General features: G+C 61.8%; 95 protein-coding genes, 2 tRNA genes and 4 rRNA genes (1 of these 101 running past the window's edge). 33 read left to right on the plus strand and 68 right to left on the minus strand.

The genetic code is table 11. The annotated features are described in order from the left end of the window. The first annotated feature begins 276 nt into the window (after nucleotides 1–276). A complete protein-coding gene (locus ASD58_RS05760; protein WP_057260159.1) occupies nucleotides 277–2223 on the plus strand; it encodes a sigma-54-dependent Fis family transcriptional regulator in 1947 nt (648 codons plus the stop codon). 4 nt (nucleotides 2224–2227) lie between these two features. On the opposite strand, the gene ASD58_RS05765 is transcribed toward ASD58_RS05760, so the two are convergent. The 5 genes from ASD58_RS05765 to ASD58_RS05785 all read right to left on the minus strand — a co-directional run bounded on the left by ASD58_RS05765 (nucleotide 2228) and on the right by ASD58_RS05785 (nucleotide 8271). Then, the gene (locus ASD58_RS05765) at nucleotides 2228–3379 is read right to left on the minus strand and encodes a porin (RefSeq protein ID WP_057260160.1); all 1152 of its coding nucleotides are present in this window, start codon (nucleotides 3377–3379) and stop codon (nucleotides 2228–2230) included. A 166-nt stretch (nucleotides 3380–3545) separates the two neighbouring features. After that, nucleotides 3546–5261 (minus strand): PQQ-dependent methanol/ethanol family dehydrogenase, encoded by a 1716-nt coding sequence (locus ASD58_RS05770; RefSeq protein WP_057260341.1) that lies wholly within the window; start codon nucleotides 5259–5261, stop codon nucleotides 3546–3548. A 17-nt stretch (nucleotides 5262–5278) separates the two neighbouring features. Beyond that, nucleotides 5279–5671, minus strand: a complete 393-nt coding sequence (locus ASD58_RS05775; RefSeq protein WP_057260161.1) for a DUF779 domain-containing protein — start codon at nucleotides 5669–5671, stop codon at nucleotides 5279–5281. A gap of 22 nt (nucleotides 5672–5693) precedes the next feature. Beyond that, on the minus strand, nucleotides 5694–7214 hold the full coding sequence (gene adh, locus ASD58_RS05780) for an aldehyde dehydrogenase (protein WP_057260162.1): 1521 nt from the start codon (nucleotides 7212–7214) through the stop codon (nucleotides 5694–5696). A 127-nt stretch (nucleotides 7215–7341) separates the two neighbouring features. Then, nucleotides 7342–8271 carry a beta-propeller fold lactonase family protein gene (locus ASD58_RS05785; protein WP_057260163.1) on the minus strand — a complete coding sequence of 310 codons (930 nt, stop codon included), beginning with the start codon at nucleotides 8269–8271 and terminating at the stop codon, nucleotides 7342–7344. Nucleotides 8272–8422: 151 nt separating this feature from the next. On the opposite strand from ASD58_RS05785, the gene ASD58_RS05790 reads away from it, so the two are divergent. Then, nucleotides 8423–10552, plus strand: a complete 2130-nt coding sequence (locus tag ASD58_RS05790) for a TonB-dependent receptor family protein (RefSeq protein WP_373994442.1) — start codon at nucleotides 8423–8425, stop codon at nucleotides 10550–10552. On the opposite strand, the gene ASD58_RS05795 is transcribed toward ASD58_RS05790, so the two are convergent. From ASD58_RS05795 to ASD58_RS05855, 13 genes are all read right to left on the minus strand, one after another. After that, on the minus strand, nucleotides 10549–12699 hold the full coding sequence (locus ASD58_RS05795) for a TonB-dependent receptor (RefSeq protein WP_057260164.1): 2151 nt from the start codon (nucleotides 12697–12699) through the stop codon (nucleotides 10549–10551). The genes ASD58_RS05790 and ASD58_RS05795 overlap by 4 nt on opposite strands. After that, on the minus strand, nucleotides 12696–13511 hold the full coding sequence (locus ASD58_RS05800) for an ABC transporter substrate-binding protein (RefSeq protein ID WP_057260165.1): 816 nt from the start codon (nucleotides 13509–13511) through the stop codon (nucleotides 12696–12698). Before ASD58_RS05800 ends, ASD58_RS05795 begins: the two co-directional genes overlap by 4 nt. Nucleotides 13512–13523: 12 nt before the next feature. Beyond that, nucleotides 13524–13985: a cytochrome c-550 PedF gene (pedF, locus tag ASD58_RS05805; protein ID WP_082565268.1), complete on the minus strand. Its 462-nt coding sequence runs from the start codon at nucleotides 13983–13985 to the stop codon at nucleotides 13524–13526. A gap of 126 nt (nucleotides 13986–14111) precedes the next feature. Then, the gene (locus ASD58_RS05810; RefSeq protein ID WP_057260166.1) at nucleotides 14112–14864 is read right to left on the minus strand and encodes a YfaP family protein; all 753 of its coding nucleotides are present in this window, start codon (nucleotides 14862–14864) and stop codon (nucleotides 14112–14114) included. Nucleotides 14865–14868: 4 nt separating this feature from the next. Next, a complete protein-coding gene (locus tag ASD58_RS05815; RefSeq protein WP_229209905.1) occupies nucleotides 14869–15666 on the minus strand; it encodes a YfaP family protein in 798 nt (265 codons plus the stop codon). Next, on the minus strand, nucleotides 15663–17348 hold the full coding sequence (locus ASD58_RS05820) for a DUF2300 domain-containing protein (protein WP_057260167.1): 1686 nt from the start codon (nucleotides 17346–17348) through the stop codon (nucleotides 15663–15665). The genes ASD58_RS05815 and ASD58_RS05820 overlap by 4 nt, the downstream gene beginning before the upstream one ends. Then, nucleotides 17348–21934 (minus strand): alpha-2-macroglobulin, encoded by a 4587-nt coding sequence (locus ASD58_RS05825; protein WP_229209906.1) that lies wholly within the window; start codon nucleotides 21932–21934, stop codon nucleotides 17348–17350. Before ASD58_RS05825 ends, ASD58_RS05820 begins: the two co-directional genes overlap by 1 nt. Then, on the minus strand, nucleotides 21871–22533 hold the full coding sequence (locus tag ASD58_RS05830; RefSeq protein WP_229209907.1) for a DUF1175 domain-containing protein: 663 nt from the start codon (nucleotides 22531–22533) through the stop codon (nucleotides 21871–21873). The genes ASD58_RS05825 and ASD58_RS05830 overlap by 64 nt, the downstream gene beginning before the upstream one ends. After that, entirely contained in the window at nucleotides 22530–24113 is a 1584-nt protein-coding gene (locus ASD58_RS05835; protein ID WP_057260169.1) for a DUF2138 family protein, read from the minus strand. Before ASD58_RS05835 ends, ASD58_RS05830 begins: the two co-directional genes overlap by 4 nt. 62 nt (nucleotides 24114–24175) lie before the next feature. Then, nucleotides 24176–24742: a zinc-ribbon domain containing protein gene (locus ASD58_RS05840; RefSeq protein ID WP_057260170.1), complete on the minus strand. Its 567-nt coding sequence runs from the start codon at nucleotides 24740–24742 to the stop codon at nucleotides 24176–24178. Beyond that, nucleotides 24735–25754, minus strand: a complete 1020-nt coding sequence (gene rtcA / locus ASD58_RS05845) for an RNA 3'-terminal phosphate cyclase (protein ID WP_057260171.1) — start codon at nucleotides 25752–25754, stop codon at nucleotides 24735–24737. The genes ASD58_RS05840 and rtcA overlap by 8 nt, the downstream gene beginning before the upstream one ends. Nucleotides 25755–25774: 20 nt before the next feature. After that, on the minus strand, nucleotides 25775–27001 hold the full coding sequence (locus tag ASD58_RS05850; protein WP_057260346.1) for an RtcB family protein: 1227 nt from the start codon (nucleotides 26999–27001) through the stop codon (nucleotides 25775–25777). 22 nt (nucleotides 27002–27023) lie between these two features. Further along, complete coding sequence (locus ASD58_RS05855; protein WP_057260172.1) at nucleotides 27024–27233, minus strand: hypothetical protein; 210 nt, start codon at nucleotides 27231–27233, stop codon at nucleotides 27024–27026. Between the two features lie 134 nt (nucleotides 27234–27367). Between ASD58_RS05855 and rtcR the strand changes: the two genes are divergently transcribed. Next, nucleotides 27368–28966, plus strand: coding sequence for an RNA repair transcriptional activator RtcR (gene rtcR, locus ASD58_RS05860; protein WP_057260173.1), 1599 nt, complete (start codon nucleotides 27368–27370; stop codon nucleotides 28964–28966). Here the strand turns inward: rtcR and ASD58_RS05865 are convergent. The 8 genes from ASD58_RS05865 to ASD58_RS05900 all read right to left on the minus strand — a co-directional run bounded on the left by ASD58_RS05865 (nucleotide 28963) and on the right by ASD58_RS05900 (nucleotide 36454). Then, nucleotides 28963–29391, minus strand: a complete 429-nt coding sequence (locus ASD58_RS05865) for an RNA 3'-terminal phosphate cyclase (RefSeq protein ID WP_307177022.1) — start codon at nucleotides 29389–29391, stop codon at nucleotides 28963–28965. The genes rtcR and ASD58_RS05865 overlap by 4 nt on opposite strands. Then, the gene (locus ASD58_RS32075; RefSeq protein ID WP_057260175.1) at nucleotides 29288–31252 is read right to left on the minus strand and encodes an esterase-like activity of phytase family protein; all 1965 of its coding nucleotides are present in this window, start codon (nucleotides 31250–31252) and stop codon (nucleotides 29288–29290) included. Before ASD58_RS32075 ends, ASD58_RS05865 begins: the two co-directional genes overlap by 104 nt. Before the next feature lie 116 nt (nucleotides 31253–31368). Further along, nucleotides 31369–31481, minus strand: a 5S ribosomal RNA gene (gene rrf / locus ASD58_RS05875). A 46-nt stretch (nucleotides 31482–31527) separates the two neighbouring features. Further along, nucleotides 31528–31640: ribosomal RNA gene (rrf, locus tag ASD58_RS05880) — 5S ribosomal RNA — on the minus strand. A 105-nt stretch (nucleotides 31641–31745) separates the two neighbouring features. Then, nucleotides 31746–34567, minus strand: a 23S ribosomal RNA gene (locus tag ASD58_RS05885). Between the two features lie 183 nt (nucleotides 34568–34750). After that, nucleotides 34751–34826, minus strand: a tRNA-Ala gene (locus ASD58_RS05890). Nucleotides 34827–34836: 10 nt separating this feature from the next. After that, nucleotides 34837–34913: transfer RNA gene (locus ASD58_RS05895), tRNA-Ile, on the minus strand. A gap of 62 nt (nucleotides 34914–34975) precedes the next feature. Continuing rightward, nucleotides 34976–36454 (minus strand): 16S ribosomal RNA (locus ASD58_RS05900). Together the 16S, 23S and 5S rRNA genes with 2 tRNA genes alongside form the textbook arrangement of a ribosomal RNA operon. 449 nt (nucleotides 36455–36903) lie before the next feature. Here ASD58_RS05900 and ASD58_RS05905 point away from each other — a divergent pair. The 3 genes from ASD58_RS05905 (at nucleotide 36904) to ASD58_RS05915 (ending at nucleotide 39836) form a co-directional block, all read left to right on the plus strand. After that, nucleotides 36904–38262 carry a sensor histidine kinase gene (locus tag ASD58_RS05905; RefSeq protein WP_057260176.1) on the plus strand — a complete coding sequence of 453 codons (1359 nt, stop codon included), beginning with the start codon at nucleotides 36904–36906 and terminating at the stop codon, nucleotides 38260–38262. 64 nt (nucleotides 38263–38326) lie between these two features. Continuing rightward, a complete protein-coding gene (locus ASD58_RS05910; protein ID WP_057260177.1) occupies nucleotides 38327–39094 on the plus strand; it encodes a LytTR family DNA-binding domain-containing protein in 768 nt (255 codons plus the stop codon). 70 nt (nucleotides 39095–39164) lie between these two features. Continuing rightward, nucleotides 39165–39836 carry a sensor histidine kinase gene (locus tag ASD58_RS05915; RefSeq protein WP_057260178.1) on the plus strand — a complete coding sequence of 224 codons (672 nt, stop codon included), beginning with the start codon at nucleotides 39165–39167 and terminating at the stop codon, nucleotides 39834–39836. 79 nt (nucleotides 39837–39915) lie between these two features. Here the strand turns inward: ASD58_RS05915 and ASD58_RS05920 are convergent, their stop codons facing one another. From ASD58_RS05920 to ASD58_RS05930, 3 genes are all read right to left on the minus strand, one after another. Next, nucleotides 39916–40998, minus strand: coding sequence for a porin (locus ASD58_RS05920; RefSeq protein WP_057260179.1), 1083 nt, complete (start codon nucleotides 40996–40998; stop codon nucleotides 39916–39918). 89 nt (nucleotides 40999–41087) lie between these two features. Continuing rightward, nucleotides 41088–41540: a hypothetical protein gene (locus tag ASD58_RS05925; RefSeq protein ID WP_057260180.1), complete on the minus strand. Its 453-nt coding sequence runs from the start codon at nucleotides 41538–41540 to the stop codon at nucleotides 41088–41090. Beyond that, nucleotides 41537–42478: a CysB family HTH-type transcriptional regulator gene (locus tag ASD58_RS05930; RefSeq protein WP_057260181.1), complete on the minus strand. Its 942-nt coding sequence runs from the start codon at nucleotides 42476–42478 to the stop codon at nucleotides 41537–41539. Before ASD58_RS05930 ends, ASD58_RS05925 begins: the two co-directional genes overlap by 4 nt. Nucleotides 42479–42626: 148 nt before the next feature. Here ASD58_RS05930 and ASD58_RS05935 point away from each other — a divergent pair, with 148 nt between their 5' ends. The 7 genes from ASD58_RS05935 to ASD58_RS05965 are packed head-to-tail and all read left to right on the plus strand — an operon-like array spanning nucleotide 42627 to nucleotide 49309. Continuing rightward, nucleotides 42627–44315 (plus strand): nitrite/sulfite reductase, encoded by a 1689-nt coding sequence (locus ASD58_RS05935; RefSeq protein ID WP_057260182.1) that lies wholly within the window; start codon nucleotides 42627–42629, stop codon nucleotides 44313–44315. Next, entirely contained in the window at nucleotides 44308–44856 is a 549-nt protein-coding gene (locus ASD58_RS05940; RefSeq protein WP_057260183.1) for a DUF934 domain-containing protein, read from the plus strand. The genes ASD58_RS05935 and ASD58_RS05940 overlap by 8 nt, the downstream gene beginning before the upstream one ends. Nucleotides 44857–44858: 2 nt before the next feature. After that, entirely contained in the window at nucleotides 44859–45572 is a 714-nt protein-coding gene (locus ASD58_RS05945; RefSeq protein WP_057260184.1) for a phosphoadenylyl-sulfate reductase, read from the plus strand. Continuing rightward, complete coding sequence (gene cysD / locus ASD58_RS05950; protein WP_057260185.1) at nucleotides 45573–46496, plus strand: sulfate adenylyltransferase subunit CysD; 924 nt, start codon at nucleotides 45573–45575, stop codon at nucleotides 46494–46496. Then, nucleotides 46496–47803, plus strand: coding sequence for a sulfate adenylyltransferase subunit 1 (locus tag ASD58_RS05955; protein WP_057260186.1), 1308 nt, complete (start codon nucleotides 46496–46498; stop codon nucleotides 47801–47803). The genes cysD and ASD58_RS05955 overlap by 1 nt, the downstream gene beginning before the upstream one ends. A 23-nt stretch (nucleotides 47804–47826) precedes the next feature. Continuing rightward, nucleotides 47827–48543, plus strand: coding sequence for a uroporphyrinogen-III C-methyltransferase (gene cobA, locus ASD58_RS05960; protein WP_057260187.1), 717 nt, complete (start codon nucleotides 47827–47829; stop codon nucleotides 48541–48543). Between the two features lie 31 nt (nucleotides 48544–48574). Beyond that, nucleotides 48575–49309 (plus strand): hypothetical protein, encoded by a 735-nt coding sequence (locus ASD58_RS05965; RefSeq protein WP_057260188.1) that lies wholly within the window; start codon nucleotides 48575–48577, stop codon nucleotides 49307–49309. A gap of 176 nt (nucleotides 49310–49485) precedes the next feature. On the opposite strand, the gene ASD58_RS05970 is transcribed toward ASD58_RS05965, so the two are convergent. Genes ASD58_RS05970 through lptF form a run of 3 tightly spaced genes read right to left on the minus strand, consistent with a single transcriptional unit; the run spans nucleotide 49486 to nucleotide 52152 of the window. After that, the gene (locus tag ASD58_RS05970) at nucleotides 49486–49866 is read right to left on the minus strand and encodes a sirohydrochlorin chelatase (protein WP_057260189.1); all 381 of its coding nucleotides are present in this window, start codon (nucleotides 49864–49866) and stop codon (nucleotides 49486–49488) included. Nucleotide 49867: 1 nt separating this feature from the next. Next, the gene (gene lptG, locus ASD58_RS05975) at nucleotides 49868–51037 is read right to left on the minus strand and encodes an LPS export ABC transporter permease LptG (RefSeq protein WP_057260190.1); all 1170 of its coding nucleotides are present in this window, start codon (nucleotides 51035–51037) and stop codon (nucleotides 49868–49870) included. Then, nucleotides 51034–52152, minus strand: coding sequence for an LPS export ABC transporter permease LptF (lptF, locus tag ASD58_RS05980; protein ID WP_057260191.1), 1119 nt, complete (start codon nucleotides 52150–52152; stop codon nucleotides 51034–51036). The genes lptG and lptF overlap by 4 nt, the downstream gene beginning before the upstream one ends. Before the next feature lie 42 nt (nucleotides 52153–52194). On the opposite strand from lptF, the gene ASD58_RS05985 reads away from it, so the two are divergent. After that, on the plus strand, nucleotides 52195–53691 hold the full coding sequence (locus ASD58_RS05985; RefSeq protein WP_057260192.1) for a leucyl aminopeptidase: 1497 nt from the start codon (nucleotides 52195–52197) through the stop codon (nucleotides 53689–53691). Between the two features lie 46 nt (nucleotides 53692–53737). Here ASD58_RS05985 and ASD58_RS05990 read toward each other — a convergent pair whose 3' ends face one another. Continuing rightward, nucleotides 53738–54196, minus strand: a complete 459-nt coding sequence (locus ASD58_RS05990; protein WP_082565253.1) for a hypothetical protein — start codon at nucleotides 54194–54196, stop codon at nucleotides 53738–53740. Between the two features lie 10 nt (nucleotides 54197–54206). After that, entirely contained in the window at nucleotides 54207–54554 is a 348-nt protein-coding gene (locus ASD58_RS05995; protein ID WP_057260193.1) for a hypothetical protein, read from the minus strand. A 364-nt stretch (nucleotides 54555–54918) separates the two neighbouring features. Here ASD58_RS05995 and xth point away from each other — a divergent pair, with 364 nt between their 5' ends. Further along, on the plus strand, nucleotides 54919–55683 hold the full coding sequence (xth, locus tag ASD58_RS06000) for an exodeoxyribonuclease III (RefSeq protein ID WP_057260194.1): 765 nt from the start codon (nucleotides 54919–54921) through the stop codon (nucleotides 55681–55683). Here xth and ASD58_RS06005 read toward each other — a convergent pair. From ASD58_RS06005 to prpB, 5 genes are all read right to left on the minus strand, one after another. Next, nucleotides 55680–58964: a bifunctional diguanylate cyclase/phosphodiesterase gene (locus ASD58_RS06005; RefSeq protein ID WP_307177028.1), complete on the minus strand. Its 3285-nt coding sequence runs from the start codon at nucleotides 58962–58964 to the stop codon at nucleotides 55680–55682. The two genes, xth and ASD58_RS06005, sit on opposite strands and share 4 nt — an antisense overlap. 189 nt (nucleotides 58965–59153) lie before the next feature. Further along, the gene (gene prpF, locus ASD58_RS06010; protein WP_057260196.1) at nucleotides 59154–60338 is read right to left on the minus strand and encodes a 2-methylaconitate cis-trans isomerase PrpF; all 1185 of its coding nucleotides are present in this window, start codon (nucleotides 60336–60338) and stop codon (nucleotides 59154–59156) included. Further along, a complete protein-coding gene (gene acnD / locus ASD58_RS06015; protein WP_057260197.1) occupies nucleotides 60339–62936 on the minus strand; it encodes a Fe/S-dependent 2-methylisocitrate dehydratase AcnD in 2598 nt (865 codons plus the stop codon). Further along, nucleotides 62936–64087: a 2-methylcitrate synthase gene (gene prpC / locus ASD58_RS06020; RefSeq protein WP_057260198.1), complete on the minus strand. Its 1152-nt coding sequence runs from the start codon at nucleotides 64085–64087 to the stop codon at nucleotides 62936–62938. The genes acnD and prpC overlap by 1 nt, the downstream gene beginning before the upstream one ends. 25 nt (nucleotides 64088–64112) lie before the next feature. Continuing rightward, nucleotides 64113–65000: a methylisocitrate lyase gene (gene prpB / locus ASD58_RS06025; protein ID WP_057260199.1), complete on the minus strand. Its 888-nt coding sequence runs from the start codon at nucleotides 64998–65000 to the stop codon at nucleotides 64113–64115. Nucleotides 65001–65146: 146 nt separating this feature from the next. On the opposite strand from prpB, the gene prpR reads away from it, so the two are divergent. From prpR to ASD58_RS06070, 9 genes are all read left to right on the plus strand, one after another. After that, the gene (gene prpR, locus ASD58_RS06030) at nucleotides 65147–66784 is read left to right on the plus strand and encodes a propionate catabolism operon regulatory protein PrpR (protein WP_057260200.1); all 1638 of its coding nucleotides are present in this window, start codon (nucleotides 65147–65149) and stop codon (nucleotides 66782–66784) included. A gap of 83 nt (nucleotides 66785–66867) precedes the next feature. After that, nucleotides 66868–68847: an acyltransferase family protein gene (locus ASD58_RS30400; protein WP_082565254.1), complete on the plus strand. Its 1980-nt coding sequence runs from the start codon at nucleotides 66868–66870 to the stop codon at nucleotides 68845–68847. After that, the gene (locus tag ASD58_RS06040) at nucleotides 68817–69281 is read left to right on the plus strand and encodes a DUF6328 family protein (protein ID WP_156401180.1); all 465 of its coding nucleotides are present in this window, start codon (nucleotides 68817–68819) and stop codon (nucleotides 69279–69281) included. Before ASD58_RS30400 ends, ASD58_RS06040 begins: the two co-directional genes overlap by 31 nt. A gap of 79 nt (nucleotides 69282–69360) precedes the next feature. Continuing rightward, nucleotides 69361–70392, plus strand: a complete 1032-nt coding sequence (locus ASD58_RS06045; RefSeq protein ID WP_057260202.1) for a sensor histidine kinase — start codon at nucleotides 69361–69363, stop codon at nucleotides 70390–70392. Between the two features lie 13 nt (nucleotides 70393–70405). After that, nucleotides 70406–71443, plus strand: a complete 1038-nt coding sequence (locus tag ASD58_RS06050; RefSeq protein WP_057260203.1) for a sensor histidine kinase — start codon at nucleotides 70406–70408, stop codon at nucleotides 71441–71443. An 11-nt stretch (nucleotides 71444–71454) separates the two neighbouring features. Then, nucleotides 71455–72489: a sensor histidine kinase gene (locus ASD58_RS06055; RefSeq protein WP_057260204.1), complete on the plus strand. Its 1035-nt coding sequence runs from the start codon at nucleotides 71455–71457 to the stop codon at nucleotides 72487–72489. Next, nucleotides 72486–73133 (plus strand): LytTR family DNA-binding domain-containing protein, encoded by a 648-nt coding sequence (locus ASD58_RS06060; RefSeq protein WP_229209909.1) that lies wholly within the window; start codon nucleotides 72486–72488, stop codon nucleotides 73131–73133. The genes ASD58_RS06055 and ASD58_RS06060 overlap by 4 nt, the downstream gene beginning before the upstream one ends. A 112-nt stretch (nucleotides 73134–73245) precedes the next feature. Continuing rightward, nucleotides 73246–74283 carry a sensor histidine kinase gene (locus tag ASD58_RS06065; protein ID WP_057260205.1) on the plus strand — a complete coding sequence of 346 codons (1038 nt, stop codon included), beginning with the start codon at nucleotides 73246–73248 and terminating at the stop codon, nucleotides 74281–74283. Then, nucleotides 74280–74981 (plus strand): LytTR family DNA-binding domain-containing protein, encoded by a 702-nt coding sequence (locus ASD58_RS06070; protein ID WP_229209910.1) that lies wholly within the window; start codon nucleotides 74280–74282, stop codon nucleotides 74979–74981. Before ASD58_RS06065 ends, ASD58_RS06070 begins: the two co-directional genes overlap by 4 nt. 55 nt (nucleotides 74982–75036) lie before the next feature. Here the strand turns inward: ASD58_RS06070 and ASD58_RS06075 are convergent, their stop codons facing one another. The 3 genes from ASD58_RS06075 to clpS form a co-directional block, all read right to left on the minus strand. Further along, nucleotides 75037–75837 (minus strand): nidogen-like domain-containing protein, encoded by an 801-nt coding sequence (locus ASD58_RS06075; RefSeq protein WP_057260206.1) that lies wholly within the window; start codon nucleotides 75835–75837, stop codon nucleotides 75037–75039. A 121-nt stretch (nucleotides 75838–75958) separates the two neighbouring features. After that, a complete protein-coding gene (clpA, locus tag ASD58_RS06080) occupies nucleotides 75959–78259 on the minus strand; it encodes an ATP-dependent Clp protease ATP-binding subunit ClpA (RefSeq protein ID WP_057260207.1) in 2301 nt (766 codons plus the stop codon). After that, the gene (clpS, locus tag ASD58_RS06085) at nucleotides 78256–78558 is read right to left on the minus strand and encodes an ATP-dependent Clp protease adapter ClpS (RefSeq protein WP_055937573.1); all 303 of its coding nucleotides are present in this window, start codon (nucleotides 78556–78558) and stop codon (nucleotides 78256–78258) included. Before clpS ends, clpA begins: the two co-directional genes overlap by 4 nt. A 326-nt stretch (nucleotides 78559–78884) precedes the next feature. Between clpS and ASD58_RS06090 the strand changes: the two genes are divergently transcribed. The 4 genes from ASD58_RS06090 to ASD58_RS06105 all read left to right on the plus strand — a co-directional run bounded on the left by ASD58_RS06090 (nucleotide 78885) and on the right by ASD58_RS06105 (nucleotide 81867). Beyond that, nucleotides 78885–79088, plus strand: a complete 204-nt coding sequence (locus tag ASD58_RS06090) for a cold-shock protein (RefSeq protein WP_055937397.1) — start codon at nucleotides 78885–78887, stop codon at nucleotides 79086–79088. A gap of 82 nt (nucleotides 79089–79170) precedes the next feature. Beyond that, nucleotides 79171–79737, plus strand: coding sequence for a GNAT family N-acetyltransferase (locus ASD58_RS06095; protein WP_082565272.1), 567 nt, complete (start codon nucleotides 79171–79173; stop codon nucleotides 79735–79737). Nucleotides 79738–79768: 31 nt separating this feature from the next. Beyond that, nucleotides 79769–81061 carry a PoNe immunity protein domain-containing protein gene (locus tag ASD58_RS06100; RefSeq protein WP_057260208.1) on the plus strand — a complete coding sequence of 431 codons (1293 nt, stop codon included), beginning with the start codon at nucleotides 79769–79771 and terminating at the stop codon, nucleotides 81059–81061. A gap of 23 nt (nucleotides 81062–81084) precedes the next feature. Further along, nucleotides 81085–81867, plus strand: a complete 783-nt coding sequence (locus ASD58_RS06105; RefSeq protein WP_057260209.1) for a hypothetical protein — start codon at nucleotides 81085–81087, stop codon at nucleotides 81865–81867. A 94-nt stretch (nucleotides 81868–81961) separates the two neighbouring features. Here ASD58_RS06105 and icd read toward each other — a convergent pair whose 3' ends face one another. After that, a complete protein-coding gene (gene icd, locus ASD58_RS06110; protein WP_057260210.1) occupies nucleotides 81962–83215 on the minus strand; it encodes an NADP-dependent isocitrate dehydrogenase in 1254 nt (417 codons plus the stop codon). Between the two features lie 103 nt (nucleotides 83216–83318). Between icd and ASD58_RS06115 the strand changes: the two genes are divergently transcribed. Together ASD58_RS06115 and ASD58_RS06120 are read left to right on the plus strand one after the other, a co-directional pair. After that, the gene (locus ASD58_RS06115) at nucleotides 83319–83882 is read left to right on the plus strand and encodes a pseudouridine synthase (RefSeq protein ID WP_057260211.1); all 564 of its coding nucleotides are present in this window, start codon (nucleotides 83319–83321) and stop codon (nucleotides 83880–83882) included. 80 nt (nucleotides 83883–83962) lie between these two features. Continuing rightward, nucleotides 83963–84247, plus strand: coding sequence for a hypothetical protein (locus ASD58_RS06120; protein WP_057260212.1), 285 nt, complete (start codon nucleotides 83963–83965; stop codon nucleotides 84245–84247). An 88-nt stretch (nucleotides 84248–84335) separates the two neighbouring features. On the opposite strand, the gene rpsT is transcribed toward ASD58_RS06120, so the two are convergent. Continuing rightward, a complete protein-coding gene (gene rpsT / locus ASD58_RS06125; protein ID WP_055937377.1) occupies nucleotides 84336–84602 on the minus strand; it encodes a 30S ribosomal protein S20 in 267 nt (88 codons plus the stop codon). A gap of 195 nt (nucleotides 84603–84797) precedes the next feature. Here rpsT and murJ point away from each other — a divergent pair, with 195 nt between their 5' ends. Then, on the plus strand, nucleotides 84798–86348 hold the full coding sequence (gene murJ, locus ASD58_RS06130; RefSeq protein ID WP_057260213.1) for a murein biosynthesis integral membrane protein MurJ: 1551 nt from the start codon (nucleotides 84798–84800) through the stop codon (nucleotides 86346–86348). A gap of 13 nt (nucleotides 86349–86361) precedes the next feature. Here the strand turns inward: murJ and ASD58_RS06135 are convergent, their stop codons facing one another. Genes ASD58_RS06135 through gspG form a run of 11 tightly spaced genes read right to left on the minus strand, consistent with a single transcriptional unit; the run spans nucleotide 86362 to nucleotide 95678 of the window. Then, the gene (locus ASD58_RS06135; protein WP_082565255.1) at nucleotides 86362–87159 is read right to left on the minus strand and encodes a type II secretion system protein; all 798 of its coding nucleotides are present in this window, start codon (nucleotides 87157–87159) and stop codon (nucleotides 86362–86364) included. After that, entirely contained in the window at nucleotides 87125–87499 is a 375-nt protein-coding gene (locus ASD58_RS06140) for a type II secretion system protein (RefSeq protein ID WP_057260214.1), read from the minus strand. Before ASD58_RS06140 ends, ASD58_RS06135 begins: the two co-directional genes overlap by 35 nt. After that, nucleotides 87493–87963, minus strand: a complete 471-nt coding sequence (locus tag ASD58_RS06145; protein ID WP_057260215.1) for a prepilin-type N-terminal cleavage/methylation domain-containing protein — start codon at nucleotides 87961–87963, stop codon at nucleotides 87493–87495. The genes ASD58_RS06140 and ASD58_RS06145 overlap by 7 nt, the downstream gene beginning before the upstream one ends. Before the next feature lie 2 nt (nucleotides 87964–87965). Continuing rightward, the gene (locus ASD58_RS06150; RefSeq protein ID WP_057260216.1) at nucleotides 87966–89975 is read right to left on the minus strand and encodes a secretin N-terminal domain-containing protein; all 2010 of its coding nucleotides are present in this window, start codon (nucleotides 89973–89975) and stop codon (nucleotides 87966–87968) included. Further along, nucleotides 89972–90523, minus strand: a complete 552-nt coding sequence (locus tag ASD58_RS06155; protein WP_057260217.1) for a hypothetical protein — start codon at nucleotides 90521–90523, stop codon at nucleotides 89972–89974. The genes ASD58_RS06150 and ASD58_RS06155 overlap by 4 nt, the downstream gene beginning before the upstream one ends. Then, nucleotides 90520–91050, minus strand: coding sequence for a hypothetical protein (locus ASD58_RS06160; RefSeq protein ID WP_200951576.1), 531 nt, complete (start codon nucleotides 91048–91050; stop codon nucleotides 90520–90522). Before ASD58_RS06160 ends, ASD58_RS06155 begins: the two co-directional genes overlap by 4 nt. Continuing rightward, complete coding sequence (locus ASD58_RS06165) at nucleotides 91047–91592, minus strand: hypothetical protein (RefSeq protein WP_057260219.1); 546 nt, start codon at nucleotides 91590–91592, stop codon at nucleotides 91047–91049. Before ASD58_RS06165 ends, ASD58_RS06160 begins: the two co-directional genes overlap by 4 nt. Next, nucleotides 91589–92368: a hypothetical protein gene (locus ASD58_RS06170; RefSeq protein WP_057260220.1), complete on the minus strand. Its 780-nt coding sequence runs from the start codon at nucleotides 92366–92368 to the stop codon at nucleotides 91589–91591. The genes ASD58_RS06165 and ASD58_RS06170 overlap by 4 nt, the downstream gene beginning before the upstream one ends. Continuing rightward, complete coding sequence (locus ASD58_RS06175) at nucleotides 92361–94046, minus strand: GspE/PulE family protein (RefSeq protein ID WP_057260221.1); 1686 nt, start codon at nucleotides 94044–94046, stop codon at nucleotides 92361–92363. Before ASD58_RS06175 ends, ASD58_RS06170 begins: the two co-directional genes overlap by 8 nt. Continuing rightward, nucleotides 94043–95227, minus strand: coding sequence for a type II secretion system F family protein (locus tag ASD58_RS06180; protein WP_057260222.1), 1185 nt, complete (start codon nucleotides 95225–95227; stop codon nucleotides 94043–94045). Before ASD58_RS06180 ends, ASD58_RS06175 begins: the two co-directional genes overlap by 4 nt. Nucleotides 95228–95246: 19 nt before the next feature. Further along, the gene (gspG, locus tag ASD58_RS06185) at nucleotides 95247–95678 is read right to left on the minus strand and encodes a type II secretion system major pseudopilin GspG (protein ID WP_057260223.1); all 432 of its coding nucleotides are present in this window, start codon (nucleotides 95676–95678) and stop codon (nucleotides 95247–95249) included. Between the two features lie 338 nt (nucleotides 95679–96016). Here gspG and ASD58_RS06190 point away from each other — a divergent pair, with 338 nt between their 5' ends. After that, nucleotides 96017–96760 carry an NF038120 family PEP-CTERM protein gene (locus ASD58_RS06190; RefSeq protein WP_057260224.1) on the plus strand — a complete coding sequence of 248 codons (744 nt, stop codon included), beginning with the start codon at nucleotides 96017–96019 and terminating at the stop codon, nucleotides 96758–96760. Between the two features lie 22 nt (nucleotides 96761–96782). Then, on the plus strand, nucleotides 96783–99968 hold the full coding sequence (locus ASD58_RS06195; RefSeq protein WP_057260225.1) for a S8 family serine peptidase: 3186 nt from the start codon (nucleotides 96783–96785) through the stop codon (nucleotides 99966–99968). Nucleotides 99969–100016: 48 nt separating this feature from the next. Here the strand turns inward: ASD58_RS06195 and ASD58_RS06200 are convergent, their stop codons facing one another. From ASD58_RS06200 to ASD58_RS06260, 13 genes are all read right to left on the minus strand, one after another. Then, nucleotides 100017–100391: a hypothetical protein gene (locus ASD58_RS06200; protein WP_057260226.1), complete on the minus strand. Its 375-nt coding sequence runs from the start codon at nucleotides 100389–100391 to the stop codon at nucleotides 100017–100019. Nucleotides 100392–100443: 52 nt separating this feature from the next. Then, a complete protein-coding gene (locus tag ASD58_RS06205; protein WP_057260227.1) occupies nucleotides 100444–101127 on the minus strand; it encodes a LuxR C-terminal-related transcriptional regulator in 684 nt (227 codons plus the stop codon). Beyond that, a complete protein-coding gene (locus ASD58_RS06210; protein WP_057260228.1) occupies nucleotides 101121–101822 on the minus strand; it encodes a response regulator transcription factor in 702 nt (233 codons plus the stop codon). The genes ASD58_RS06205 and ASD58_RS06210 overlap by 7 nt, the downstream gene beginning before the upstream one ends. Nucleotides 101823–102012: 190 nt before the next feature. After that, the gene (locus ASD58_RS06215) at nucleotides 102013–102624 is read right to left on the minus strand and encodes an NF038129 family PEP-CTERM protein (protein ID WP_057260229.1); all 612 of its coding nucleotides are present in this window, start codon (nucleotides 102622–102624) and stop codon (nucleotides 102013–102015) included. A gap of 11 nt (nucleotides 102625–102635) precedes the next feature. Beyond that, nucleotides 102636–105629 (minus strand): ExeM/NucH family extracellular endonuclease, encoded by a 2994-nt coding sequence (locus ASD58_RS06220; protein ID WP_057260349.1) that lies wholly within the window; start codon nucleotides 105627–105629, stop codon nucleotides 102636–102638. A gap of 107 nt (nucleotides 105630–105736) precedes the next feature. After that, nucleotides 105737–106732 carry a TIGR03790 family protein gene (locus ASD58_RS06225; RefSeq protein WP_057260230.1) on the minus strand — a complete coding sequence of 332 codons (996 nt, stop codon included), beginning with the start codon at nucleotides 106730–106732 and terminating at the stop codon, nucleotides 105737–105739. Continuing rightward, on the minus strand, nucleotides 106713–108128 hold the full coding sequence (locus tag ASD58_RS06230; protein ID WP_057260231.1) for a mannose-1-phosphate guanylyltransferase/mannose-6-phosphate isomerase: 1416 nt from the start codon (nucleotides 108126–108128) through the stop codon (nucleotides 106713–106715). Before ASD58_RS06230 ends, ASD58_RS06225 begins: the two co-directional genes overlap by 20 nt. Further along, nucleotides 108125–109279: a sugar phosphate nucleotidyltransferase gene (locus ASD58_RS06235; RefSeq protein WP_057260232.1), complete on the minus strand. Its 1155-nt coding sequence runs from the start codon at nucleotides 109277–109279 to the stop codon at nucleotides 108125–108127. Before ASD58_RS06235 ends, ASD58_RS06230 begins: the two co-directional genes overlap by 4 nt. Continuing rightward, nucleotides 109276–110517: a glycosyltransferase family 4 protein gene (locus ASD58_RS06240; protein WP_057260233.1), complete on the minus strand. Its 1242-nt coding sequence runs from the start codon at nucleotides 110515–110517 to the stop codon at nucleotides 109276–109278. The genes ASD58_RS06235 and ASD58_RS06240 overlap by 4 nt, the downstream gene beginning before the upstream one ends. Then, nucleotides 110501–111811, minus strand: coding sequence for a nucleotide sugar dehydrogenase (locus tag ASD58_RS06245; protein ID WP_057260234.1), 1311 nt, complete (start codon nucleotides 111809–111811; stop codon nucleotides 110501–110503). The genes ASD58_RS06240 and ASD58_RS06245 overlap by 17 nt, the downstream gene beginning before the upstream one ends. Further along, nucleotides 111808–113766: an alginate lyase family protein gene (locus ASD58_RS06250; RefSeq protein WP_057260235.1), complete on the minus strand. Its 1959-nt coding sequence runs from the start codon at nucleotides 113764–113766 to the stop codon at nucleotides 111808–111810. The genes ASD58_RS06245 and ASD58_RS06250 overlap by 4 nt, the downstream gene beginning before the upstream one ends. Next, the gene (locus tag ASD58_RS32615) at nucleotides 113763–114830 is read right to left on the minus strand and encodes a glycosyltransferase family 4 protein (protein WP_057260236.1); all 1068 of its coding nucleotides are present in this window, start codon (nucleotides 114828–114830) and stop codon (nucleotides 113763–113765) included. Before ASD58_RS32615 ends, ASD58_RS06250 begins: the two co-directional genes overlap by 4 nt. Next, nucleotides 114827–115343: the final stretch of a phenylacetate--CoA ligase family protein gene (locus ASD58_RS06260; protein ID WP_057260237.1), read on the minus strand. 830 nt of this gene lie beyond the right edge of the window; only the last 517 of its 1347 coding nucleotides appear in the window; its start codon lies off the right edge, out of view; the stop codon is at nucleotides 114827–114829. The genes ASD58_RS32615 and ASD58_RS06260 overlap by 4 nt, the downstream gene beginning before the upstream one ends.

The raw sequence follows: 115343 nt of genomic DNA on the forward strand, positions 1-115343 counted from the left end.
TTCGACGAAGCGTTGTGTTCGTCAGCAGCAGAGAAGCGAGATTATGCGGTACAGCGTGCAACTCGTCAACCCCTTCTTTTTTCTCGTTTCGCTCTGCTGTTTTGTCAGCGTTGCGTTGCGAGGGACAGAACTATAGCCGACCGGCGACGACTCCGCAAGGGGTATCTGGCATCTTGTTTGCTTGCATGGCAATGCAACGCATCCGGCGATCTGCTTTTGTTCAGTTTTGACACAGGTGCTACATTAAAGAAAGCCGCAAAGGCTGTTGGGGGAGACATGCAACAGGAAACCGTTCCAAATGTGAACAACGCAATCATCGAGACTGCGCACCTGCGCTCGCGCACTTATGGCCTCGATCCCTGCAGCGACGTAGACCTTGGCCCCATCGACCGCTGCTCCCTGTCCAATATCATTGAGCAGAACCGCTTACTGCATACCCACGCGGTTCCGGCCATGGAAACGCTCTACCAGCAGATTGTGAACACCCATAATATGGTGATCCTGACGGACGCCAAGGGTGTGATCCTGCACTCGCTGGGCGACGAGGACTTCCTGGAGAAGGCCAACCGGGTTGCCTTGCAGGCCGGCGCTACCTGGTCTGAACAATGCAAGGGCACCAATGCGATCGGCACCGCCATCGCCGAAGCCAAGCCCGCCCTGGTGCATGCTGATCAACATTTCCTTCAGGCCAACCACTTCCTGACCTGCTCCGCGGCGCCGATCACCGACCATGCTGGCAATGTAATCGGCGTGCTCGATGTCTCCGGCGACCAGCGCTCCTTCCACAAGCACACCATGGCCCTGGTGCGGATGTCGGCCCTGATGGTGGAAAACCAGCTATTCGCCGCCGCCTTTGAAGATGTCATCACACTGCACTTCCACGCCCGTGCTGAATTTATAGGCACCCTGATGGAAGGGATAGCCTCCTTCACGCCCGGCGGACGCTTTATTGCCGCCAACCGCGCCGGCCTGTTCCAGCTTGGTCTGTCCTTTGCGGCCCTGCAGTCGCATACATTCAGCTCTTTGTTTGGGCTGCCGGTATCGGCGCTGTTCGATCATTACCGTACTGCGGCACCGGGCCTGCTCGACCTGTGCCTGCACAGTGGCGTGCGCGTGTTTGGCCGCGCCCAGCTCCGGCTGGCGAATAACCACTTCCAGCATCCAATCATATCGGCGCGTGAGGACAATCACCCGGCGCAGACAAATCCCGCCCATACAGCGCGCCGCCTGTCCGGCCTGCGCTATCTGCGCACAGGCGACCAGCAGCTCGAAGCGGTGATCGACAAGGTCACCCGCGTGCTGGGTAAAGACATTCCGATCATGATCATGGGCGAGACCGGCACCGGCAAGGAATTGCTGGCCCAGGCGATTCACAACGATTCGCCGCGCGCCCTGGGGCCGTTCGTTCCAGTCAATTGCGCTTCAATTCCCGAAACCCTTATCGAGTCGGAGCTGTTCGGTTACGAGGATGGAGCCTTCACCGGTGCCCGCAAGAAGGGCGCAATCGGCAAGATCCTGCAAGCCAATGGCGGTACACTGTTCCTCGACGAGATCGGCGACATGCCTTTCCCTTTGCAGGCACGCCTGCTGCGCGTGCTGCAGGAACGGATGGTCACGCCACTTGGCAGCGGCAAGTCGATTCCGGTGAACGTGGAAGTAATCTGCGCCACCAACCACAACCTGCGCGACCGCATGGCAAAGGGGCTGTTCCGCGAAGACCTGTATTACCGCCTGAACGGGCTGGTCGTGAAGCTGCCTCCCCTTCGCGAGCGTACCGACCTCGAAACGGTCGTCAACAAGATCCTGACCACCGATAGCGGCGGCAAGCGCTATACGGTGGCGCCTGACCTCATGCAACTGTTCCTGCGGCATAAATGGCCGGGCAATTTCCGCCAGCTTACCAACCTGCTGCGCACCGGCGTAGTGATGGCGGGCGACGAGGGCGAAATCGGCCTGCAGCATATGCCGGACGACTTCCTTGACGACATGCGGGAAGCGCGAGCCGAGGCTTCGGGCGCCGGCGCTCCCTCCGCCGTGGCGAGCACCGCCAGCGTTGCGGCCACTGCCGCCACCATGCCCTGCACCGGCACACGGCTCGAAGACATGGAGCAGACCCTGATCGTGCGCACGCTGGAAGCGCATGGCGGCAATGTCTCCGCCACGGCACGCGCCCTGGGTGTTTCGCGCAACACGATCTACCGCAAGCTACCCCATCTCAAGTAGCCGTCTAGAAGAACAGGATGCCGCCGAATGCGGCTCCATTCATCTTTGCCTCGCCGCCGGCGAACGACTTCGAGCGCGTCTGTCCCACCTCGGCCACCAGGGTGATCGCGCCGGTCAGCGCGTAATAGGCGCCAGCCGTGAAGTTGGCGTTCGATTTCAAGCCATTGGTACCGGCGGTGTTGTCATCGTTCTTGCTGATGCCGTAGCCCAGGCCCAACTTCAGTTTTTCATTGGCCTTGAAGGTGCCCTGCAACAGCCAGTGCTTGCTGCGCACATTGCCCTGGTCCGCATCCGACAGCACGCCGAGACCCTTGCCGCCCTGGTAGTTCGCCAGCAAGCCGAAGGCCCCCCGCTGGAAAGAGCCGCCCGCCTCCCATCCCGACATGGTGAAATCCTTGGCGCCTGCTGCCACGCCCTTGAACTTCTGCGACTTGGCGCCGAGCCATGCTTTAAACGGGCCATCGGCGTAAGTGAGCTGCGCCTGCACCTGTGGGTTGGAGCGGGTGGAGTACTGTGCCGCCGAAACGATGGGCGAATCCGCCACTGGATTGAATACGCCGGCATCAACGTTAAACCCGGAAAGCCTGGGAGAGCTGTACGCGATTTGACCGTAGTAGCCGACATAAGCGTAGCCGGCGCCAATATGGCCCAGCGAGACGCGGCCACGCTGCGTGGCCTGTACTGGTGCGCCGGCGCCGATCAGCGTCATGTCGCCAAAGATGGCGTTGGCGCCGAAGATGCCGTTGTCGCGGCCCAGCTTGAAGGTACCCAAGTCTGCGCTGCCGAAACTGAAGTAGGCCTGGCGCACGTCGACTTCGCTGTTCTGTGCTATGGCGCTGTCGGTTGCGGTGGCGTGATAGATGCCGATATGCGCCTTGATGTCGAAGCCGGACTGCCTGGTGGTGGCCGACGTTACCAGGCCGTTTGGCAACAGGCCGTTGCCGATGGTGGTGCGGCGGTCTTCTCCGCCGCAGCCGATGCCTTCACTTGCCAGCGCCAGCCCGCCCACCGCATCGCCACTGCACGACACGTATGTGTAGTAGGCGTTGACGATGCCGCCAACATTCACGTTCCAGTCGCCAGCCTTGATCTCCACGGCATTGGCTGCAGGGGCAAGCATTGCGCCGGCAGTGGCGGCAAGCACGATCTTCTTCATTGTTGTCTCCTCGATTTGATTGATGGATGCTGCACAAGGGACAGGGCAATTTGCGTGCCGGTTCCGCGCACTAGGGCGGTGGGTAAAACATTGTTCTTCCCTGCGCCATATCGGATCAGCGCTGTTCAAAAAAAAGGCGGCCCGCAGGCCGCCTTCTCAAGAGCTTTTACTTAAGCGCCAGCTTGAAAACCCACACCGAGCCGCCCTGTTCCAGCAAGTTCACTTTCTTCGCCACTTCGCCGCCCCACAGTGGCACCGCACCGCCCCAGCCCGAAACTACGGCGACATACTGCGTGCCGTTGTCCTGCCAGGTGATCGGCGGCGCCACTACGCCGGAGCCAGTCTGGAATTTCCACAGCTCCTTGCCAGTCTGCGCATCGAGCGCCTTTAAATAGCCTTCTGGCGTACCATAGAACACCAGCCCTCCAGCCGTTGCCATTGCCCCGCCCCACAGCGGAGCGTTGTTCTTCACCTCCCACTTGATTTTGCCGGTCTTGGGGTCGATTGCTCGCAAGGCGCCGATATAGTCGTCGAACAGCGGCCTGATGGTGAAGCCTGCGCCAAGATAAGCCCCGCCCTTCTTGTAGCTGATCGGCTCATTCCAGATATCCATGCCCCACTCGTTGGCCGGAACGTAGAACAGCTTTGTCTGCGGGCTGTATGCCATTGGCTGCTGGTTCTTGGCGCCGAGGAAGGCCGGTGCAGCAAATACTGAAGCGCCCTTCTTGCCTTCTTCGCCTTTGGTTGGATCGCCTGGGCGTCCTTCGACGATGTAATTCGGACGCCCCGTCTTCAAGTCGATGCCGCTAGCCCAGGTGATCTTGCGCACGAAGGGGAAGGCGTTCTGCAGCTTGCCGTCGTTGGCGTCGATCACGTAGAAGAAGCCATTGCGGTCAGCCTTGCCGCCATAACGCTTGCCATCCATGTCGAAGGTGACGAACTCATTGGCGCCATCAAAGTCCCAGGCATCGTTCGGCGTATTCTGGTATGCCCATTTGATGGCGCCTGTCTTTGGATCAAGCGCCACGGTAGACGAGGAATACAGGTTGTCGCCAGGGCGCAGGTGGCTGTTCCACGGCGCCGGATTGCCGGTGCCGAAATAGGCCAGTCCTGTTTTCGGATCGTAGGTGCCGCCCATCCAGGTCGAAGCGCCGCCGGTCTTCCACAATTCGCCAGGCCAGGAATGGTTGACCGAGCCGGTAACGCCAGTCTCGGTTGCCTTGCCTTCGCTGTCGTACTTGTAGCCCATGTGGCCTTCGACCGTCGGGCGGGTCCACAGCAATTCACCGGTCTTGGGGTCGCGGCCTTCGACACGGCCGACGATGCCGAACTCGCCGCCGGATACGCCGGTAAGCAGCACGCCGTTGGCGATCAGCGGTGCGGCAGTCATCGAATAGCCGGCCGTATAATCGTCCACCTTCTCTTTCCAGACCATCTTGCCGGTCTCCTGGTCCAGCGCGACAAGCTGCGCATCCAGCGTGCCAAAGATCACCAGATTGTCATACAGCGCTGCGCCGCGGTTGACCACATCGCAGCAAGGCATGATGGCGTCCGGCAGACGATGCTCGTACTTCCACAACTTGTTGCCGGTCTTGAGGTCAATAGCGAAGATGCGGGAATAAGAGGCGGTCACGAACATCTTGCCGTTGTAGATCAGCGGCTGCGATTCCTGGCCGCGCTGCTTTTCGCCGCCAAACGAAAACGACCATGCCGGCACCAGGCGGCTGACGTTCCGGGTGTTGATCTGCTTGAGCAGCGAATAACGCTGTCCTTCCGAGCCCATGCCGGAAGAAAGCACGCTGCTGGTGTCTTTCGCAGCATTGTCCAGCATAGTGGTTGTCACGCTGGTCGCCTGCGCCAGCGTCGCCGCCCCCAGCAGCATTCCGATGGTGATGTATTTCACGTCCTGTCTCCTTTGTTATGGTCTGTTTTCCCGAGTGCCGTGCATTCCTCGTCGGTGAACAGGCGCGAGCGAAGCAGGAAACGCTTGCCGGTTCCGTTATCGAGCGAGAACATGCCGCCAATGCCGGCCACCACGTCCACGATCAGTTGGGTATGTTCCCAGTACCCATACTGTTCAAGCCCGATATAGAAAGGTGCGCCGCCAAGGCTGCCGAGGTAGACGTCGGTTTCGCTGACGTCGAACTCGCCCGCCGGATAACACATCGGCGCGCTGCCGTCGCAGCAACCGCCCGACTGGAAGAACATGATCGGGCCGTGCGTCGAGTGCAGTTGATCGATGAATTCCAGCGCAGGTGCGGTGGCCGTGACCCTGGCAATTGCGTTATCCATGCTTCACCTCGCCTTTTCGGCCTTAGAAGAAACCGAGCGCGTTAGGGTTATAGCTAACCAGCAGGTTCTTGGTCTGCTGGTAGTGGTCGAGCATCATCTTGTGCGTCTCGCGGCCAATGCCCGATTGCTTGTAGCCGCCGAACGCGGCATGGGCCGGATAGAGGTGGTAGCAGTTGGTCCAGACGCGGCCGGCCTGGATGGCGCGGCCCATGCGGAAGGCGCGGCTGCCGTCGCGGCTCCAGACGCCTGCACCCAGGCCGTACAGGGTGTCGTTGGCGATGGCCAGCGCTTCGTCTTCATCCTTGAAGGTGGTGACCGATACGACCGGGCCAAAGATCTCTTCCTGGAAGATGCGCATGCTGTTGTCGCCCTTGAACACGGTGGGACGCACGTAGTAGCCACCTTCCAGTTCGCCGGCCAGCACCTGGCGCTCGCCGCCGGCCAGCAGCTTTGCACCTTCCTGGCGGCCGACGTCCATGTAAGACAGGATCTTTTCGAGCTGTTCCTGCGAAGCCTGGGCGCCAATCATGGTGCCGTGGTCCAGCGGGTTGCCTTGCTTGATGGCTGCCACGCGTTTCAGCGCGCGTTCGATAAAGCGTTCGTAGATCGACTCCTGGATCAGCACACGGGACGGGCAGGTGCAGACCTCGCCCTGGTTCAGCGCAAACATGGCGAAACCTTCCAGGCACTTGTCGAAGAAGGCGTCGTCGGCCGACATGACGTCTTCGAAGAAGATGTTGGGCGACTTGCCGCCCAGTTCCAGTGTAACCGGAATCAGGTTTTGCGCGGCATAGCCCATGATCAGGCGGCCGGTGCCGGTTTCACCGGTGAAGGCCACCTTGGCGATGCGCTTGCTTGATGCCAGCGGCTTGCCCGCTTCCAGGCCGAAGCCGTTCACCACGTTCAACACGCCCGGCGGCAGCAGGTCGCCGATAATCTCCAGCAGGACCATGATGGAAGCCGGTGTTTGCTCGGCAGGCTTGAGCACCACGCAGTTGCCGGCGGCCAGCGCAGGGGCCAGCTTCCACACCGCCATCAGGATCGGGAAGTTCCATGGGATGATCTGACCGACCACGCCCAGCGGCTCGTGGAAATGATAGGCATAGGTCTCGGAGTCGACCTGCGCCACCGTGCCCTCCTGCGCGCGGATGCACCCCGCGAAATAGCGGAAATGATCAATCGCCAGGGGGATGTCGGCCGCCATCGTTTCGCGGATAGGCTTGCCGTTGTCGATGGTTTCGGCAGTGGCGATGAGCTGCAGGTTCTGCTCCATGCGATCGGCCATCTTGTTCAGGATATTGGCGCGCTCGGTAGGCGAAGTCCTGCCCCACGCAGCTTTGGCCGCATGCGCTGCGTCCAGCGCCAGCTCGATGTCTTCGGCGGTGGAACGTGCGATCTCGCAGAATGGCAGGCCAGTGATCGGCGTGATATTGGCAAAGTATTCGCCCTTGACCGGCGGGACGAACCTGCCGCCGATGAAATTGTCGTAACGAGTCTTGAAGGGATTGGCGACGCCCAGTTTGCTGATGTCGGCGAGATTCATGTCGTCCTCTATATTGAGTGGTTGTGGGTACTGTCTTATTCGCAATTGCCGTGCCAGCGGGTTTTGCGCCTTGCGGCAAGCGCCGTGCAACAACAACTGCTCCAAAGTTGAACAACTGTTGCGCAAATCAACGGATCACCACGCCCCAGGGCAGTTCGCCGACAGGAATATCGGCCAGCTTTCGCGCGCTGGCGGTATCGATCACGGAGACGCTGTTGGAGCGGCCATTGGCCACATACAGCTTGCTGCCATCCGGCGTGATAGCCATGTTCCAGGGTCGCTTGCCAACCGCGATCGTGGCGGTGACTTCATTGCGGGTGGTGTCTATGCGCATCACGTTGCCGTCCATGCCGTTGGAGACAAACACGCTGCGCCCATCAGGGTGCACGGCAATTCCATTGGCATTGCGCCCGGCGGGGACCGTGGCCAGGGTGCGCAGCGTGGCCGGGTCGATCACGTAAACGGCATTGGCCATTTCACAGGCCACATAAACCCGGCTGGCGTCTGGCGCGAAGCCGATGCCACGCGGGCGCAGGCCTACTGCCACAGAGCCGGACTGGCGGCGCAGCGCCACATCGATCACGTCGACCTGTTCCGCCTCTTCTGCGCTGACATAGAGATAGCGGCTATCGGGACTGAATACGGCGTGTTCCGGATTTCGTCCCTGCACCGGGATATCCGCCAGCCGGGCATGGGTAGCGGCATCAAACAAAGCCACGCTGTTGCCCTCCTCGACCGCGACCGCTACCAGCCTGCCATCCGGAGACACGCTGACGCCCTCGGGAGATCGCCCCAACGCCAGTGTCACGCTGCTGCCGGCAGCGTTGTCGATAGCCAGCAGGCTTCCATTCGATGCGTCGCTGACGAAGATCTGTCGCCCCTCCGGATCACTGCCGATTCCGCGCGGACGCTTGCCCGCGTTGAGCTGGCGCACCACAGTATCGGTAGCGGTATCGATCACGCTGATCGTGCCCGATTTCTCGTTTGGCACATAAGCGAATGGCGCGGCATATGCGCTACCGGCAAGGCACAGCACCGCAAACACGATTGCTTTCATGATGTCTCCTTTGGTATGGTGGTATGTGCATGATCAATGCAAGCGATATGCCAGCGACCGTGAGGGTGCTTCGGGGCCTTGGCAGGCATATTGCTTATGTGTCCGGGAGACCCGCACAGCGGGCACGCTGAAACGATCCGAGGAGACTGAAATGCACCCCACCCGCTTGAATGCCATGGCCGCCCTGGTGGCCAGCCTCTTTCCCCCCATGCTGGCGCAGGCCGCGCCAGACAGCACGGCCGCCGAAGGCAATGCTGCTCCCGACGTTGTCGTGATCAGCGGCAGCCGCATAGAGCGCCCCAGCTTCGACCTGCCGGCAGCGATCAACGTGCTGGATGCGCAGCACATCCGTGAAGGACAGGTGCGGGTGAACGCATCGGAGGGCTTGGCGGCGGTGCCTGGGGTGGTGGTGCAGAACCGGCAGAACTATGCCCAGGACTTGCAGATATCCGCGCGAGGATTCGGCGCACGTTCGGCTTTCGGTGTACGCGGCGTGCGGCTGATCACCGACGGCATCCCTGCCAGCATGCCGGATGGCCAGGGCCAGGCGGCCACCTTCAACCTTGACATGGCCGAACGCATCGAAGTGATGCGCGGCCCCTACTCGGCCATCTATGGCAACCATGCGGGCGGCGTGATCCAGCTCTTCACTCGCGACGGCGAGGGAGCGCCGTCAGTGGAAGCCAGTTTTTCCGCCGGTAGCGACGGGTTGCGCAAGGCTGACGTGAATGCACAGGGCAGCGCCGCCGGCATCGGTTATGTGCTGGATGCTTCGCGCTTCGACACCGACGGATATCGCGACCACAGTGCTGCCCGCCGCGACCAGGCCATGGCCAAGCTGACAATGCAACCCGCGCCCGGAGCGAAGCTGGTCCTGGTTGCCAACGGCCTGCGCCAGGATGACACGCAAGATCCGCTGGGCGTCACCTGGACCACCTGGCAGCGCGATCCTCGTGCCGGTGAAATCGATGCCACCGACACCCAGGTACCAAAGCGCACGCTGGCTGAACGCTATAACGCCCGCAAGAACATCGATCACCAGCAGGGCGGCGCTAGCTGGGACCAACGCTTCGAATCCGGCCGCCTGCACGTCAGCCTGTGGGGCGGCAACCGCCGCGTAACCCAGTTCCAGGCGTTTTCCAAAGGATTCCAGGCGCCGGCCAGCCATTCCGGCGGTGTGATCGACTTCGACCGCGACTTCTACGGCAGCGACATCAACTGGCAGGACATGCGCGAGCTGGCTGGCGGCAGGCTGACCACGACGCTAGGCGTGGAATACGGCCGATCGAAGGATGACCGCAAAGGGTATGAGAACTTCATCGGCAATACATTCGGCGTGCAGGGCAAGTTGCGGCGCGACGAGGAAGACGTGGTATCGAACACCGACCCTTACCTGCAATCGGAATGGCAGGGCGAGCGCTGGCAGTTCACGGCAGGACTACGCCATAGCCGCATGCGCGTGTCAGTGGCCGATCATTTCCCAAGCAACGGCAATGACAGCGGGGCTCTGCGCTACCGCCGCAGCACGCCTCTGCTGGGTGTCTTATATAAACTATCGCCGGATGTGAACCTGTATGCGACCGCGGCGCGCGGTTTCGAGGCGCCTACCTTGAATGAACTGTTCTATTCCGGCACTGGCGCAGGGTTCAATTTCCAGTTGCGACCAGCACGCAGTACGCATTTCGAAGCGGGCATCAAGGCACGCGCAGGCAATACCCGGATCGATGCGGCGCTGTTCCAGGTGCGCACGCGCGACGAACTGGTCGTGGATGCTTCGAGCGGCGGCCGCACCAGCTACCGTAACGCCAGCGAGACCCTGCGGCAGGGGGCGGAACTGTCGCTGGACAGCAAGCTCGGTGCAGGCTTCAGTACACGCGTGGCAGCCACGCTGTTGAAGGCGACCTACGAGAAGCCTTTTGGCAGCGTGCGCGAAGGTGCGCGCCTGCCAGGCGTGCCACGCGCCAGCCTGTTTGCCGAACTGGCATGGCGGTCCAGTGGAGAGCGCTTTACCGCGGCGCTCGAATCGCTTTCGGTCGCCCACGTGTATGCGGAGGACGCCAATGCCGACACGCCGGCGCCAGGCTACAGCATCGTGAATGCACGAGTGGTCGCAAAGCAGTCCATCGAAAAGTGGCACGTCAGCGAGTTTGTGCGCCTGAACAACCTGGCGGATCGCCGCTACATTGGTTCGGTGATTGTCGGCGACACCAACAAGCGTTATTACGAGTCGGCGCCGGGCCGCAATTGGGTGATGGGCGTCAGTGCCCAGTACCAGTTCTAGAAGTTGATGCGCAGCCCGGCGGTCACCGTGCGTGGTGCGCCGGGCGCAACGAAGCGTGCTTCCTGAGGCTTGGGTTCGGAGAACAAGTCAGCGGCGACCGCGCCGAAGGATTCATAGCGGCGGTCCGCGGCATTAGTTACGCGCACCTGCCATTCCCATTGTTCGTTCGGGCGGTAGCTGGCATGCAAGCCAAGCAAGGCATGACCGCCTACGCGCCATGCCGGCCGGACGCCGTCTTCGTTGCCCAGTACCGCCATGTGCGACGTGGCGCCCAGGGTCGCCCCCAGCGTCAGCGCACCCGTCGCGTGCCACTCGGCGCCGAGCTTGAACGTATGACGTGGCAGGCCGGCCATGCAAGTTCCTTTTTGCACCGGCACGTCGCGGATACCGGTGAACAGGCTGCCGTTCGCACCGTAGGTGGCATCGAGGAAGCTGTAGCCGATGCTTATCTGCACCGAGGTTGCGTGCAGGCTGGCCGTGAGGTCAGCGCCCTGGTGGAGCGTGCGGGGGAAATTTGCGAAGTAGCCGTGTTGGGACACACCGGCGGTGCGGAACAGGATGTCGTCCTTGTTCACTGTTCGATAAAGGGCAAGCGCGGCTTGCTGCCCGCGCTGCTTCCATCGCGCGCCAGCTTCGACGGTGCGCGCCACGACCTGCTTCAGGTAAGGGTCGGATTGCAGGCCGACCGGCAGGCGGCATGGCTGGTCCGGATCGGCGCAGCCTGATTCAATCACAGTTGGTACGCGATTGCTTTGGGAGGCGTTGACGAACAGCGTCGTTTCGGGCGCCACCTGGAAGCTCATGCCGAGGGCAGGGTTCAGCTTACGATAAGTAAATCGCTCGTGCTGTGCTCCAGCGTTGTCGTGCCGGAGATTATTTGCAAGGCGCGATCCGCCATAGCGCGCAGAGGCAGTCAGCGACCAGCGCTCAGCCAGTGCCCAGGTATCGCTGACGAAGATGGCCGCGCTCCGGGCTGTGCCATCGACGGCAGCCTCCAGTCCCGGTTCGGTGCCTGGCAGCGCCAGCGCCTCACGTCGCATGCTGAATTCCCCTGCCTGGCTGAATTGAGCAAACGACACGCTACTGCGGTCAAAAGTGGCGCCCAACGCCAGCCGATGTGCCGCCAAGGAATGCTGCCAGCTCGCACTCGCGCCCTGGCTCCACTGCCGTGTCACGGCCATGTTGATGCTGGCGGACAGAAAGCTGCCGTCGTCGGCTTCGGCCACATCGCCATTGACGCTATCACGCCGGCTGCTGCGGGTGTAAGCGGAGAAGGATAGCTGCGCGCCGCTGTCCATAAGCTGGCGCAAGCTGGCCTGGATTTGCCGTAGTCGGTTATGGGTACGGTCAGGACTGGTGTACACGGCGCGCCGGTCCGCTTCATACAGGCCATCCGGCAGCAAGCCGTTTCCCACCAACCGGCTGCCGCCAGCCAGCACTGACACGTCCCATCCCAGGCCGCCCTTGTTACGCCCCGTCTTGACGAACAACCGTCCCAGCCGCCCGGGCGAATCCGCCCGCCAGCCGTGGTCGCGGAACAGCGTAGCGGCCACATAGCTATGCCAGCCATCGCCACCGTGCGCGCCGTGCGACAGCTCTACTTGTCGCCGTCCATAACTGGAGCCCGCGGCGCTGATGCTACCGCCTGGATCATCAAGCCCGTTGCGCGTGGTCAGCACCAGCGCCCCACCCAAGGTGTTCAAACCATACAGGGGGTTCGATCCCGGCGCTAGAAGTACTTGCCCGATGGCCGCTTCCGGCAGCATGTCCCAATTCACGACATCACCGAATGGCTCATTCACGCGCACGCCATCCAGATAGACTGACAAGCCCTGAGCTGTCCCCAGCAGCGGCGAGGCACGAAAGCCGCGGTAGGTCACGTCATGCTGGAAGGAGCTGCCCGATACCTCATTCAGGTTCACTCCTGCCAGCGTGCGCGCCATGGTCTCTGCCAGGGTTTCGCCCTGTTGCGGCACTGCGCCAAGCTGCACGGCATACGGCAACAGGCGCCGTTCGACGGCCAAAATGCCTGCCGGCGCGATGCCGACAATTTCCACCGACTGGATGCCACCGCCAGTGTCTTCGCTCTCACCGCGCGCCGCTACTGCCAGCAATGCCAGCACACCGCCCAGCACGTGCTGCTTCATGGCTTGGCCAATTGAACGCCGTGGCGTGCAAAAATCTCCTTCAGCTCTCCGCTGGCAACCAGCTCATTCAAGGCCGCCTGCAGCTTGCGCGCCACCTCCGTATTATCCTTGCGCATTGCCATGCCAATCGCCCACCCTGCACGCGGCAGGCGCTGGAAACTGACCTGCTCCAGCGGGAAATCCGGGTCGCCCCGCAATTCGGACTCGATCTCCGAGCGTGTCGCCAGCACCGCGTCCAACTCGCCTGCTTTCAGCTTTTGCAAGGCCTCGGCCGCAGTATGGAACAAGTGCACCTGGTCGCGGAAACGTCCATTTCCCTCCCCCAGCATCACCATGCCCGCCAGCGACACCTGCTCGACTCCTATGCGCTTTCCCGCGAGGGAAGCCACGCCATCGAAAACCGGAATGCTGCGCGCGCTGCGCACCAGGCGCACCGCTTCCACATGGTAGGGTGCAAAGATCTCCACCTTGTCGTTGGACGCCATCAGTGCACCGTCCACCGGCACGTGCAGCATCACATCGGCCGGGCCATAGCCAAGGTAGTGCCCCTTCCACACCATGTTGCGCAAGTCATCGTTCAGGTTTTCGCCCGCCGGGAACGGCAGCAGGCTCAGTTTCAGCGACAGCTTGCGCGCCAGGGCTGCGGCGAGGTCGACATCGACTCCCTGGCCGTTGTCGGAAAACGGCGCGAACTCCTTGTAGACGGCGACCTTCAGGATGCCGGTTTCAGCATGGGCCGGAAGTGCTGCAACCAGCAAGGCGCAGCAGATCAGCAGCATGGCGCGAAGGCCGCGCAGGCGCAGGGTAAGCATGATGGCCTCGCATCAGTTGGTGGCGCGACGGGTTTCCAGGTAGGTCTTGATGGCCCACATGGCTTCCTGGTTAAAAACCCCTTCGAACGGTGGCATGTACACGGCACCATTGCGCACTTTGCCGCCGCGGATCGAGGTGAGAAAGTAGCGGTCGATCTCCTTGTAGCAAGCCTGCTTCTTGGTTTCGTTGCGCATGCCCACGCAATCGCGATCGAGCATGCGCAGGTCGGGAGCAATGCCGCCCGACACCGCTTCCAGGCCGTGGCAGCGGGCACAGTTCTGGTTATAGGCGGAAGAACCGATCTTCAACGCCAGCTTGTTGTCTTTGTAGGGGTTTTCATCGCGCCATTTGTCGCCCAGCACGGGAAGGCCGGTGGTATCGACGCCCTGCGGCGTCACGTTGCCGTGGGCGACAGCGAACAGTGAGGTGGTGACTGCGGCAGTTGCAGCAGCGGCAAGAATCAAGCGTTTCATGGATGTCTCCTGCATGGTGTGGTTGTAATACCCATGCAGGAGCAAGCCGCGTGCCATGATTTCCTCCCTTTGGAGGCGGGGACAGGTGCTCCAGTCTGGAACACCTGTCACAGGGCAGGTGTCACATCAGGGATAGACAAAAGACTTCACCAGGGTCATCTCGCCCGCGGCACGCAGCGGCACCAGGAAGGTCTGCTGCTTTTCGCCCGGCGTATTCTCGTTGGTGATGATTGAGACGGTGGCTACGGTAATGACCTGCTGCTCAGAGCTGCCACCGTAGTAATTGACGTAGACGTGGTAATTGCCCTTCTCCGGTGCCGGGCTGGAATAGATTTCCGGTCCATAGCCGGTCGTCACGTCCACATCCAGGCCGCTGCCATCTGGCAGGACGCGGTTGCCGTACCAGGAGTGGCCGCCGTTTGGCGTCACCACGTGCAAGTCCACGTCGGTGCCCGGGCTGTCCCAGGACAACACAACCCGCAGGCGCGACTTGGTCTTGCCGCTGTAGCCGTCGTAGAACTGGGTGCGCGCGCGGCTCTTGCCATCCGGCGAACGCACTTCGACACTGTTCGAGCCGGTGCCGAAGCTGTAAGGGCGTGCGAAGCGCCCGTCTTCGTCCAGCTGGATCGGCATGGCGACGCCGTTGACGATCAGTCTCGCCGGCTTGTTCTTGTCTGCGCCGGCGATCCTGCCGCGGATCTGCGCAGTCTCGGCCTGCCCTTGCTGCATATTGACGGAGGACGCCGGGTAATTCACGGTCTGGCTGTACTGCTCCTCGTTGCCGGCCGAATGGCGCCAGCCGCTCTTGGGCGACTCAATGCGCACTTGCGCCATGGCGCAGGCGGGCAACAGCAATAGCAGGAGGCAGAGTTTCTTCATGTGTTCAATATACAAAGGATTTAACAAGGGTCAGGTCGCCGATCTTGCGCAGGGGGACTACAAAATCCTGCCGCTTTTCGCTGGGCGTGTTTTCATTGAAAACGAGCGTGATGCGCGTCGTGATGATGGGCCGCTGTCGCGTGGCTTCGTCGAAGTGATAGCCCGAGCTGCCGAAGTTGCCCCAGTAGTTCACCCATACCTGGTAAGTGCCGTGCAAGGGCGAGGTCATGGTGAACATTTCCGGGCCGGGACCGTCGACACTGTCCGCATCCAGCCCGCCGCCATTGGTCAGGAATGGATTGCCGAAGAAGGCATGCTGCCCGTCCGGCGTAATGATGTGCAGGTCGATCTCGGCCTGGTTATCGTCCCAGGCGCCGATGATGCGCAGCCGCGGTTGCGGGCGGCTTGTATCGGCCTCGTAGAACTGCATGCGCTTCAGCGATTTGCCGTCCGGCGAACGGATTTCAACGCTGTTGGAACCGGAGCCGAAAGCATAGCCGCGTGCATAGTGGCCTTCCTCGTCCGTGTACAGCGGCGTCGGGTTGCCGTTCACGATAAGCTGGTGGAACGGACGCTTGGTGCTGATCTTGGCCAACTGGCCGCGGATCATGGTGCGGTTTTTCTGCGCGCCACGGTCGATCAGCGAATAAGGGTAGCTGACAGCCAGTTCGCCGGATTTATCGGTCATGCCGGCGCGGTTCCAGCCGCCGACCGGTCCGGTCAGCGTCTTGTCCTGCGCAAGCAACGGCGCCGCGGCCAGCGCCAGCACCAGTGCGGAAGTATATTGGATGCGTGTTTTCACATAGCCTCCAGAGAGAGGTCATTCAAGCGGCGCGCCAGGCGCTCAACATAGTCTTCGTCCTGCCCACGCGGGTGGCGGCGCAGGCCGATGTGCAGGTATTCATGCGCCAGCGTGATGCGGTCCTCGCGCGTGGCCAGCGGCCGCATGAAAATGCGGTTACGCGACTGTTCCGAATAGGGCGATCCGGCCGCCAAGGCACAGACAGCCGGCAGTTGCGCCGGCGCTTCATAACCTTCTTCGCGGCGCAGCATGCGCTCCCAGCGCGGCAGCGCATAAGCCAGCCACTGTTCGTTCTTTGCAAGGCGCGCACAGGTGGTGCCGGTATTTCCAGCGATAGCGAGCGTGGTGCCGGGATAGGCCGCGGCCAGGATGTCGTCGAAACCTTTGCCGGTGCGCGCCTGCGCCTGGGCATCGCTCCAGGCAAGGACGTTGTTGCCGGCTTTTGTGCTGTGGTAGCGCACCTGCGCGCCATCCAGCACCAGTTGGTCGGTCCAGCGCGCCACCTCCAGCGCGGCGGCGCTCGCGGGATTCGGGCTGACGCGCTGCGTGGCGCTGCTGTCCGTGATGAACTGGCAGGATTCGGCGCGGCGTGCGTTCTGCTGCAGGTAACTGCGGGCGGCGATGGCGAAGGCACGTGCGGCTTCCGTTTCGGTGGCGCTGGCCTCGCGGTCGATCACACGCGCCACGTATTCGTTCACCCCCATGCGACCGCGAATTTGCGGCTTGCCGTTCGCTCCTTTAAGCAGTGTCAATTCACCGTTACTGCGGATCGGCAGGCTCTTGCCGTTTTCGAATTGCACCACGTAGCGGCCATTCAGCGCGCCAGGGACCGCAAGGCCATCCGCAGTCCGCACCGCACTCACCGGATAACGGGAGAAATAATCGACAACCACGCAGCCGCTGTCTTCCGCCGGCTGCACAGGCGGCAGGGCGGCGGCAATTTGCGGCGCCCATTTCTGGAAGATGCCGGTACTGCTGTCGCTGCCGCCAAACCATACCGGGGTGCCGTCCGCCAGCCAGCCGGCCGCACCACCCAGGCGAGCGTCCTCGCGCTTGGGATGGTGCCAGGAATAGGTCTTCACACGGAGCTGGCTGCCGAACCAGCGCACACTGCCCGCGCCACGGCCATCCAGCACCACGCGCAGCAAGGCCGCCTCGGCATCGGCGCGGCTCGCGGGCTGAATGCTGGCCAGCACGCGCAGCAGGCTGCCAAGCGTGACCAGCCGCGCAGCTTCCAGCCGCGCGGGATCTGCCAGCCAGGAGAATTCGCCGGCAGGTGCGCTGCCAAGCCTGCGTTTCCAGTAGTCTTGCCACGGCTTTTGGGCAATGCCCAACCTCTCGGGGGCAAAGAACAGGCCGCACGATTGCGCCAGTGCGGCATCGCGTGCCACGCTGCCTCCGGCCTCGCAGCAATACACTTCCTCCTGCTTGCGGCCGCCGCAGTTGTAGTCGGGCGTAGCCAGCTTGCCGTCCACCGCATAGACGTAGACAAACAGCTTCCACAGGCTGCCGAGCGGGATTTCCGTGTTGGCGGTAACCGCCTGCGTTGCCGAAGCACTGCGCTGCTGCAGTTGCACCGATTGGACTTTGCCTTCGCGCCACCACGCCAGGTCGAGCGAGGCCGCCGCCGCGATGGGCGCGGCGCTGGCCAACAACAAGGCGGGCAGCAGGCGTTGCAGCATTACTCGACTTTCAGCGCACGCATGGTTTTGCCGCCGCCTTCGAAGGCTTTCTGCTCCGGCTGGTACATGCGGTGGAAGCGACTCGGCGGCAGGGTGTAGCTGCCCTTTTGGCCGAAGCGCAGCAGGTGGCGCACCACGACCTCGCCACTCAGTGGTTCGATCGGCACGGCGTAGCCGTCGCGGCGCTCGACATGGCGCGCGCGCTCCAGTTGCACCGGTTCGTCGCCGGCCAGCTTCATGCCCCAGGTCGTCGATTCAACCATTGCCCCTGGCGGCAGGGCCACTTCCAGCAGGCCGAAACGGTGCGTGGCGCTGCCTGCCTTGAGTTTGATTTCGTCCATGTACAGCTCGTCCGTGCGCAGCGCTTCTCCCGCCTTGACCAGCTCCATGGTGTAACCCTTGGAGCCTGCCTTCATGCGCAGGATGCGGCGTTCGATGCCAACGTCCAGCGACTGCGCTTCAACAGCGCGGCTATCGTACTGCACGATGGCGACGGTGCCAGCCGACGCGGCTTGCGCCAGCTTCAGTTGCTCCGGCAGTGCCTTGGCATCGGTCCAGCGCCATACCGGCTGGCCGCTGCGGCTGTCCATCTGCTGCCATGGGCCTTCCAGTGCCGCGACCGGCGGCCTTGCGGCAGGCGAGCCGCCCAGTTTCTTCTGCACCCAGACCAGGGTCAGTGCACGGTCCATGGTCGGCATGTCAGCGCGCACGGAAGACAGCACGGCGTCGGCTTGCGCGGCAGGCAGTTCGCCGGCCAGCATCAGCAGGGCTTGTGCCACCGGTGCCGGCGAGGCGCGCAGCGCGGCCCATGCCTGCGGCAATTGCTGCTGCAATTGCGCCGGCAAGGCAAGCCCGTTCTGCGCGGCGACGACAGACGTCAGGCCGATTGCCATGGCACGGGTCACGCTATCCTGGCCATCGGCCAGCAGAACGCTGCTGGTGACGCCTTGCTTGCGCGGCGCGCTACCGACTTCCAGGCTCGCGGCATCGGCCACCAGGCTCTCCGCCAGGGTCTTGGTCGGCAAGCCCATGTCACGCATCATCCACAGGCTCATGGCGCGTTCCAGCGGGCTATTGTTCTTGCCATGCTCGGTGTAGACGTTGACCAGGTTGTTCCAGTGTTCGCCCGGCAGGTCCAGGCGCAGGGCGCGCGAGGCGTACCAGTCGGCGTAGTAGGCGTAGGACGTCATCAGTGCATCGCCCTGCGTCGCCGGGCCCCACCAGCTAAAGATTGCGTTTTCGCCTGCCATCAAGACCAGGCGCAGGCGCTGCGCCTGCATGATCGCCATCAGGCGCTCGCGCACCGGGCCAGCATCCGCCGGCATGCTTTGCGTCGCCATGGTCAGCGGGATCAAGCGGCTGGCCGTCTGCTCCACGCAGCCATATGGGTAGTCGATCAGGTCATCGGCGATGCGGGCGAAGTGGCTGGCGGCACCTTGCGCGAACGAGACGCGGATATTGCGGGCGTCAGCCGGCAGTTTCAAGGCGTTGTCAGTGCCGGTCAGCGCCACACTCATGCTGCGTGGGCTGCTCCAGGCGGCAGCTTGCTCCTGTACCTTGGTATCGAGCGCATCCACCAGCTTGCCATCCTGTTTCACTTCCAGGTGCAGCGGCGCGCTGCCGACGGCAACCGGGAATTCAACGTAGTTCACGCCAGGCTTGGCCGCCAGCTTCTCCACTTTCGGCTGCGGGCCGCCGGACAGCGTCACTTCCAGGGACTTCGTCTCGCTGGTCTGGTTGAAAATGGCTACCGAAGCGCGCGGCGCATCGCCGCTACGCAGCCAGTCGGGCGACGTCCACTTGGCGTAGAACGATTTGTCGGAACGCAGGTAGCCGGTGCGCTGGCCAACGCGGCCTTGAGCATCCATCGCGCGGCCCGTGATGCGCCAGCGAGTCAACGCATCCGGCATCGTGAAGGTCACACGCGCCTTGCCGTCTGCATCCGTCTTCAGCGACGGCGCCCAGAATGCGGTGTCGATATTGTCGCGGCGCGGGCGTTCCAGCACTTTCACGCCGCGCTCGTTGTAGTTATGGCGTGCCGGTACGTTTTCGCGGCGGCCTTGCGCCATGTCGTAGCTGATAAAGGACAGGCTGGCCGTGGTGCGCACGTTATTGCGGCGCGGGTGATAGAAGAAGTCCGCGATATCGGGTGCGATCTCCGGCTGCAGCACATAGATCATCTCGTCCACAACGCCCAGCGCCACCAGGGTAGACAAAGGCTTGCCATCCAGTTGCGCGGTCACGTCCAGCGTGACTTTTTCGCCTGGCTGGTAGACCTCCTTGTCGGTCTTGAAGGTCAGCGCAATGCGCGGCTCAATCACCTGCAGGCCGGCGTTCTGGAATACGAAGTCACCGTTGCGGGTGTACGCCACGGAGAACGTCATGTTCGGGCCGTGCTCCTCTTTGACAGGGATGCGCACGCGCCATTGGTTCTTCGCCACGCGCTTGGCTTGGTACCAATCGGCACCGCCGCTCATCAGGCCGTACTGCTCCACCTTGTCGCGCTCCATGGTCAGCAAAGCCTGGTCGACTGGATCGGAGAAGGTCACCAGTGCCTCGGCAATCTCGCCCGGGCGGTAACGCGCCTTGTCCATCACGATCTCGATGCTGCCCGGTGCGGCCTGCAAGCCCTCGCCGCTGACCCAATGGCTGGCGCCCGCCAGCAGGTTGCCGCGTTCATCGCGCAGCGAAAGCTGATAGGAGCCTGGTTTGCTGAAGTTCACATCCCAGCCCTTGGCGGCTGGATCGAATTTTCCTTCGGTCTTTTCCTGTTTTTCAAGCTGCACCATCTCCCAGCGCACCGGGCGTGCCGCGCCCTGGCCATCCGCCACCAGGTCGAAGTGCACCTGCTGGCCTGGCTCGGAGAAGGAGCGCGCCGCCTTGAGTTGATAGCTGCTGATGGAGCGTTCGATCATCAGCTCGCGCGTGGCCTTGACACGGTAGGCTGCGCCGTCGGTTGCCATCACGGTCAGCACATAGCGCGACGGGTCTGCGGCCGGCGGCAACGTGAAGGAATAATCGCCGCTGCGGTCGGTTTCCGCTTCCTCGGTCTTCAACTGCACCGGGAACAGGCCGCTGTAACGCAGTTCGCCCTCCACCATGGTGTTTTGCTGGCCGCGCAGGGACAGCGACAGCTTGGCATTCTTCACCGGTTTGCCGTCCGGGTAGCGCAGCGAGATAGTGCCGCTGACTTTTTCGCCGGTCTTGAATTCGGGCTTGGCCGGCTGGACGTTGATCTCGAAGTGCGGCTTGACGTATTCCGCCACGCGGAAGGCTGCGCCATACAGGCCATCCCTGTAGCTGAAGCGCAGTTCATAGCCGCCGGCAGAGGCCTGCTCCGGCAGGCGGAAGCGCGTTTCCGTGCCCGTTTCCGGGGACAGTTGCAGGGTTTGCGTCAATACCGGGGTGCCGTTCGGATCGAACACCGTCAGCCCGACCGGCGCGGCGGCGGCCGCCTGCGACATGCGTGCCGACGTGAATTCGCGGCCCAGGAACTTGACGTTCACTTCATCGCCAGGGCGATACAACGGGCGATCCGTCACCGCGTACACCTTGGTGTTATAGATTTCGCTGTCGTAGTAGAAATTCTCCGACACGAACACGCCGCCACTGCGGTCTTCGCCGATCACATAGGTGTGCTCCGGGCTGCTGCGCTCCATCGACACCACGCCATCCTTGGCGGTCTTGCCGGATTGGAGTACGCCGGTACCGTCGGTCCACATCACGTTTGCATCGGCTACGGCGCCGCTGTTGTCGCGGCGCGCTGCCCATACCAGCATCTGGCCGGACGAAACCTTGGTCACGGCCATGGTGTCGGACACGAACACCAGCGTGGTCGCCCGATGTTCGCCGATGATGGCCTCCACCAGGTACAGGCCTGGCTTGCGCTTGCCGACGGGGATCATTACGTTGCCGCTATTGCCAGCAATGAACTCGCTGCTGGAGCCGTCCATCTTGACGCCCTTTGGCGGCTCAATCGCCTTCGCCTGCCAGATCGGATAGCGGAAGCTGTCCACCATCTCGAAGCCCTTGATCGGCTTGTACTGAGGATTGTTGGCGAACACGGTTGCGCGCTTCATCGCTTCGCCGTTGGTGGCCAGCTTGGGCTGGTTGGTGGTCACAGCATGGCGTGCCTCGGACGAGAAGATGCGGCGCCACGCCAGGCGCGATTGCTTCCACCAGCTATCCCACAGGAAGCTCAGTGCATTGGCCAGTCCCTCGCCCTGGTAATTGCCATCCACCTGCACGCGGTGCAGGTTGCGCTGCTTTTTCAGGAATTCCAGCGGCTGCGGCACGCGGTACACCACGATGTCGGCGCCGGAATACTGTTCAAGCTGCGAGCGGCCGAAGTCGCGGCCCGGTACTTCCAGGCGCACGCGCGCCTCGTCCGTGCTGCCATAGCTGGCATCGGACAAGAGGAAGAATGGCTCGCCCTTGAACAGCGTGTAGCCGCTGGACGGCGCCTCCTGCGCTTCCGCACCTGCCAGCGCGGTCAGCGCCAGCAAGCCTGCGAGGCACAGCTTCAGGACAGAAATGACAGCCGGAACACGCCGGCGAAGTTGGGATTGTTGACCGCTGGTTGCCACCGCGTGTCCTTCCATGTCGTTAGTTGTTGAATATCGACGGTACGAAGACCGTTATCTGTTTCGGTGACGGTGCCTGTGTGGTAGGCGATATGCGCCCCCATCCACACCATCAGGTGTTGTTCGTCGCCCTGGTCGTAAAACAGCAGGTCGCCAGGAAGCGCCTGGCTGATCTCGCGCGCCACAAAGCGGCTGTTGTGCTGCACCAGCGCCAGCGCAGTGACAAAGGGACCTACCTTGCCCTCGCCTTGCACCCAGCGGTTGCGCAGGGCTGCCTGTTGCGGCGTGAGGTCCAGTTCCGGCGGCAGGCGGCGGTCGCTGGCGATGCCATTGGCGCGCATCCATTTGGCGTCATGCACAGACAAGGCTTCGTTGACGGCAAAGCGCACCAGGCCTGCACAGTCGCGATGGTGCCAGCGCGGCGAAGGTCCTTGTTCAACCTGCGCACTGATAATGCGCAGCATCCATGCCTGGAACGCGCGCGACTGGACCTGCGACAGGCGCACCTGAGCATCGTTCGCGCTGGTCAGCGCCAGCAGCCGCGGCGCCGCTACAGCAGCCGCGCACCCGGCCAGCAGGCGCAAGGTACTGCGGCGCTTCATTTGCCTGCTGCCTGCCATTCCAGCGGCTGCCACGAGATGCCTTTGGCCGGCACCGACTTCAGCACCATGCGGTAAGGCGGGTATTTTTTCAGCGCCTGCAAGCGCGGTACCAGGTGCGCGTCGACTGCGCCGCGCAGCACCGGCTCGCGCTGGCTAGGCAGGGTGTTGAAGCTTTCTTCTTCGATCAGCTTGGCCAGCGAAGCGGGCGCAATCAGGCCGACGGTATGTTTGGCGTCCGGCAGCAAGTCCGAAGCGGCAGGCATTTCCTTGCGCTTCACCGCCAGCACCTGGTCGACCAGCTTGCCGTCCGCCGAGAACACCACGGTGTTGCCGCTGATCGCCAGCGTTGGCGTCGTATCGCCCTGGGCTGTGGAAACCGCGCCGCTCCAGCGTAATTCGCCTTTCTTGCCCTGTTGTTTCTGGACGCCCTTGCCGTCGCGGATCGCGGCCTGGAACAAGCTTTCGAACAGCGCCTCGTTACCGCCAGCGCGGTTGGCCACGAATACCGGCGTATGCAGGCGGGAGTTGCCGTACCAGCAGGCCGCGGCCGGGCCTCCCAGCTCAGTCGCCAATGGCAGCACTGGCTGGCTGGTCTTGCCACTTATGCTTTTCAGCACCGGCTGCAGGCTGTTCCAGTCTACCGGCAGCGTGAAGCAGCTGCTTGGGTTGTACGGCAGCGCGCTCCACAGCGCGCTGCTGTCATAGCCATCTTTCGGCAGCTTGGCCGCATCGAGCAGCACTTGCGAGCGCCAGGCGCCCTTGCTGAAGTCGAAACGCAGCGCTTCCAGGCCGCCGAAGAACGGCTGATAACCGAACGACAGGAAATCAGCCTTGATGGCGATGCTATGGCCGTCCTGCGCCGTTTTCTCGAAATGGAACTGGTCGTGGAAGACTTTCTGCTGCGCGGCGTCCTTGCCCAGCAGCTTGGCGACGGTGGTCTGGGCCGTATCGTCGCTCACCTTGCGGTCGGACCCATACAGCATGCCCGGGTTGGACAGGATCACCATGCGGTCGCCGTGCGCCGCAAACAGCAAGTTGCGCTGATAGGCGTAGTTCAACGCGTACACAGGTACCTTGTCGCCATCGACGCGCAATTCGCCCGCGATGGTGAGCTGCGTATCCTTCAGCGCCACCTTGCCCGCTTCTTCCAGCACGCGCGCCAGCTTGCCGCGCGAAACGGAGATCACATAATGTTTGAGGGAGCCATCGGCATCGCGCCACATGGCCACTTCCGCTGGTTCGTCCAGCACCATGCGGATCAACTGGTCGCCCCACCCCAGTTCATGTTCGTAGGCGATGCGGCGCAGGCTGCCCTTCAGGCCCAGGCGGTCTTCGGTCTGCTCGTAATAGAACAGGAAGTCTTCGCGCAGCACGTCGCGCGCCAACGGCACGGTCAGCAAGTCACGCGGCAGGCTGGAAAGGCTTTTCGTAACGACCAGGGCGTCCGGCTTGGACAGGTCGATCTTCAGGCTGTTGACAGGGCCATTCATGGCGCCCCAGCCAAAAGCCCGGTAGGCGAAAACGCCGCCGGCAACGACAACAACTGCCGCGGCGATCTTGGCCAAAGTCTTTTTGTTCATGGCGGGTCCGGCAAAGTTATATTAAATACAACGACGCCAAATTTTGCCACGGAGTAACCAAATTAGCTAGTCAAATTCGCTAATCGTGCGGGAGATTGCAGCAATTGCTGGAGCGTTTTGGTGCCCGCGTATTCAGGAACCTGCTTCAAAGCTGCATTTTTGATCTTTCCCAGAAGGGAAGGCTTTTTCAGTTTCCCCTGCTGGAACAGGAAAATGCAGTCATCCACCAAATGCATCATCTCCTTGCGAGACAGCGAACCGCGCGCTTGCAGCTCGGTGTAGCGCACCATATGGCGCTTCACTGCATGTTGCTTGCGCCGCCATTCGACGCAGCGCATGCAGTCAGAGTCAATGTAGAAGCCCAGCGTCTCATACCAGTAGCGCTGCTCGCGCGCGTAGAAGATGAACGGACGCGAGCAATCTTCGCAGGTCTTGAGCATGTCTACGTAGTATAGGCGCGGATAAATCGTGTAGAGCTGCACGCTTACGTCGGCACGAAGGGCAGTCTGCGGAAAAATATGCGCGCTGCCATAACGCCAGTACGATCCGCGCACCTCCTGCTCCGTGAGCACGAGGTGCGTGCGGGGCGACTTCCCCTGGAACCGTGGGTGCGGCACCAGCTTATCCACGTTTTACCTCGCAATAGGTGCACGCATCGCGCTTCTCGAACTTGATCGAGACCGGCAGGAAGAGCGCAATGACTTCGGCATTGGTGCGGGTGTGCTGCGACAGCACGTCCATCGTGAGGCTGCCGCCACCAGCCAGCGCCATTGGAATCAGCAGCTGGTCGGCCAGGTGCTCGCTGACCGCAGCGCCCGACGCGATAAAGCGGCGCGCCTGCGCCACCGCGTCGCGCGCAACCGCTTCTGCGCGCACGGCCTTTTCGCCGAAGGCGACGAAGACTTCCGTCACATGTTCGTGATCCAGCGTGATCAGCAGCGCGTTGCCCGGCCCCCAGTTATCCGGCAGCGTCCTGAAACGCAGCTGGTCACCGGACCAACCCATCGCGCTCGCCACGCAATCGAGCTCGCGTTTCGCAACACCACCTGGCACGGCAGCCACCAGGCTCTCGGCATACGCTTCACGCCGCTCGCCGCGTGCTTCCAGCACCAATGGACGCCAGGCCGCCATCGGCTTCACGGTTGCCCGCACGGCACCACCGCCCGCCGGATAGAAGCCGGTGCGCTCCAGGTGGAACTCGACCTGTGCGCCCATCTCGGCGATGGCGCGGCCATAGGCGCGCTGCAGGAACTCCGCCGGCGGCGCCTTGGAGTTATGGGTACCGCCGCTGACGCGCACCACAGACTCACCCTTCGCGTACAGCAGCGCCGGCACCACGGTTTGCAGCACCAGCGTCGAACTGCCGGCTGTGCCGATCTGGAATTCATACACGCCGGCCTTGATCGCACCCGGTACGAACGTCAGGCTGGTCGAGCCCAGCAAGTCGCCTTCAACTTTCGCGCCAGAGATTTCTGCCGCAGCCTTGACCGAAGCAAGGTGCTGCCGCATCAAGCCCGGCTTCGAGCGCTTGGCACGAATGTCCGAAATACGGAACGGCTGGCCGGTAATCATCGAGAGCGTCAGCGCGGTGCGCAGCACCTGGCCGCCGCCCTCCCCTTGGGAACCATCAATTTCAATCATTCTTGTTATTATCCTTGTTCTTACCCTTTGACGCACACCACCTGCTTCAGGGTATGCACAACTTCAACCAGCTCTTCCTGCGCCTTCATGACGGCTTCGATATCCTTGTAGGCCATCGGGATTTCGTCAATCACGCCTTCATCCTTGCGGCACTCGACGCCCTCGGTCGCCTTCACCTGGTCTTCCAGTGAGAAGCGGCGCTTCGCCTCGTTACGGCTCATGGTACGGCCGGCACCGTGGCTGCAGCTATTGAAGCTCTCCGGGTTGCCTTTACCGCGGACGATAAAGCTCTTCGCTCCCATCGAACCCGGAATGATCCCCAGCTCGCCCTCGCGGGCCGACACAGCGCCCTTACGGGTCACCAGCACGTCCTTACCGAAGTGGCGCTCTTTCTGCACATAGTTGTGGTGGCAGTTCACTGCTTCCACGTGCGTCTGGAACGGCTTGGTAATGACGGTACGCACGGAGGCGATCAGGTTCTGCATCATCACCTCACGGTTCATGCGGGCGAACTTCTGCGCCCAACCCACCGCTTCAACATAGTCGTCGTAGTGCTGGGTACCTTCTTCCAGGTAGGCCAGGTCCTTATCCGGCAAGTTGGCGATATGGGTGCGCATATCCTGCTGCGCCAGTTCGATGAAGTGGGAGCCGATGGCATTACCCACGCCGCGCGAACCGGAGTGCAGCATGAACCACACCGAACCCTCTTCGTCCAGGCACACTTCAACAAAGTGGTTACCCGAACCCAGGGTACCCAGGTGACGATAGTTGTTGGTATTCTTCAGCTTCGGCGTTTTCTGGCAGATCACGTCGAATTCATCCTTCAACTGCCCCCAGGCGACATCCACGGCCGACGGCGGGTTCTCCCACGAACCGCGGTCGCGGCCACGGAACTTCGGCGTCAAGCCGTGCGGGATCGCTTTCTCGATCGCGCTGCGCAGCGGGCCCAGGTTATCAGGCAGGTCACGCGCATTCAGGGTGGTCTTGGCTGCCATCATCCCGCAGCCGATATCCACGCCTACCGCCGCCGGGATAATCGCACCCAAGGTCGGGATCACGCTACCGATGGTCGAACCTTTACCCAGGTGGACGTCCGGCATCACCGCAATATGCTTGTAGATGAAGGGCATCTTGGCCGTATTGGCCAATTGCTGGCGTGCTTCGCGCTCCACCGGGACGCCGTTGGTCCACATCTTCACCGGGCTACCACCCGATACTTCCATTACTTCGAATTCTTTGTCTTTCATCATAGTTCTCATCTTCTAACGATTAATCTGCGCCGACAAGGGTGGAGACCACGCCATTCCACACCGTGCGGCCTTTGCCGGGGAGCGGTTCGGCATGCCAGCTGACGGTCGTGTGGCGGCGGCTGGTGGAAATATTCATCGCCGTGTGCACGCCGCCGTAGCTGCGTTTTACGGGTTTCTTGCCGACTGCGCCGGCACTGATGGTCCAAGCCTTGATTTGTGATTCCGCCATTTTGATCTCCTTTCGTCTTTGCGTACCTCATCTATTGCAAAGGGCGTGCCAGCTTGCTAAGTGATTGATAAATATAGATTCATGGAAATCAATGAATGTGATAAATTATCTCAACAGATAAAGATTTATACGCAATGAAGAAGAAGATTGTCATCCTCGGTTTCCTCGGCTCGCAACTGGATGGCGGGCCGCGTACCTCCGCGCGCTGGGAGAAATGGCGCCCGAGCGTCTCCCTGTTGCAGCATGAAGACCTGGTCGTCGACCGTTTCGAGCTGCTGGCCAGTGCGCATCACGACTCCCTGGCGCGGCAGATCGAAAGCGACATGCATGCGATATCGCCAGAGACCGTGGTGCAACGCCACACCCTGCCGATCAGCGACTGGTGGGATTTCGAGGACGTCTACAGCCAGCTCTTCGACTTCGCGCGCAATTACAACTTCGATACCGAAAACGAAGAGTACTGGGTGCACATCACTACCGGCACCCACGTTGCGCAGATTTGCCTGTTCCTGATGACGGAAGCGCGCTATTTCCCCGGGCGCCTGCTGCAAACGTCGCCGCCGCGCCGCGCGGCGCCAGGCAAGACCGGCGACTACGTACTGATCGACCTCGACCTGTCGCGCTACGACCAGATCGCACAGCGCTTTTCCAATGCGCAGCGTGAAGGCGTGGAATTCCTGAAGTCCGGCATCGCCACCCGCAATCCGCATTTCAACCTGATGATCGACGAGATCGAGCACGTGGCCGCGCGTTCCCGCGCGCCAATGCTGTTGATGGGGCCAACCGGCGCGGGCAAATCCTTCCTGGCGCGGCGCGTCTACGAATTGAAGAAGGCCCGCCACCAGCTCGACGGCGCTTTCGTCGAGATCAACTGCGCCACATTGCATGGCGACGGCGCCGGCTCAACCCTGTTCGGCCACGTGAAGGGTGCCTTCACCGGCGCGGCATCGGACCGCCCTGGCCTGCTGCGCACTGCGCACAAGGGCTTGCTGTTCCTCGACGAGATCGGCGAACTGGGGCTGGACGAGCAAGCCATGCTGCTCAAGGCAGTCGAAGAAAAGCGCTTCCTGCCCATGGGCGGCGACCATGAGGTGCGCAGCGATTTCCAGCTCATCGCCGGCACCAACCGCGACCTGGCGCGCGAAGTGGCGGCAGGCCGCTTCCGCGAAGACCTGTTCGCCCGTATCAACCTGTGGACTTACTCGCTGCCGGGTCTTGGCGACCGGCCGGAAGACATCGAGCCAAACCTGGACTACCTGCTGGCGCAATTCGGCGCAGAGAACGGCTCCATGGTGCGCTTCAACACCGAAGCCCGCCAGCAGTACATGCGCTTTGCGGCATCGCCCGACGCGCTCTGGAACGGCAACTTCCGCGACCTGTCGGCCTCCGTTACGCGCATGGCAACGCTGGCCGATGCCGGGCGCATCACCGCGCCGCTCGTGGCTGCGGAAGTGGCGCGCCTGCAGCGCCAGTGGCGCCCGTTGGCGGAAGGGGCAACGGCGACGGTGACGCTCGACGGCTTGCTCGATGAAGAAGCGCTCGGGCAGATTGACTTGTTCGACCGCATGCAGCTCGAATCCGTGATCGCCGTTTGCCGGCAGTCGAAAACCATGTCCGATGCCGGCCGCAAGCTGTTCGCCGCATCGCGCCTTGGGAAGGTAAAGCCGAACGACGCGGATCGCCTGAAAAAATACCTGGCCCGCTTCGGACTGGAGTGGGAGCAGGTCAGCTAAATCTTGGCCCGCACGTGGCAGGTGTTGAAGCGCTCGCCCTGTTCGAAGCTGATCGTCACCGGCAGGAAATGCGTAATTACTTCCGCATTCGTGATCGCGTGGTGCGACACATGGTCCAGCGTGTAGGAGCCACCGCCCGCCAGCGCCATCGGCAGCATCACCTGGTCGCCCAGGTGCTCGCCCACCGCTGCGCCGGATGCCAGGTAGCGGCGCGCCTCCAATGCAGCCTCGCGCGCGACAGCCTCCGCCCGCACGCCGCGCTCACCAATGGCGGAAAACACTTCCGTCACCGTTTCGCTTTCGACCGTCAGCAAGACCGCATTACCCGGGCTGGCCGACATCGTCGCCACGCGCAACGCGGATGGTGTTGGCCGCATTGCAGCCAGCCGCGCTGCTGGTGATGATAGTGCCGTTTGCATCGACATTACACTTGGTGACGTCGGCATCAGCCACCGCTTCACCAGCCGGAGTGAAGATTTTGGTTTTGAGGCCAAAGTCATTGTCGTTGGCCAGTGCCAGCGTGTTGCCGTCAACAATGGTCAAGCCTTCCGCTTTTTCAGCCAGCCAGCCGATCGCGTTCAGGTCCAGCAGCAAGGTCTTCTTCAGCGTGGCAACCTTGGACCAGTCAGCGCCATTCACAGCCACCGCACCCATCGAGCTCTTTTCCAGGTCGGAAGTGGCCGGATTGTAGGCTGCGGCATTGATGTCGGTGGCACTGCCGATTTCCACCAGCATCAGCTTGTTGAATACCTTGCCGCCTGGTGCGGCACCCTGTTCAATCACGATGAACTTGCCGTTACCCAGTGCGACCATGTCGCCCAGCTTGGCGTTGCCGGTGCGGCCGTCCGCGTAATCGGCGCCATTCAATGGATAGGCAAACATGCGGCCGGTAGTGCCGTTAGTTGGATCGAATTCGATCCAGCGGGTGAAGCGAGCGAAGCGCTCAACCTGCTCATTCTTGCCAGTCACCGAGTACAGTGCACTGCCATCGGTCAGTGGGCTTTGCAGGAAGCCATGCAGCTTGTCGGTCGCGCTGTCGAGCGCCATGCCTTCCATGCCGCGGTTGGCGCGGCGCTTGGCAAAGATGGCCGGCAGGCCGCTGCCAGGAGCAAAGCGGGACTGGATCACCCCACTTGCTGCATCGATCTTCACGATGAAGGGACCGTATTCATCCGACACCCACAGCGCATTGCGCTTCTTGTCGAAGGCAATGGCTTCGGTATCGAGGCCATTCACGCTGTACACCGCCTTGGTCGTGGCGTCATATTTCATCGCATCGAAGACTGGCACTTCCGCGGAATTGCCGAGCGTGCCCGCAGGGATGGCCAGGCCGGAGCTATTGGTATTCGCAGAGACCTTGATTGGCACCGAGGAATCCAGCACGGCGCCGCCCTTGCCGACCGTGATGATGCCGATCGATGGCGTAAAGCTTGGCGACGGGAAGATCTTGGCGCCCATGGTGCCGCTGCCGCTCGGATTTGGCACGTTCGGTCCATCGCCGTTCGGGCCGCGATCGGTCAGGCCATAGAACTCCAGGTCGCCGTTGGCCTTGCTGCCTTTGAAGGCCAGCGCAGAGCCGTAGGACGGCAGGAAGCCCAACGGGAAATCGGCCTTGACCTTGGTATTGCTGCCTTCGTATGGAATGTAAAAGCTGTTCGCCGCTTGTACCTGGTAGCGCGTCACGGTGACCGTGGCTGCAGGCTGGGTAAAGGTTTCCTGCACGGGAGTGCCAACCTTCGAGGCCAGCGTGTCTTCGAAGTGCTCGCGCACCAATTGGCGGCGGTCGTCGTCGATACCGCGTGCAGCGTAAGCGGTGCCGGCGGCAACCAGGTTGGCAGCCATGGCCTTGTTGAAGTCTGCCGCAGCGGCGCCGAAATCGGCAGCCTTGCCCGCCAGCGCAGTCTTCACCTCGGTCGTGATCTTGATGCCGTTGGAAGGGTCGTTGTCTTCATCGAGCAGTTGCAATGCCAGCAGGCGATTGACGACCTTGGCATCCTTGACGTCAGTCACGCCAGCCAGTTGCAGTGGGGTGATCATGGACGCGCAAGCCGCGCTGCCCAAGGCGATGCCACCTACGCTGAAACTGACGGTGTCGCCTTCCTTGCAGGTGAACTCGCCCTTGGTGCCGGTAGTCGCCTTGGCGTCCCTGCCCGCCACATAGTCCGCGCCTTCGACTGCGCCATCGACGAAGGTGCCGTTGACGGAGAGTTTGACTGGCTCATTGCTACCGCCACCGCCGCAAGCGGCAAGGGCGAGTGCGAGGGGAAGGAGCGACAGGGATTTCATGCTGGCCTTTGGAATGTAAAAGGCGCAGCTTAATTAACTGAAGTGACATGCCGATGACACAAGGCACAAAAGCAAAAAGGCCCGCTGTTCAGCGGGCCTTTTTGGCTTATTACTTAGTCTGACGATAACCTACTTTCACACTGGTTGCAGCACTATCATCGGCGCAGAGTCATTTCACGGTCCTGTTCGGGATGGGAAGGGGTGGGACTGACTTGCTATGGTCATCAGACTGACCGGTACTTGGTTCGCGCTTGGCGCGTCACCAGGAATTATTAGCTTGACGATAACCTACTTTCACACTGGTTGCAGCACTATCATCGGCGCCAAGTCGTTTCACGGTCCTGTTCGGGATGGGAAGGGGTGGTACCGACTGGCTATGGTCATCAAGCATGACTTGTGTGCAGCGCGCTGGCGCGCCGCGCAATCTGGGAAGAAGTAAAGTTGGGGTAGTGTTTCTCAAACACGGTAAGTGCTACATAACCGTCAAGGTTATAGGGACAAGCCTTACGGGCAATTAGTATCAGTTAGCTTAATGCATTACTGCACTTCCACAYCTGACCTATCAACGTCCTGGTCTCGAACGACCCTTCAAGGAGCTCAAGGCTCCGGGAAATCTCATCTTAAGGCAAGTTTCCCGCTTAGATGCTTTCAGGGTACACCAGAGGTTCGTCCACTCCGGTCCTCTCGTACTAGGAGCAGCCCCCTTCAAATTTCCAACGCCCACGGCAGATAGGGACCAAACTGTCTCACGACGTTTTAAACCCAGCTCACGTACCACTTTAAATGGCGAACAGCCATACCCTTGGGACCGGCTACAGCCCCAGGATGTGATGAGCCGACATCGAGGTGCCAAACTCCCCCGTCGATATGAACTCTTGGGAGGAATCAGCCTGTTATCCCCAGAGTACCTTTTATCCGTTGAGCGATGGCCCTTCCATACAGAACCACCGGATCACTATGTCCTACTTTCGTACCTGCTCGACTTGTCGGTCTCGCAGTTAAGCACGCTTATGCCATTGCACTATTAGCACGATGTCCGACCGTACCTAGCGTACCTTCGAACTCCTCCGTTACACTTTGGGAGGAGACCGCCCCAGTCAAACTGCCTACCATGCACTGTCCCCGATCCGGATTACGGACCAAGGTTAGAACCTCAAACAAACCAGGGTGGTATTTCAAGGTTGGCTCCATAGGAACTGGCGTCCCTACTTCAAAGCCTCCCACCTATCCTACACAGATTGGTTCAAAGTCCAATGCAAAGCTACAGTAAAGGTTCATGGGGTCTTTCCGTCTAGCCGCGGGTAGATTGCATCATCACAAACACTTCAACTTCGCTGAGTCTCGGGAGGAGACAGTGTGGCCATCGTTACGCCATTCGTGCAGGTCGGAACTTACCCGACAAGGAATTTCGCTACCTTAGGACCGTTATAGTTACGGCCGCCGTTTACTGGGACTTCAATCAAGAGCTTGCACCCCATCATTTAATCTTCCAGCACCGGGCAGGCGTCACACCCTATACGTCCACTTTCGTGTTTGCAGAGTGCTGTGTTTTTATTAAACAGTCGCAGCCACCAGTTTATTGCAACCTTTTCGCCCTTCCACAGTAAAGTGGTCAAGCTACCGAGGCGTACCTTATCCCGAAGTTACGGTACCAATTTGCCGAGTTCCTTCTCCCGAGTTCTCTCAAGCGCCTTAGAATACTCATCTCGCCCACCTGTGTCGGTTTGCGGTACGGTCTCGTATGACTGAAGCTTAGAGGCTTTTCTTGGAACCACTTCCGATTGCTTCGTGARCAAGYTCACTCGTCCCAGTCCCTTGGATTACGTACCCGGATTTGCCTAAGTACCTCCTATGAACCAGAAACTGMCTATTCCAACAGKCAGACAACCTTCCGCGATCCGTCCCCCCATCGCATCATACGACGGTGCAGGAATATTAACCTGCTTCCCATCAGCTACGCATCTCTGCCTCGCCTTAGGGGCCGACTCACCCTGCTCCGATGAACGTTGAACAGGAAACCTTGGGCTTACGGCGTGCGGGCTTTTCACCCGCATTATCGCTACTCATGTCAGCATTCGCACTTCTGATACCTCCAGCATCCTTTACAAGACACCTTCGCAGGCTTACAGAACGCTCTCCTACCATATGCATAAATGCATATCCGCAGCTTCGGTGACTGGCTTAGCCCCGTTACATCTTCCGCGCAGGACGACTCGATCAGTGAGCTATTACGCTTTCTTTAAATGATGGCTGCTTCTAAGCCAACATCCTGACTGTTTTAGCCTTCCCACTTCGTTTTCCACTTAGCCAATCTTTGGGACCTTAGCTGGCGGTCTGGGTTGTTTCCCTCTTGACACCGGACGTTAGCACCCGATGTCTGTCTCCCAAGCTCGCACTCAACGGTATTCGGAGTTTGCAATGGTTTGGTAAGTCGCGATGACCCCCTAGCCATAACAGTGCTCTACCCCCGTCGGTGATACTTGAGGCACTACCTAAATAGTTTTCGGAGAGAACCAGCTATTTCCAAGTTTGTTTAGCCTTTCACCCCTATCCACAGCTCATCCCCTAATTTTTCAACATTAGTGGGTTCGGTCCTCCAGTGCGTGTTACCGCACCTTCAACCTGGCCATGGATAGATCACTTGGTTTCGGGTCTACACCCAGCGACTGGCGCCCTGTTCGGACTCGATTTCTCTACGGCTCCCCTATTCGGTTAACCTCGCCACTGAATGTAAGTCGCTGACCCATTATACAAAAGGTACGCCGTCACCCCTTWCGAGGCTCCGACTGTTTGTATGCACACGGTTTCAGGATCTATTTCACTCCCCTCCCGGGGTTCTTTTCGCCTTTCCCTCACGGTACTGGTTCACTATCGGTCGATTACGAGTATTTAGCCTTGGAGGATGGTCCCCCCATGTTCAGACAGGATTTCTCGTGTCCCGCCCTACTTGTCGTATGCTTAGTACCACCGCYTGGATTTCATGTACGGGGCTATCACCCGCTATGGCCAGAGTTTCCAATCTGTTCCATTATCCAAACGACTATCACATACAGGCTCTTCCCATTTCGCTCGCCACTACTTTGGGAATCTCGGTTGATTTCTTTTCCTGCAGCTACTTAGATGTTTCAGTTCGCCGCGTTCGCTTCACACACCTATGTATTCAGTGAGTGATGACCTATAAGGCCGGGTTTCCCCATTCGGAAATCTTCGGATCAATGCTTGTTTGTCAGCTCCCCGAAGCTTATCGCAGACTWCTACGTCCTTCATCGCCTGTAATCGCCAAGGCATCCACCATGTGCACTTATTCACTTGTCCCTATAACCTTGACGGCTATAAGTTCAAGCACTTACTACTGTGTTTGATGAGTTTTACTACTACCCTAAGTTAAGTGATATCTTTCGATATCGCTTAATAAAACTTTTACTTCTTCCAGATTGTTAAAGAACGATGAACATTTAAAYGTTCAAACCTAAGCGGCTACGCTTACGTTTGAAAACTTGGTGGAGGATGACGGGATCGAACCGACGACCCCCTGCTTGCAAAGCAGGTGCTCTCCCAGCTGAGCTAATCCCCCTGGGTGGTACTGGTAGGGCTGGTTGGGCTCGAACCAACGACCCCCGCGTTATCAACACGGTGCTCTAACCAGCTGAGCTACAGCCCCATTTGTTCTTCGTATTACAACAGCCGATAAGTGTGGACGTTTGAGTCTGATGCCGACTCTAGAAAGGAGGTGATCCAGCCGCACCTTCCGATACGGCTACCTTGTTACGACTTCACCCCAGTCACGAATCCTACGCTCCCATGGTGTGACGGGCGGTGTGTACAAGACCCGGGAACGTATTCACCGCGACATGCTGATCCGCGATTACTAGCGATTCCAACTTCATGTAGTCGAGTTGCAGACTACAATCCGGACTACGATACACTTTCTGGGATTAGCTCCCCCTCGCGGGTTGGCGGCCCTCTGTATGTACCATTGTATGACGTGTGAAGCCCTACCCATAAGGGCCATGAGGACTTGACGTCATCCCCACCTTCCTCCGGTTTGTCACCGGCAGTCTCATTAGAGTGCTCTTGCGTAGCAACTAATGACAAGGGTTGCGCTCGTTGCGGGACTTAACCCAACATCTCACGACACGAGCTGACGACAGCCATGCAGCACCTGTGTGCAGGTTCTCTTTCGAGCACTCCCAAATCTCTCCGGGATTCCTGCCATGTCAAGGGTAGGTAAGGTTTTTCGCGTTGCATCGAATTAATCCACATCATCCACCGCTTGTGCGGGTCCCCGTCAATTCCTTTGAGTTTTAATCTTGCGACCGTACTCCCCAGGCGGTCTACTTCACGCGTTAGCTGCGTTACTAAGTCAATTAAGACCCAACAACTAGTAGACATCGTTTAGGGCGTGGACTACCAGGGTATCTAATCCTGTTTGCTCCCCACGCTTTCGTGCATGAGCGTCAGTTTTGACCCAGGGGGCTGCCTTCGCCATCGGTGTTCCTCCACATCTCTACGCATTTCACTGCTACACGTGGAATTCTACCCCCCTCTGCCAAACTCTAGCCTCGCAGTCTCCATCGCCATTCCCAGGTTAAGCCCGGGGATTTCACGACAGACTTACGAAACCGCCTGCGCACGCTTTACGCCCAGTAATTCCGATTAACGCTTGCACCCTACGTATTACCGCGGCTGCTGGCACGTAGTTAGCCGGTGCTTATTCTTCAGGTACCGTCAGCAGATCTGGATATTAGCCAGACCCTTTTCTTCCCTGACAAAAGAGCTTTACAACCCGAAGGCCTTCTTCACTCACGCGGCATTGCTGGATCAGGGTTGCCCCCATTGTCCAAAATTCCCCACTGCTGCCTCCCGTAGGAGTCTGGACCGTGTCTCAGTTCCAGTGTGGCTGGTCGTCCTCTCAGACCAGCTACTGATCGTTGCCTTGGTGGGCCTTTACCCCACCAACTAGCTAATCAGATATCGGCCGCTCCAGGAGCACAAGGTCTTGCGATCCCCTGCTTTCATCCTTAGATCGTATGCGGTATTAGCGTAACTTTCGCTACGTTATCCCCCACTCTTGGGTACGTTCCGATATATTACTCACCCGTTCGCCACTCGCCGCCAGGGTTGCCCCCGCTGCCGTTCGACTTGCATGTGTAAAGCATGCCGCCAGCGTTCAATCTGAGCCAGGATCAAACTCTTCAGTTCAATCTCTGTTTTTCCGATATTGCTACCGGAGGTCACTCACTCAAAATACTGACGAATCTCTTTCGAGATTACGTTTAATATATTTTGTGCGAGCGTTATAACGTATATTTTGAGCATCGAGCCCGAAGGCTCGGGCACATCGTCAAACGCCCACACTTATCGACTGTTGATTTTTAAAGATCGCTGCTTTTGTTTAACGAAGCGTTGTGTTCGTTGCAGCAGAGAAGCGAGATTATGCAGTGTTCCGTATAACTCGTCAACCCCATCTTTTTCTCGTTTCGCTTCGCTGATTTGTCAGCGCTGCGTTGCGAGGGACAGAACTATAGCAAACGATCCGGCTGTCCGCAAGGGCATTCTTCTATTCCCGTATTTCTGCATTCTGTCGCACACCGGTAGCGGCTTTCCGCAAGCTTAACTACACTTGCCCCATATTCAATAGAAAGTCGCGCATGTTTCCAACCCCGAAAGCCCAAGACACAGCAAAAACCCTCCTGGCCTGGCTCCACCGAGGCTTTGATGCGACGACCGGCTGGGTAACGCACCTGTCGTGGTGGAAGTTCTTCCTGTTTGCTGCGCTCTCCATGATTGCAGCGTCGATCTTGCAGGACGAGCTGTTCTCGCCTTCCCGCGAGGAAGAGATGGTGATCCGCTCCCATAAGCGCACAAAATCGGGCAACGCCGACCCAAATATCACGATTGACGATAGCGGCATCCACTTCAACCCGCGTGCTGGCAAGATCAAGAAACAAGCCAGCGCTGAGGCGAGCATCGACGAAGCCACTGACGCGACTGAAGCTTCAGAAGCCGCTGCTGCCGAGGCGGCAGCTCCCGCCATGCCAGCCGAGCCTGCCGCTCCCGCCATGCCGGCGCCCCCGGCCCCGCCGGCACCGAAAGCAAACCGCGCGAAACCTGCAGCGCCAGCCGCCCCGGCGGCACCAATGCCTGGCGAGGAAGTCCATATTGAGCTGCCTCCGCAAATTGGCGAGGAGCTGTCCAACGCACTGGAGCAAGCGGTGGACAGCGCAGCCGAAGAAAAAGTCTCGCGCTATCACAAGCAGGCTTCGACTTGGTTCACCAGTTTCATCACCCTTCTTTTGCTAGCACTTTTCGCGATGAAGGCACTGGTTGGCGGCAAGAAGAAGGCAGAAGCCGAAGCCCAGGTGGCCAACGCCGCGGCTGAACGTGAATCCATGCAGCGCCAACTAAGCGAGGCCAAGATGCAAATGATGCAGGCCCAGGTCGAACCGCACTTCCTGTTCAATACCCTGGCCTCCGTGGAGCACCTGATCGAAACCGATCCGCCGCGCGCCTCGGCCATGCAGCGCAGCCTGATCAAATACCTGCGAGCCGTACTGCCGCAAATGCGCGAAAACAAGCTGACCAGCACGCTCGGCAGCGAGTCCGATATGGTGGTCGCTTACCTGGCCCTGTTGAAGATGCGCATGGAAGAGCGCCTCACCGTCGACTTCGACGTGCCGGAAGGCCTGCGCACCGCCGCCTTCCCGCCGATGATGCTGCAGTCCATGGTTGAAAACGCGATCAAGCACGGCCTGGAGGGCAAACCGGAAGGGGGCTACCTGAAAGTCCGCGCTGAAGTGGCACACAGCAAACTGCGCGTCGCCGTGACTGACGATGGCCTGGGTTTTGGCGCCAAGCCAAGCACCGGTACCGGCCTGGGCCTGACCAATATCCGCGAACGCCTGAAGCTGCTCCATGGCGACCAGGCATCACTGAAAATCGAGCCCAACCAGCCAAGCGGCGTGATCGCGATTATCGAGGTGCCATACCAGTTGGCACGCTCGGAATAAGCGATTGCCTTGTGCGGCGATCCATTGAATAATTGATACTTCTTATTTCCTAATATTGAGCACTATGCCCACAGCAATTATTGCCGACGATGAGAGACTGATGCGCGACCAGCTGCGCATGCGGCTGGAACAAGTATGGCCCGAACTTGAGATCCTTGGCGAAGCCAAGAACGGCGACGAAGCAGTTGACCTGGTCGACGAACTGAAGCCTGATTTCACCTTCCTCGACATCCGCATGCCCGGCAAGACCGGCATGGAAGCAGCCGCTGAAATCGGCAACAAGAGCAATGTGGTTTTCGTCACCGCGTATGATGCCTATGCAGTGGAAGCATTCGAGCGCGGCGCGGTCGACTACGTGTTGAAACCGCCGGAGCCTGAGCGCCTGAAAGTCACCGTTGAGCGCCTGAAAGGCCGCCTGTCCTCGCCGGCAGCCAGCGCTGCGCAAGGCGCCGACATGGCTGCCATCCTGAACCAGCTTGCGGAAAAGATCGCCTCGCCGAAGCCCAAATACCTGCAATGGATCCAGGCCAGCATCGGGTCTGACCTGCGCATGATTCCAGTCGAGGAAATCCTGTTCTTCCGCTCGGACGAGAAATACACCTGCGTGCAAACCGACAAGTTCGAGGCACTGATCCGCAAGCCGGTGCGCGACCTGGCCGAGGAACTGGACCCGTCGCTGTTCTGGCAGATCCACCGCGCGACCCTGGTCAATGTGAACGCCATCGAAGGCGTAACGCGCGACATCCGCGGGCGCCACCTTGTTATGATCAAAGGCCGCCCAGACAAGCTGGAAGTCAGCCGCTCATTCCTCCATCTGTTCAAGCAGATGTGATCCAGATCAAGCCGCCCTGCGGCTTGCTGTAATACGGTGTCCTGGTGGTTGCTGCCACCAGGAGGCCAACTTGAAGAATCCCCGCACCCGCGTCCAGGGACGCCGCTCAACCGACTCCGCCCTTGCGGAAATCCGGGAAGATGAACGCGTCCACATCTCGCGTGAACTGCACGACGATCTCGGGCAACTGCTGGCGACCCTGCGTGTCGAACTCACGCTCTTGAAACAACTGCCGCCTGACTCACCCGATGCCGAGGCGCACCTGGCCAACATGGACAGCCTGCTCGTGACGGCCATCGGCTCCCTGCGCCGCATCGCAGGCAACTTGCGCCCGCGCGCACTCGACGAAGGCGGCCTGTACTTTGCGCTGGAATCGTTGCGGCGGGAGTTCGAAAAGCGGCATGGCATCCGCTGCCAGCTGGATGCGCTGCGCGACGCCCTGGTGCTCGATGAGAGTTATAGCACTGCCATCTATCGGCTGGTGCAGGAATCTTTGACCAATATCGCCCGCCACGCGGGTGCCTCCACAGCCAAAGTGCACTTGCAGCGCGATGCGGGGGAGCTGTTCATCGATATCTCTGATGACGGTCGGGGCATCGGCGTCGGCGATATGGCGAAGGCAGATGCGCTTGGCCTGCTCGGCATGCGCGAGCGTGTCGCGGCACTGCGCGGCAGCATGAACGTCGATGGCGGCAGCGGGACGCGCATCTCGATCACGATCCCCCTCCCCTCCGGCACATAAAAAAAGGGCGGGCCCGAAGACCCGCCAAAGATCATGAATCACCTCGAGAGAGAGTGGTACTGCTTGCTACAAAAGCTGCTTAGAAGGCGTGGCGGATGCCCAGGTTGAAGGCTTTGTCGCCAGTACCGGCTTCGGTGTTGTTGCCAACGGTGTAGCCGGCGCCGTTCTTGTTCTTGATCTTGGCGATCGCGGTGTAAGCGGTGGTGCGCTTGGACAGCGCGTACAGGTAGCCGATGCCGAACTGGTTGGCGTCCTGGTTGTTGGACTTGTCGTCCTTGCGGATGTAGGAAGCGACCAGGGTGCCGCCGCCCATTGGCACGCCCACGCCCAGCAGAAGTTCGTTGCCGTCGGTAGAGGCTTTTGGAGCAACAGCCAGGCCATATGCATTCGCCACTGGCAGCGGTGCCGAACCGGCGCCCTTGTCTTTTTCGTAGCCGAAGTAGACTTTGACGACGCCGAAGTCGTAGTTGGCAGCCAACAGGGTGTTCTTGGCTTTGTCTTTACGCACGGCTGGAGTGGCGCCCACTGCAGCGGTATCGTTGTTCTTGTTGTTGTGAACCAGGCGAACATTCAGCTCTTTGCTGGTGTAGTTCACGCCGAAGCCGAACTGGCGGCCAGCGGTATTGTCGCCAGCTTGTTCGCCCATGCCGTACAGGGCATCGACGCTGAAGCCCGAGAACACTGGGGAGTTATAGACGATGGCGTTCGACAAGCGGGTGTTGACGCCGCCGGTAGGGAACAGGTTCTTGGCGCTGCCAGCGTAGCCGGCGCCGAATGGGTCGGCAACTTGCGACAGGGCGTTGTACAGCATGGTGTACTGGCGGCCCAGGGTGATCTGGCCTGCTTCAGCGCTCTTCAGGCCAACGAAAGCCTGGCGCTGTGCGAACACGCCTGCGGTGTCCTGGTCGCCGGTATCGATCTTGACGCCGGATTCGATTGCGAAGATAGCGGAAGTGCCGCCACCCAGGTCTTCAACACCCTTGAAGCCCAGGCGGGAAGCCGAACCCACACCACTGGTCACCTTGTTGACGCTGCCGTTCACGCCGCCGCGCTCTGCGACGAAGCCTGCGTCAGCGATACCGTAGATGGTCACATTGGACTGGGCTTGAGCTTGTGCTGCGAAACCGCTGATGATCAGTGCTGCCAGAGTAAGTTTTTTCACTTGTTGTCCTACGTTGTTGAAGTTGAGGGAAATGTTTCAAACGCAGCTATATTGCCCCTCAATTACTTCAACAATGTGACAGGAAAAAATTACTTCAGGCGTGATGTCACAACCCAGTAATATTCGGACCGCAAGACCTTGATTTCACGCGCAGCGATGCCCAAACGCTTGCGCAGCCAGCTGTCGGACGGATAATTTTTCATCACTTCAAATCGGTTTCCGTCGTCATCTTTCTGGAATTCGTAGGTATTTCCGTGCTGGTCGGTGCGCGCAACCGGGAAGCTCTCGCCATCGACATAGTCTTCGCCCATCAAAACCAGCAAGACATCCTTGCCAAGCTTGTCACGAAGCTGTTTCAGGAACTTGTCCTGTTTTTCACGCCCCAGCTGGGACCACAGGAATTCGGCGTAGACAGCCGTGTACTGGCCTGGAGCGGCCTCAAGGCCATCCAGGTCGAGGCTTTCCAGCTGCAGGACCTCATGGCCATCCAGCAGTTCTTCGATGTGCTCGCGCACTTCGTACAGTTCTTCTTCGTTAATCACAGTTCGTAGTTCTCATGTTCGCCCTTCATCGCCTGTTCGATCAGCTTGCGGTTCAACGTCGGCGCCAGCAACTCGATGAAGGTATATATATAGGATCGCAGGTAGGCACCCTGCTTGACGGCCACCCGCGACACATTCATGCCGAACAGGTGGCCCGCGGGGATGGCCCGCAGGCTGCGGTCGCGCTCAGGGTCGAAGGCCATACCGGCAATGATGCCGACGCCCATGCCCAGCTCCACATAGGTCTTGATCACGTCCGCATCGATCGCTTCCAGCAGCACGTCCGGCTTCAGGCCCCGCTTCTCAAAGGCCTGGTCGATGCGCGACCGGCCAGCGAAGGCGGCATCATACGTGATGATGTGGTGCTCGGCCACCTCTTCCAGCGTGACGGACTTGATCCTTAACAGCGGGTGGTCCGGCGGCACCACCACCACGTGCTCCCACTGGTAGCAAGGCAGGGTAATCAGTCCGTCGATGGCGGCAATGGATTCGGTGGCAATGGCCAGGTCGGCCTGGTCGCGCTGCACCATCTCCGCGATCTGCCTGGGATTACCTTGCAATAAAGACAACCTCACCTTCGGGTATTTCTGCATGAAGGCCTGTACTACTTTCGGCAGGGTGTAGCGCGCCTGAGTGTGCGTGGTGGCGATGGTGAAGCTGCCCGAGTCCTGGGCCGCGTACTCCTTGCCAATCCGTTTCAGGCTATCGATCTCCTGCATGATCAATTCAACCGAGGACAACACCAGCCGGCCAGGCTCGGTCAGGCCGCGAATCCGTTTGCCGTGCCTTGTGAAAATATCAACACCCAATTCCTCCTCCAGCTCGATGATCGCCTTGGAGACGCCCGGCTGGGACGTAAACAAGGCCTTGGCGGCGTCGGTCAGGTTGTAGTTCTGGCGCACGGCTTCCCGCACGAATCGCAGTTGGTGAAGGTTCATTCTCGCTCTCGTTGGACTCCCCAGCGCATATTTTACGCTGATGCTTATGCCTTAACAGCATATAAGCAAATAAAGACTATGTTGTTTGGAATAAGGCCCCAGTTTATTACCATTGATTCCACTTCGGGCATGCCTTACTGGGAAAGCTATGTATCAATACGATCAATACGACCACCTCATCATCCGCGAACGCATCGAGCAGTATCGCGACCAGGTTCAACGCCGCCTGAACGATGAGTTGACCGAGGCCGAATTCCTGCCGCTTCGCTTGCAGAATGGCCTGTACATGCAGCGTCACGCTTATATGCTGCGTATCGCCGTCCCTTACGGCCTGCTGAGCTCCAGGCAAATGCGCATGTTCGCGCACATCGCCCGCAAATATGACCGCGGTTACGGCCACTTCACCACTCGCCAGAACATCCAGTTCAACTGGATCAAGCTGGAAGAGACGCCGGAAATCCTGAGCGACCTGGCTTCGGTGGAAATGCACGCCATCCAGACTTCGGGCAACTGCATCCGCAATGTGACTTCCGACGAATTCGCCGGCGTGGCCGCCGACGAGATCATCGACCCGCGCCCATACGCCGAGGTGCTGCGCCAGTGGTCGACCTTCCACCCTGAGTTCATCGCCCTGCCGCGCAAGTTCAAGGTGGCGATCAACGGCGCCGTGGAAGACCGTGCCGCCATCGCCGTGCACGATATCGGCCTGACCGTGGTAAAGAACGAAGCCGGCGAAATCGGCTTCAAGGTGATGGTCGGTGGCGGCATGGGCCGTACCCCGATCCTGGGCAGCGTGATTCGCGAATTCCTGCCGCGCGAACACCTGCTGACCTATACCGAAGCGATCATGCGTGTGTATAACCTACACGGCCGCCGCGACAACAAGTACAAGGCCCGCATCAAGATCCTGCTGAAAGCCCTGGGCGTGGAAGAGTTCGCCCGCCAGGTGGAAGCCGAGTGGGAAGACCTGAAGGGCACCGAACAGACCCTGACGCTGGAAGAAATGGAGCGTATCATCGCCTATTTCCAGCCGCACGAATACAAGGCCTTGCCGTCTTACGACGCTGCCGCCGCCCACGCGGAGAAGCCATTCCAGAACTGGTTGAAGCGCAATGTAAAGCCGCACAAGGTGCCGGGCTACGCCGCTGTCGTGCTGTCGCTGAAGAAGACCGGTGTGCCGCCGGGCGATGCGACCGCCGAGCAGATGGATTACATGGCCGACCTGGCCGACCGCTACAGCTTCGGCGAACTGCGTGTGACGCACGAACAGAACATCGTGCTGGCCGACGTGGAACAATCCCAGTTGTACGCACTGTGGCAGGAGATCAAGGCGCACGGCCTGGCAACGCCGAATATCGGCCTGCTGACCGACATTATCTGCTGCCCTGGCGGCGACTTCTGCTCGCTGGCGAATGCCAAGTCGATCCCGATTGCGCAGGCGATTGCCGAGCGCTTCGACCATATCGACTTCCTGCACGATATCGGTGATTTCGAGCTGAATATCTCGGGCTGCATCAACGCCTGCGGCCACCACCACGTCGGCAATATCGGCGTGCTGGGTGTCGACAAGGACGGCAGCGAATGGTATCAAGTGTCGATTGGCGGCGCGCAAGGCAACAACTCCGCCATCGGCAAGATCATTGGCCCGTCGTTCTCCGCGCAGCAGATGCCGGAAGTGATCGACCGCCTGTTGCAAGTGTACGTTCGCGAACGCACTCCGGAAGAGCGCTTCGTGGACACCGCGCAGCGCCTGGGCATTGCCCCGTTCAAGGAATTTGTATACGCCACGCCGATTGAAACCGCTGGCCGCCTGGTAGGAGAAGACGAATATGCCTAAGCAAATCATCAAGGGCCGCGCAATCGTGGCCGACGACTGGAACCTGCTGCGCGCCGAAGAAGGCGCTGAGGCAGCCACTGTGGCTGCCCTGGCCGTGCCGGCTGGCCGCGTGATCGTCCCGCTGGCAACCTGGCTGGCGCAGCGCGAAGCGCTCGCGAGCCGCGCTGCCGCCGGCGAAATCGCCGTGTGGCTGGCACCGGACGAAGATCCGGTCGCACTGCGCGATGACCTGCCACGCCTGGCGCTGGTGGCGGTCGATTTCCCGAAATTTACGGATGGCCGCGGCTATTCCCACGCCTGGAACCTGCGTTCCCGCCTGGGCTGGACTGGCGAACTGCGCGCCATCGGCGACGTGCTGCGCGACCAGCTGTTCTCTATGCAGCGCGTAGGCTTCGACGCTTACGACACCCGCCCGGACCGCAGCATTGAAGACGCGCTGAAGGGCCTGACCGTGTTCAGCGAGACTTACCAGGCATCGGTGGACCAGCGTGTACCGCTGTTCCGCCGCCACGCACGTCCTGCACCTGCTGCCGGAGCCTGACCATGAGCGAGCTCGCCACCCGCGTGCGGGATACGCTAGCCACGCTCGAACGCGTTGCCGAAGAGTTCTCGCCCGCCGTTTTCGCCTCCAGCCTGGCCGCCGAGGACATGGTCCTGACGGACCTGATCCTGAAGGCCGGCCTGCCGATCGGCATCTTCTCGCTGGAGACCGGCCGCCTGCACAAGGAAACCACGGGCATGGTGGAGCGCGTGCAGGAGCGCTACGGCTACGAGATCGCGCTGTACCGCCCGGTGCAGGCCGATATCGACGCCTACGTGGAAAAGAAAGGCTTGAACGCCTTCTACGACAGCGTCGAACTGCGCAAGGAATGCTGCAATATCCGCAAGGTAGAGCCCCTGGGCCGTGCCTTGAACGGCAAAAAATCATGGATTACCGGCCAGCGTCGCGCCCAGTCTGCAACCCGCTCCGACCTGTCGGTGCAGGAGTATGATGGTTCGCACAGCATGGAAAAGTTCAATCCCCTGGCCGACTGGTCGGAACAGGAAGTGTGGGACTACATCCGCGCCAACGACGTGCCTTACAACCCGCTGCACGACCAGGGTTATCCGTCCATCGGCTGCGAGCCCTGCACCCGCGCCATCCAGCCAGGCGAAGATGTTCGCGCCGGCCGCTGGTGGTGGGAAAACCCGGACTCCAAGGAATGCGGCCTGCACCTGGTAGACGGCAAACTGATTCGTATTAAGAAAGCAAGCTAAATGAACGCACTGGTAGAACAACACGTCAATTCGCGCCACCTCGACGCGCTGGAGTCGGAAGCCATCCACATCCTGCGCGAGGTTGCCGCCGAATGCTCGAACCCTGCCCTGCTGTTCAGCGGCGGCAAGGACTCCGTGGTGCTGTTGCGGCTTGCGGAAAAGGCTTTCCGCCCCGGGAAGTTCCCATTCCCGCTGGTGCACATCGACACCGGCCACAACTTCGCGGAAGTGATCGAGTTCCGCGACCGCCGCGTGGCCGAACTGGGCGAACGCCTGATCGTCGGTTCCGTGGAGGACTCCATCAAGAAGGGTACCGTGCGCCTGCGTAATCCGGCCACCGATTCGCGCAACGCTGCGCAAGCCGTGACGCTGCTGGAAACCATCGCCGAACACGGCTTCGACGCCTGCATCGGCGGCGCCCGCCGCGACGAGGAAAAGGCCCGTGCCAAGGAGCGCATCTTCTCCTTCCGCGATGAATTCGGCCAGTGGGATCCGAAAGCACAACGCCCGGAACTGTGGGACCTGTATAACACCCGCGTCCACCCAGGCGAAAACATGCGCGTGTTCCCGATCTCGAATTGGACCGAGCTGGATGTGTGGCAGTACATCGCCCGTGAAAAACTGGCCCTGCCGTCGATTTACTTCGCGCACGAACGCCAGGTGATCCCGCGCAACGGCCTGCTGGTGCCGCTGACCGACCTGACCCCGGCCCGTGAAGGCGAGACCATCGAAACCCAGGTAGTGCGCTTCCGCACCGTGGGCGACATCTCCTGCACCTGCCCGGTGTCTTCCGACGCTGCCGACGTTGACGCGATCATCGCCGAAACCGCCGTCACCCAGATCACCGAACGCGGCGCCACCCGGATGGACGACCAGACCTCCGAAGCCTCCATGGAAAAACGCAAGAAGCAAGGATACTTCTGATGAACGCACTGAACGACAACCTGAACGAACGTAGCCTGCTGCGCTTCATCACCGCCGGCTCCGTCGACGACGGCAAGAGCACCCTGATCGGCCGCCTGCTGTTCGACAGCAAGGGCATCTTCGCCGACCAGCTGGCAGCCGTGTCGCGCGCCAAGCATAAGCGCACCGTGGGCGACACCATCGACCTGTCGCTGCTGACCGACGGCCTGGAAGCCGAGCGCGAACAAGGCATTACCATCGACGTGGCTTACCGCTACTTCGCCACTCCTAAACGCAAGTTCATCATCGCCGATACCCCGGGCCACGAGCAGTACACCCGCAATATGGTGACCGGCGCCTCCACCGCCGATGCCGTGATCATCCTGGTCGACGTGTCGAAAGTGAAGCTGCGCGAAGACGGCGGCGTGGACCTGCTGATCCAGACCAAGCGCCACTCCACCATCGCCCACCTGCTGCAAATCGAGCACGTGGTGGTGGCTGTCAACAAGATGGACCTGGTGAACTACGACCAGGACGTGTACGATCGTATCGTCAAGGCCTACCGCGAATTCGCCGCCACCCTCGGCATCAAGGACGTGAAGACCATTCCGCTGTCCGCGCTGGCCGGCGACAACGTGGTTGACGCCGGCCAGCGCATGCCGTGGTACCAGGGCCCGACCCTGATCGAGCTGCTGGAAGACCTGTCCGTGTACGACGAATCGCATGGCGCAGCCTTCCGCTTCCCGGTGCAACTGGTGGCACGCCACAACGGCCACGAAGCCAACGATTTCCGCGGCTACATGGGCCGCATCGAGGCCGGCAACGTGGCAGTTGGCGACAAGCTGGTGGTTCAGCCATCCGGCCAGGCCGCCACGGTCAAGGAAATCGTCACCTTCGACGGCTCCCTGCAGAGCGCCAGTGCCGGCCAGTCGGTCACCATCGTTCTGGAAGAATATGTGGACGTGTCGCGCGGCGACCTGCTGGCCTCCAGCGTCCAGCCGGCCACCCTGCTCAAGCAAGTCAGCGCCGATGTGTGCTGGCTGTCCGAAGAGCCGCTGGACCTGCGCCGCAAGTACTGGATCAAGCACGGCACCAAGCAGACTGCCGCCAAAGTGAGCAAAATTGACTCCATCCTTGACATCAACACCCAGCAGCGGCACGATGCGGATGCGTTGAAGCTGAACGATGTGGCGCGCATTGCGCTGACCGTGCAGCAACCGCTGGCGGCCGATGCCTATTCGGACATTCGTGCCACCGGCGCCTTCATCCTGATCGATGAAGTCACACACCAGACAGTAGCCGCAGGCATGATCCGCCTCGGCGAATAATTTCGCCAGACAGGAGCCTGCGCATGCCATATGGGAAAGTGTATTTGATTGGAGCTGGCCCCGGGGCGCAGGACCTGATCACCATGCGTGGCGCGCGGCTGCTGGCGCAAGCCGACGTAGTGCTGTACGACGCGCTGGTGACCGAGGAAATGCTGGAACTCTGCCCGCAAGCGGAAAAGATCTCGGTCGGCAAGCGCGCTGGCCAGCGTTCCACCGCCCAGGGCGTCATCAACCAGCAGCTGGTCGAATGCGCAGCGCGCTACCGGACGGTGGTGCGCCTCAAGGGCGGCGATCCCATGCTGTTCGGCCGCGCCGACGAGGAATTGACGGCGCTTGAGCAACATGGGATTGAAGTCGAAGTCGTTCCCGGCATCACCACCGCAGTTGCCGCCGCCGCAGCAGCACAGCAGCCGCTGACCAAGCGCGGCGTGGCGCGCAGCGTGGCATTCTTTACCTCCTCCACTGCCCCGGGACATCCGGAAGAACTCACCATTCCATCCACCGACACGCTGGTGCAGTACATGGGCGGCCGCGAAGCGATCGCCACCGCCAACAACCTGCTGTCGCAGGGCCGCTCGCCGGAGACGCCGGTGGTCGTGATCGAGAACGTCAGCCGCCCGGACCAGCGCGTCGAACGCATTACGCTGGCCGAGCTCGCGCATGGGCTGCCGGCCGCGCACGGGCCGGTGCTGGTCATGCTGGGTAAGGCAATGGCGCCGCGGCCGCAGCAAAGGCGGTAAAATATCGTCCTCTTGCAATGAGAGGAACAAGATGAGCCAAGCCCACGAAGTCCTGGAGCGCGCACGCAATGCGCGCCTGGCAGGCAAATACGAAGACGCCCTGCGCGACCACCTGTGGTTTCACGAGCATGCGCTCGAAGAAGACCCGACCCTGGCTGGCGTTCGCCTGTCCTTCGCCCTGCGCGACTGGATCTACCTCGCCGAACAATTCCCGCTGGCGCGCCGCGCGCTGCAGGCCATCCGCGACCGCGACACCCAGCGCATCCTGAACGGCAGCGCCACGCTGGCCCGCTTCCACGACGTCAGCGCCATCAACAGCGCGCTGGGCGAGGAACGTGCCACCCACGACCTGTTCACGCAGATCGACGCCCAGCTGCCGGAACTGGCCAAAGACTGCGCCGAACTGGCCCTGCCGGCCCTGGTGGCGGTAGAAGACTTCCAGTTGGCGCGGCGCTACCTGCCGGACCCGGTGGCCCGCATCGCCGCCCTTGCCAAGCGTGTTAACGACTTCGCCGAAGACCTGGCAAAGCGCGGCAACACGTCGTCCGCCCCGCAGTTGCTGGCATTCGTGCTGAACTACACCAAGGAAGTACGCCTGGTGGTGGAAGTGTTCCGCCGCCTGGGCGAGGACGAGGAAGTGGCCAAGGCAAGTGCCGCCGCACTCGATTCCTTGAAGTCGGAAGCCCTGCGCGATGCCGTGCAGCGCGAATTCGACAATCCGGGCAGCACTATTGCTGCCATGGTGTCGCACGCCAAAGGCGCTTGACCGTCTTAAACCGCCGTCGCGACCCGCAGTCCCCGCCAACTGCCGGCATCGCGGCTGGCAAGTAGCAGGCACTCGCCCTCGTCCGCTTCCACCACCAGTTGGCCGCGCTCGCCCCACAGCGCGCTGCGGCCAGCCGACTGCCAGCCGCCGGTCGGGCCGCCGCGACCAGCGGCAGTTCAGGCGCCATCGGCCGCCGACTTGAGGCAGTATTCCGTCATCGCGCGCAGCACGGTCGGGTCTTCGCCAACTGCGCCGACTGCGCGGATCGTCACGCCGGGATGCGCAAGGCGCATTTCATCGAGGATCAGCGGCAGGTCGCGCAGCACATGCCCGCCCTGCCCCAGGAACACCGGCACCACGGTGACGTCATCGACGCCTTGCGCGGCCAGCGCTGCCACCTGCTCCGGCAGGCGCGGCGACATCAATTCCAGGAAGGCCAGTGAGACATCAAGATCCGGTGCACGTGCCGCGACCATGTCACGTAATAGCTCGAATGGCGCCGCCCAGCTGGCGGAGCGGGCGCCATGCGCAAACAGCACCAGCGCCCGGCCGCCCATGCTAGTGGCGCTCCACCCAGTAAAGTGCACCCAGCGCCAGCAGCAGGTACAGCAGGCTAGGCATCAGCGCCGTCACGAATGCCGGCAATGCAGACAGCAGGCCGATATGCGAGAACAGCGTATTCACCAGCAGGAAGCTGACACCGATCATGATGCCAATGAAGATTTTCAGGCTCACGCCGCCGGAACGGGTGTGCAGGTAAGCAAAAGGCAGCGCCAATGCCATCAGAACGAAAATCGCCAACGGATCGAACAGCTTCTTCCAGAAGGCGATCTTGAAACGCTCGGTACCCTGCTTGTTTTCCTGCAGGTGGCGCGTGTAGACCGCCAACTCATTGGCAGACATACGTTCAGGATCGGAACCCGACACCGACATGATCTTTGGCGTAATTTCGGAAATCAGCTCCTTGGTGGCGTGGTGCTTGACCTCCACTGCACTGGTAGCCTGGGCATAATTATTGGCCAGGTTGGCCTGAGCACCGTCCACCGCCAGGGCCGGATTGCTGAAAATGTTCTCGGTGACTTCATTCAGCTGCCAGGTGTTATTGCCCTGGAAGTTGGCAGTCTTCGCCAAAGTCACGGAGCGCAGGCGGAAGCTGGTATCAAAGTCGTACAGCTTGACGTCGATCAGTTGGCCATCCGGCCGCACTTCGCGCACATTGAAAAAGCGCGTGCCCGTGACATCGCCGGACATGCCGGCGCTTTTCACGATATCCTTTGTCCACATGCCCGAGCGGAATTCAGTCGACACCGCGGTGCCGCGGCCGGTCAGGCGGATTTTCTCGGACAATGGCGCCAGGCGCGGCGTAATCAGCTCGCCAAAAATGAATGCCAGCACCACAAGCACCAGGCCCACCTTGCCTACCATGACCGCCGCGGTACGCGTCGACATCGACGAAGCGCGCATGATGGTGAATTCGGACGTCGAGGCAAATTGCGCCATTGTATAAATGGTGCCGATCAACGCAGCCACCGGCAGCACTTCGTTGACGTGTTGCGGCAGCATGGTCAGCACATAAAACGCCGCATGCTGCATACCGTAGCCATTTTTGCCCACGGCAGGCAGTTCGCCGGTCAGGTCCATGAAGGCTTGCAGGCCAATCAGGGCCGCCAGCGCAAAGGCCACCGCCTGCAGGATCGAGACGAAGAAGTAACGTTGGAGGATGCTCATTTCCTGGCGCCTCCGCGCTTGAAGGCTGCCCACAGGGCGCGCGGGTGATAGCGGTGGTTCACGTTCAGGCGCCATGCGAACATGGCCAGCACGGCCACCAGGGCAGCCAGGTGCAAGGGCCACCAGCCCATGGCAAAGGTGAACTTGCCCTGCTTGATACTGGCCTCGAACACCTTGGTCAGGTTGTTATAGGTGAAGAAGACCAGCACAGCGATAATCAGGTTGATTGCGCTGCCAGCGCGCGGGTTGGCAAAACCAAGCGGGATTGCCACCAGAATCAGCAACAGGCAGGTAATCGGCAGCGACATGCGCCACATCAGCTCCGCTTTGGTGAACCCATTCCAGTCCGCCAGCAGCGCGGCGGTCGTCATGGAATTGGCATCCTTGGCATCGCCTGTTTCGGACGACTGCTGCGTCACGCGCATGCTGTAGCGCTCAAATTCCATGCTCTGGAAATCAGCATCGCCCGGCTTGCCCTGATAGCGGCGGCCGTTCTTCAGCACCAGGAAACGGTCGCCCGATGGCGTCACGTCGACCACCCCTTCGCTGGCCACGATCACCGATGTGCCCTTGGCGTCAACCTGGTTGACGAACACGTTGCGCACCACGGCATTGGTGCCGGCAACGCCTTCCACAAAGAAGATGCGATTGGCGGAAGCCGATTCCTTGAACTGCCCCGGCGACACCTTCTGCAAATCTTCCCGCTTGGCGAAGCGCTCGACATATTCAGTACTTTTGCCGCGCGCCCAGGGCGTGGCGTAAAAACTGAGTAGGCCGGTCAGCAACACGATCGGCAGGCCGAACGTCAACACCGGCCGGACAAAGCGGGTCAGGCTCAAGCCAGAGGCAAACCACACCACCATCTCGGAATCCTTGTAGGTGCGGGTGATCACCATCAGGACCGAAATAAAACTGGTGAAAACGAGGACAGTTGGCAGATAATTCAGGGCTGCGAACGCTAATAGCGCGATGACATCGCTGGACGCGACTTTGCCACCTGCGGCTCGGCCGAGGATGGTGACCAGAGTCCATGTCAGGAGGATTGAGAACAGCACCGTAAAGGTGGCCCCGGCAGAGCTGACCAGCTCACGGCGGAGGGCGCGATGGAAAATCATTCGACGTTTATAATTCGTTCTACAAAATTAAGGAGAAACCAAATGGACTTTAGCATAAAAGCACTCGACGCCAAGAACACCATCGCCAGCGCCAAAAGCGGCTGCATCGTGGTCGGCGTCTTCGAAAACAAGAAGCTCTCGAAAGCGGCTAAAGCCCTCGACAGCGCTGGCGAAATCACCGCCGCACTGAAATCCGGCGACATTACGGGCAAAGCCGGCACCACCCTGCTGCTGCGAGGCCTGAAAGGCGCTGCCGCCGAACGCGTGCTGCTGGTAGGCTTGGGCGCCGATGAAGCAGTCGCCGAAAAAGCCATCGGTTCCGCCATCAATGCCGCCATCAAGGCGCTGGGCACCGTTGCATCGACGGACGCTATTATCGCACTGCCACTGGAAGAAGTGAAAGGCCGCGACGCCAACTGGGCGATCCGCTCCGTAGTGCTGGCCGGCCGCGACGCCGTGTACCGCACCGACGCGCAAAAATCGAGGAAAGACCCGGCATGGGCCGGCCCGAAGAAAGTCGCCCTGGCCGTGGCAGGCAATGCCGGCAACAAGCTGGCGCTGTCGCAAGCGGTTGCCACCGCCAACGGCATGGAACTGACCAAGGACCTGGGCAACCTGTCCGCCAACGTCTGCACCCCGACCTACCTGGCCAACGTCGCCAAGAAGCTGGGCAAGGACTTCGGTTTTGAAGTCGAAATCCTGGACCGCAAGCAGATGGAAGCCCTGAAGATGGGCTCCTTCCTGTCTGTGACCAATGGTTCCGAGCAGGCGCCGAAGTTCATCGTCCTGAAACACAAAGGCGGCAAGGCCAAGGATGCACCGACCGTCCTGGTGGGCAAAGGCATCACCTTCGACACCGGCGGCATTTCGATCAAGGCCGGTCCAGGCATGGACGAGATGAAATACGATATGTGCGGCGCCGGCTCCGTGCTGGGCACCTTCCGCGCAATCGGCGAAATGGGCCTGAAATCCAACGTGGTCGGCATCGTGGCCGCTTGCGAAAACATGCCGTCCGGCCGCGCCACCAAGCCAGGCGACATCGTCACCTCGATGAATGGCCTGACCATTGAAATCCTGAACACCGACGCCGAAGGCCGCCTGATCCTGTGCGACGCGCTGACCTACGCCGAACGCTTCAACCCGGCCGCCGTGATCGACGTAGCGACCCTGACCGGCGCCTGCATCGTGGCCCTGGGCCACCACAACAGCGGCGTGTTTGCACGCGACGACGAAGCCGGCAACGCGCTGGTCGAGGCCCTGATGGCATCGGGCAAAGCCACCGGCGACACCGCATGGCGCCTGCCGATCGGCGAACAGTACAACGACCAGTTGAAGTCCAACTTCGCAGACCTGGCCAATATCGGTTCCCCAGGCGGCGCTTCCTGCACCGCCGCCGCCTTCCTGGAAAACTTCACCCGCAAGTATCCATGGGCCCACGTCGATATCGCCGGCACCGCCTGGAAGTCGGGCGCCGCCAAAGGCGCCACCGGCCGTCCAGTGCCGATGCTGACCAACTTCCTGATCGGCCGCGCCGGCTGACCGGTAAGCCGACCAACAAAAAAGCCGGGGAAACCCGGCTTTTTCTTTAATAGATCGACGATGTCGGCATGGGCTGCTGCGGCGGCGCACCGCGCGCGGCGGCGCCCTCCCCGCGTTGCAGGACCACCGTAATCGTGGAAGGCAAGTCAAAGCCAGCCCCAGTCTGTTTATCGACAATCTGGCCAGCCCCGAGGGTGAAGATGATATTGCCCCATTTGGAGGCATTCTGGCGCGCCTCGATCTGGTCATAAGCCCAGACATCTTCGCGGCGGCAATCGACGACGAGCGGCTGGGTGCTCTTGTGCACCGACACCCGCCCGGGGGAAGTGACAAACCAGCGGCCCCGGTCGTTCGAGAGCACACAGCCGATGGCAGACACCTGCTGGTGATCCAGCACGGTCTGCACCAGTACCGACTGCTCGGTTGAATCGAAAAGGGTGGCGCAGCCACCCAACGCCGCTGCGCACAGCGCAGCGAACGCGAATCGACTCAGCCTGGATGGCATGCAGTCAGGCTCAGTCGGCCGACTGGCCTCGTTTCTGGCGGAGACCCTGGATGACGTGCATGATGTCGTCCATGCTGTTGGCACCGATGCCCTGGAATGCGTCGAGGACTTCGTTCAGGACTTCGTTACGCACTTCGGCATCAGCAACAGCAATGGCTTGCGGGCGCTGGGATGCAGCGCGTGCGCTTGCCTCGCGGGCAGACTTGCGGCCGCTTGGCGATTTGCCGTGTTCCAGTGCCGCTTGCCAGATCAGCCAGCGACGTTGTGTCTCATATACCAGATACTCTTCTGGCTTGTCTTCGCGCCGACGGACGATTTGGCCGTCCTTCTGCGCCCATGCTTCGAATGCAGATCGCATGTGTATTCCTTTAGTTTGCAGTGCCCGTTAAATCGGAATTAGTTTCCCAATATTACCACTTATTAACGCAAGACAACATTCAAATCCGTTGTAAATAAGCAAAATCACCCAGCTCCGTGGAAACAACTTCGATACCAACCGTTTAATTATATTGACGTTTACGGTTGTTGATAGCGTAATTTTAGTACCAATCTGATAACTTTGAAGCACTATTGGAAATTATTTTTACACCGACACCTTTTTTGCGACAGGAAAGCACAATTTTGATGTCACCGTAGAATCATTGTTTGGCTCAAATACGACAGCTTCCCATAGCATAGTGAGTATTGATAAGATCTGCCCCCACGCAACTTGAAAGTCCGACATGAAATTAGCCACTTGGAATGTTAACTCATTGAACGTTCGCTTGCCGCACGTTACGAAATGGCTGGATGAAAACCCGGTCGATGTGCTCTGCATCCAGGAAACCAAGCTCACCGACGACAAGTTCCCGGTCAGGGAAATCGAGGAGCTGGGCTACCAGGTGGTGTTCAATGGCCAGAAAACCTACAACGGTGTTGCCATCCTGTCGCGCCATCCAATGCAGGACGTGGTCAAGAACAACCCGAGATATCCGGACGAGCAGCAGCGCATCCTGGCCGCCACCATCAACGGCATCCGGGTAGTGAACGCCTACGTGCCGAACGGCCAGGCGCTCGATTCGGACAAATACACCTACAAGCTGGGATGGATGGCCGGTTTCCGCGACTGGCTGGGCGAAGAACTGGCGAGCAACCCGCACCTTGCCGTGCTGGGTGACTACAACATCGTGCCCGATATCCGTGACACCCATGACCCGGCGATGGAAGGCGACATTTTTTGCTCGAATAAGGAACGCGCCGCCCTGCAGGCCTTGTTCGATCTCGGCCTGCATGATTCGTTCCGCCTGTTCGAGCAACCGGAAAAAAGTTTCTCGTGGTGGGATTACCGCATGCTGGGCTTCCAGAAGAACAAGGGCCTGCGCATCGACCACGTGCTGCTCTCCGCGCCATTGAAAGAACGCTGCGTCTCTTGCGTGATCGATCGTGCGCCGCGCAAGTGGCAGCAGCCTTCCGACCACGCTCCGGTCATCGCGACTCTGGGCGCCTAAGCCGCCTGCCGTTCCATCATGAGCTGGGCGCGCACGCCCAGCACGGGTTTCGAGAACAGGTAGCCCTGCGCATAGGTACAGCCTTGCTCGCGCAAGAGCTGGAACTGCCCTTCCGTCTCCACCCCTTCCGCCACCACCGATAGCTGCAGGCTGTCCGACAGCGCGATGATTGCGGCCACGATGGCGCGGTCTTCCGCGCTTTCTTCCAGGTCCTTGATGAAGGCGCGGTCGATCTTGATCTTACGCACAGGGAAGCGCTTCAAATAAGCCAGCGAGGAATAACCGGTGCCGAAGTCGTCGATCGACATGCGGATTCCCATCGCGTTGATCTGCCCCAGGATTTCCAGCGTCTGTTCGCCGTGCTGCATCAGCGCCGTTTCGGTGATTTCGAATTCGATCAGCGCGGGATCGATGCCCGTCTCTTCCAGCGTGCGCCGGATCGAATCGACCAGGCCTCGATGCATGAACTGGCGCGCCGACAGGTTGATCGCCATCGGCACCGGTGCCATGCCCTGGCGCTGCCATTCCATGCTTTGCTCGCAAGCGCGGCGCAGCACCCATTCGCCGATCGGCACGATCAGGCCGTTTTCTTCGATCAGCGGAATGAACTGGTCCGGCATCACCAGGCCGCCAGCCGGACGGCGCCAGCGCAGCAGCACTTCCAGCGTGGCCAGGCGGCGCGTCGCGATGTCCATGATCGGCTGGTAATGCAATTCGAACTGGCCAAGCTGCAAAGCCGAACGCAGGGCGCTCTCCATCTCGAAATGCATGGCTGCCGCCACGTTCATTTCTTCGTTGAAGTACTGGTAGTTATTACGGCCGGAAGCCTTGGCATGGTACATGGCCGCATCGGCATTGCGCATCAGCGTGGCAACGTCGTTGCCGTCGTCCGGATAGGTGCAGATGCCGATCGATGGCGTGATATGCAACAGGCGGCCGTCCAGCGGAATCGGTTCGGACAGCAAGTCGATGATCTTTTGTGCGACCTGGCTCGATTCTTCAGTGGTGTGGATACCCGGCAGCAGCACCACGAATTCGTCGCCTCCCAGGCGCGCCACGGTATCGCTTGCCCGCACCGCCCCCACCAGGCGCGCCGCCACTTCTTTCAACAGGGCGTCGCCGGTCATGTGGCCTAGCGAATCGTTGATGGTCTTGAAGCGGTCAAGGTCGATGAACATGACTGACAGGCGGCGCTCGGAACGCTGCGCCGCCAGCATGGCGCGGTCCAGGCGGTCGGCCAGCAGCGCGCGATTGGGCAGTCCGGTCAGGCTGTCGTGGTAAGCCATATGGTGCACGCGGGCTTCGGCCTGCCGGCGTTCCACGATTTCAGCCTGCAGTTGCGCGTTCGCCCCAGCCAGTTCCGCCGTGCGTTCCAGCACCCGCACTTCCAGTTCGTCGCGCGCACGGCGCACCGCTTCCGCGGCCTCGCGGCGCGAGGTAACGTCGTCGATCAGCCATACCGAGCGGCCTTTGGGGTCGGCCATGTCGAATGGGCGCCCCGACAGGCGTGCCCAGAAGCTGCTGCCGTCCTTGCGCACCAGCTGGTATTCATAGGAACTGGCGTGGCCTGCCAGGAAGTCTTTTTCAGTCGCCTTGCGCGCCGCGTCCCACCCGGCCAGGTCGGGATAGAAGGTCTGCACGCTGACGCCGGCCATCTCGCCCGGGCCGTAGCCGAACAACTCTTCCATCTTGGCGTTGCAGCGCAGGTTGCGGCCCCTCTCGCAAACAGAAATACCCATCACCGCGCTGTCGAGGATCGCCTGGTTTTCCAGCAGTGCATTACGCAGCGATTCCTCATCATGCTTTTGCGTGGTGCGGTCTTCAATGATCCAGATCGTGCCTTGGGTCGGGTCTTCCGGGTTCACCACATAGCCGATCAACTGCGCCCAGAAGTCGCTGCCGTCCTTGCGCCGCATCAGCGTTTCGGAGTGGAAGTGCTTGCCCTGGCTAAGCAGGGGGCCGGCAACGGAGCCGACCCGGTTGTAGGTCTCATCGTCCGGATAGATGGCGCGGCCCGGCATGCCCAGCGCTTCATCGCCTTCATAGCCGAACATGTCGGCAAAGCCGCGGTTGTAGCGCGTAATCAGGCGGTTCTTGGTAAACAGCATGGTGATCGAGGCATTGGTCATGATGGCCTCGACTTCCATCTGGGTCTGGCGCGACACGGTCACGTCCTCCAGGATCCAGATGGTGCCGCCAGCATTGTGTTCCTGGTCAACCGCCTGCGCCCGCACGCGGCACCAGATGATCGTGCCGTCCTTTCGCATCAACTGGCATTCGCGCAGCTCGAACAATTGGCCTGCGCCCAGCAAGGGGCCGGCCTGCCGGCCGAAAGCGGCGTGCTGCTCCACGTTCTCAAACAGGATCGACGCGTGGCGGCCACGCAGTTCTTCCAGCGTATAACCGAACATTTCAGCCATGCGCGGATTGACCGTCAGGATTTCCTGGTTCTTGGTGAACAGGATGCCGACCGAGGCATTGTCCAGGATCGCTTTCTGTTCCAGCAACAGCCGGCCCATCGCCTCTGTCGCTACGCGCTGCTCGTTGATGTCTTCCAGGATGAAAACCGTGCCTTCGCGCGAATCGGCGGGGTCCAGCGCACGGCCGTTGGAGCGGCACCAGAACAAGCTTCCGTCACGGCGCCGCAATTGCAGTTCAAGCGTCAGCGGCGTGCCCTTCGCCAGCACAGGGAAGTATTCGGTGCGCATGCGCAGCGCTTCTTCCGGCGTCGGGTACAGGATGTCGCTCGGTGCGCCTTCCAGCTCTTGTCGTGCATAGCCGAACATTTCAGCGGCGCGCATATTGCATTCGACGACATAGCCGTTCTTGGCGAGGATGATGCCGACCGCCGCATTTTCCAGGATGGCCTGCTGCTCCAGCATGGCCTTGCGTAGTGCGCGCTGGTCGCGCTGGGCGCTGCTGATGTCGTTGAAGATGATGGTCGCGCCGCCATCGAGTCCGCCCGGCAGCGCCTTGACCGTCAGTTGCACGGCGACGTAATTACCGCTGGCGTTGGTCAGCACGCTGTCCCATTTGGGAGCGGTGCGCGGCGCCATATTCGGCAAGGCTGCGGACACCACCAGCGCAGCATTCAACTGCGCATTCGCTTCGGCACGCACATGGCGGGCAAACATTTCGACCACGTTGCGGCCACGCGGATCGGATTGCAGCAAGGCGTCGAATTCGGAGTTGGAAGCGAACACCAGGCCGTCGGCATCGCAAGCGCAGGCAGGCATCCCGACCAATTGCAAAGCATTGGCCACAACTTCAACATTACTCAAAACAGAATTCATGTACGCCTGGACTCCGGGGGTATCCAGCCGATCATAGCGTACAAAACTGACTAGTCAAAGGAAAGGCCGGGTTTGCTGACTTTGTTACAACAAAACCATGTCTTTTTGCCGCGACGCAGCTCCCTGCAGGATGCGCACAGGCGCCCGGCCGCCAGGCCGGACGCACTGCCCTGCGAATCAGGTGGCGGGCACCCGCACCCAGCCTTCCATCAAGACTCGCGCACTGCGGCTCATGATGGCCTTCTTCACGGTCCATTCCCCGTTTTGCTGCGTGGCTTGCGCGCCCACGCGCAAGGTGCCGGACGGGTGGCCGAAGCGTACTGCTTCACGCTCGCCGCCGCCGGCGGCCAGGTTGACCAGCGTGCCCGGAATCGCGGCAGCCGTGCCGATTGCCACGGCTGCAGTTCCCATCATCGCGTGGTGCAATTTGCCCATCGAGAGTGCGCGCACCAGCAGGTCGATGTCGCCGGCCTGCACCGGCTTGCCGCTGGATGCGGTATAGCCGGCCGGCGCTGCGACGAAGGCGACCTTCGGCGTGTGCTGGCGGGTGGCCGCTTCCGACACGTCCTTGATCAGGCCCATGCGCACTGCGCCGTGGGCCCGGATGGTCTCGAACTTTGCCAGGGCTGCCGCATCGCCGTTGATCGCTTCCTGCAGCTCGGTGCCGGTGTAGCCGATGGCATCGGCATTGATAAAGATGGTCGGAATGCCGGCGTTGATCATGGTCGCCTTCAGCGTGCCGACGCCCGGTACTTCCAGGTCGTCGACCAGGCGGCCGGTCGGGAACATCGCGCCACCGGCACCCTCTTCTTCCGCCGCTGGGTCCATGAACTCAAGCTGCACTTCGGCGGCCGGGAAGGTCACGCCATCGAGCTCGAAGTCGCCGGTTTCCTGCACCTCGCCATCGGTCATCGGGATGTGGGCGATGATGGTCTTGCCGATATTGGCTTGCCAGATGCGCACCACCGCCATGCCGTCGCGCGGCACGCGGCCCGGAGCCACCAGGCCGCCGCTGATCGCGAAGGCGCCGACGGCCGCCGACAGGTTGCCGCAGTTGCCGCTCCAGTCGACGAAGGCCTTGTCGATGCTGACCTGGCCGAACAGGTAATCCACGTCATGGCCGGAGCGGGTGGAGGCGGACAGGATCACCGTCTTGCTGGTGCTTGACGTCGCGCCTCCCATGCCGTCGATCTGCTTGCCATACGGGTCCGGGCTGCCGATCACGCGCAGCAGCAGGTCGTCGCGCGCCTTGCCAGGTACCTGGGCCGCTTTCGGCAGGTCCTGCAGCCGGAAGAACACGCCCTTGCTGGTGCCGCCGCGCATATACGTGGCAGGTACTTTGATTTGCGGTTTGTGTGCCATTTATGCTGCCTTTGCGGATTCGAGGAAGTCCTGCGCGAAGCGCTGCAGTACGCCACCGGCCTCGTAGATCGACACGTCTTCCGACGAATCGAGGCGGCAGGTCACCGGCACTTCCAGCCGCTCGCCGTTCTTGCGCTTGATCACCAGGGTCAGCGTGGCGCGCGGTGCGCGTTCACCGATCACGTCGAAGGTTTCGGTGCCGTCGATGCCCAGTGTCAGGCGGTTCACGCCCGGCTTGAATTCCAGCGGCAGCACGCCCATGCCCACCAGGTTGGTGCGGTGGATACGCTCGAAGCCTTCGGCCACGATCGCTTCCACGCCTGCCAGGCGCACGCCTTTCGCCGCCCAGTCACGCGAAGAGCCCTGGCCGTAGTCGGCGCCGGCGATCACGATCAGCGGCTGCTTGCGCTCCATGTAGGTCTCGATAGCCTCCCACATGCGGGTCACTTTGCCTTCCGGCTCCACGCGGGCCAGCGAGCCGGCCTTGATGCTGCCGTCGGCATTGCGCACCATTTCGTTTTTCAGCGTTGGATTGGCGAAGGTCGCGCGCTGTGCGGTCAGGTGGTCGCCGCGGTGGGTTGCGTAAGAGTTGAAGTCCTCTTCCGGCAGGCCCATCTTGTGCAGGTATTCGCCTGCGGCGGAATCCATCATGATCGCGTTCGATGGCGACAGGTGGTCGGTGGTGATGTTGTCGCCCAGCACGGCCAGCGCACGCATGCCGCTCAGGGTGCGCTCGCCTGCCAGCGCACCTTCCCAGTAAGGCGGACGGCGGATGTAGGTCGATTGCGGGCGCCAGTCGTACAGCGGCTCGGCGCGTTCGGCTGCTTCTTCGCTGCGGGCGAACATCGGGATGTAGACCTTGCGGAAGTGCTCTGGCTTGACGCTGGATGCGACGATCGCGTCGATCTCTTCGTCGCTCGGCCACAGGTCTTTCAGGGTAATCGGCTTGCCTGATGCATCGTGGCCCAGCACATCCTTCTCGATGTCGAAGCGGATAGTGCCGGCGATGGCGTAGGCCACCACCAGCGGCGGCGAAGCCAGGAAGGCCTGCTTGGCGTATGGGTGAATACGGCCGTCAAAGTTACGGTTGCCCGACAGCACAGCTGTGGCGTACAGGTCGCGGTCAACCACTTCCTTCTGGATTACCGGGTCTAGCGCGCCGGACATGCCGTTGCATGAAGTACAGGCGTAAGCAACCACGCCGAAGCCCAGCTTTTCCAGCTCAGGCATCAGGCCCGCTTCTTCCAGGTACAGCGTCACGGCCTTGGAGCCAGGCGCCAGCGAGGATTTGACCCATGGCTTGCGCAACAGACCGGCCTTGTTCGCATTGCGGGCCAGCAGGCCGGCGGCAATCATATTGCGCGGGTTATTGGTATTGGTGCAGCTGGTGATGGCGGCAATGATCACGGCGCCGTCAGGCATCTTGCCCGGCTCGTTTTCCACCACGCCGGAAATGCCGCGTGCAGCCAGCTCGGAGGTAGGAACCCGCTTGTGCGGGTTGGACGGGCCGGCGATATTGCGCACCACGCTCGACAGGTCGAACTTCAGCACGCGCTCGTACTCGACCTTGGCCAGCTCGTCCGACCACAGGCCGGTGTGCCGGGCGTAGGTTTCCACCAGTTCCACCAGGTCGTCGTCACGGCCGGTCAGCTTCAGGTATTTGATGGTTTGCGCGTCGATCGAGAACATCGCGGCAGTAGCGCCGAATTCCGGTGCCATGTTCGAAATGGTGGCACGGTCGCCCAAGGTCAGCGCGGTCGAACCTTCGCCGTAGAACTCCAGGTAGGCTGAAACCACTTTTTCCTTGCGCAGGAATTCGGTCAGCGCCAGCACGATGTCGGTCGCGGTGATGCCCGGCTGCGGCTTGCCGGTCAGCTCGACGCCGATGATGTCCGGCAGGCGCATCCAGGATGCACGGCCCAGCATCACGGTTTCCGCTTCCAGGCCGCCCACGCCGATGGCGATCACGCCAAGTGCGTCCACCATCGGGGTATGGGAATCGGTGCCGACCAGGGTATCCGGATAGGCCACGCCATCGCTCACCTGAATGACCGGCGACATGCGCTCCAGGTTGATCTGGTGCAGGATGCCGTTACCCGGCGGGATCACGTCGACGTTCTGGAAGGCCTTCTTGGTCCAGTTGATGAAGTCGAAGCGGTCTTCGTTGCGGCGGTCTTCAATGGCGCGGTTCTTGTTGAATGCGTCCGGGTCGAAACCGCCGCATTCCACTGCCAGCGAGTGGTCGACCACCAGCTGGGTCGGCACCACCGGGTTGACCAGGGCCGGATCTCCGCCCTGCTCCGCGATGGCGTCGCGCAGGCCCGCCAGGTCGACCAGCGCGGTCTGGCCCAGGATATCGTGGCACACCACGCGCGCCGGGAACCACGGGAAGTCCAGGTCGCGCTTGCGCTCGATCAGTTGCGACAGCGATGCGGTCAGCGCGGCCGGATCGCAGCGGCGCACCAGGTTTTCCGCCAGCACGCGCGAGGTGTATGGCAGCGTGGCGTAGGCGCCCGGCTTGATCGCATCGACGGCTTCGCGCGCGTCGAAGTAATCGAGCTTGGTGCCGGGGAGTTGCTTGCGGTATTGGGTATTCATTACTTGCGGTCCTTCAGAGGTACGAAGGCCAGGTCTTCAGGGCCGACGTAGTTGGCGCTTGGACGAATGATCTTGTTGTCGATGCGCTGTTCGATGACGTGGGCAGCCCAGCCCGAGGTACGGGAGATCACGAACAACGGGGTGAACATGGCGGTCGGCACGCCCATCATGTGGTACGACACGGCGGAGAACCAGTCCAGGTTCGGGAACATCTTCTTGATTTCCCACATCACCGATTCCAGGCGCTCGGCGATGTCGAACATCTTCATCGAGCCGGCTTCCTGCGACAGGGAGCGCGCCACTTCCTTGATCACCACGTTGCGCGGGTCGGAGATGGTGTAAACAGGGTGGCCGAAACCGATCACCACTTCCTTGTTGGCGACGCGGTTACGGATGTCGGCTTCCGCTTCGTCGGCGTTTTCGTAGCGCTGCTGGATGTCCAGCGCGACTTCGTTGGCGCCGCCGTGCTTGGGACCGCGCAATGCGCCGATCGCGCCCGTGATGGCGGAGTGGATGTCGGAACCGGTGCCGGAAATCACGCGGCTGGTGAAGGTGGAAGCGTTGAACTCGTGTTCCGCGTACAGGATCAGGGAGGTGTGCATCGCACGCACCCACGATTCGGAAGGCTTTTCGCCGTGCAGCAGGTGCAGGAAGTGGCCGCCAATGGTTTCGTCATCGGTTTCCACCTCGATGCGCTTGCCGTTGGTGCTGAAATGGTACCAGTACAGCAACATGGAGCCGAAGGAAGCCATCAGGCGGTCGGCGATGTCGCGCGCGCCGGCGATGTTGTGGTCATCTTTCTCCGGCAGGCAGCAGCCAAGAACGGAGACACCGGTGCGCATCACGTCCATCGGGTGGGCGGAGGCAGGCAGCGCTTCCAGGGCGGACTTCACGCCTTGCGGCAGGCCGCGCAGGGATTTCAGCTTCTTCTTGTAGCCTTTCAGTTCGGCGATGTTCGGCAGCTTGCCGTGCACCAGCAGGTAGGCGATTTCTTCGAATTCGCAGGTGGTGGCCACGTCCAGGATGTCGTAGCCGCGATAGTGCAGGTCATTGCCGGTTTTGCCGACGGAGCACAGGGCAGTATTGCCGGCTGCAACGCCGGACAAGGCTACGGATTTCTTTGGCTTGAAGGTTGGAGCTGCTTCGGTCATGTTGGTCTCTCCTCGAATTGATTGATTATTTTTTCTGTGCTGCGAACAGGGCGTCGAGCTTCTGTTCGAAGTCGTGATAATTGATGCGCTCATACAGTTCGGCGCGGGTCTGCATGGTGTCGACCACGTTCTGCTGGGTGCCGTCGCGGCGGATCGCGGTGTACACATTTTCGGCGGCTTTGTTCATGGCGCGGAAGGCGGACAGCGGGTACAGCACCAGGCCCACGTCCGCCGCCTTCAATTCTTCCACAGTGAACAGCGGGGTCGACCCGAATTCGGTGATATTGGCCAGCACCGGCACTTTCACGGCAGCGGCGAACTGCTTGTACATGTCCAGCGAGATCATCGCTTCCGGGAAGATCATGTCGGCGCCGGCTTCCACGCAGGCTACCGCACGGTCGATTGCCGCGTCCAGGCCTTCCACGGCCAGCGCATCGGTGCGCGCCATGATCACGAAGTTTTCGTCGGTACGGGCGTCAACGGCAGCTTTGATGCGGTCGATCATCTCGCCCTTGGAGACGATTTCCTTGCCAGGGCGGTGGCCGCAGCGCTTGGCGCCCACCTGGTCTTCAATATGCATTGCGGCAGCGCCGAACTTGATCATCGACTTCACGGTACGCGCCACGTTGAAGGCGGAGGAGCCGAAGCCGGTATCCACGTCCACCAGCAGCGGCAGGTCGCACACGTCGGTAATGCGGCGCACGTCGGTCAGCACATCGTCCAGGTTGGAAATGCCCAGGTCCGGCAGGCCCAGGGAGCCGGCAGCCACGCCACCCCCCGACAGGTAAATCGCCTTGAAGCCGGCGCGCTTGGCCAGCAGGGCGTGGTTGGCGTTGATCGCGCCCACCACCTGCAGCGGGGATTCTTCTTGCACGGCTTTGCGGAAGGCGGCACCTGCGGAATATTGGCTCATGATGTCCTTTCAGTTTGAGGGATGTTTGCCGTCCATAGTGCAAGCGGCGTGCCAGCCACAGCTGCCCAGCAAAATCAAGCACTTGCAACGCCGGCGCCAGAGTATAATGTTTCAAGTTGAAACACGTGAAACGTTTCAGGTGAAACATGCGACATTCCACTCCCCTGCCCTTCGACCCGGCTGACAAGCCCGTGATCTGGACGGTTTCCGTCTCGCGCCTGTCGGAACTGTTCCGCGACATCACCCTGGAATATGACGCCCTGGCCGACATCGAACCGGTCAACCTCGGTTTCGACGAGGCCGCACGGCATATCCGCGAACGGCTGGCGACGGAGCGCTGCGATGCGGTGATTGCGGCCGGCTCCAATGCCGCCTACCTGAAAGGCCGCCTGTCAGTACCGGTGGTGATCGCCAAGGCCAGCGGTTTCGATTTCATGCAGGCCCTGGCCCGCGCCCGCAAAGTTTCCGACCGCATTGGCGTAATCACCTACCAGGACGACATGCCGGCGCTGGCGGAATTTGCCGCCACTTTCGGCGTGCCGATCGAACAGCGCACTTACGCCACTGAGGAAGACGCGCGCGCGCAGATCAACGACCTGAAGGCATCCGGCATCAAGGCCATCGTCGGCGCCGGCCTGATAACCGACCTGGCCGAAGAAGCCGGACTGACCGGCGTGTTCGTCTACTCGGCAGCCTCGATCCGCCAGGCCTTCGACGATGCACTGGAACTGGCGCGGCTGGCGCAGCTTGAAACCAACCGCAGCCGGCGCCACGTGGTGGCCGATACGCTGCGCGCCAAGCACGGGCTGGCCGACCTGCGCGGCGAATCGGAAGCGATGGAGCGCGTGCGGCAGGCCGTCGTGCTGTACGCAAAGTCGCCCGCCACAGTGTTGATCCAGGGCGAAACCGGCTGCGGCAAGGAGTTGGTGGCGCAAGCCATCCACCGCGAGTCGCCGCGCACCCTGGGCGGCGCCAACCGGCCTTTCGTTGCGGTGAATTGCGGCGCCATCGCCGAATCGCTGCTGGAATCGGAACTGTTCGGCCACGAAGAAGGCGCCTTCACCGGCGCCCGGCGCGGCGGCCACGCAGGCCTGTTCGAAGCAGCCAACCGCGGCACCCTGTTCCTCGACGAGATCGGCGAGATGCCGCTTGCGCTGCAAACCCGGCTCCTGCGCGTACTGGAAGAACGCGAAGTGGTGCGGGTGGGGGGCACGCGGCCAATTCCCGTCAACGTGCGCATTATCAGCGCCACCCATTGCGACCTTGAGTCACGCGTGCGCGAAGGCCGCTTCCGCGCCGACCTGTTCTACCGCCTGGCCGTACTGCGCCTGTCCCTGACGCCGCTGCGCGAGCGCCCAACCGACATCCTGCCGCTGGCCGAGTGGTCGCTGCGCACGGCGCTGGCCAGCCTGGGCGCTCGTGCCCACCCCAACCTGCCGGCCGAACTGGCCGCTTGCTCCCCCCTTCTGCTGCGCTACGACTGGCCGGGCAATGTGCGCGAACTGCGCAACCTGACCGAACGCCTCGCCCTGTTCCTCGCTGCCGAACCGCTGCAGGCGCTGACGCCGAGCTTCGTTGCCGGCGTTGCGCCCGAACTGAATGGGGCTCCACACCTTTTACAGCAACTGTCAGCCCCCCTGGCATCCATGCCGCGCGCAGCTGCGCCGGAAAGCGCTACCGATGTACTGGCCCGTTTCGGCGGCCGCCGCGACGCCGCCGCCGACTACCTCGGCATCAGCCGCACCACGCTGTGGCGGCGCCTGCGTGAAGAGCAAGAGACATAAGGGCCCGAGGCATCGAAGCCACACCGTATTGCATCAATGACAATATCGTAGTATCTTCTTGCGTTGATTTCAGGGGCATTTTCATGGAATATCGCAGGGAAATTGATGGTCTGCGGGCGGTTGCCGTCCTGCCGGTAATCCTGTTTCACGCAGGGTTCCAGTTCTTTGGCGGCGGCTTCGTTGGCGTCGACATCTTCTTCGTCATCAGCGGCTACCTGATCACGACGATCCTGATCCACGAACTGGAAGCCGGCCAGTTCTCTATCCTCAATTTCTACGAAAGGCGCGCACGCCGCATCCTGCCCGCGCTATTCCTGCTGCTGCTTGCCTGCCTGCCCTTCGCTTGGTTCTGGCTGGTGCCCGACGACTTGAAAAGCTTTTCGCAAAGCCTGGTGGCGGTTACCGCCTTCGCGTCCAATATCCTGTTCTGGCAGCAGAGCGATTACTTTGACTCCTCGGCTGAATTCAAGCCGCTGCTCCACACCTGGAGCCTGGCGGTGGAAGAACAGTTTTACCTGCTGTTCCCCTTGTTCCTGATGCTGTTCTGGCGTCGTGACCAGCGCATGCTGCTGGCGGTGCTGGTGGGCACGGCACTCGCCAGCCTCGGTGCTGCACAATGGGGCGTCGCCAAAGACCCCACTGCCACCTTCTTCCTGCTGCCCACCCGCGGCTGGGAACTGGCCATCGGCGCGCTGTGCGCCTATTACATGTCACGCCCCGGTGCTGGCCAGCATGCGCAACGCACGCGCGAACTTGCCGGCCTGGCCGGACTGGGTCTGATCGGCATCAGCATTTTCGCCTTCAGCAAATACACGCCCTTCCCCAGCGTTTATGCGCTGCTGCCCACCGTCGGCGCGGCCCTGATCATCCTGTTCGCGGCCCCATCGACCACGGTCGGCAAGATCCTGGGCAGCCGGCTGATGGTCGGGGTCGGCCTGATCAGCTACAGCGCCTACCTGTGGCACCAGCCCATCCTGGCGTTCGCACGCCACCGCAGCATGGAAGGTCCGGGCCCGCTGTTGATGGCCGGCCTGGTCGCCCTCACCATGGTGCTGGCCTACCTTAGCTGGCAGTTTGTCGAGAAGCCCTTCCGCAACCGCAGCAAGTTCGGCCGCCCGCTAGTCTTTGCCTTTGCCATCGCCGGTTCGCTGCTGTTCTTCGGCATCGGCATGGCCGGCCATAAGACCGACGGCATGCGAAGCGTGAAGACCACGCCGCAGCAGCAGGAAGTCCTGCGCACAGTCGCCGCCAGCCCCAAGCGGGCTGCCTGCCATACCAAAGGACTGGACTACCGCAAGCCGCAAGATGCCTGCGCCTTCAATGGCCCCGATGGAGAATGGGCAGTGATCGGCGACAGCCATGCCATCGAACTGGCCTACGCGCTGGGAGTGGAATTGCAAGGCAGCCGCCAGGGCGTGCGCCAGTTCACCTTCAGCGGCTGCACCCCGTCCTACCAGCGTGCAGACACCAACCCGGGCTGCAGCGAATGGACGCGCGAAGCGGTCGACTTCATTGCCAGCGACCCACGCATCAAGGAAGTGGTGGTCAGCTATCGCCTCCACAGCGCCTTGTTCGGCGACCACGAAGGCGTTTACCCGCGCCTGCCCGACGAGTTTACCGATGCCAGGCGCAGCGCGATCTGGGCTTCCTACAAGACGATCTTGAACCATTTTGTGAGCGCCGGAAAACACGTGACTGTAGTGCTGCAGGCGCCGGAGCTGCCGCGCCAGGTGGATAAGCTGATACGCCAGGCCGACGATCCGCGCAGCGTGGATGGCGTCACCACGGACTGGTGGCATCGCCGCAGCGCTTATGTGGAGCAGCGCCTGGGCGAACTGCCAGCCGGCGTGCGCATCCTGCGGCCGGAATCGCTGTTCTGCAATGGTGCGCACTGCTATGCCGTCAAAGACGCCAAAGCCCTGTATTTCGATGACGACCACATGTCGATCTACGGCGCCGGCCTTGTCGCGCATGACCTGGTGGGCGGGCAGCCGCGCGCCTGCGAAACCGGCTGCTCGCTAGAATCGGCAGCATGGACGAGCACACCGAAAGAGAGTCACTGAAGGAACAGATGGGCCGCATCATTGAAGAGGCGCGCATGATACTGCCTGGCATCCAGGCCCTGTTCGGTTTCCAGGCCATTGCCGTCTTCAACGATCGCTTCGAAAAGCTGCCGGTCTATGCCCAGGACTGCCACGCCGCCGCCCTGGCGCTGGTGGTGGTTGCCATTGCGCTGGTCATGCTGCCGGCCGCCTACCACCGCCTCGCCGAGCCAGGCCAGGTTTCCATGCATGCGATCGCCATTTCCTCGCGCGCCATCTGCTACGCCCTGGCGCCGCTGGCAGCCGGCCTGGCGCTGGACATCGCTGTGGTGCTCTACATGGTAACCGGCAGCGACATGGGCAGCGCCGCCGGGGGCCTGGGCGCATTCGTGCTGCTGATCGGCACCTGGTTTGTCTATCCCCTGCGAGCCCGGCACCGCCTGCCCCGCTCCTGAGCAACCGTTCGTCACGCAGTTCGACCACTCGCCATATCGCTGGAACGACATCTGATTGGATACGGTATGCTGCCAGCCCATGAAAAGAGAACATTATTATTGGCTGCTGCAAGGGCTCGGCTGGAGCGGCGTCGCCCTGTTTGTCGCCGTCGTCAATAAGCTCCACGTCACCTACTTTCCGCTTGCCGCCTGGTGCGGGCTGAGCGGTCTGGCCTTGACCGCGCCGTGGCGACGCCTGTGCAAATTCCGCTTAAAGCGCGGCAAGCGGCTTAGCTGGCAGGCTGCTGCCCTTTCGGCAGCCGTCATGGGGCTGGTGCAGACAGTCAGTAACACTGCGGTCGACTATTATGTATCCGGCGCCAACTGGTATGTGGGCAGCCCCGTATGGTTCATGATGCTGCAGTCATTCTGGATCGGCGTCATGCTGGCCTGGAATGTCTGCTATATGGCCGCCCTGTCCCTGCGCCGCAACCAGCGCCTGGAAGCGGAGGCGCTGTTGCTGGAAGCAGAGACCTTGCGCCTTGAAGTCCTGGCCAAAGATGCGGAACTGCGAGCATTGCAGGCCCAGGTCAACCCGCATTTTTTCTTCAATAGCCTGAATAGCGTGCGCGCCCTGCTCTACCAGGATACCGATTCTGCCGCCCATATGATCGATCAGTTGGCGACCCTGATGCGCTACACCCTGGTTTCCAGCTACAACGATTGCGTGCCGCTGGAAGAAGAACTCGATGCCGTGCGCGCCTATCTGGCGATCGAGAAGATTCGCTTCGAGGAACGGCTGCAATTTGCCATCGACATCGCCCAGGACATGGAATTGATTACCGTCCCGCCGATGGCGCTGCAAACGCTGGTGGAGAACGCGGTGAAGTACGGCGTGGAACAATCGTCCGCCGGCAGCGAAATCAGTATTCGCGCCCAGTGCGCCGATGGCACCGCCATCATCGAAGTGGCCAACCTCGGCAACATCCAGGCGGGCCGCACGTCGACTGGCGTTGGCGTCAGCAATGCCCGTAAGCGCCTGGCGCTATCCAAGGGCGAGCATGCCACATTGGACCTTGCAGAAAACGATGGCTGGGTTTGCGCCACCATGCGCTTCCCGATCCCCGCATAAAGGAATCGACTACATGGACCGACACCGCTCACTGATCCCCCGGCCAGGCTGGTTTCCCACACTGCAAATCCTCGGCTGGGGAACGCTGTTCCTGCTCCTTATCCTCGGCAACGGCCGCTATACGAATGCCACCTTACTGGCTTCGTTCGTGCTGGTATTTGGCCACGGCTGGCTGTTGACCAGCGTGTGGCACCGCTTCTTCAAGTCCAGGCGCTGGAATCGCCACGGCAACGACTGGCGCCTGCCCGCCGTGGCATTGCTGCTGCTGGCCCCCTTGCAAACCGCGGTCTCGGAACTGGCCACTTATCTTTTTGCGCCGAACCTGGCAGCCGCCGGGCGTTCGGAACGCATTCCAATGGAACTGGCCTTCTGGTGCATTGTCATGCTGGGCTGGACCATCTGCTACATGGCGGCTGTTGCGTTGCGCCGCGCCACACGGCTGGAGGCAGAAGCACTTCGGCTGGAGGTGCTGGCAAAGGACGCTGAACTGCGCGCCCTGCAATCGCAGGTCAATCCGCACTTTTTCTTCAATAGCCTGAACAGCGTGCGGGCCCTGATGTATGAAAACGTCGACAACGCAGCAGTCATGGTCGACCAGCTGGCGACCCTGATGCGCTACACGCTGATGTCCACCTTCAGCGACTGCGTGCCGCTGCGGCAGGAATTGGATGCAGTTCGCGCCTATCTTGGCATTGAAAAAATACGCTTCGAGGAGCGCTTGCGTGCGCATTTTGAAGTGGACGCAGGGCTGGAGCACGTCACGATCCCGCCGATGACTTTGCAGACCCTGGTTGAAAATGCAGTCAAATACGGCGTCGAGCGGCGCACCGAAGGCAGCGAGATCCGCATCATTGCGCGCCAGACGGATGAGCATGCGGTGATCGAAGTCGCCAACCGGGGCGCGCTGCTCGCCAATCCCGGCTCGACCCGGGTCGGGATTGCCAATGCACGCAAACGGCTGGAGCTTGCAAAAGGTGGGCAGTCAAGCCTTGACTTGAGCGAAGCTGATGGCTGGGTACGTGCAACCCTGCGCTTCCCGCTCGCCGCCTGATACTGATAGATATGGAAAAACCGCAAACACCGCTGCTGGCACGAATCAACTGGTACTGGGTCCTGCAAGGACTTGGCTGGGGCGCTGTCACCGCCTTCGTCATGCTGGTCAACGGCCCATTCCTTGAGAAGCCTGGTGCGGTCCTTACCTGCATCCTGGACGGCGTCAGCGGCCTGTTGCTGACAGACTTATGGCGCCGTTACATGAAACTGCGCGACTGGAACAGGCGCAAGGCGGACTTGCGCCAGGTCGCGGTAGCGATCTTCATCCTCGGGCCATTGCAACTGGCGAGTGTCACCATCATCGCCCGCACCCTGGTCGGCATCGCCGACGGCGGCAGCTGGCTGCCGATGCTATTCCTGTTCTGGTCCGGCATCATGGCGGCATGGCAGGTCTCCTATATGGCCGTTACGGCCCTGCGCCGCGCCAACCGCTTCGAGGCGGAAGCGCTTCGTCTCGACGTGCTTGCCAAGGAAGCCGAACTGAAGGCCTTGCAGGCACAGGTTAACCCGCATTTCTTCTTCAATAGCCTGAACAGCGTGCGTGCGCTGATCTTCGAGAACCAGCAGTCGGCCGCGCAGATGATCGACCAGCTCGCGACGCTGATGCGCTATACGCTCGCTTCCAGCTATGCCGATAGCGTGCCCTTGAAAGAAGAGATGGAAGCCGTGCGGTCTTATCTCGCCATCGAAAAGATCCGCTTCGAACAACGCTTGAATGTCGCCATCGACATTGCCGGCGGCATGGACGCTGTGACGATCCCGCCGATGGCCGTGCAGACGCTGGTCGAAAACGCGGTGAAATACGGCGTCGAGCAAAGCAGCGTCGGAACGGAAATCCGCATCAGTGCCAGCCATGCCAATGGCCACGCATCGATCGAAGTGGCCAATCGCGGCGCACTGGCCACGCTTGGCAATTCGACGCGCGTCGGCCTGGCCAACGCTCGCAAGCGACTGCTGCATGCAAAGGGCGGCGACGCCAGGCTTGACCTGGTGGAGCGCGACGGCTGGGTGCGCGCCACCCTGACTTTCCCCTTGTCCTTATGATACGCGTGCTGCTCGTCGACGATGAGCGCCTGGCCCGCAAGGAGCTGCGCCGCTTGCTGGCCGACCATGCGCATTGTCAAATTGTTGGCGAAGCCGTCGATGTTGCCGATGGCATCGCGCAGACCTTGGCATTGGCGCCGGACTTGATCCTGCTGAACGTGCAAATGCCGGGCGGCAGCGGCTTCGACCTGCTCGACGAGCTGGACGAGGTACCGGAGATCATCTTCACGACGGGCCATGGTCCCTGCCCTGCCGACTACCTGCTGAAGCCAGTTCACCCGCAACGCCTTGCTGCCGCACTGGAGCGCGCCGCCGTCCGCGCCGGGATGGGCAGGAAGCCGCGCAAGCTGTTCATCCGCGAGGGACAGCGCTGCTGGTTCGTGCGCCTGACCGATATCCGCCTGTTTGAAGCGGAAGGCCAGCATACGCGCGCCTATTTCGACGGCGGCTCGCCGCTGATTGCCCGCCCATTGCTGCAGTTGGAGAAAATGCTCGACCCGCAGCAATTCTTCCGCGCCAGCAGCCGCCATCTCGTCAACCTTGCCGACGTGGATCGCATCGTGCAGACAGCCGGCGGCTCACTCGCGCTCAACGTGGCAGGCGTAGCGGTGGAAATCATGGGCACCACTCATCACGCAATTTGACCGCTCGTCAAATTTTCAATTCAGGCCTCGCCACGACGCCGATAAGGTGATGTACGAAGAACCAGAATGGATGTATGCTCGCATCGACCAATTCCTGCAATAAGCACTCACTATGACTGAAACCCGGCGCCCGCTGTTTGCAAGGCTTGACTGGTACTGGATCATGCAAGGCCTTGGCTGGACCCTGATTTTCCTGGTGGTCGTCCTGACCTACAGCCGTTACATCGCCTCGCCGGGCGTAGTGGCCACCTGTGCCTGGACCGCGGCCAGCGGGGCCCTGCTATCGGACCTGTGGCACCGCTTTATCAAAGCCCGCCGCTGGAATAACGGTGCGATCAAGTGGCGCATGTTCTTAGGCCCGGTATTGCTGCTTGGGCCACTGCAAGCATTGAGCGTGGCAGCGGCGATCTACATCCTGCAGGGGCAATTCGACAGCAGCTTCGCGTGGGCGCCCGCATCATCCGCGCTCTGGAGCTGCGTCTTCCTTGGATGGCAGCTTGCCTACATGGTGGCGCTGGCGATCCGCCGCGCCAACCAGTTCGAAGCGACCGCCCTACGCATGGAGGTACAGGCCAAGGACTCCGAATTGCGCGCGCTGCAGGCCCAGGTCAATCCGCACTTCTTCTTCAATAGCCTGAACAGCATCCGTGCCCTGGTGTATGAAGAACCTGATTCGGCTTCGCAAATGATCGACCAGTTGGCAAGCCTGATGCGCTATGCCTTGCAGACCGGCCAGTTGCATATGGTGCCGCTGCAAAAAGAACTGGAAGCGGTAGAAGCTTACCTGGCCATCGAGAAGATCCGCTTCGAAGAGCGGCTGCGCACCAGCATCACCATCGAGCCGGGGCTGGAACAGGTCATGATCCCGCCCATGTCGCTGCAAACGCTGGTGGAAAACGCCGTCAAATACGGCGTGGAGATGAGCACCACCGGCAGCGACATCCTGATCACTGCCCGCCGCGACGGCGGCAACGCCCTGATCGAGATTGCCAACGCGGGCGCCATCCGCTCCTTCGGCAACTCCACCAAGGTTGGCCTCACCAACACCCGCAAGCGCCTGGCCCTGTCGATTGGCGAGGAAGCCAGCCTGCAATTGAGCGAAAACAGCGGCTGGGTACGCGCCATCCTGCAATTCCCGGTGACGGCATGATGCGCGTGCTGATCGTCGACGACGAACGCCTGGCGCGCGCCGAGCTGCGGCGCATGCTGGCCTCCCATCCGGGAGTCGCCATTGTTGGAGAAGCGATCAATGCCGCCGAAGCGGCACTGCAGGTCGAGGCGCTGCAACCGGACTTGCTGCTGCTGGACGTGCAGATGCCCGGCGGCAGCGGCTTCGACCTGCTGGCCGCACTGGACGACGCGCCGGAAGTGATTTTCACCACCGCCTTCGACCAGTACGCCCTGCAAGCCTTCGAAGCCAGTGCGCTCGACTACCTGATGAAACCCATCGAACCGCAGCGCCTGGCCGCAGCACTGGAGCGCGCCGCGGCGCGCCTTGGCATCGCGCCCACACCCAGCGCGGCGCCGCGCAAACTCTTCATCCGCGACGGAGAGCGCTGCTGGTTCGTGCGGCTGGAAGATATTCGCCTGTTTGAATCGGAAGGCAATTACACCCGCCTCTACTTCGACGGCGCGGCGCCGCTTCTGGCGCGCTCCCTGCTGCAACTGGAACAGCGCCTCGACCCGCAGCAATTCTTCCGCGCCAACCGCCGCCACATCGTCAACCTGGCTGCCGTGAAGTGCATCGAAAACGGAGAAGGAGGCGCCGTGGCCTTGCGCATCGAAGACATGACGGTGGAAGTCTCGCGCCGCCGGGCCTCAGCCCTCAAGCAATTGCAGGAATTCTAAGCCAATAAAAAACCCGCTCGGTGAGCGGGTTTTCGAGAGCTGCGCAGCGTTGGGGTCAGGCCTTGCGGCGACGTCCATACGCCAACGCAATGGCGCCGATGCCCAGCAATGCCAGTGTACCTGGCAGCGGTACACTGGCCGGGTCACTCACTTGCTCCGCAAATGCGGCAACGCCACCGCGAACATTGAAAGCATAACGGCCATCGAGGGCGACGTTGCTGCCTTTGATCAGCGCGTTCTTGCCCGAATCCAGCATCTGCTTCGCAGCACCCGAACCGGCGAACTCGAAGTCGGCAGCCGTGCCCTGCATATGGAAGCCCGCACGCGTCTTATCCGACGAACTGGACTTGTCCCACTGGATCGAACCGTAGTTGTAGTAGAAGTCGAAGTTGTTGGCACCGGTATCGGAACGATCGACCAGCACCAGTTGGAAGGTGTTCTTCTTGTCGTTCATCTGCGGGAAGTAGCCAACATCGGACCACGTCACCGCGAAGGCGTTATGGCCCGCGAACTTGGTGCTGCCATAGCCAATGGTGCCGCCGCCATTACGGATGTCGACGTCGCCAAAGAATGGCGCCAGGAAGGAACGTCCGTAGGAATTGCTATTGAACGCCTCTGGCGAGAAGGTGCCCATGCCGGAGCCAAAGGAGACATTGCCGTTGGTGTTGATAAACAAACCGCTATAAACCGAGCCATTCAGTCCCAGCTTCATATTGTTGGTCAGGCCGACCTTGGTGGAACCGTCATCGACAGCAGGAACCAGGGTCTGGGAAAAACCGGACAGGATGGGGGAAGCGTGCGCAGCGGCGCTAAAAGCCAGCATGGCGGCGAGCAACGGCTTGGTCAGTTTGGACACAGTATTCTCTTCTTGGCAATAAGAACTGCAATTATACAAACTATATTGATTATTAGTAAATATAGGGCGCAAAAAAAACCCGCTCGGACTTGAGCGGGTTTTGGAGCGGCGGCGCAGCCGCTTATTCGACTTCGACGGTTTCCGGCGGCGGCGTAGGCGCCGCATCCGGTTCCGGGAACTCCAGCTTGATCGCTTCGGCCTCGTCCAGGTCCACGATCACGCGGCCACCGGATACCAGTTTGCCGAACAGCAGTTCGTCGGCCAGCGCCTTGCGGATCAGGTCCTGGATCAGGCGCGACATCGGACGCGCACCCATCAAAGGATCGAAGCCCTTCTTCGCCAGGAACTTGCGCAGTTTCTCGCTGAAGATCGCTTCCACCTTCTTCTCGTGCAGCTGCTCTTCCAGCTGCATCAGGAACTTGTCGACCACGCGCAGGATGATTTCCTCGTCCAGCGCACGGAAACTGATGGTCGCATCCAGGCGGTTGCGGAACTCCGGCGTGAACATGCGCTTGATGTCCGCCATCTCGTCGCCCGCTTCCTTGCTGTCGGTGAAACCGATCGAACGCTTCTGCAGGCTTTCCGCACCCGCGTTGGTGGTCATGATGATGATCACGTTGCGGAAGTCGGCCTTGCGGCCGTTGTTGTCGGTCAGCGTGCCGTGGTCCATCACCTGCAGCAGGATATTGAAGATATCCGGATGCGCCTTCTCGATCTCGTCCAGCAGCAGCACGGCGTGCGGCTTCTTGGTGATCGCCTCGGTCAGCAGGCCGCCCTGGTCGTAACCCACGTAGCCAGGAGGCGCGCCAATCAGGCGGCTCACCGCATGGCGTTCCATGTACTCCGACATGTCGAAGCGGATCAGCTCAATGCCCAGGATGAAGGCGAGCTGCTTGGCCACCTCGGTCTTGCCGACGCCGGTCGGACCGGAGAACAGGAAGGACCCGATAGGCTTGTCCTGCTTGCCCAGGCCGGCGCGCGACATCTTGATCGCGGAAGCCAGCGCCTCGATCGCAGGATCCTGGCCGAACACCACGTTGCGCAGGTCGCGGTCGATGGTGGCCAGCTTGCTGCGGTCGTCCTGGTTGACGGTCTGCGGCGGAATGCGCGCAATCTTGGAAATGATTTCCTCGATCTCGGTCTTGCCGATAGTTTTCTTCTGCTTCGACTTCGGCAGGATGCGCTGTGCAGCGCCGGCCTCGTCGATCACGTCGATGGCCTTGTCCGGCAGGTGGCGGTCATTGATGAAGCGCGCCGCCAGTTCGGCCGCAGTCGACAGCGCCGACGACGAATACTTCACGCCATGGTGTTCCTCGAAACGCGATTTCAGGCCGCGCAGGATCTGCACAGTCTGTTCCACGGTCGGCTCGTTGACGTCGACCTTCTGGAAGCGGCGGGACAGCGCATGGTCTTTCTCGAACACCCCACGGAATTCCGTGAAGGTGGTCGCGCCGATGCACTTCAACTGGCCGTTGGCCAGGGCCGGTTTCAGCAAGTTGGACGCGTCCAGCGTTCCGCCCGACGCCGAGCCGGCGCCGATAATGGTGTGGATCTCGTCGATGAACAGGATGCCGTTCGGGTTGTCTTTCAGTTGCTTGAGCACAGCCTTCAGGCGCTGTTCGAAGTCGCCGCGGTACTTGGTACCGGCCAGCAGCGCGCCCATGTCGAGCGAATAGACCACGGCGTTCGACAGCACTTCCGGCACGTCGCCCTGGGTGATGCGATAAGCCAGGCCTTCCGCGATGGCGGTCTTGCCCACGCCGGCTTCGCCCACCAGCAGCGGGTTGTTCTTGCGGCGACGGCACAGCACCTGGATCACGCGATCCACTTCGTCTTCGCGACCGATCAGCGGGTCGATCTTGCCCTCGGCGGCGGACTTGTTCAGGTTCTGGGTGAACTGGTCCAGCGGCGATTCCTTGGCCTGGCCTTCCGGCACGGTGCCCTCTTCCACGCCCTCGGATGCCTTGCCGGAATCCATTTGCTGGTCCTTGCGCACGCCGTGCGAGATGAAGTTGACCACGTCGAGGCGGGTTACGCCCTGCTGGTGCAGGTAGTAAACAGCGTGCGAGTCTTTTTCACCGAAGATGGCCACCAGCACGTTGGCGCCGGTCACTTCCTTCTTGCCGTTGGAAGCCGACTGCACGTGCATGATCGCGCGCTGGATCACGCGCTGGAAGCCTAGCGTTGGCTGGGTGTCCACTTCGCCGGTGCCAGGCACGGTCGGTGTGTTATCGCCGATAAAGTTCGTCAGCGTTTTACGCAGGTCCTCAATATTCACTGCGCAGGCGCGCAGCACCTCGGCTGCCGATGGATTGTCAAGCAGCGCCAGCAGCAAGTGCTCCACGGTGATGAACTCGTGCCGTGCTTGCCGCGCTTCGACAAACGCCATATGCAAACTTACTTCCAATTCCTGCGCAATCATACTTCCTCCATCACACATTGCAGGGGATGCCCCGCCTTGCGTGCATGCGTTAAAACAAACTCCACTTTGGTTGAAGCTATATCTTTAGAGAAAACGCCGCACACGCCTTTGCCGTAGCGATGGACACTCAGCATAATTTGTGTGGCCGTTTCCCGGTCCTTATTGAAATACTCCTGGATGATGGCGACTACAAACTCCATTGGAGTGTAGTCGTCGTTCAGCAGCGCCACCTGGTACATAGGTGGCGGCTTTATCGCCTGCCGTTCCAGGACGGTTTCGGTGTCATGCTTGGTTGCCATACGCTTATATTCTAATGCTTTCAGACTAGTTGCAACGCCCATTTAAGAGGGCCATTTCCACCAGTACTCATCTTACGCGTTTTCGCCGATTGCCGCAGATGGCGGTCAGGTTGGCATAAATCAAGGGGCCGCAAAAATAGCTGTTGCAAAAAGCTCACCGTGTGCTAGTGAAAGCGCTTGACATTAAAAATTGTTCCGCCAACAATGCGATATCGACATTGTGCAGTTCTGTACATGCCGGTAAGAAGTGAGTTGTCGAGGAGGGGGCAGGAAGCTTCTTGCTTTTATGGCTCGTGTGATTCGTTTTTAATGAAGGTTTTTTTAATATGGCAACTGGTACCGTTAAGTGGTTCAATGACTCCAAAGGTTTTGGCTTCATCACTCCTGATGATGGCGGTGAGGATTTGTTCGCGCACTTTTCCGCTATTAACATGAACGGCTTCAAGACCCTGAAAGAAGGTCAAAAAGTGCAGTTCGAAGTCACGCAAGGCCCTAAAGGCAAGCAAGCTTCCAACATCCAATCCAGCTAACCCTGGCCTCGGATCAGCAAAAGCCCCGCCCTGCGGGGTTTTTTTTCGCACCTTGCCCGGCAACTACTATGCTGATTTCGTCATGCAAATTCGTACCCTCAGCCTAGCCGACGCGCCCGCCCTGCTTGATTTCGAGCTCGCCAACCGCGACTGGTTCGAATCGCAGGTCGATGCGCGAACGCCCGACTTTTACAAGCTGTCCGGCGTAGCGGCACATATAGAGGAATACCTGGCCCGCTATTCGGCCGGCAGCCTGCATCCCTGCCTGCTGATTGAAGACGGGGACATTCTTGGCCGCTGCAACCTGAAAGATATCGACCGCATCGGTGGCCGGGCCGAAGTCGGCTATCGCATTGCAGCGTCCGCCATTGGCCGCGGCCTGGCGGGTGCCGCGCTGTCGCACCTGATGGAACTGGCATATGGCCGCTGGGAGCTGGCCGGCCTCGACGCCCACGTCACCATTGCCAACGCCGCCTCCGCCCGGGTCCTGGAACGCGCCGGCTTCTCGCTGGCAGGCCCGTCCCCCATTACCGCCGTGGTCGGCGGCGCGCAACTGGCCTGCCTGCATTACCGGCATAATAAAAGCAGCCCCTGCCAGCATTCCCCTGATTTGGCGAATCAACGCGGGAATTTTTGTGCGCTGGGGTAAGATAGACTTATCTTTGGGATAAGTTTTTCATATGCACACGCCGCGCAATCTCACCGCCACCGTGGAATCAACAAGCTACCAGGTCGAAAGACACGAGCGCTTAGCGAGCGGGGCGATCCGAAAGGCACTGGAAGAACCCGACAATCCGCACCAATACAGCCTGCTGGAAGTGCCCAGCCACCTGGCCCGAGGACTGCTGCAGCGCTACGCTCGCGGCGACTCGCTCGACTTGCTGCGTCACCACTTCCATGGTGACTACCTGCCCTTACTTCAGCAGGCGGCAGACTTGTGCGCCAAGCTGTTTCCCGATCATCGGCTGCGCCTGCAGGTTGACCAAACAGCTAGCTGGATGCTGCTGTTCGCCTTGGTCTGCTTCGATGACGATGGTGCGCAGGTGACGCATCTGGACAACTGGTTCACGCCGGGCGGCAATCCAGTCCTGTTTACGATGGTACGCAAAGCCTTCGCGCCAGGTGAGCGCTACCCGGCCGATCTCGATATTGAGCATAAGGCGATGCCGCACGAGGAGCAGCTGGTGGGTGCGCTGCTGCAGCCGCCCGCAACCTGGCCGCAGGCATTTGCCGCCTACATGAAGCAGTGGCCCAGGCTGATGAAGGCTTTCGGCTACCGCGAGCAGGTCGGGGACGGCAAGTCGGCATTCGAATATTTCCCGCTGCACCTGGGCCTTGCCGTTTGTGCCTTCGATGTCGACGACAGCGCGTTCCGCCACCTGCCCTACTATCCGCTCGAACTGGTCGACTACTACCGCACTCACGTTCGACCAACGCGCGACGCCTGGCGCAGCTGCGTGCGGGACCCGGCTGAGGGCTTGCCCGCTACCGCCAGACCAAAACCCAAGCGTGACTATGTCCTGACCAAATCCGAAGCGTACGCCCGCTGGATCGAGCTGGTGTGCGGCGAGCAGCCTGCCCTGACCGACGCCGCCAGGCAGGCGCTGGGCAAGCGCAAAACCATGCCGCCTATCCATACGCTGACGGCGACGTTGGCAGCGCGTGGCTTGGCGCTGCACGCCGATTTGAAGGATGACGCCACGTTGGCCGCCCAGGCAACGGCCCTGTGCGAAGCATGGCAATTGCCCGCAGCAGGGCTTGCCAATACGGCGCAGCAAGGAACGGCCGCCGTCACCACGATGCTGAATGCGCTGCAAGACCGTGCAAACGACAACGAACGGCGGCTGGCCGTCTTCGAAGACGGCGGCGATAACTGGAATGCCCTTCTATACAGCTATCACCATGAAGCCGAATTCACGACGCTATGTGAGCAACTTGGCCTCAAGCGCCTGAACCATAGCCAGTGGCAATAACTTCACAAACAAAAGGAAAATAAATGTCGACATTCGAATTGCATACAACGCACCGCCTGCTGGCTGCCCTTCTGTTGGCGGCAGGCGCATTAACTAGCGAGACAAGTCTGGCGGCGCCCATCGAATTGCCGCCACTGGGCCTGTACCGCATCGATACCGACGGTACGATGGCCTTCAGCGGCAACCCTACCCAAGTCCGCTTGACCACCGAGGGTGAGCACGGCGATACAACCGCACGCTGGCAAGCCGGCGCAAAAAGCGCCACGCGTGATTTCAAGGGCAGTGGTCCGGTCACGCATTGCGTCAAGGCCGTGACCGGCGGGACGCTGCCCTTGCCGCCGCAAGCCGAAGCTTGCACGGTGCAGTCGACAACCAGAATCAAGGATGGCTTTACCCAGACCGCCAATTGCTCTTTCGGCAGGCTTGACTTGACCGTGCACCAACTCGACAAGGAGCGCTGGGAATTTCTATCGGATATGACGATGGTGACGACCGGCGCCGCGCCCAATATGTCAGTCCTGTCGCCTTTGCTCAAACAGCAGGCCGAGCATGGTGAGACGCCCGAGATACGTGCACGCGCCAAACAGCAACTGGCCGAGCTGCCGGGCATGCAAAAGCAGAGCGACGCGACTTACGCCGCCACCATTGCACGCATGAAAGCAGAAATGGAGAATAGCACCGACCCAGAAGAAAAAGCCGGCATCCGCATGGCGCTCGACCGCATGCAAGCGGGCACGCCGACCATGAAAACCCGTTCGCGTACCGTCTGGACGCGTATCTCGCATACCTGCGATAGCGGCAAGTAGTCAGCTTGCGCCAACGTTGAAGGGCTGCGCCAGCCGAGAAAAATAAAAACCCCATGTCCTCGCGGAAATGGGGTTTGGCTTGAAGCCGGATCGATTACATCTGTTCGATCATCACGTCGCCGAAGCCGGAGCACGACACCTGGGTCGCGCCTTCCATCAGGCGGGCGAAATCGTAGGTGACCTTCTTGGAGGCGATGGCTTTTTCCATCGACGAGATGATCAGGTCAGCTGCCTCGGTCCAGCCCATGTGGCGCAGCATCATTTCAGCCGACAGGATCAGCGAGCCGGGGTTCACGTAGTCCTTGCCTGCGTATTTAGGCGCGGTGCCGTGGGTCGCTTCGAACATGGCGACGGAATCGGACAGGTTGGCGCCTGGCGCGATACCGATGCCGCCCACTTGCGCCGCCAGCGCGTCGGAGATGTAGTCGCCGTTCAGGTTCAGGGTGGCGATCACGGAGTATTCCGCTGGACGCAGCAGGATCTGCTGCAGGAACGCGTCGGCGATCGAATCCTTGACGGTGATTTCGCGGCCGGTCTTCGGATTCTTGAACTTGCACCATGGGCCGCCGTCGATCAGTTCAGCGCCGAATTCTTTCTGCGCCAGTTCGTAAGCCCAGTCACGGAAGCCACCTTCGGTGTACTTCATGATGTTGCCCTTGTGGACGATGGTCACCGATGGCTTGTCGTTGTCGATCGCGTACTGGATCGCCTTGCGCACCAGGCGCTCGGTGCCTTCGCGCGAAACCGGCTTGACGCCGATGCCGGAAGTGTCAGGGAAGCGGATCTTCTTCACGCCCATTTCCTTGGTAAGGAACTCGATCAGCTTCTTGGCGCCTTCCGAGCCTTCCTGCCACTCGATGCCGGCGTAGATGTCTTCCGAGTTTTCGCGGAAGATCACCATGTCGGTCTTCTCAGGCTCGCGCACCGGCGAAGGCACGCCCTTGAAGTAGCGCACTGGGCGCAGGCAGACGTACAGGTCCAGCTCCTGGCGCAGGGCCACGTTCAGGGAACGGATGCCGCCGCCGACCGGGGTGGTCAGCGGGCCCTTGATCGACACGACATAGTCCTTCAGTACCTTCAGGGTTTCTTCCGGCAGCCACACGTCAGGGCCGTAGACCTTGGTCGACTTCTCGCCGGCGAAGATCTCCATCCAGCTGATTTTGCGCTTGCCGCCGTAGGACTTGGCAACCGCCGCGTCCACCACCTTGATCATCACCGGGGTAATGTCCACGCCGGTGCCGTCGCCTTCCAGGTAAGGGATGATCGGGGTATCAGGCACGTTCAGGGAAAAATCGGCATTAACGGTGATTTTCTGGCCGTCGGCAGGTACTTTGATATGTTGGTACATCGTGTTCTCCGAAGAAGGGTTTTTCGCAGTCTTCTATAAGACATAAGACACAGGCGTTCCACATTATGCACCAGTATTTTACTGGGCGCTATACTAGCAACCTATGCCTCTGATACTTTTTAATAAACCTTTTCAGGTATTGTGCCAGTTTTCCCCCTCTGGAGATAAGGAAACGCTGGCCGACTACATCAAGATCCCGAACGTCTACCCCGCCGGCCGCCTCGACTACGACAGCGAAGGCCTGATGCTGATGACCGACGACGGCAAGCTGCAGCACAAGATCGCCCACCCCGACCGCAAGGAAGCCAAGACCTACCTGGTGCAGGTGGAAGGCGTGCCGGATGGCGCTGCCATGGCGCGCCTGCAGGCGCCGCTCGACCTTGGCGACTTCACCACCCTGCCCTGCGAGGCGGTGCGCATCGCCGAACCGGGCTGGCTATGGCCGCGCAACCCGCCGATCCGGCAGCGCGCCGACCAACCGACTTCCTGGCTGGCCATCACCCTGCAAGAGGGCAAGAACCGCCAGGTGCGCCGCATGACGGCCGCCATCGGTTACCCGACTTTGCGCCTGGTGCGCTCGGCTATCGGCGGTATTTCCCTGGCCAGCCACCCGCTACTGCCAGGCGAGTGGATGGAAGTCTCACCGGACGACCTGGCTACGCGCTAAATAAGTCAACCAGGCAAGTCTCGACAGCGTTGATGAATCAGGTTCACCAGAACCTTCATCCACTATAAAAGGAGTTCGTCATGTCTAAGACTACTGTCGTGCTGCTTGCCTCCCTGCTTTCCGTTTCCGCCTTCGCTGCCGACCACCATATGAAAGGCTCTGCTTCGGCTTCAGCAGCCGCATCGATGGCCTCGGCCGCATCCGCTGCACCAATGGCCTCTGCAGCATCGGCCGCCTCGGCCGCTGCTTCGGATGCGGCCTCCGCCAAGAAATCGGCCAAAAAAGCCAAGAAAGCCGCTTCCGCCGCAGCTTCCGCTGCCGCATCTGCGGCCTCCGCCGCATCCATGGCTGCCTCGATGAAGTAAGTAGAAAGCGAGAAACCCGCAATGGCGCAATGCCATGCGGGTTATTCCGGTACACCTGTTTGGCGGCTAATGCCGCCAGCACACGAACTTAGGCGGACAGTGCCTTCAGGGCAGCTGCCAGACGGCTCTTGTGACGAGCGGCCTTGTTCTTGTGGATGATTTTCTTGTCAGCGATCGAGTCGATGGTCGACACGGAAGCCTGGAAGATGGTGGTAGCAGCAGCTTTGTCGCCAGCCTGGATAGCCTTGCGAACAGCTTTGATAGCGGTACGCAGGGTCGAACGCTGAGCGGAGTTGTGAGCGTTTTGCTTGACTGCTTGACGAGCGCGCTTGCGCGCTTGTGCGGTATTTGCCATTTGAGAATCCTAATTCGTTGTCAAAGTTCGTTTGCAAACAATAGCGTTTGCCAAACCGGTGCGGTGTTTTCAGAGCCGGCTGAACGTCGCTGCCTGCCTTACTGAATTCTGTACAGCCTTAAATTATAACGGGGTTTTGCTGCCAGGGCAATTCTAAATGTCGGTGCGTTGCCGCTTTCGCTATAATCAGCGCCCATGAACTTGCTCAAGACCCTCGCCGCTATTTCAAGCATGACAATGTTGTCCCGCATTACGGGACTCCTCCGTGAAGTCCTGTTCTTCCGCGCTTTTGGTGCGGGCGGCCTGACCGACGCGTTCTACATTGCCTTCCGCATTCCCAACCTGCTGCGCCGCCTGTTCGCCGAAGGCGCATTTTCGCAGGCATTTGTGCCAATGTTGGCAGAATACAAAAACAAGCAGGGTGAAGAAGCGACCCGCACCCTGGTCGACCACGTGGCAACCGTCCTGGTCTGGGTCACGCTGCTCACCAGTGCAGTCGGTATTATAGGCGCCCCGCTGTTCATTTACCTGATTGGTTCGGGCCTGAGCAAGGATCCCGAGTCCTTCGACGCGGCGGTCTGGATGACGCGCCTGATGTTCCCCTACATTGCCTGCATGTCTTTCGTCGCGCTTTCCAGCGGCGTGTTGAACACCTGGCGCCAGTTCAAGATCCCGGCCTTCACCCCCGTGCTGCTGAACCTGTCCTTCATCTGCGCAGCCCTGTTCCTGGCACCGCACCTGAAGCAGCCCGTGTATGCGATGGCGATTGCCGTCATGGTCGGCGGCGTGCTGCAGGTGGCGCTCCAGGTGCCTTCGCTGGTGAAGATCGGCATGCTGCCTCGCCTGTCGTGGAACCCGCGCGTCGGCCTGGCCGATCCGGGCGTGCGGCGCATGCTGAAAAATATGGTCCCGGCCTTGTTTGCCGTCTCGGTGGCGCAGATCAGCCTGATGATCAATACCACCTATGCATCCTGGATGCAGGAGGGCAGCGTGTCCTGGCTGACGGCCGCCGACCGCCTGATGGAATTCCCCAACGCCCTGCTCGGCGTAGCACTCGGCACCATCCTGCTGCCAAGCCTGTCCAAGGCCAGCCAGGAACAGGACCACGCGGAATATTCCGCCCTGCTGGACTGGGGCTTGCGCCTCACCTTCCTGCTGGCCATGCCGGCGGCGGTAGGCATCGCCGTGCTGGCCTTGCCGCTGATGGCGACCCTGTTCCACAACGGTAAGTTCACCGACTTCGCAGCCGTGATGTCGGCGCAGCCACTGCTGGCTTATGCGGTCGGCCTGGTCGGCATCATCCTGGTCAAGTCGCTGACGCCGGCCTTCTATGCGCGCCAGGATGTGCGCACGCCGGTGCGCATCGGCGTCATCACCCTGGTGGCGACGCAGGTGATGAACCTGGCTTTCGTCTGGCAGTTCAAGGTGGCCGGGCTGGCACTGTCGATCAGCGTGGCAGCGCTGCTGAACGCGGCCCTGCTGTACCGCGGCCTGCGCGCGAAAGGCATCTACGCTCCGCAACCGGGGTGGCCGAAATTCCTGGGCCGCTTGCTGGCGGCAGTAGTCCTGATGGGCCTTGCGGGCTGGTTCGGCGGACAGCAGTTTGACTGGTTGGGCATGCGCCATCACGCATTCCTGCGCGCCGGTGCATTGTTCCTGGTGATCGGCGGCTGTGTCGTGGTGTACTTCGGCACCCTGTTCGCACTCGGTTTCCGCGTGCGCGACTTCAAGCGCCGCGCAAAATAAAGGCTGCGCAGCTTCAGCGCCGCGATGGCGGCGGTGGCGCTTCCTCGCCCGACTGGTCGCCGGACTGCTCCGGCGGCTGCGGTTCTTGCGGCGGTTCCTGAGGTTCCTGCGGCGGCTCCTGCTGTGGCTCTTGCGTCGGTTCAGGCGGTGCAGCAGGCTGCGGCTGTTCTTGCGGCGTGCCCGCCTTGCTGCCAGGCTGCGTGCCATTCAGGCCACCAGGCTGCGTACCCGTCATGCCAGTCAGCGGGCTGCCGGGCTGCATGCCCGATCCCGGCTTGGCCGGCTGCCCCGGCTGCGGGCCATCCGCACTCTTCGCGCCCGCGACCTGCACGCCCTCGCCGCTGAACTTCCAGTCTGTCAGGCTGGTCTTGCCCTCGAACGCTACAAAGCGCGGCGGAAAATTGCCGATCTTGATCGGCGTCGCTTTCGACAGGCTGTATATGGCCAGGATGCCGCCGTTCTCGGTGGCCTTCACCAGGCCCCACTCCGCTTTGCCCGTCATCGGGTCGACGTACACGCGGCGCAAGTGGCGGCGCAATTGCGGGAAGCGCGGGTCCTTCAGCAGTTCGGCAAATGACTTGGGGTAGTTGGGCTGCCCCTGCGGTGTGGCGGCAGCGTAACTGGCCAGCGCATTGCTGTACTCCATGCCAATATCGAGCAAGGCCTGTTCCGCGGCCGCGCGCTGCATGGTCGTGCCAAGGCGCAGCGATACCGCGCCAAGCAGGCCGATAATCGCCACCAGGATCACTACGCTGACGTAGGTGAACCCGGGCTGCCTACCATTCCGAATAAGGCTTGCCGCTGCGGTCATTGCCGGGCGCTCCGCTCTTGATGTCTGCCACGCCGCCTTTGCCGACGTCGTCCGGCGGCACGATGGTCCAGCTATCGCTCTTTTCGGTGATCGGGTCGATCGGGAGCGCACGCAGGTATTTTTTCTCCACCAGTTGCTCCAGGCTGTCCGGGAAGCGGCCGGTATCGCCGTAGTATTGGTCGATGATGGCGCGCGTGCTGCGCAGGTTATCGGCCAGGATGGTTTCCTTGGTCTTGTCCACGCTCGGGAAATAACGCGGCACGGCAAGCGTCAGCAGCAAGGCGATAATGCCCAGCACCACCAGCAGCTCGATCAGCGTGAAGCCCTTCTTGTTTACCATTTCTTGTAAGGCACGCCGTTCAGGCCTACCTGCTCCGAAGTCGAATACACGTCAAAAACATCCTCGCCTTCGCGCGGATCGTCGGCATCGCTGGCGTAGCTGCGCTTGCCCCAGCTCTGGCCATTGCTGGCATTGGAGTCCGAATTGAAGGGGTCGCGCGGGATGCGGCGCAGGAAGTAGATCTTGGCGCGCTTCGGGCTGCGCACGTCGACCACGCCTTCCACCAGCGCCTCCAGCGTGCGCGGATAGCCATTGCCGGTGATGGATTTGGCGATGCGGCCTTCATCGTAGGCGGTCTTGTAGTCGTCCAGCGCCTTGCGCATCACGTGCAGCGCGCTGCGCAGCTCCTGCTCGTTGCGGCGCTGGACCACGGTCTGCCCGACCGGGATCGCCAGCGCGGCGAGCAGGCCGAGAATGGCCAGCGTCACCAGCAATTCGATCAGGGTGAATCCGCGCCCGCGCATGCTTACTCTTTCCGCTCCGTGCTGGCAGGCGGCTGCACGGTATTGGCCGGAGCAGGCGCCGGTGGCGGCAACGGCTTGGTCACGCTCGACGCCGGGCCAGGCTGGGTGTTCGACAACGGCAGCTTCTGCGGCGCGGACGGGTCGTTCGGCGCCGCAGCGGCGCCTGGTGCCGGTACTGCCGTTGCAGCGGCTTCCTGCGCGGGCGCAGCGCCGGCAGGCCGGGCGCCAGGCAGCACCACGGTCTGGCGCGGCGCGACATCAGGCTTGCGGCGGAAATTGGCTTCCGTGCCGGCCGAGAATTCCGCAACCGAAGTTTCCGGGCGCTGCAGGTTGCGCACCAGGTGCGGCGTGATCGACAGCACGATCTCGGTCTTTTGCTTGTCGTCCGTCTGCGTACCGAACAGGCGGCCCAGGATCGGGATCTCGCCCAGGCCAGGCACGCGGTTGCCGGTGCTGCGCTCTTCGCTGTTGATCAGGCCCGCCAGCACCTGGTTCTCGCCATCCTTCAGTTGCAGGAAGGTGGAAGCCTGGCGCGTGCCGATCTGGTAGGCAGTCGTACCGGTGGCAGTCGTCACACGGTCGATCAGGTTCGATACTTCCAGCGCAATGCGGATGCCCACTTCGTTGTTCAGGTAGATGGTCGGCTCCGCATTCAGCGTCAGGCCGACATCGACATAGCTCACCGACTCGGAAGCAAAGCCGCCCGTGCCCGGCGAAATGGTCGTGGTAATCACCGGCACTTTCTCACCGATCACGACCTTCGCCTTTTCCTTGTTGCGCACGCGGATGCGCGGGCTGGCCAGCAGGTTGGTATCGCCGTCGGTTTTCTTGAGGTTGACGGTCGTTTGCAATCCCGAGATGCCGATCGTGTTGCGGTTGAGGGAATCGAGGTCGCGCAAGGTCAGGTTCTTGCCGTCGCCGCTCCTGCTGCCCAGGACGGTCAAGGTCGCGTTGCTCGGCCAATCCACACCAAGCTGCATCAGGCGGCTGCGCTTGACCTCCAGGATCTCCACGTCCAGCATGACTTCAGGCTCGGCCTGGTCCTGTGTGGCGATGATCTTTTCGGCCAGCTTCACCGCGTCGGCGCTATCGCGCAGGATCACCAGGTTGAGCTTTTCGTCTGCCACCACGTCGCGCGTCTTGAGAATGGTCTTGAGCGTGTTGGCGACGGTCTTGGCTTCCGCATTTGACAGGTAGAAGGTGCGCACTACCGTTTCCTGGTACTCCTTCAGCTTGGCCGCCGTGTTCGGGTAGACCAGGATGGTATTGGCATCCATCACCTGCTGTTCGAGCTGGTTCGTCATCAGCAGGAAGTAGATCGCCGATTCCACCGTGCTGTTCTTCAGCATGATGGTGGTGCGGGCATCGCTTTTCACATCCTTGTCGAAGATGAAGTTCAGGCCCGAACGGCGCGAAATGATGTCGAACACCTGTTTCAGCGGCGCTTCACGGAATTCGATCGTGATCGGCGTCTTGTAAGCCTTGGACAAGCCGCTTTCGGCCGGCGGCTGCGGCATCTGTTCGTTGATTTCCCGCATTAGGGCGCGGGCGCGCGCCTGGTCCGGTTTTTCAGCCAGCACCGTGCTGACGCGGTTCCTGGCCGCTTCGAATTCTTTCTGTTCCAGCGATGCGCTGGCCTGCGCCAGCAGCTTTTCATGGCGGTCGGCCATTTCCAGCGCACGCAAACCGGCACGGGCGCGCTCATTCTGCGGATCCATCGACAGCACGCGCTGCATGTTTTGCGCAGCCAGGGCGTACTTGCCCGCGTTGATCAACTGGTCGGCCTGCTCCAGCATGCGCGCGCTGGCGCGGTCGCGGGTGTCAAGGTAGGCGGAGCGGTAGATGGCGTTGTCCGGATCGCGCTTCATCGCTTCCTGGTACTTCAGCAGCCCCTCTTCCACCTGGTCTTTTGCCACCAGCGTGCGGCCATCGCGGTAGGCCATATCTGCGGCGCAGCCGGACAGCGCCAGCACCAGCACGGACAGCGACAGCGTTCTCAGACTTGGCTTCACTCAATCACTCCAATATTTAACTGCTGCACCTGCTTCATGGGCAGGTAGGTAATCGTCAGGTTTGGCGGTGCAATCGCATCGACACGGTACATGCCGTCGATTTGCGTGCCTTGTTTCACAACAAAGGTCTGGTCGCCGCGGCCAAGGTAAACTTCCCACTGGCCATCGGCCGCCGCTTTGCCCAGGAACTGGAACGGCAGCGGCGGCGCGGTTGGCGGCGGCGGCGGCGGCGGGTTCAGTTCCGCTGCGGTGGGAGCCGGTGGCGGAGGATTCCAGTTCTGGCCGCCGAATACCCCGTCCTTGCTCTTGAACGAACCTTCGCCTACTTCACCAATCAATTCTTCGCGGGGAACCAGGCGCAGGATCGATGCCTCGCCCGGCGCTGCATTGGCCACTTTCGCCGCAGGCGGCGCGCTGGCGGCTGGCGTGCGCGCCGGCTTGCGTTCGACCGCCTCCGCCACCGTATCGTTGGGCGCCTTGTCGCCGAACAGCACCAGCCCCGCGGCACCCAGCAGCGCCGCGCCCATCAGCATATGGCGCGGCTTCATGGCTTCTCCTTCAGGTACAGCGTAAAGCGCATGCGCGCTTCGACCACCGGTTCGGTGATGGTTTCGCGGCGGAAGGCAATATCGTCCAGCGCCGCAAACGGGATCGCCGACAGCGCCTGCATGCTGAACTGCCAGATATTCTGGTAGGCCCCCTTCACCGGCAGCGTGACCTGGTAAGCAGCTACGCCGCTGTTCTTGTCCACGCTGAATTTGTAGTCGCCCTGGTCCAGTGCCAGCCCGGTCTTGGCAGCGATGTCGAATAGCTGCTTCACCTGCTGCTCCGCGTGGCGCTTTTCGCCCAGCGTGGCATAGAAATGGGCCAGGTTTTCGTTGGCGGTCGGCGGGGGCGCGGCCTGCGCCAGTTGCGGCGGCGCGGGCGGCAGCGGCTCATATGCCAGCTGGCGCGCCTTGAGCGACCAGGCCAGCGCCAGGGCACCTGCCAGCAGCAGCGCCAGCGCGGCGCAGCCTGCAACACCAAGGCGCATGGCAGCCAGGCGCACGCGCAGCATCAAGGCGGCAACGCTCATCGCGCCCTCCATTGCACTTCGACCTGGAACCGCAGCGGGCGGTTGGGATCCTGGTCGTTGATCTCATGGCGCAGCAGGGAGGCGCCGGCAAAGAACTCCTGCTGTTTCAGCTGTTCGATGTAGCCGACCATATCGTCGCTGTTCTTGGCCTCGGCCGTGATTTTCAGCGCACGCTTGCGCGGGTCGGGATCAAGTGCCAGCAGCGCCACGGCAGGCGAGTTGGCGGCGGCGATTGAGTCCTGCAATTCGCGCCATGGCAGGTTCAGTTGCAGGATGGCGGCATTGACGGCCACTGCCTGCGCTTCCGGAATCGCGGTTTCCGGCTTGCGTTCCGGCGCACGCACGGCGGCGGCCTGCTTGCGCTGCTGGACCCGCAGGGACTGCTCGCGCGCCGCTTGCTGCTTTGCGGCCTGCACGCCGAAGGCGGCACCGGCCGCCAGCAATGCCAGGCCCAGCGCGCCGCCTGCCAGGACGGCCGGATGCACGCGGTACAGCGTGCCCCGCACACCTGCGGTGGCGAAATCGATCTGCATTGGGCTCATGCTGCAACTCCCAGTGCCGCCGTGGCGATATGCTTGTCGCTGGCGGCCGGCTTGGCCAGCGCTGGCGGCACTTCACCGCTCAACTGGATCAAGGCCGGCGCTTGCAAGCCCAGCAGCAGTGCCTCGCGCTGCGCTGCCTGCGTCAGCCAGTAGTGGTCGGCGCCGTGCGGGATGGCGATGTGGCGCACCGCGCGCAGCTTGCCACCCTCGCAGGCGGCCAGCGCCAGCACATTGGCTTGCGCGACGCCGAACCAGGCGTCGTTCTTCAATGACCGGGCATGGCGGTTCCAGGCCGCCACGAAGTGCGGCACGATGGCAGTGACAACCAGCCCATGCTGGGCGGCGGCATTTTCAATTGCAGCCTTCAGCAGGCGCGGAATCGCAGCGGCCATGAACGGGGCCGCCGCGTTCCAGTCCGCGCTGATATGCCAGGCGGCTGGCGTTTCTCCATACAGCGTGTGGAAGCGCAGCGCTGCCGCGCCTTCCAGGTCGGCCAGGCGCGCGGCCTGTACCGGCGGCGTCACTTGCCACAGGCGTACCAGTTCGTCGGACAGCACAACGCCGGCGGCCATGCCGGCCGCGTCCTGGCCTGCCAACAGCGCGGCCAGGGCGGCCGGCAAGGCATCCGCCACGCCGGCCGGCCCTGCGGACAGCGCGGCCAGCCCCTGCTCGGCCAGCAGTTCCGGCGCTGCCGAGCCCCAACGCCGCACGCGCAGCAGGCGCAAGGCCTGCGGCGTCACTTCGATGCGCAGCGATTGCGTGAAATTCTTAAGCATGCAAGGTCACCCGCTTGATTTCTGCCAGTGTGGTATCGCCACGGCGCACCACTTCCAGCGCCGCATGGCGCAGGCTGCGCGTGCCGTTGGCATAGGCCGCCGCCTTGATCTGGCGGATCGGCCGCTTTTCCACGATCAGTTCGCGGATTTCGTCGTTCAGGGTCAGGATCTCCGCAATCGAGCGGCGCCCCTTGTAGCCGGTGCCGCGGCAATCCCCGCAGCCCTTGCCTTCCTTGAAGCTGTATTCATAGACGTCGGCGCGCGCCAGCCCCACGCTGGCCAGTTCCTCGTCGGACGGCGTCACCTCCACCGCGCAATGCGGGCAGTTGATGCGCACCAGGCGCTGCGCCCAGATGCCGTTCAATGCCGACACGAAGGCATAGGGATCGATGCCCATGTGGGTGAAGCGCCCGAACACGTCGAACACGTTGTTGGCGTGGACGGTGGTCAGCACCAGGTGGCCGGTCAGCGCCGACTGCACGGCAATTTCCGCCGTTTCGCGGTCGCGGATCTCGCCCACCATGATCTTGTCCGGATCGTGGCGCAGGATCGAGCGCAAGCCCTTGGCGAAGGTCAGGCCCTTCTTTTCATTGACCGGAATCTGCAGGATGCCCGGCAACTGGTACTCCACCGGGTCTTCAATCGTGATGATCTTTTCGCGGCCATTGTGGATTTCGGTCAGCGCCGCATACAGCGTCGTGGTCTTGCCGGAGCCGGTCGGCCCGGTTACCAGCAGCATGCCGTATGCCTCCTGCGCCAGCGAGCGCAAGGTCGATAAGGACGATTCATCGAATCCCAGCGCTTCCAGCGTCAGCGAGCCGTAGGACTCGATCATGGCACGCTTGTCCAGGATTCGGATCACTGCGTCTTCGCCGTGAATGGAAGGCATGATCGATACCCGCAAGTCGATCTCGCGCCCCATCGACTCGACGCGGAAGCTGCCGTCCTGCGGCACGCGGCGTTCCGCGATATCCAGCTCAGCCAGCACCTTCAGGCGCGAAATGATCTGCTCCGCGACGTCGATGCCGTTGACGGCCGTCGCATGGTCCAGCACCCCATCCACCCGGTATTTCACGGCCAGCCCGCCGGCGGTCGACTCCAGGTGGATGTCGGAAGCGCCGGCCTTCAGCGCATCGTACAGGGTCGAATTGACCAGCCGCACAGCCGGGCTGGCGCCTTCCGACACCGAGGCAAACGACAGCACCGCCGCCGTCTTGCCGTCGCGCCGCGTGCCCTCCCCGCCCGACACCAGGGAATCGACGGCGCGCGCCGACTCCTCCTGTTTCGACAGGTAGGCCTGGATATCGGCCTGCAGCGCCAGCCGCAGTTGCAGCGGCGCCGACGCCGAGCAACGCGCCTGCGTCGCCAGCCAGGTTTGCAAATCGAGGTCGAATGGATCGGCAATCACCCCCACTGCCGCCCCGTCGTGGGAACGCAGCAGCACGCAATGGCGGGCCATGGCTTGCGACAGCGGCAGCCGGTCGAAGGCCGGCTCGAAGGCCAGCATGTCCGCCGTTTCCAGCACGGCCAGGCCGAAAGGCTGGGCCAGCGCCCGTACCGCCATGCGCGGTTCGATGCCGGACAAATCCTCCAGCTCTTCCACCAGGCTGCGTTTGGACAGCGCGCACTGCGCGCGCGCCTTGGCCAGCAGGTTTGCATCAAGCACCGGCAGCGTCATGCCATTTCTCCGGCCAGGTCAAAAATCGGCATATACAGAAGCACCACGATAGCACCCACCACCAGGCCGATACCGGCCATCAGCAGCGGTTCAAAAGTACGGGTAAAGCGGTCGATCCAGCGCCCGATCTCGCCGTCGTAGAAGGCCGCCGACTGCGTCAGCATCGCCCCCATCTCGCCGGTGCGCTCGCCCACGCGCAGCATGCGCAGGGAAATCGGCGTGGTCAGTCCATTGGCCTCGAAGGCCGACGACAGCGGCAAGCCCGCCTCGATCATGGCGCGCGCGCCCTGCAAGCCTTCTTTCACATTGGCCGACACCATGGCCTGCACGGTGTCGACCGCATTCAGGATGGTGATGCCGCCCTCGCTCAGCATGCCAAGCGTCAGGTACAGGCGCGACAGCTCATAAATCTTGACCCGCTCGCCGACGCCCGGCAAGCGCGCCAGCAGGCGCGCCATGCCGCCGCTGCGCACCAGGTGGCGCACGCCAAACACCGCGCCGCCCACCAGCGCCGCGATCCCGGCCACCAGCGGCAGGGTATGCGCGGCCGCAAACTGGCCCCAGCTCAGCATCACTTGCGACATCCACGGCAGGTTGCGCCCCGCGCCCTGGTACACCTCGGCAAAGCGCGGCACCACGTAGGCAATCAGGAACAGCGATACGCCGCCGCCCACCAGCAGCAGGATGCAAGGGTAGATGGCCGCGCTGACCAGCTTGGCGCGCACCAGGTCGACGCGCTGCTGGTAATCGATGAAACGTTCGAGGGAGCGCGGCAAGTCGCTGGTGCCTTCCGCCGCCTTGACAATGCCCACATACAGCGGCGGGAACAATTGCGGCTGGTCGGCCAGCACGGTGGAAAAGCGCTGGCCCTCGCGCAGGCCGTCCAGCAGGCGCTCCAGCACGCCGCGCGTGGCCGGTGCCGCTTCTTTTTCCAGCAGCGCTTCCAGCGCCTCCACCACGCCCAGGCCGGCGTTCAGCAGCGCCAGCAGCTCCTGGCTGAACAAGACCAGCGAGAGCGCCTTGGCTTTGCCGGCGCGCAGGCCGGCGCTGCGCGGCGTGATGGCGCTGACGAACAGGCCGCGCGCTTCCACCTGGCGGCGCGCATCTGCCTCGTCGCGGCCATCGATGACCAACTGGCCGATCGCCATGTCCGGCGACAAGGTGCGAACGTCGAACTGCATCGCTCAGGCCGCGCTGCGCTTACTGGGCGCCGATGTCGGCGTTCTCGCCTTCGCCGCCCGGCTGGCCATCCTTGCCGAGGGAGATGATGTCGTATTCAGCCTTGGCGCCCGGCGCCTTGTACTGGTATGGACGGCCCCATGGATCGGGCGGCACGCCCTTTTTCAGGTAGGGGCCATTCCATTTGGCGCCTGCCGTCGCCGGCGCCGCCAGCAGCGCGGCCAAGCCTTCTTCCGTGCTTGGGTAGCGGCCGACGTCCAGGCGGTAGGTGTCCAGCGCTTTGTCGAAGGCTTCGATCTGCGCCTTGGCGACCGTCACCTCGGATTTACCCAGTTGCGAGAAATATTTCGGGCCGACATATGCGGCCAGCAGGCCGATGATGACAATCACCACCAGCAGTTCAAGCAGGGTGAAGCCTTTGCTGGTCTTGCCATGGATCCGTGCTGCAAACATCCGTACTACCTCCGCCTTGAATAGAACTGCAGAGGCTACCACGCGGGTTTAGGTTTCGACAATTTTTTCTGCGGTGTGCAGCCCCCATGTCTCAGCTAAGACATTTTGGACGGAAATGTTATTAAAAGTGTCGCAGAATTATCACAAGATGATTCCTGCCGGCATTCGAATTTCCTCATAGTAGTTGCCAAATTTTATTTGCTTTTTCCTCAATAAAATTAAATGAACACCATTGAATATTTATCCACTTCCGATCGTGTCATTGTTATATTTCCTTGCAACCTGTGCAACACAGGGGCGCCGTTTTCGTTTCGTTAAAAAAAGCAAGGGAATGCATCATGAATCTACATTTCACTCGTATCAAACAACTGGCCGGCTGCGCGCTGGTCGGCGCCGCGGCCATGCTGGCCGCTCCCGCCCATGCCGGCGTCGCCAATTTCGACGCGCAGGCGCCGATGGTGTACGGCCACGGCGAAAAATTCCTGGATGGCAGCCTTCGCTTCACCTCCCAGATCTCGAGCTTCCTGCAGTCCCAGGGCATCACCGACGGCACCGTCGGCGTCATGCTCGATGGCAGCAACGCCGGCAGCTGCGGCGCGGTGATCGATTGCCCAGCCGGCAATGACAGCACTTATTACTCGGGCTGGAACGACAGCTCGCTCAACGCCCAGCGCGAAGGCGGCTTCTTCAACCTGAATTCCTTGCGCTTCTCCTTCTTCGCGCCGCTGGCGGGCATTCCCGACGGCAGCTATGGCCAGTTGCAGCTGACAGCCACCACCGATGACGGCAGCGTCGTCACCCGCAGCGCCGACTTTGCCGGCCAGGATGCCAACGGCCACTTCATGTTCTCGACCTGGAAGCTGGATCCCGACTTCGCCGCCCTGCACCTGACCAACCTGAACATCAGCGCCTGCCTGTTCGACGGCAACGGCGGCTGCCAGAACCCGGCCGACTGGGCCCTGTTCCAGGCGCAATTTGCCATCGATGACCTGGATGTCGCGGTGCCGCTGCCTGGCTCTGCCCCGCTGCTGATGCTCGGCCTGGCCGGCCTGGCCGCCATCCGCCGCCGCCGCGCCCAATAACTCGATCACAAGGATACACACCATGCAACTGCGACCACTGACCCTGGCCGTCCTGACCGTACTGTCCGGCCTGGCCGTGCAAGCCGGCGCTGAAGAAGCCCGCCACTCCTACATCGTGCAACTGGCCGACGCGCCGGTCGCCAACTACACCGGCGGCGTCAGCGGCTTGTCCGCCACCAAGCCAGCGCCTGGCAGCCGCCTCGACGTCACTGCCCAGAACGTGCAGGACTACATCGCCTACCTCGACCAGCAGCAAAGCAGCGCCACGGCCACCGTGCCGGATGCCCAGATTGTCCACAAATACAAGCTGGTACTGAACGGCTTCGCGGCCCGACTGACCGACGCCGAAGTGCGCGCGCTGAAGAAAAACAGCGCCGTTGCCAGCATCAGCGCCGACGAAGCACGCACCCTGGACACCAACTACACCCCGAAATTCCTCGGCCTCGACACCCCGGGCGACGGCCTGTGGGCCAAGCTGGGCGGCATCGACAAGGCCGGCGAAAACGTGGTGATCGGCATTATCGACGGCGGCATCTGGCCTGAGCATACCTCCTACGCCGACCGCGTCGACAACCAGGGCAAGCCGACTTTCGACGTCAGCGGCACCCTGGTGTACGACACCCCATCCAACTGGAACGGTGCCTGCGTGACCGGCGAAGGCTTCACCGCCAACCATTGCAACAACAAGCTGATTGGCGCGCGCTACTTCAACGCCGGCTTCCTGTCCACCGGCCGTCCGCTGCACTGGACCGACTTCGTTTCGCCGCGCGACTCGCTGGCAGGCGCCACCGGCCACGGCGGCCACGGCGACCACACCGCGACCACCGCTGGCGGCAATTCCGGCGCAGTCGGCAGCCTGTCGGGCATCCCGATCGGCAGCATGTCCGGCATGGCCCCGCGCGCGCGCATCGCAGCTTACAAGGTGTGCTGGACCTATCCTGATGCCACCGCCACCGACGGCACCGGCACCAAGAATTCCTGCTACAACTCCGACAGCGTGGCCGCTATCGACCAGGCCGTGGCCGACGGCGTGAACGTGCTGAACTACTCGATCAGCGGTTCCCAGACCAGCGTCACCGACCCGGTTGAAATGGCCTTCTTCAATGCGGCTGCCGCCGGCGTGTTCGTCGCCGCCTCGGCCGGCAACTCCGGCCCGACCAATGCCGTGGCCCACCTGTCGCCATGGCTGACCACTGTCGCTGCGTCGACCCACAACCGCGCCAGCGTCGCCACCGTCAACCTGGTCGGCGGCGCCAGCTACACCGGCGCTTCCTACAATCAGTCGCCGCTGCCGGATACCGCAACCATCCTGGCGCGCGATGCTGCCATCAAGCCCTACGCACAATTGAGCACCGCCGACAAGGCCGCCGCCCGCCTGTGCTACACCGAAGCCGACCGCGCCACCTATGGCGGCGGCCCGGACGGCGCACTCGACCCGGCCAAGGCCAGCGGCAAGGTGCTGCTGTGCGAACGTGGCAACAGCGCCCGCGTCGACAAGTCGCGCGCCGTGAAGGAAGCCGGCGGCGCCGGCATGATCCTGATGGATACCTCCGCCGCCCAGGCGCCGGTGGCAGACCCGCACAGCATCCCGACCGTGCACCTGAACTTTGCCGACGGTTCGGCTGCCCGCACCTGGGTTGCCACCCACGCGGACGGCATGAGCAATATCGGCAAGTCGGTGCTGACCACCAGCGCCGTGCCTGCGCCGCAGATGGCCAGTTTCTCCTCGCGCGGCCCGAACAAGCACAACGCCAACATCCTCAAGCCTGACCTGACCGCACCTGGCGTGGACATCCTGGCCGGCGTCACCGCCGACTACAACACCCCGGCCGAGCGCGACGCGATTGCCAACGGCACCCTGACCCCATACGCCAACTGGGCCAGCTACCAGGGCACCTCGATGTCCAGCCCGCACGTAGCCGGCCTCGGCGCGCTGATGCGCCAGGCGCACCCGGACTGGTCGCCGGCCGCCATCAAGTCGGCGCTGATGACCACTGCCTACGACACCTTCGCCGACGGCCAGCCAGGCATGGCAGCCGGTACCCTGCCTTGGGGCCAGGGCGCGGGCCATGTGCGTCCGAACAAGGCGGTCGATCCGGGTCTGGTGTATGACTCCGGTCCAGTCGACTGGATCCGCTTCATGTGCGGCATTCCAGGCACCTTGTCGGCCAGCTTCTGCGCACCGTATGGCACCATCCAGTCGTACAACCTGAACCTGGCATCGCTGACCGCCGCCTCCGTGCTGGGCAAGATGACCATGACCCGCACCGTGACCAACGTCGGCAGCCAGGAAGCCACCTATACCGCCAACGCCACCCTGCCTGGCTTCACCGTGGTGGTCAATCCATCTACTTTGACCCTGGCGCCAGGCGCCAAAGCCAGCTTCACGGTCAGCCTGACCAACGTCAGCGCTGCGCCTAACACCTGGTCCTATGGCAACCTGACCTGGAACGACAACGCCGGCCACATCGTGCGCAGCCCGCTTTCGGCGAAACCGGCCATGATCGCAGCGCCAGCCCGGGTGTATAACGAAGCAGCGACCGGCAGCACCGTGTTCTCCATCGGTACCGGCTTCAATGGCACTCTGGCCAGCGCCAAGGGCGGCCTGAAGGCGGCCACCCGCAGCGCAGCGACCATCGGCAAGGATACTTCCGCCGATGGCGGCGTGGCGGCTTGCCGTGCTGGCGGCAGCGCTGGCGTGAAGGTGCATACCGTGAACGTTCCAGCCAACGCCCTGGTGGCACGCTTCGCCCTGTACGATGTGGATACCTCCGGCCACCAGGCTGGCGACCATGACGACCTCGACTTGCTGGTGCTGAACGGCGCCGGCAACCAGGTTGGCAGCAGCGGCGGCGGAACTTCCAACGAAATGGTGACCCTGAACCAGCCGGCAGCAGGCAGCTACAAGGTCTGCGTGATCGGCTACGCCCCGTTTGGCGACAGCTCGAACTACACGCTGTCTTCGTGGACCGTGGCGAAGGATGAAATGGGCGGCAACCTGAAAATGCTGCTGCCTTCCACCGCATTCACCGGCGTCACCACCACCATTGGCGCATCCTGGTCCGGCCTGGCCAGCGCCAAATACCTGGGCGCAGCCGTGTTCACCGCACCAGGCGGCAACGTCGCGACCACCCTGCTGGAAGTCGACACCACGGTGCCTGTGCCTGAGAAGAACCAGGAACGCAGCGTAACGGCCATCCGCGACTAAACCTGTCGCAGCAGCCCTTAAGACGCCGCGCTTGTCGCGGCGTTTTTTTTATTCGGCCAGCGCGCCGTTCGAGCCGCCCAGCTGGCAGCTCCCCGCACGGCACTGCGCCCCCGGGTCCATCAGGAAGCGGCAATCGCTCGCCAGGCCGCTGGCCTGGTTCTCCGCCTCACGCTCCTTGCGGTAGCGCTCCGCCAGCGCGTTGGCCTTTTCGGTGCTGGTGCGGGCAGTCGAATACGCCAGATACGATTCCGGCCCGCCGCAGGACTTGGCGCCCACCGGCACCGTCTTGCATTGCTGGCTGGTGGTGCACGCAAGCTCGCGCCCGATCGCGCGCAATTCGGCCAGCTTTTTTGATTCGCCAGGCGTGGCATGGCTGCAGGCGCTGGCTGCCAGGCAAGCCAGCAGGAGGACAATTCGATTCATCGCAATGCTCCAGGAAGGGTTGGCGCCATCATCGCGCCGCCGCGCGCGCCGGTCAACCGTGCTGCTGGACGGCGCTGCGAGCCACGGCGTGGGCGCGGTTGTTGACGCCCAGTTGGCGGTACAGGCGTTGCAAGTGGTTTTTCACGGTCAGCGCGCTGATGCCCAGCAGGCAGCCGATTTCCTCGTTGCTCTTGCCTTCGCGCAGCCATTGCAGGATTTCGGCCTGGCGCGGCGATACCCGCGGCGCCGGGGCCGGCGCTGGCAGCGAAGTGGCGATGCGCTGTTGCGCCAGGTGCAGGTAAGGCAGCAGCAGTTGCAGTAGCCAGCTTTCGCGAAAGCCGGCCTCGCCGGGCAGGCCCAGCAGCACGAAGGCGCTGCCGCCGACGGCCAGCGGGCCGCTGCCATGCATCAGGCCATGGCCCATGGCGCCGGCTTGCAGCGGCAGCGGCTGCATGCCGCCCAGCAGCCACTGGCGCAGCCAGGCCGGCGCCGGGCCCTGGACCGGATCGCACAGCAACGCGCGTTCGGACGGCGCCAGCACCGTGCTGTGCACACAGTCCACCTTGCGCGCCCGGCCCTGCTCGTCGAGCTGGAGGCACAGCAACACGCCATGTGGCAACAGCGTTTGCAGCGCCCCCTGCGTCCACAGGAAAAGCTCGCGCTGGGTGGCGATGCCATGCGCGCCGTCGATGGCATGCAGCAGGTATTCCTGTTGGCGGGCGTCAGGACTCAGCATTGGGCCGTGGCTTCGGCATGGAAGCGGTAACCGCTGCCGCGCACCGTCTGGATCGCATCGTGCAGGCCGCTTGGCTGCAGCGCGTGGCGCAGCCGGCCCACATGGGCATCGACCGTGCGCTCATCGAGGTAGACGTGGCTGCCCCACACCTGGTCCAGCAATTGCGCGCGGCTGTGCACGCGGCCCGGGTGGTGCATCAGGTAGTTCAACAGGCGGAACTCCACCCGCCCCAGGTTCAACTGGCGGTCGCCCGCCGTCACGCTCAGGGTGTGCGGGTCCAGACGCAAGCCGGCCACCTGCAGCGCGCCCGGCATGCCGGCGGGACGCCGGCGCCGCAGCACTGCATGCAGCCGTGCAATGGTTTCCCGCGGGCCGAAAGGCTTGCAGATGAAATCGTCGGCGCCGCTCTCCAGCGCCAGCACCTTGTCCTGCTCGGCGCAGCGCGCACTCAGCATCAGGAGCGGCAGCTCGCTGGTGCGCAGCGCAGCGCGCCAGTGGCGGATCAGCGACAGGCCGGACTGGCCAGGCAAATCCCACTCCAGCAACACCGCTTCCGGCAAGCTTCCTTGCAGCGCCGCCAGTGCCGTCATCGCATCGCCATGGCATTGCACCGCATAGCCCGCCTGCCCCAGGTTATGGGCCAGCAGTTGCTGTACAGCAGGGTCGCTGTCGATGACGAGAATCTTGAAGGACATGGCAAAAAACGCTGGTCGTTATGCGGAAAACTATGAATCATGCCAAGTCCTGCACACTAATACAATTTTAATTAAGTATTAATATTTTGCCGAAATAAATCACCGCTCTCACTCTGTGCCTAACAAATGAAAAGGCACCCGGGGAGCCGAAACTCCCGGGGTGCCTGTGGCGTTTGTGCAACCGCGCTGCTTAGGCGCGGCGGCGGCGGGCGCAGGCCAGCATCAGCAAGCCGACTGCTGCCAGCGCCAGCGAAGCCGGCTCCGGCACGGCGGCCGGGGTGCCGACGCTCGCCACCGCATCGTTGATGCTGAGGATTTGCAGGTCGGGGCTGCCGTCCGCTGCGGCGACAAACATCAGGTCCAGGATCTTGCCCTTGATCGGGTTCAGGTCGATGTCATACGCCACCACGCCGAAATTGGAGTTCAGCAGCGCCGAAGCATCACCGGAAATCGTCAGCATGAAACTGAACACGCCGCCGAACGCACCCTGGTACAGCACGTCATTCAGGTTGCTCGAATTCAGCATGGCAAAGCCGCCCGGCACGGCAGCAGCATCGCCCCATGGCGAAAAATTGGCCGGATCCATGTCGAAGCCGTGCAGTTGCGACATGGTCGCGGTGGCAGCAGGCGCACCGTCCACGCCGTTGAAGGTGAAGTCCAGGTAGCCTGGGCGGCCGGCGCCATAAATGGCGGTATCGATGGTCACCAGGCGCATGACGTCGGCCATGGCATGGCTGCTGGCGCCAAATGCCAGCAGCAGCGCCAGGGTGCGCAGGAAACGGGTAACGAATGTGTTTTGCATGGTTGCTGTCCTTAGAAGCTGCCGTTGTAGACTTTTGGCGTGTAGTTGACGGCCACACGGCTCGGATTATTGAATTGCAGTTGAACGGTTGCCTGCGCACCGGCAGCCAGCGAAGGCGCAGCGGTGATGCAAGGCATGCCGTTCACATAGCCGGTAGCGTTGGCCAGGGTCACACCGGCCGGCAGCCCTTGCAGCACATACTGCACCGGTGCAGCCATGTCGGCGCCGCTGGTATTGGTCAGCCATGCAGTGGCCGTGCCGACGCTGCTGAAGCGGCCCTGCACCAGGCCGGAGCGCTGGATCTGCACGCTGGACGTCACATCCACATACGATGGCGCCAGGTTCAGGCTGATCACCACCGGGTCGTGGTCGGAAGCGCGGTAAGGCAAGGCGTTGTACAGGGCCTGGGCAGCGGTGTTCTTGCCATCCAGGTTATAGTCCAGCACTTCAGGCTCGTCGGCATTGATATGCCACTCCATGGCGCCAGCCACTTGCGAGCTCATGGCAGCGCTGGCCAGCGCGTGGTCCAGGTAGCCGCTCTCGCCGCCAAACACATAGGAGTGCGGCATGCCGTTCGGACGCACGAAGCGTTCGAGCTGGTTCTCGAAACGCAGCTGGCGCTCGGCAGCGGTCAGGTACATGATCGGGTCTTCCATGCCGTAGGAATTGAAGTCGCCGATCAGCAGCACGTCAGGATCGCCGGCTGCGGCCACGACTTGCGGCACGAAGCTATCCGCCAGTTGCTGCGCCTGCGCCACGCGGTCCGCGTTGTAGCAGCTCTGGCCGTCACCCTGGTCGGTGTTGGCGCCGGTGGCGCCGTTGCAGCGCTTGGACTTCAGGTGGTTGACGATCACGCTGAACTTCGCGCCGTTGTTGGCCTTGAAGGTCTGCGCCATTGGCGGACGGTCGTTGACGGCAGCCGCATCGGACAGCGCACCGCCAACCAGCGCCACCTTCGACGGCTTGTAAATCATCGCCACGCGGATCGCATCGGTGCCGGTTGCGGCTGGCTTCGGAACGTAGGCGTATTCCACTTTGCCGTAAGCGGCGTTCAGGCTGTCGACCAGGTAGCCGGCGGCATAGTCGCCGTTGTTCTGGATTTCCATCAGGCCCACCACGTCGGCGTCGATCGCCTTCAGTTCCGCCACGATCTTGTCGCGCTGGCGCACGAACTCGGTCATATTGTCGGCGCCGCGGCAATTGGCCTTGCTGGTGCCGCTGCCCAGAGTGCAGCCCTGGCCGATCTGGCCCAGCACGTCGGTGCCATCCATGAAGGTGGTGAAGAAGTTCAGCACGTTGGCGCTGGCCACCTTCAGGTTGCCGGCCACGGCCTCCGGTACCGGGGTGCGCGGATTATCGCGCGAGAAGACCGGGGCTTCGGTCGGCTGCAGCTTGAAGCCCGCACCGCCACTGCCCAGCGCGCCGAAATCGATCACGCCCGTCAGGCCGCTGACGGTGTAGCCGGACCGCACGGTGCCATCCTGGTCCAGGTAAGGCACGGTAGCCGGCGTCACGAACAGGCCGTCGTCCAGGGTGATCATATTGGCGGCGTTTTGCGCAGCCAGTGCCACCGCGTCGGCGCTGCGTGCCGGATAGCGGTTGGTCGGGATCTCGCGGCGGCCGACGGACAGCGTCAGCTCGCCGCGGCTGCCCAGCGACTCGGTGGCATTGACGGTCAGCGCGCCAGGGAAGCGCACCAGCATCCCTTCCACATTGGCCAGGTTGGTGCCAGGAAGGTCGATATTGCTTGGCGCAATGCTGTTGCCGGTGCTCTGGGTGACGATGCTGGTCACGGTCGACAGCTCGGTATAGGAGCGCGTAGCGCCGCCAGGCTTGTACTCGGTCACGGTGCCGCTCACGCGCACCAGGTCGCCCAGGTTCACGGCAGCCGCGGTAGCCCCCATGTAGACGAACATGCCGTCGGACGTATTCGGATCGCCGTCGCCGGCCGCATCCTGGATGAAGAAGCCGCTACCAACCTTGGCAGTCACCACGCCTTCAGTGGTCAGCTTGGCGCCGTTGAACGGGCTGCTCGCGCCCGATCCTTGAATCTGCGGGACACGCACCACGGCGCCTGCGCCGATTTCCACGGTCACGCTGACCGTGCAGCTGGCGTCCTGCCCCTGGTCGTTGCTGAACTTGACGGCGACCGGATAAGTGCCTGCAGCCACCGATGGCGAGGCGACCAGCGGCACACTGGCGCTGCCGCCGATATCCGCAGCCGGCGTCAGGCTGCCCAGGTTCAGGCCCGATACGGCGCCGGAGATGATGACCGCGCCGTTGACGATGCCGTCGGCGTCCGAGGCCGACAGCGCGATGCTGCCGCCTGCGCCGAAATTCAGCTTGGCAGTGGCCGGGCATACCGGCACGATAGGCTGCGGCACTGGCCCGCTGTTGCACATATTGGCCGGCGAGGCGGCAGTGCGGAACTGAGGGGCGACAGCCGTGAAGTCGGCAGAATTATTATTGGTGTCGGTGCATCCGTTATTAGCGCGCAGCAGGCTGGTGGTCGCGCTCATCGCAGGCGCCGCTGCGGTTTCGGAGAAGTTGGCCGAGCCGTAGCCGACCACGTCCTGGACCGATGCGCTGCTTGGCTGGCCGCCAGTGAGAGCCGTATTATTATTGACCAGCGCCACCTTGCCGGACGCGCCGCTCATGTTCACGCTGCCGCTGTAAAAGTCGGCAGCCACGTCGGCGCCGACGGCGGTATTGCTGCTGGCCAGTTTGACCAGGAAGTATTTGCCGGGATCGATGCTGGTGCCGGCCGGCAGTTCCGCCTTGCCCCAACTGGTGCCGCTGGCGGACGCATACTGGATGGTCCAGCCGCCCACGGCCACCGCGCTGCTGCCGCGGTTGAACAGTTCAACGTAATCGTAGCGCAGGGTAGCGCCGCTGTTGCCGCCCGCGCCGTACATCTGGCTGATCACCACGTCGGCCGCGAACACCGGCTGGCAGGCCAACAGGGCGGCCAGCGCAGTAGCGCGCAAAGGAATGCGTTTATCCATGAAAATGTGTACCCCCAGAATATTTACCAAAAGGAATTTTTTATTGTCCTTTTGCATATTAACTGTTTGATATGACTAATTGGTGACACACGATTAGTCCGAACGGACTAACGGGGGTATGGCCGCGCCAGCGGTTCTCCTATGAACAAGCCCTGTGCCGGCCATGCCACGCTGCGCCAATAGGCTTCGATGGCAGTGGCTCCGCTGAGGTAATGCTGCAACAGGATCTGCGGATGGGGAAATTTCTGCCAATGGTTGCAAGGCTCGCTGACCGTGCCGTAACTGGCGGTGGCGCCGGCCTCCAGCCAGCGCAAGCTGCTCATCTGGCCGCTGCCCAGCAAATCGCCGCCAAACGAAGTCAGGTGGTCGGCCAGTGCGCCGGGCAGGAAGCGCAGCGTTTCCAGCTTGCCGACATGCGCCAGGCCGGTCTGGTAAAACATGACGTCCTGCGCGCCCTCCAGCACGTCTTGCTGCAGCGTATGGATGGTCAGCTTGCGCGCCGGGATGGCGCCACTGGGCGGAAAAAAGCGCGCGCGCGTATTGCGCGTGGCTTCGCTCGTTTGCAGGAAATAGGCGCCGGCCTGCGGCACGCTGAATCCGGCCGCCTTGCCGCGTTCGGCCACTGCACGCGCCACGTCCAGCGGCTCGGCTGGCAACAGCATCGACAAGCGCAGGCCCGGCGGCAGCAGCTTGGCATTGAAATAGGGATTCTTGCGGCCCGGGGCACAACTGCGCTCGCATTGCGCGGCATCGAAGCCTAGCGTATAGGCCGACGTCAGGCTATTGCATTCGACCGCATACGGCGCCGTCCAGGCAAACAGCACGGCGCGCGCGTCCGCGGGAAGCTGGCGGTCGATCTCGTTTTTCAGCTGCGCGAAAGCCTCGGCATCCAGGCGATGCGGCTTGCCGCTAATCCTGACGTGGGCGATATGCGCCGGCGCGATGCCGCGCAACTGCGCATAATAGGCGCCCAGTGCCACGCTGGCTGGATCGGCATCGTTGACGACCAGCCCAAGCTGGGCCGGCTGGAGCTGGGCGCGCGCCCCGGCTGCAAACAGCAGGAGCGCGGCAAAGGCGCAGCGTCTAGCCGCGATGGTAGACATCCTCGAAGCGAACGATATCGTCCTCGCCGAGGTAGCTGCCCGATTGCACTTCGATCAGGTGCAGCGGCAGCTTGCCCGGATTTTCCAGGCGGTGGCTCATGCCGATTGGAATATAGGTCGACTCGTTCTCTGTCAGCAGGGTCACCTTGTCGCCGCAGGTCACGCGTGCGGTGCCCGACACCACCACCCAGTGCTCGGCACGATGATGGTGCATTTGCAGCGACAGCTTGCCGCCCGGGTTGACGATGATGCGCTTGACCTGGAAACGGTCTCCCATGTCGATGCCCTCGTAGGAGCCCCACGGGCGATACACCTTGGTATGGTGCAGATGCTCGGTGCGGCCATTGGCCTTCAGGTGGTCCACCACCTGCTTCACGCGCTGTACATGGTCCTTGTGCGCCACCAGTACGGCATCGGAGGTTTCCACGATCACCAGGTCCTGCACGCCGATCGCCGCCACGATGCGGCCTTCGGCGCGCACCAGGCAGTTCCTGGCGTTATCGGTGTACACATCGCCGCGCGTCACATTGCCATCGCTGTCGGTCTCCAGCACATCCACCAGCGCCGACCAGGAACCAACGTCATTCCAGCCGATTGCCGCCGGCGCCACGACCGCCTGCCTGGTGTGCTCCATCACCGCATAGTCGATGGAATCCGATGGACAGGCCGTGAACGCCGCTTCGTCGAGGCGGCAGAAATCCAGGTCGCGATAGCCCTTGCTCACTGCCTCTTCGCTGAGTCTGGCCATCTCGGGCTGGAATTGCGCCAACTCCTTCGTGTAGGCGTCGGCGCGGAACAGGAACATGCCGCTGTTCCAGAAGAAGTTACCGGCGTCGATAAAGCCCTGGGCAGTCTCGCGGTTTGGCTTCTCGACGAACTTCGCGACCTTGAAGCAGCCATCGGCTTGCAGCGGCTCACCGCTCTGGATATAGCCATAGCCGGTTTCCGGCGCCGTCGGCACGATGCCGAAGGTGGCCAGGGCCCCACCCTCTACCTGGGTGGCCGCGCGCTGGATCGCGGCGTAAAAAGAGTCCACGTCCTTGATCACATGGTCGGCCGGCAGCACCAGCATCACCGCTTGCGGGTCGATCGCTTTCAGGTAATGGGCGGCGGCGGCTACGGCCGGCGCGGTATTGCGGCCCACCGGCTCCAGCAGGATACCAAGCGGGGACACGGCGATTTCGCGCATCTGTTCCGCCACCAGGAAGCGGTGTTCGTTGCCGCACACGATCAGCGGCGCCATCATGCCGTTGCGGCCGCCCAGGCGCAGCACGGTTTCCTGCAACATCGTCTTGTCCGACACCAGTGGCAGCAACTGCTTTGGCAATGCTGCACGGGACAGTGGCCACAGCCGGGTACCGGCGCCGCCGGACAGGATGACGGGATAAATGTTCATATTAAAGTTGTCTCTTTGGCAACATTGTGCGCGGCACGCCGGGTCGCGCGGCGGTCCCGCGCATTAGCCCATCCGCCGCCTTCTGCTTGCGAAATATGCCGCATTTCGCCAGCGCGGTCGACACTATACTCTTTGAACACGATTAATTCGTCGAGCGTAACGTCTGGTAAGACTCGAGTATATTCGAACAACACGCTGCGCACTACCCTTGCGCCACTGCGAATGTGGCTGCCGTGCCCTATCCAGGTCGGCCCGATGATGGTGGCCCCGGCCTCGATGCGGCAACCGGAGCCGATATACACCGGCCCGACGATGCGCGTGCCGTCCCAATCGATGCTGGTATTCAGGCCGACCCACACGCCCTCCTCCACCTGCACGCCCGGCACCGTCATGTGCGCCACGCCGCCGGTCAGCACTCCTTGCAGCACTTCCCAGTAGTCCTTGACGCTGCCGATATCGATCCAGTCGAACTTGCGCGTCTGGCAGTAGAACGGCAAGCCACGCTGCGCCAGCAGGGGGAATAATTCGGAGCCGATGTCGAATTCCCGGCCGGAAGGAATCAGATCGATCACCTCCGGTTCGAACAGGTAGATGCCGGTACTGGCGCAATTCGACTTGGCCTGCGCGCGCGACGGCTTTTCCTGGAATTCGAGCACCCGGCCATCGCCGTCGCTGACCACCACGCCATAGCTGCTCACCTTCTCCCACGGAACTTCGCGCGTGATGACGGTGGCCAGCGCGCCCTTGCGCCGATGTTCGTACAGCGCCGATTTCAGATCCAGGTCGATCAGCGCATCGCCGCACAGCACCACCACGGTCTCATCGAAGAAGCCGCCGAACTCCTGGATCTTCTTGATGCCCCCGGCCGAACCGATAGGCTGCGGCACCACCTCGCCCTGGTCGTTGGTATAGCCTTCGAAGGAATAGCCGATCTGCACGCCGAACTGGTGGCCTTCGCCGAAGTATTCCTCGATCTTCTCGTGCAGGTAGCTGACATTGACCATGATCTCGCTGACGCCGTGCCGCTGCAGGTGCTCAACGAGATAGGCCATCACGGGTTTGCCGAGGATCGGGATCATCGGCTTGGGCAGTTCATAGGTCAAAGGGCGCACCCGCGTGCCCTTGCCGGCCGCCAGAATCATCGCTTTCATGGCTTGTCCTCTTCTAGTATCAGCTCGGGGGCGGAGTACAGGCGTTCATAAGCTGCCAGCAGCTTGGGCGCCTCGTACTCCCATTCGAGTTCATTGACCACGCGGTTGCGCCCATAAGTACCCATGCGGGCGCGCCGCTCCGGATCGTCCAGCAATTCAACGATTTTTACCGCCATGTCGACCGGGTCATTCTTTGCCGCGTACAACGAAGCTTCCTGTGCCGAGACCCGCCCCTCGGTCAGGTCGAACTGCACAATCGGCTTGCCCAGCGCCATGTACTCCATGATCTTGTTCATGGTGGACTTGTCGTTCATTTCATTCGCAACGTCGGGGTTCACGCAAACGTCGGCCGTATTCAGCATTTCCAGCAACTGCTGGTCGGGCACGCGTCCAGTGAACGTCACGTAATCCTCCACGCCCAGCTCGCGCGCCAGCGACTTCATCTCCTCCAGCGAAGTGCCGCCGCCCACCAGGCCGAAATGCACGTCGCGCCGTCCCATCTCGTGCACCACCACGCGCACACTTTGCAGCAGCAGGTCGATGCCTTCCTGCGCACCCATCACGCCGACATAACCGACCAGGAAACGCCGGCCCTGCTTCAGCGCTTCCACCGGCGGCAGCATGCGCAACCGGTCCAGCTTTGGCCCGCTGCGCACGACATACACCTTGTCCGGGTCCATGCCCCCTCTTCCGACGGCGATACGCTTGTACGAATCGTTGGTGGCAATCGACACGTCGGCGGTGCGGAACGAAAGCCGTTCCAGCCACACCATCAGCTTGTAGAAGAAGTCGCGCCGTCCGAACTTGGCTTCGTAAAGTTCCGGGTTGATGTCGTGATGGTCGAACAGGAAACGCTTGCCCAGCACGTACTTGAAAAAGCCGCCAACCAGAAACAGCAGGTCGGGCGGATTGCAGGCATGGATCACGTCGAAGCCATGGCGGAACAGCACCCTCCACGCCAGGCGCGAGCTATGGAACAGCGCCGCCGAATATTCGATGGCATAGCCCAGCGCTCCCTCGGCCTCCATCGGCAGCTTGTAGCGATAGATATGGATGCCATCGAGCTCCTCGTAACGCGCCTCATAGCCCTTGCCTGTCGGGCAGATGATCGCTACCTGGTAGCCGTTGGCATGCAGGGTCGTCGCCTCCTGCCATACCCGCCGGTCAAACGGCGATGGCAGGTTTTCGACGATGATGAGGACACGGCGTTGCTCTATGCGGTTACCAGCAGATGCCATCGTATGCCCCTTCGCTCTGCTTGCCGGAGACGCGCACCAAGTCAACCAGGTGTTGTCCGGGCCGCAGCCGGTCAGGCACGGAATGGAATTCCGGTTCGCCATTGCCGATCACCACCGTGTCCGCAAAGGCCAGCACCGCATCCATCGAGTCCACCATCAGCCGCGAGATGTGGGGAATGATATTCATGATGTAGTCCTGGTTGGCGCCGGTCAGCGCAGCCAGCTTCACATTCTTGTCGTACAGGCGCAGGTCGTAGCCTTTGCCGATCAGGTGTTCGATCACGTCCACCAGCGGCGATTCGCGCAAGTCGTCGGTGCCGGCCTTGAAGGAGAAGCCAAGGATGCCGACTTTCTTGCCCGGTTTTTCCATCACCATCTTCAAGCCCTTTTCCACCTGCTTGTGGTTGGAAGGCAGGATGGCATTCAGCAGCGGCAGTTCCAGGTCGAGCTGGCGCGCCTTGTAGATCAGCGCGCGCACATCCTTCGGCAGGCAGGAGCCGCCAAAAGCAAAGCCGGGCTTCATGTAATAAGGCGAGAGATTCAGCTTGGTATCCTTGCAGAAGATCTCCATCACCTCGTGCCCGTCGATGCCGACCGCCTTGCAGATATTCCCGATCTCGTTGGCGAAATCGACCTTCAAGGCGTGCCAGGTATTGTCGGTGTACTTCACCATCTCCGCGGTCTCGACATCGGTACGCACCACCGGCGCATCCATGCCGGCATACAGTTGCAGCAGCAGTTCCCCGGAGCGCTCGTCGGTCTCGCCGATCACCGTCTTGGGCGGATGGTGGTAGTCATGCACCGCCGTGCCTTCACGCAGGAATTCGGGATTGCTGCAAACGCCAAAATCGATGCCCGCACGTTTTCCGGACGCCTCCTCCAGCGTCGGAATCACCAGCGAACGCATGGAGCCCGGCAGCATCGTGCTGCGCGCCACCACCACATGGAAACTCTCCTTCTCGCGCAAAGTATGGCCGATCTGCTCGCACACCTTGCGCACCGCGCTCAAATCAAGGTTGCCGTTCAATTGCGATGGCGTGCCGACGCACACCAGCGAGATCTCGCTCGACATCACCGCATCGCGCACGCTGTCGGTGGCGCGCAAGCGGCCATCGCGCACCGCGCCGGCAATCATCTCGCCGATATCCTTTTCGATGATCGGCGTGCGTCCCTCGTTGATCAGGCCAACCTTGGTGCGGTTCGGATCCACCCCAATCACCGTATGGCCTTCTGCCGCCAGGCAGCCTGCCGAAACTGCACCTACGTAGCCCATGCCAAAGATACTGATCTTCACGATGACGCTCCTTCTAGTAAGGTAATTTCGGTCACAATCGTACTGGTGCCGCGTATCGTTCCGCGCCACGCTGCTGTTGTGATCCCGGATTTGCAGTCAAAGCTGCGCGAGATCCATCCCGCGATTGGCGCCGTGCTGGCGCAATGGAGTTGCGGCCCACTCCCGAAATGGCATGACATGTGCAAACCCTTATCCCGCTTGGCGATATTCAAAGCTTGCCCAACCGTTTCGGCATGGCAGCCTTCTGCAAAATGCCAGTGCAGGGCTACCTCGTGCTCGCCAAAACATTCTAGGTTATCTTCAACAATGACCGCGTTCCGTTTGGAATCGAAACGAATGATGCGCCGATGCATGACAGGATCGCGCAAGCGCATATAACCGTCTTGTTTTCCCTCAAAGAAATGAGTCGCGTCGTGCGACAACGCCACGGCATTGGCCTTGTGCAGCCACATGAAGTTGCCGCCAATTTCCGACTGGTCCAATCCATCCACCTGCACCGTATTGTGCGCGGCCGTGCTGCGAAAGTAATTGCGCCACTGGCGATGCGTGTGGTAGGCATAGGTTCCGGGATCGATCAGCATTTCATGTCCGCCCATGGAGAGCGTGAAAGCCAGCGCATCGGCATGTCCGTGCGCCGCCAGCGAGAGATAGCCCAGGGCGCCGCAATCGACCACGATACGCACTTCCTGCGCTGTTCCAAAGTCTTTTCCAAGCAGGTAGTAGCCCCCTTGCGGGAACGCGATGCGTGGCGCTTCCCTTGCGTCGGCCGCAGGCGCCGGCAATGCAGCCCAACGCGCCTCCGCATCGGCGAACAGCCAGCGGTTGCGCTCATCCAGAACGCCAGCCTTGGCCTTGAAGTCGGCACGTTCGAACAACAACGCCGCGCTGGCAAGCAGGGAGCGATACGGTGCAACTGCGGATGCGTCGAGCCGCAGCATGCGGGCATCATCCGCATCGCCGATCATCGGCACATTGCCGCCAACGTCCATGATTGCCGCGAGGAATTCAGCCATGCGTTCCAGGCGGGCCAGCCATTCGGCCGGGAAGCTGCCGCCGTTGGCGCGCGCCGCGAGCTGGCATAGCAGCATCATGTCCATCACCTCGTGGTGGTAATAGATGGCCTGCTCCTTGTTGACGCCATCTTCCCAGTTCTGCTGCAAGCCCTGCTCGACCAGCCCGCGCTCCGCCATGGCGCGCCAGCGCGCGCTTTCGGGCCAGCATGGCCATTGCATGCTCGCGATGTACAAGCCCATATACTCGCCCAGCAAATGGTTGTTGGCCGAAGAATGGCGAGACAGGTGATGGCTGATGAAGTGGCAGTGCTTGTAGACTGCATTCAGCCAGCGATGACGCCAGTCGTCATCAAGACTGCCGGCCAGCAGCTGCCAGGCAGCCGACCAGTTCAGCAAGCGCACGCCCAGTTCCAGCGAACTGGCCCAGTGCACGCCTTGCGGATAGGGACATTGATCAAGCCAGGAAATCAGCAGCGTGCGTGCGCCATCACGATATTTCCGGTCGCCGGTGCAGCGCCAGGCTTGCGCCAGCGTCACCAGTTCGAGATGGCGGCTCGGCTCCCACAGGTACTTGATATCGCCCACCAGCGACGCATCGCGGTAGTCGATAGACGGTCCAGGCGCCATCGGCGCCGTGGTACCAGTGCGCGGATCGCGGTTCCATTGGGGTGGAAAGCCGAGCGGCGCGCCTTCCAGTGCGAACACGTTCCAGCGCCCTGCCAGCAGGGAATCGGCTGCCATGCAAAGCGCCGCGGAATCCGCTTCCGCTGGCGCAGCGAGGAAGGCAGCGCCAAAGCGGTCGAGCGCCGGCACCGGTGGATAGCTCGCCAGCCCAAGTCCCATTGCGGCGGCTTTACGGCGCGCGAGCTGGTGCACGCGCCACACAACTTCGGCAGGCCCCATCAGTTTGAGGCGGTTGATTTTCCAGGCCAGTGCAGTCATTGCGGAAAAAATCCCAGTTCGCGATACAGCCGCTCAACCCGCGGCAATACGGCATCGCTGCTGAAGGTGGCTTCCACCTTGCGCCGCGCTGCCTCCCCCATGCGCCGTGCCAGCGCATCGTCTTCCAGCAACTGTGCCAGCCGCGCCGACAGCGCGTCGACATCGCCCGGCGCCACGAGGAATCCTTCCACCCCATCGGACACCGCCTCCGGAATCCCGCCGACCGGCGTAGCCAGCACCGGCAAACCTGCCGCCATCGCTTCCAGCACGCTCATTGGCAAGCCCTCGTTATAAGAAGGCAGCGCGTACAGGGACGCCAGCGCCAGTTGCTGCTGCCGGCTTTCCGTCCCAACCCAGCCGAGCAGGTTGAGCTGGCTGGCAATGCCGAGTTGCGCCGCGCGTTCGCGCACGCCATCGAGTTCACCGTCCCCGCCCAGCCGCAACTCCAGTGCCGACACCTGCGGCGCCACGCGCGCCGCCGCCTGCAGCAGGTCGTAACTTCCCTTGCGCCGGCCCAGGCGCCCCAGCGACAGCACCGCGCCACGCCGCCGCAGTTCCCAGGAACTGGCCGCCGGCAGTAGCACCGGGTTATAGATCGCTTCCACATGCGGGTTGCGCGACATGCCCTCCACCCAGCACCGCCAAGCCTCCGACAGCACCACCACGCGCGTACTGCGGTCGAAAACAAAGCGCACGAAGCGTTTGCGCCAGCGGCCGCATTCCTCGCCGTAGAACATCGCAAACTCGGCCCCGTGCAGGTGCAGGATCGCCGGCACGCGCGCCGCGAAAGCCAGCATGAAGAAGCCCGACTTGCGCCAGAAGCTCGCGCGCGATGCGACATGCACGTGAACCAGCCCGACCTGCCCGCGCAACAGCATGCCGGCAAACACCGCGTAAGCCGCCAGCATCACGCGCAGCTTGCGCCACCGGCTGCCATCGCAGTGCGTGGCCAGGTAGCGCACGCCGAAGCGGCGCAACATGCCCGCCTGCTGATACACCTTCACCACGGAAGCGATGCCGCCCATGGTGTCCATCCCGGTCCCGAGCATCACGATGGTTTTCATGTGCGGCGCCCGTCCCGCCATTCATTAACGACCCAGCGGAACTTTCCCGCCTCCGTATTCGGCAAATCGCCGCGCAGTACCACCCTCACCTGCACCGTCGCATCGACCAGGTGGCGGATGTTGTGCAGCAGCTTGTCCTGGTCCTCCTGCGAGAACCTGGCATCGGGCACCAGCCGCAATTCCCACAAGCCTGGCCCGACCTGCGCCACTTGCGACTTGCGCACGTTCTCCACGCCCTTGAAGGCAAAGGTCAATACGGAAGGACTGACTTCCGAGCCGTCGCCGCCGGTGATGCGGTCTTCCAGCTTGCCGGTGACCGGCTCGATCATCGGGAACGGCCGGCCGCACAGGCAATGCCCATGCTTCCAGCGCGTGCGGTCGCTCAGCCGATAGCGCACCAGCGGCATCGCCAGGTTGTGCAAGGTCGTGCCCACCACATGGCCGTAGCCATCAGTCGGTTCGCCATGATCGTCGAGGATTTCGACGTGCGAATAGTCCGGGTTCACATGCATC

It is taken from the genome of Duganella sp. Root1480D1 (genome assembly GCF_001427305.1).
Lineage (GTDB): Bacteria > Pseudomonadota > Gammaproteobacteria > Burkholderiales > Burkholderiaceae_D > Rugamonas.

Excerpts from the sequence above, each read along its gene's own strand:
- ASD58_RS06205 (WP_057260227.1), bottom strand. The coding sequence starts at position 101,127 with ATGCTGAGTCCTGACGCCCGCCAACAGGAATACCTGCTGCATGCCATC.
- lptG (WP_057260190.1), bottom strand. The coding sequence starts at position 51,037 with ATGAGCATCCTCCAACGTTACTTCTTCGTCTCGATCCTGCAGGCGGTG.
- murJ (WP_057260213.1), top strand. The coding sequence starts at position 84,798 with ATGAACTTGCTCAAGACCCTCGCCGCTATTTCAAGCATGACAATGTTG.
- rtcA (WP_057260171.1), bottom strand. The coding sequence starts at position 25,754 with ATGATTGAAATTGATGGTTCCCAAGGGGAGGGCGGCGGCCAGGTGCTG.
- ASD58_RS05910 (WP_057260177.1), top strand. The coding sequence starts at position 38,327 with ATGCCCACAGCAATTATTGCCGACGATGAGAGACTGATGCGCGACCAG.
- ASD58_RS05935 (WP_057260182.1), top strand. The coding sequence starts at position 42,627 with ATGTATCAATACGATCAATACGACCACCTCATCATCCGCGAACGCATC.
- prpC (WP_057260198.1), bottom strand. The coding sequence starts at position 64,087 with ATGACCGAAGCAGCTCCAACCTTCAAGCCAAAGAAATCCGTAGCCTTG.
- prpR (WP_057260200.1), top strand. The coding sequence starts at position 65,147 with ATGCGACATTCCACTCCCCTGCCCTTCGACCCGGCTGACAAGCCCGTG.
- ASD58_RS06045 (WP_057260202.1), top strand. The coding sequence starts at position 69,361 with ATGAAAAGAGAACATTATTATTGGCTGCTGCAAGGGCTCGGCTGGAGC.
- prpF (WP_057260196.1), bottom strand. The coding sequence starts at position 60,338 with ATGGCACACAAACCGCAAATCAAAGTACCTGCCACGTATATGCGCGGC.
- ASD58_RS06250 (WP_057260235.1), bottom strand. The coding sequence starts at position 113,766 with ATGACTGCACTGGCCTGGAAAATCAACCGCCTCAAACTGATGGGGCCT.
- ASD58_RS06065 (WP_057260205.1), top strand. The coding sequence starts at position 73,246 with ATGACTGAAACCCGGCGCCCGCTGTTTGCAAGGCTTGACTGGTACTGG.
- ASD58_RS05775 (WP_057260161.1), bottom strand. The coding sequence starts at position 5,671 with ATGGATAACGCAATTGCCAGGGTCACGGCCACCGCACCTGCGCTGGAA.
- ASD58_RS05930 (WP_057260181.1), bottom strand. The coding sequence starts at position 42,478 with ATGAACCTTCACCAACTGCGATTCGTGCGGGAAGCCGTGCGCCAGAAC.
- ASD58_RS05945 (WP_057260184.1), top strand. The coding sequence starts at position 44,859 with ATGAGCGAGCTCGCCACCCGCGTGCGGGATACGCTAGCCACGCTCGAA.
- rtcR (WP_057260173.1), top strand. The coding sequence starts at position 27,368 with ATGAAGAAGAAGATTGTCATCCTCGGTTTCCTCGGCTCGCAACTGGAT.
- ASD58_RS05765 (WP_057260160.1), bottom strand. The coding sequence starts at position 3,379 with ATGAAGAAGATCGTGCTTGCCGCCACTGCCGGCGCAATGCTTGCCCCT.
- ASD58_RS06135 (WP_082565255.1), bottom strand. The coding sequence starts at position 87,159 with ATGACCGCAGCGGCAAGCCTTATTCGGAATGGTAGGCAGCCCGGGTTC.
- ASD58_RS06240 (WP_057260233.1), bottom strand. The coding sequence starts at position 110,517 with ATGGCATCTGCTGGTAACCGCATAGAGCAACGCCGTGTCCTCATCATC.
- gspG (WP_057260223.1), bottom strand. The coding sequence starts at position 95,678 with ATGTTTGCAGCACGGATCCATGGCAAGACCAGCAAAGGCTTCACCCTG.
- ASD58_RS06040 (WP_156401180.1), top strand. The coding sequence starts at position 68,817 with ATGGACGAGCACACCGAAAGAGAGTCACTGAAGGAACAGATGGGCCGC.
- ASD58_RS05970 (WP_057260189.1), bottom strand. The coding sequence starts at position 49,866 with ATGGGCGGCCGGGCGCTGGTGCTGTTTGCGCATGGCGCCCGCTCCGCC.
- ASD58_RS05940 (WP_057260183.1), top strand. The coding sequence starts at position 44,308 with ATGCCTAAGCAAATCATCAAGGGCCGCGCAATCGTGGCCGACGACTGG.
- ASD58_RS05865 (WP_307177022.1), bottom strand. The coding sequence starts at position 29,391 with ATGTCGATGCAAACGGCACTATCATCACCAGCAGCGCGGCTGGCTGCA.
- ASD58_RS05965 (WP_057260188.1), top strand. The coding sequence starts at position 48,575 with ATGAGCCAAGCCCACGAAGTCCTGGAGCGCGCACGCAATGCGCGCCTG.
- ASD58_RS06230 (WP_057260231.1), bottom strand. The coding sequence starts at position 108,128 with ATGAACATTTATCCCGTCATCCTGTCCGGCGGCGCCGGTACCCGGCTG.
- ASD58_RS06160 (WP_200951576.1), bottom strand. The coding sequence starts at position 91,050 with ATGAGCGTTGCCGCCTTGATGCTGCGCGTGCGCCTGGCTGCCATGCGC.
- ASD58_RS05995 (WP_057260193.1), bottom strand. The coding sequence starts at position 54,554 with ATGCGATCTGCATTCGAAGCATGGGCGCAGAAGGACGGCCAAATCGTC.
- ASD58_RS05785 (WP_057260163.1), bottom strand. The coding sequence starts at position 8,271 with ATGAAAGCAATCGTGTTTGCGGTGCTGTGCCTTGCCGGTAGCGCATAT.
- ASD58_RS06055 (WP_057260204.1), top strand. The coding sequence starts at position 71,455 with ATGGAAAAACCGCAAACACCGCTGCTGGCACGAATCAACTGGTACTGG.
- ASD58_RS05985 (WP_057260192.1), top strand. The coding sequence starts at position 52,195 with ATGGACTTTAGCATAAAAGCACTCGACGCCAAGAACACCATCGCCAGC.
- rpsT (WP_055937377.1), bottom strand. The coding sequence starts at position 84,602 with ATGGCAAATACCGCACAAGCGCGCAAGCGCGCTCGTCAAGCAGTCAAG.
- ASD58_RS06090 (WP_055937397.1), top strand. The coding sequence starts at position 78,885 with ATGGCAACTGGTACCGTTAAGTGGTTCAATGACTCCAAAGGTTTTGGC.
- ASD58_RS05790 (WP_373994442.1), top strand. The coding sequence starts at position 8,423 with ATGCACCCCACCCGCTTGAATGCCATGGCCGCCCTGGTGGCCAGCCTC.
- ASD58_RS06145 (WP_057260215.1), bottom strand. The coding sequence starts at position 87,963 with ATGCGCGGGCGCGGATTCACCCTGATCGAATTGCTGGTGACGCTGGCC.
- ASD58_RS05810 (WP_057260166.1), bottom strand. The coding sequence starts at position 14,864 with ATGAAGAAACTCTGCCTCCTGCTATTGCTGTTGCCCGCCTGCGCCATG.
- ASD58_RS30400 (WP_082565254.1), top strand. The coding sequence starts at position 66,868 with ATGGAATATCGCAGGGAAATTGATGGTCTGCGGGCGGTTGCCGTCCTG.
- ASD58_RS06225 (WP_057260230.1), bottom strand. The coding sequence starts at position 106,732 with ATGTCTACCATCGCGGCTAGACGCTGCGCCTTTGCCGCGCTCCTGCTG.
- cysD (WP_057260185.1), top strand. The coding sequence starts at position 45,573 with ATGAACGCACTGGTAGAACAACACGTCAATTCGCGCCACCTCGACGCG.
- clpA (WP_057260207.1), bottom strand. The coding sequence starts at position 78,259 with ATGATTGCGCAGGAATTGGAAGTAAGTTTGCATATGGCGTTTGTCGAA.
- acnD (WP_057260197.1), bottom strand. The coding sequence starts at position 62,936 with ATGAATACCCAATACCGCAAGCAACTCCCCGGCACCAAGCTCGATTAC.
- ASD58_RS05850 (WP_057260346.1), bottom strand. The coding sequence starts at position 27,001 with ATGAAAGACAAAGAATTCGAAGTAATGGAAGTATCGGGTGGTAGCCCG.
- ASD58_RS06235 (WP_057260232.1), bottom strand. The coding sequence starts at position 109,279 with ATGAAAGCGATGATTCTGGCGGCCGGCAAGGGCACGCGGGTGCGCCCT.
- ASD58_RS06170 (WP_057260220.1), bottom strand. The coding sequence starts at position 92,368 with ATGCTTAAGAATTTCACGCAATCGCTGCGCATCGAAGTGACGCCGCAG.
- ASD58_RS06060 (WP_229209909.1), top strand. The coding sequence starts at position 72,486 with ATGATACGCGTGCTGCTCGTCGACGATGAGCGCCTGGCCCGCAAGGAG.
- ASD58_RS05955 (WP_057260186.1), top strand. The coding sequence starts at position 46,496 with ATGAACGCACTGAACGACAACCTGAACGAACGTAGCCTGCTGCGCTTC.
- clpS (WP_055937573.1), bottom strand. The coding sequence starts at position 78,558 with ATGGCAACCAAGCATGACACCGAAACCGTCCTGGAACGGCAGGCGATA.
- ASD58_RS05905 (WP_057260176.1), top strand. The coding sequence starts at position 36,904 with ATGTTTCCAACCCCGAAAGCCCAAGACACAGCAAAAACCCTCCTGGCC.
- ASD58_RS32075 (WP_057260175.1), bottom strand. The coding sequence starts at position 31,252 with ATGAAATCCCTGTCGCTCCTTCCCCTCGCACTCGCCCTTGCCGCTTGC.
- ASD58_RS05770 (WP_057260341.1), bottom strand. The coding sequence starts at position 5,261 with ATGCTGCTGGGGGCGGCGACGCTGGCGCAGGCGACCAGCGTGACAACC.
- ASD58_RS05835 (WP_057260169.1), bottom strand. The coding sequence starts at position 24,113 with ATGAACAAAAAGACTTTGGCCAAGATCGCCGCGGCAGTTGTTGTCGTT.
- ASD58_RS06200 (WP_057260226.1), bottom strand. The coding sequence starts at position 100,391 with ATGAATCGAATTGTCCTCCTGCTGGCTTGCCTGGCAGCCAGCGCCTGC.
- ASD58_RS06120 (WP_057260212.1), top strand. The coding sequence starts at position 83,963 with ATGTCTAAGACTACTGTCGTGCTGCTTGCCTCCCTGCTTTCCGTTTCC.
- ASD58_RS05760 (WP_057260159.1), top strand. The coding sequence starts at position 277 with ATGCAACAGGAAACCGTTCCAAATGTGAACAACGCAATCATCGAGACT.
- ASD58_RS06105 (WP_057260209.1), top strand. The coding sequence starts at position 81,085 with ATGTCGACATTCGAATTGCATACAACGCACCGCCTGCTGGCTGCCCTT.
- ASD58_RS05820 (WP_057260167.1), bottom strand. The coding sequence starts at position 17,348 with ATGCTGCAACGCCTGCTGCCCGCCTTGTTGTTGGCCAGCGCCGCGCCC.
- ASD58_RS05830 (WP_229209907.1), bottom strand. The coding sequence starts at position 22,533 with ATGAAGCGCCGCAGTACCTTGCGCCTGCTGGCCGGGTGCGCGGCTGCT.
- ASD58_RS06190 (WP_057260224.1), top strand. The coding sequence starts at position 96,017 with ATGAATCTACATTTCACTCGTATCAAACAACTGGCCGGCTGCGCGCTG.
- ASD58_RS06165 (WP_057260219.1), bottom strand. The coding sequence starts at position 91,592 with ATGAGCCCAATGCAGATCGATTTCGCCACCGCAGGTGTGCGGGGCACG.
- ASD58_RS05855 (WP_057260172.1), bottom strand. The coding sequence starts at position 27,233 with ATGGCGGAATCACAAATCAAGGCTTGGACCATCAGTGCCGGCGCAGTC.
- ASD58_RS06095 (WP_082565272.1), top strand. The coding sequence starts at position 79,171 with ATGCAAATTCGTACCCTCAGCCTAGCCGACGCGCCCGCCCTGCTTGAT.
- ASD58_RS06220 (WP_057260349.1), bottom strand. The coding sequence starts at position 105,629 with ATGGATAAACGCATTCCTTTGCGCGCTACTGCGCTGGCCGCCCTGTTG.
- xth (WP_057260194.1), top strand. The coding sequence starts at position 54,919 with ATGAAATTAGCCACTTGGAATGTTAACTCATTGAACGTTCGCTTGCCG.
- lptF (WP_057260191.1), bottom strand. The coding sequence starts at position 52,152 with ATGATTTTCCATCGCGCCCTCCGCCGTGAGCTGGTCAGCTCTGCCGGG.
- ASD58_RS05795 (WP_057260164.1), bottom strand. The coding sequence starts at position 12,699 with ATGAAGCAGCACGTGCTGGGCGGTGTGCTGGCATTGCTGGCAGTAGCG.
- prpB (WP_057260199.1), bottom strand. The coding sequence starts at position 65,000 with ATGAGCCAATATTCCGCAGGTGCCGCCTTCCGCAAAGCCGTGCAAGAA.
- ASD58_RS06215 (WP_057260229.1), bottom strand. The coding sequence starts at position 102,624 with ATGCAAAACACATTCGTTACCCGTTTCCTGCGCACCCTGGCGCTGCTG.
- ASD58_RS06195 (WP_057260225.1), top strand. The coding sequence starts at position 96,783 with ATGCAACTGCGACCACTGACCCTGGCCGTCCTGACCGTACTGTCCGGC.
- ASD58_RS05800 (WP_057260165.1), bottom strand. The coding sequence starts at position 13,511 with ATGCTTACCCTGCGCCTGCGCGGCCTTCGCGCCATGCTGCTGATCTGC.
- pedF (WP_082565268.1), bottom strand. The coding sequence starts at position 13,985 with ATGAAACGCTTGATTCTTGCCGCTGCTGCAACTGCCGCAGTCACCACC.
- ASD58_RS06175 (WP_057260221.1), bottom strand. The coding sequence starts at position 94,046 with ATGACGCTGCCGGTGCTTGATGCAAACCTGCTGGCCAAGGCGCGCGCG.
- cobA (WP_057260187.1), top strand. The coding sequence starts at position 47,827 with ATGCCATATGGGAAAGTGTATTTGATTGGAGCTGGCCCCGGGGCGCAG.
- ASD58_RS06050 (WP_057260203.1), top strand. The coding sequence starts at position 70,406 with ATGGACCGACACCGCTCACTGATCCCCCGGCCAGGCTGGTTTCCCACA.
- ASD58_RS06115 (WP_057260211.1), top strand. The coding sequence starts at position 83,319 with ATGCCTCTGATACTTTTTAATAAACCTTTTCAGGTATTGTGCCAGTTT.
- ASD58_RS32615 (WP_057260236.1), bottom strand. The coding sequence starts at position 114,830 with ATGAAAACCATCGTGATGCTCGGGACCGGGATGGACACCATGGGCGGC.
- ASD58_RS06140 (WP_057260214.1), bottom strand. The coding sequence starts at position 87,499 with ATGGTAAACAAGAAGGGCTTCACGCTGATCGAGCTGCTGGTGGTGCTG.
- adh (WP_057260162.1), bottom strand. The coding sequence starts at position 7,214 with ATGAATCTCGCCGACATCAGCAAACTGGGCGTCGCCAATCCCTTCAAG.
- ASD58_RS06210 (WP_057260228.1), bottom strand. The coding sequence starts at position 101,822 with ATGTCCTTCAAGATTCTCGTCATCGACAGCGACCCTGCTGTACAGCAA.
- ASD58_RS06180 (WP_057260222.1), bottom strand. The coding sequence starts at position 95,227 with ATGCAGTTCGACGTTCGCACCTTGTCGCCGGACATGGCGATCGGCCAG.
- ASD58_RS05990 (WP_082565253.1), bottom strand. The coding sequence starts at position 54,196 with ATGCCATCCAGGCTGAGTCGATTCGCGTTCGCTGCGCTGTGCGCAGCG.
- ASD58_RS06100 (WP_057260208.1), top strand. The coding sequence starts at position 79,769 with ATGCACACGCCGCGCAATCTCACCGCCACCGTGGAATCAACAAGCTAC.
- ASD58_RS06070 (WP_229209910.1), top strand. The coding sequence starts at position 74,280 with ATGATGCGCGTGCTGATCGTCGACGACGAACGCCTGGCGCGCGCCGAG.
- ASD58_RS06155 (WP_057260217.1), bottom strand. The coding sequence starts at position 90,523 with ATGAAGCCGCGCCATATGCTGATGGGCGCGGCGCTGCTGGGTGCCGCG.
- icd (WP_057260210.1), bottom strand. The coding sequence starts at position 83,215 with ATGTACCAACATATCAAAGTACCTGCCGACGGCCAGAAAATCACCGTT.